Here is a 115,343-nt window from a genome sequence, read left to right as displayed (position 1 = left end):
GATGATCGCGAGCCGTCCGTTGACGGCGAGGGCCCGCACGTTCCGGTCCAGGTAGCTGGCGCCCATGTTGTCGAGGATGACGTCGGCCCCGGCACCGTCGGTGGCCCGCCGCACCTCGGCCACGAAGTCCTGGTCGCGGTAGTTGACGAGGATGTCCGCGCCCAGCTCCGCGCAGAAGTCCAGCTTCTCCTTGGTGCCCGCGGTGACCGCGACCTTTGCGCCGATCGACTTGCCCAGCTGGATCGCCATGGTGCCGATGCCGCTGGAGCCGCCGTGCACGAGCAGCGTCTCACCCGGGCGCAGGTGGGAGATCATGAAGACGTTCGACCAGACCGTGCAGGCCACCTCGGGCAGCGCGGCCGCCTGCTTCAGGTCCACGCCCGCCGGCACCGGGAGCAGCTGCCCGGCCGGGACGGCGACCTTCTGCGCGTAGCCGCCGCCCGCGAGCAGTGCGCACACCTCGTCGCCGACCGACCAGCCGGAGACACCGGGGCCGATCTCGACGATCCGGCCGGAGCACTCCAGACCGGGATAGGCGGAAGCGCCGGGCGGCGGGTTGTAGTTGCCCTGCCGCTGCAGGATGTCGGCACGGTTGACGGCACTGGCCACCACCTCGACCAGCACCTCGCCCTCGCCGGGCACGGGATCGGGGACCTCGTCCCACACCAGCGCCTCGGGCCCACCAGGTTCGGGAATCGTGATCGCATACATGCGGCCGACGCTACCCCTCGCCCGGCCGCGCTCCCGCTCAGGCCCGGGACAACGATCGTATGTCCCGGGGAAACGGCCGTATGTCGCGGTCAGCCCGCGGCAGCCGGTTGGCAGCCGTCATGTGTCCCGGTCAGGCCCGGGGCAGCGGTCGTATGTCCGGGGTGACCTGGGTGCCCGGGGAGGCCCGCACGATCGTGATCAGGCGGTCCGTCAGCTGGATGGTGCCGACGGCCGGGTCGTCGTAGCCGAGCACCCGGTGTCCGCGGAGGACGCTCACCACCAGGTCGGCCGTCTCGCGCGGGGTCTTGCCGACCTCGGCCTTGACCGCCGGGCGCTCCACCAGGTCCAGGCCGGTGCCCTGCTGGATCAGGTCCTCCATGACCATGCCGGCGGCCGGACTCAGCACGGACAGCCCCAGCAGCCGCCCGGCGGCGCTCGCGCTGGTGATGACGGCGTCGGCGCCGGACTGCTTCAGCAGCGGCGCGTTCTCCTCCTCACGGACCGCGGCCACGATCTTCGCGCCCTTGTTGAGCTGCCGGGCGGTCAGGGTCACCAGGACGGCCGTGTCGTCCCGCTGGGTCGCGATGATGATCTGCCGGGCCCGGTGCACCTCGGCCCGCTTGAGCACCTCGCTGCGCGTCGCGTCCCCGATCACCCCGGCGTAGCCCTCGGCGGTGGCCGCCTCGATCGCCTTGGCGCTGGGGTCGACGACGACCACCTGCTCCTTGTTCAGCCCCGTCACGCAGACGGTCTGGATCGCCGACCGCCCCTTCGTCCCGAAGCCGACGACGACGGTGTGATCCCGCAAGGCGGACCTCCAGCGGTTCTGGCGCCATTCCTCCCGGGTGCGTTCGGTGAGGACTTCCAGCGTGGTGCCGACCAGGATGATCAGGAACAGCACGCGCAGCGGCGTGATGACGAAGATGTTGGTGAGCCGGGCGGCGTCACTGACCGGGGTGATGTCGCCGTACCCGGTGGTGGAGAGGGTGACGGTCGCGTAGTAGAAGGCATCGAGGAGGTCGACGCTGCCGTCCGAGGTGTCGCTGTAGCCGTCGCGGTCGGCATAGACGATGAACGCGGTGGCGACCAGCAACAGCAGGGCCATGGACAGCCGTTTGCTGACCTGGCGGATCGGGCGCTCCACCACTTTCGACGGGAGTTTCACCCGTTGGGTCACCAGATGCTCGTCCGCCTGGCGGGCGATGGCGTCATGGCCCGGAAGTTTCACGTGAAACACACCTCGATGCCCGCGGCCGCCCACGGCAGATCCAACAGCTCCGTCTCCTGGCCTTGCCGCGCCCCGCCCGGCGGTACGACCGCGAGTGCGTCGGCGGCGGCGATGCCACGGAGCATCGCCGGGCCGTTGTAGTGCAGCGGAACGGCCGCGTCACCGCGCAGGACGACCGGGATGAGCCGGGTGTCGTACGGGTGTCCGTGCGTCGCTTCCGCCAGGGGCACCGCGTACGGCTCGAGGGCCGGATGGGCGGCGAGGGTGCGCAGCAGGGGTTCGGCGAGGGTGAGCAGACCCGAGACGGCGGCGAGGGGGTTGCCGGGGAGACCCACGAGGTGCTGGTTCTGCTGGGTGCGGGCCAGCAGCATGGGGTGGCCGGGGCGGACCTTGACGCCGTCGACGAGGAGTTCCGCCCCGATGCGTTCCAGGGTGGAGTGGACATGGTCGACCGGGCCGGACGCGGTGCCGCCGGTGGTGACGACGAGGTCGGCGCTGGACGACGTGATCGCCTTGTGCAGGGCCTTGGCGTCGTCGCCCAGCCGGCGTACGGCGGTCACCTCGGCGCCGAGCGCGCGCAGCCAGGGCGGCAGCATCGGGCCGAGCGCGTCCCGGATGCGTCCTTCGCTCGGGAGTCCCTCGGTGAGCAACTCGTCCCCGAGGATCAGGACTTCGGCCCGGGGGCGCGGGACGACCGTGACGTCGTCGTATCCGGCGGCCGCGGCGAGGCCGAGGACGGCCGGGGTGACCAGGGTCCCGACGGACAGCAACTGGTCGCCGCTACGGCACTCCTGGCCGCGCGGGCGGATGTCCTGCCCGTGCACGACCTCACGGGTGGGGTGCAGCCGGCCCTGGGCGTCGATACGGCCGTGCTCGCTGCGCAGCACCGCGGTGGTGTCGGCCGGGATCCGGGCGCCGGTGGCGATCCGCACCGCTTCGCCGTCGGTGAGCGGCTCGGGCTGCGCATGCCCGGCCAGGACGCCCTCCTCGCGCACGTCCCAGGGGCCGGGGCCCGCCACCGCCCAGCCGTCCATCGCGGAGGTGTCGAAGGAGGGCAGGTCGGTGAGGGCGTCCAGCGGGGTGGCCAGGGCCAGGCCGAGCGCGTCCGCCAGCGGTACGGAGACGGGGGCCCGGCGGGCGCCCGAGCGGGCGGCGCGGGCGGCGATCTCGCGGGCCTGAGGCCAGGGGGTGGCACGGTGCCGGTGCGCCGACGGGTCGCCGTGGGCGTGGCCGCCCTGGGCGTGCTCGCTCTGGGCGGCGGCCGGAAGCGCCTGGCTGCCGGTGACACCCTTGCCGAACTCCCTGGGCTCCCTGGGCTCTCTCACGAGGGCGAGCGCCTCCTCGACGTCGAGATCGTCGTCGGTGTCTCCGGCGGACGCGCCGACCCGGATGCCGCGGGCGGTCACCGGCCGGGCCCGGAGCCGGGAGCGGGCTTCCCGGAAGCGGACTGTTCGGTGGCGTTCGCCTCTTCCTCCCAGCGCAGGGCCAGCGCGACGGCCTTGCGGGCCGCCTCGGCGACCGCCTCGGGGCCGCCCTTGCCCTGCGCGGCCGCGTAGCCGACGAGGAACGTGGTCAGCGGGGCGGCCGGGCGCGCCACGCCGTGCGCGGCGTCCCTGGCCAGGTCGAGCAGGACGCCGGTGTCGACGTCCAGGTCGATGCCCAGTTCGTCCTTGACTGCGGAGATCCATTCATCCAACACGTGCCCATGCTCCCTGATGCGTGCCCTGGCGTCGGCGATGTCGTCCCAGGTGTCGCAGTCGAACGACGCGAGGGGGTCCGGGACGCGGGTGAGATCGAGTGCGGCGGTCAGGCGCCGAAGGGGGAGGCCGGCGAGGCCGGAGCCCGGGCGGCCGCCGGGGGCCGCACGGCCGGGCGCCTCGCTGTCCCCGCCGCCGTGGCTGCCGCCGCCATAGGCGGCGCTGTCGCCGTGGCCGGCGACGCCGCCGTGGCCGGCGCCGGCGTCTTCGGCGAGGGCGGACAGGGCGCGGCGGAGCGGCGCCGTGCGGTACGCCGCGACAAGGGGCTGGTCCCGGCCCTTCGCGTCGGTGAGCAGGGCGGCGTCGGCGCCGGTGCTGTGCAGGGCCGTCAGCAGCCGCTCCACGGTCGCCTGTTCGAGGAACGGGAGATCCGCGGAGAGTACGACCGCATGGTCGGCGGTGGTGTGGCGCAGGCCGGCGTCGAGGGCGGCGACCGGGCCGCCGCCCGGAGGGTCCTCGCGGGTCCAGCGCACCGGGCGGGAGGTGGGGCGGGGCGCCGCCACCACGACGGTGTTGCGGGCACCGGCACAGGCCGTGAGCACACGGTCGAGCAGGGGACGGCCGCCTACTTGGACGGAGGGTTTGTCGGCCCCGCCGAGGCGTCTCGCTGCGCCGCCGGCCAACACGATCGCGTCGTAGGCCGGCGGCTCGGTGTCGGTCACCTTTCGAGTATGGGGGGCGGGTGGATCACTGGGAACCGATGGGACTGACTGCGCTCCGCAGGGAGTGGTTGCGGGATGCGCCCCTGTAGGAGCTCCGGCGCTACCCGGCTAGAGCGTCCTCAGGAGAACCGCCGGCTGCTCCACGCAGTCCGCCACGTACCGCAGGAAGCCGCCCGCCGTGCCGCCGTCGCAGACCCGGTGGTCGAAGGTGAGGGACAGCTGGACGACCTGCCGGACCGCCAGCTCGCCCTCGTGCACCCATGGCTTCGGGACGATGCGGCCCACGCCCAGCATCGCCGCCTCGGGGTGGTTGATGATCGGTGTGGAGCCGTCGACGCCGAAGACGCCGTAGTTGTTCAACGTGAAGGTGCCGCCGGTGAGTTCGCCGGGGGTGAGCTTTCCGGTGTGGGCCGCCTCGGTCAGCCGGGCGAACTCCGCCGTCAGGGCCTCGGCGTCGCGGGTGTGGGCGTCCCGGACGACGGGGACCACCAGGCCCCGGTCGGTCTGGGCGGCGAAGCCCAGGTGGACATGGTCGAGTTGGACGATCTCGCGGGCCTCGACGTCGACGTAGGAGTTCAGCTCGGGGTAGCGGGCCAGGGCGGCCGTACTGATCCGGGCGAGCAGCGCGAGCAGGGAGATCTTCGGGCCGGCCGCCGCGTTCATCGCGGTCCGGGCACGCATCAGTTCGGTCGCGTCGGCGTCCACCCAGCAGGTCGCGTCGGGGATCTCCCGGCGGCTGCGGGAGAGCTTGTCGGCGACCGCCCCCCGGATGCCCTTGAGAGGCGTACGGATGCCGGTCCGGGCGTTCACCGGGCTGTCTGCCGAAGCGGTCGGCGAGCCGACCGGGGCGGCCAGCGGGTCGGCCGTCTTGGTGGCGGCTCGGGCCGCGCTGACCCGCAGCGCGTCCTCGACGTCGGCGCGCAGGATCAGGCCGTCGGGGCCCGAGCCGGAGAGCCGGCGCAGGTCCAGGCCGTTGTCCCGGGCGAGCCTGCGGACCAGCGGGGAGATCACCGGGACGGGGCCCTCGGGGAGCGGGGGCGGTGCGGGCACGTGTGGGTGGGCCGCCGTTTCGACGGCGGCCGCCTTCCCGGCCGTGCCGTTGGCGCGGTCCGGTGCGGCGGGGCGGGCCCGGCGGCGGCGCGCCGGGGGCGCGCCGGTGCCGTAGCCCACCAGGACGTTGCCGGAGCCCTCCGGTTCGGGGACCGGGGTGGCCTCGCCGACGGCGACCGTCAGCAGCGGGGCGCCGACGGGCAGTTCGGCGCCCTCCTCGCCGAAGCGGGCGGTGACCACACCGCCGTAGGGGCAGGGGACCTCGACCATCGCCTTGGCCGTCTCGACCTCGACGACCGGCTGGTCGATCGCGACGACCTCGCCGACCTGGACCAGCCAGTTGACGATCACCGCCTCGGTCAGCCCCTCCCCGAGGTCGGGCAGTTTGAACTCCAGCACCTGTGCCATCAGCCCTCGGCCTCCCACTGCAGACGCGCCACCGCGTCCAGGATGCGGTCGACGCCGGGCAGGTGGTGACGCTCCAGCATCGGCGGCGGGTAGGGGATGTCGAACCCGGCCACGCGCAGCACCGGCGCTTCCAGGTGGTGGAAGCAGCGCTCCGTGACCCGGGCCGCGATCTCCCCTCCCGGTCCGCCGAACCCGCCCGACTCGTGTACGACGACCGCACGCCCGGTGCGCCGTACCGAGGCGCAGACCGTCTCGTCGTCGAACGGCACCAGGGAGCGCAGATCGACGACTTCGAGGTCCCAGCCCTCCGCCTGGGCGGCCTCGGCGGCTTCGAGGCAGACCGGTACGGACGGGCCGTACGTGATGAGCGTGGCGCTGCGCCCTGTGCGGCGCACCACCGCGCGGCCGATGGGTTCAACGTCCGTCGGGTGCTCGGGGTTCCAGGTGTCCTTGGACCAGTACAGGCGCTTGGGTTCGAGGAAGACGACCGGGTCGTCGGAGGCGATGGCGGCGCGCAGCAGGCCGTAGGCGTCGGCGACCGTGGCCGGGGTGACGACGTGCAGGCCCGGGGTGGCCATGTAGTAGGCCTCGGAGGAGTCGCTGTGGTGCTCGACGCCGCCGATGCCGCCGCCGTAGGGGATGCGGATGGTGATCGGGAGGGGCATCCGGCCCCGGGTGCGGTTGCGCATCCGGGAGACATGGCTGATCAGCTGCTCGAACCCGGGGTAGGCGAAGGCGTCGAACTGCATCTCCACGACCGGGCGCAGCCCGTACATGGCCATGCCGACGGCGGTGCCGAGGATGCCGGCCTCGGCGAGCGGGGTGTCGGTGCACCGGTCCTCGCCGAACTCCTTGGCGAGGCCGTCGGTGACCCGGAAGACCCCGCCGAGGGCTCCGACGTCCTCGCCCATGACGTGCACGGCGGGGTCGGCGGCCATCGCGTCGCGCAGCGCGCGCGTGAGGGCCTGCGCCATGGTGGCGGGCTTGACGGCGACGGTCGTCATCAGTGGCCGCCTTCCTGGTCGGCCTGCTCGGCCTCCAGTTCGGCCCGCAGCATGGCGCGCTGCTCGCGGAGCTGGGTGGTGGTCTCGGCGTACACCTGGTCGAAGAGGGTCATGGGGTCGAGCTCCGGGTCGCGGTTCATGCGCTCACGCAGGTCGGCGGCCATGGTCTCGGCGTCCTCGCGCGCGTGCCGTGCGAAGTCCTCGTCGAACAGCCCGCGGTCGGTCAGCTCGCGCTCCAGGAGCAGGATCGGGTCGTGGTCGCGCCAGGCGTCCACCTCGGCGTCGCCCCGGTAGCGGGTGGCGTCGTCGGCGTTGGTGTGGGCGTCGATGCGGTAGGTCACCGCTTCGACCAGGGTGGGGCCGCCGCCCTCGCGCGCGTGCCGCACGGCGTCGGAGAGGACCTGGTGCACGGCGGCCGCGTCGTTGCCGTCGACCAGGCGGCCCGGCATGCCGTACCCGACGGCCTTGTGGGCCAGGGAGGGGGCGGCGGTCTGCTTGGCGAGCGGGACGGAGATGGCGAAGCCGTTGTTCTGGACCAGGAAGACGACGGGGGCGTGCCAGACGGCGGCGAAGTTCAGTGCCTCGTGGAAGTCGCCCTCGCTGGTGCCGCCGTCGCCGACCATGGCGAGCGCGACCACGTCGTCGCCCTTGAGGCGGGCCGCGTGGGCGAGGCCGACGGCGTGCGGGAGCTGGGTGGCGAGCGGGGTGGAGAGGGGCGCCACGCGGTGGGTGTAGGGGTCGTAGCCGGTGTGCCAGTCGCCGCGCAGCAGGGTGAGCGCCTCCACGGGGTCCACGCCCCGGGCGACGACCGCGAGGGTGTCGCGGTAGCTGGGGAAGAGCCAGTCGCGCTCCTCCAGGGCCAGCGCGGCGGCGATCTCGCAGGCCTCCTGGCCGGTGCTGGACGGGTAGACGGCGAGGCGGCCCTGTTTGGTGAGGGCGGTGGCCTGTGTGTTGTACCGGCGGCCGTGCACCAGCCGGGTGTAGAGCCGGCGCAGCAGCTCCGGGTCGGCCTTGGCGGCCGCCTCGGTCCCGAGGACGCGGTAGGGCCGCTCGTCGGGCAGCAGGGGCGCGGGGTCCGTCCGGGGTTGCCAGGCGGGCGGCGGCGACGGGCGGTATGCGCCTCGCTGCTCCAGGACCGTCATGACGGCACCTCCTCGTGGGGGTGGCTACGGGAGACGGATCGGCTGTGACCCGTCCCACCTACCGATTGTTCGGTCGTCAGCACATTTTGGCTACAGGCGGCTCCAGGCTGTGGACAAACGGTTCTCCACAGCCTGGAATGAACGCAGTACGTCCATGGTAGGAAGGCGGGGGGACATGCCACCTGAACAAATGGCCGAAGGCCCGCAGGACCGCGCCGCGCTGCCGCCCGCGCGCCCGCTGGACGCCATTGATCAGGACATCCTGCAGATCCTCCAGTCGGACGGCCGGGCCTCGATACGGTCGGTCGCCGAACGGGTCCATGTCTCGCGCGCCAACGCCTACGCGCGTATCAACCGTCTGATCGAGGACGGCGTGATACGCGGTTTCGGCGCCCGGGTGGACCACGAGCGGGCCGGGCACGGCACCTCGGCCTACATCACCCTGAAGATCGTCCAGAACAGCTGGCGCACGGTGCGCGAGGAGTTGCGGCTGCTGCCGGGCGCCGACCACATCGCCCTGGTGGGCGGCGACTTCGACGTCCTGCTCCTGGTGCACACGCCCGACAACCGGGCGCTGCGCGAGCTGGTGCTGACCCGGCTCCAGGCGATCCCGGAAGTGCTCAGCACCCGCACGCTGCTGGTGTTCGAGGAGGAGGACCTGGGACCGGGCGGCTGATGCCGGACGGCCGAGGTCAGTCCGCGCGGAGCCCCGAGAACACCAGGCGCGCCACCGCGTCGGAGACCTCGCGCTCGGTCGCGCCGCGCCCGTCCGGGCGGTACCACTCCACGATCGAGTTGACCATGCCGAAGACCAGCCGGGTGGCGAGGCGCACCTCGATGTCACCGCGTACGTCCCCGTCGGCGGCGGCCGCCTTCAGCAGGTCGGCCACCCGATGGTCGAAGTCCCGGCGCCGCTCCAGCGCCCACCGCTCGGTGCCGGTGTTGCCGCGCACCCGCAGCAGCAGCGTGACGTACGGCAGTTCGGTGATCAGCACCTCGACCATGCGCCGCACGACGTGCTCCAGGCGGTCGGCGGCACGCCCCACGCGCGCGTGCTCCTCGTCGAGGATCCCGAACAGGCCGTCCAGGGCGCGGCTGACGGCCCGGCGTAGCAGTTCCTCCTTGCCGGAGACATGGTGGTAGATCGACGACTTGGAGATGCCGGCCGCCTTGGAGAGGTGCTCCATGGAGGTGCCGTCGTAGCCGCGCTCGTTGAAGACCTGGACGGCCACCGAGAGCAGGGTTTCGGGGGTGTAGGTGTCGCGCTTGGCGGTGGTCATGAGGCGCCCTCCCGCTTCTCGGTGGCGTACGCGTGGCGGTAGAGCGCGAGGGAGGGCGCGTAGCGGCCGCTCGGGTCGCGCAGGTGCAGGTCGTCGAGGAGGTCGTAGGCGAAGTCGCGGCCGAGGCGGCGGCTCCACTCGAAGGGGCCGAGCGGGTAGTTGACGCCCAGGCGCATCGCGGTGTCGATGTCCTCCTCGGTGGCGACGCCCTTGGCGACGGCGTCGTGCGCGAGGTCGACGATCCGGGCGACGGTACGGGCGACGATCATGCCGGGGACGTCACCGATGACGCTGACCTGCTTGCCGAGCGCCTGGAAGAGACCGACGGCCTCGCCGAGCGTCTGGGGATGGGTGTCGTGTCCCGCGGACAGGGCGATGCGGGTGGCCCGGCGGTAGTCGAGGGCGAGGTCGAAGTAGACGACGTCCCGGAACTCCACCGAGGTCTGGCCGTCGGCGAGGACCAGCTGGCCGCCGCTGGGCAGCACCAGGCGGGTGCCGTGGTCCTCGTCCTCCTCCCGGACCTGGATGCCCGCCTCGCGGATCATCGCGAGCAGTTCGGCGGCCGGGCCCAGGTTGCCCTCGGCGACGACGTAGGCGGGCCGGTCGGCCGGTTCGGCGGTGTGCGGCTCGGGGCGCTCGGCGTCGTCCGCGTAGTCGTACCAGCCGTGCCCGGTCTTGCGGCCGAGGTGGCCGGACTCGACGAGCCGGCGCTGGGCCAGCGAGGGCGTGAAGCGGACGTCCTGGAAGAAGGCCTGCCACACGGAGTGCGTGACGGACTCGTTGACGTCCTGGCCGATCAGGTCGGTCAGTTCGAAGGCGCCCATCCGGAAGCCGCCGCTCTCGCGCAGCACCGCGTCGATGGTGGCGGGGTCGGCGGCCTGCGCCTCGTAGACCGCGAACGCCTCGGCGTAGAAGGGCCGCGCGATGCGGTTGACGATGAAGCCGGGAGTGTCCGCGCAGGCGACCGGCGTCTTGCCCCAGGTGCGGGCCGTCTCGTACGCGCGCGTGGCCGACGTGACGTCGGTGGCGAACCCGGAGACGACCTCGACCAGCGGCAGCAGCGGTGCCGGGTTGAAGAAGTGCAGGCCCACCAGGCGGGCGGCGCTGCGCAGGGCGCCGCCGATGGCGGTCACCGACAGGGAGGAGGTGTTGGTGGCCAGCAGACAGTCGCCGTCGACGATGTCCTCCAGGGCCCGGAACAGCTCCTGCTTGGCCTCCAACCGCTCCTGGACGGCCTCCACGACCAGGGTGCAGTCCGCGAACTCGGTGAGGTCCTCGGCGGGCAGCAGCCGGGCGCGGGCCGCGTCCCGGTCGGCGGCCGTCATCCGGTTCTTCTCGACCAGCCGGTCGAGACGGGCGCCGATCGCCGCGGCGCCGTCCCCGGCCCGTCCGGGGACGGCGTCGTACAGCCGTACGCGATGGCCCGCGACGAGCGCGACCTGGGCGATGCCCTGGCCCATGGTGCCGGCGCCGGCGACCCCCACGGGGCTGCTGAGGTCGAGTGCTGTCATGTGCGCGATCCTCCCGCACGGGGTTTTCCACAGATGCGGCAGGCCCCCTTGTCCCGACCGATCGTTCGGTTACTCTAACTCTGTCCGGCCGTTTCCGCCCAGGTCATGAGCTCGAAGGGGAGCTCATCAGAGGAGTTGGTCCCGCATGACCGCCGAACTCACCGTGCACGAGCTGATCGCCAAGCACCGGCCCACGCTTGACCAGGCGCTGGAGGCGATCCGCACGCGCGCGTACTGGTCCCCCCACCCCGAGCACCCCAAGGCCTACGGCGAGCACGGCAGCCTGGACGCGGCGGCCGGCAAAGCGGCCTTCGACGCCCTTCTCGGCAGCCGTGTCGACCTCGGTCAGCCCGGCACCGACGACTGGCTGGGCGACGAGGTCTCCCCATACGGCATCGAGCTGGGCGTGACCTACCCGCATGCCGACGTCGACACACTGCTGTCCGCCATGAAGTCCGGCCAGCGCGCGTGGCGCGACGCCGGCGCGGAGGCGCGCGCGGTGGTGTGTCTGGAGATCCTCAAGCGGATCAGCGACCGGACGCACGAGTTCGCGCACGCGGTCATGCACACCAGCGGCCAGGCGTTCATGATGGCGTTCCAGGCGGGCGGGCCGCACGCCCAGGACCGCGGCCTGGAGGCGGTGGCCTACGCGTACGTGGAGCAGATCCGCACCCCCGACACCGCCGAGTGGTCCAAGCCGCAGGGCAAGCGGGACCCGCTCACCCTGACGAAGGCGTTCAAGCCGGTCCCGCGCGGGATCGCACTGGTCATCGGCTGCAACACGTTCCCGACGTGGAACGGCTACCCGGGCCTGTTCGCCTCCCTCGCCACGGGCAACGCGGTACTGGTGAAGCCGCACCCGCGCGCGGTGCTGCCGCTCGCCCTCACCGTGCAGGTCGCCCGGCAGGTGCTCGCCGAAGCCGGCTTCGACCCGAACCTGGTGGCACTGACGGCGGAGCGCCCCGGCGAGGGCATCGCGAAGACGCTCGCCACCCGCCCGGAGATCAAGATCATCGACTACACGGGCTCGACCGCCTTCGGCGACTGGCTGGAGGCCAACGCCCGGCAGGCGCACGTGTACACCGAGAAGGCCGGTGTCAACACGGTCCTGGTCGAATCGACCGACAACTACAAGGGGATGCTCTCCAACCTGGCGTTCTCGCTCTCCCTGTACAGCGGCCAGATGTGCACCACCCCGCAGAACCTGCTGATCCCCCGCGACGGCATCCGCACCGACGAAGGCCCCAAGACCTACGACGAGGTGGTCGCCGACCTCGCCCGCGCGGTCGACGGTCTGCTCGGCGACGACGCCCGCGCGAACGCGCTGCTCGGCGCGATCGTCAACCCCGACGTCAAGGCCCGCCTGGAGGCCGCCGCCGGGCTCGGCGAGGTCGCCCTCGCCTCCCGGGAGATCGCCAACCCGGAGTTCCCGGACGCGGTCGTCCGCACGCCGGTGATCGTGAAGCTGGACGGTGCGCGGAAATACTGGGAGGGGACCGACGACGAAGCCGCGTACATGAGCGAGTGCTTCGGGCCGGTGTCCTTCGCGGTCGCCGTCGACTCGGCCGCCGACGCGGTGGAGCTGCTGCGGCGCACGGTCCGGGAGAAGGGCGCGATGACGGTCGGCGCGTACACCGTCGACCCGGACGTGGAGCACGCCGTGGAGGAGGTCTGCCTGGAGGAGGCGGCCCAGCTGTCGCTGAACCTGGTCGGCGGGGTCTACGTCAACCAGACGGCCGCGTTCTCCGACTTCCACGGATCCGGCGGCAACCCCGCGGCGAACGCCGCGCTGTGCGACGGGGCGTTCGTGGCGAACCGGTTCCGGGTGATCGAGGTGCGCCGGGAGGCGTAGCCGACGCGTCTTCGGCCGAGCTTTCCTGTCCGCCGCGACAGCGCTCGGCCACGACGGCGGTCATCGGCGGTGCCGAGCCGGGCGGTGCCGCCGTCGTGGCCGACGGCTGTGCGGTCGGGGCGGCACCGTCGGGGCTGGTCGCGCCCACGCGGCGGAGCCGCATATGGATACGGCCCCGCGCCCCTCACGGGGCGCCTCGGCCCAGCCCCCTTACAAGGCACTCCAGTGGTACAAGGTCATCGCCACGCTGGTCGCGAGGTTGTAGCTGCTCACCTGAGGGCGCATCGGCAGCCGCAGCAAGTTGTCGGCTCGCGCGCGCAGGTCGGCCGAGAGTCCCGTTCGCTCGGAGCCGAAGGCGAGGATCGCGTTGTCCGGGAGCTTTGTGTTCCGGATGTCCTCGCCTTCCGGGTCCAGTGCGTACACCGGGCCCGGCGGCAGCTCCGGCACGGTCAGTCGCTCGACCGCCGTCGCGAAGTGGAGGCCCGCGCCGCCTCGTACGACCGTCGGGTGCCAGGGGTCCAGCGTGCCGGTAGTGATCACTCCCGTCGCGCCGAAGCCCGCCGCCAGGCGGATCACCGCGCCCGCGTTGCCGAGGTTGCGGGGCTCGTCGAGAACCACGACGGGGGCGGGGCGCGGGACGCGGGCCAGCTCACGCAGGTTGGCCTCACGGGAGGGTCGCATCGCCAGCGCGGCCACGGCCGTGGGATGCGGACGGGAGACCAGGGACGCGTACGTCTGCGACGGCACCTCCGTCAGCAGGGCGGCCAGCACCTCCCGTACGTCCGGCGCCAGCTCGTCCGCCAGGGCCAGCGCCGCGGCCCGGTCCGTGGTGACCGCCACCGGTACCTGCGCGCCGAAGCGCAGGGCGTGCTTGAGGGCGTGGAAGCCGTCGAGGAGGACGGCGGAGTCCGCCAGCCGCGCCCAGTGGTTCAGGGGGTCGGTCATGCCCCGAAGCCTACGCGGGGCTGTTCGTCGGCCTCCGGGGAGCGAGCCGGAGGCAGTGCGGGGGCTTCGCGCCGGAAGACGCGGTCACGGGCGCGTGCCGCTCGGCCGCCCAGCCAGAGCAGGAAGGCCGTCGGCAGGAAGACGGAGTCCGCGGCGATCATGGCGAGTGAGAAGAAGGGCAGGCCCAGGACGACCGCGATCACCGCGTGCTCGGTCATCATCGCGGCCAGCAGTACGTTCTTGACCCGGCGGTTGAACAGGGTGAACGGGAAGGCGACCTGGACGATGACCGTCCCGTAGGTCACCAGCATCACCAGTGTGCCGTTGGCGGACAGCAGGTCGGCGAGGGCCGGCCAGGGCGAGAAGTAGTCCAGGTGGAGCGGGTAGTAGACGGCGGTGCCGTCCTGCCAGCGGGAGCCCTGGATCTTGTACCAGCCGGCGGTTGCGTAGATCAGGCAGGCCTCCGCCATGATCACGAACAGGGCGCCGTTGTGCAGGATGTCGGCGATGACGTCCAGCAGGATCCGGGGCTCGGGGGTGCGCGCCCAGCGGCCCGCCGCCCACCACAGGGCGGCACCCACCCAGGTCGCCCACATGAGGGCGGGCACCAGCCAGCCGCCGCCGGTGCGGCCGGTGACGGCCGCCACGACCAGCAGGACACCGGACACCGCCCACAGCGCCGGTCCGACCCGGTCGGTGACCGGCAGCCGGGCGGCTCGCGCGCGTGCCGCCCGGCGCGCGTCCAGCGACCACACCTGGCCGCAGCGGGTGAACACCAGGTAGAAGGACATCAGGTGCAGCACGTTGTCACCGCCGTCGCCCACGAAGACGCTGCGGTTCTGCAGGGACAGCACGCCGACCATGAACAGCAGGGACATGGCACGGGTGCGCCAGCCCACCAGCAGCAGGGCGCTGCAGAGGACGGCCAGGAAGTAGAAGACCTCGAAGAAGACCCGGCCGTCGGAGACCAGCAGCGCCGTGAAGGCGTGGTTGTCCGCGGTCAGCTGCTGGGCGAGATCGAAGCTCCAGGGGCCGTCGGGGCCGTACAGCTCCTGACGGTGCGGGTACTCGCGCAGCAGGAACAGCAGCCAGGTGGCGGCGAAGCCGATGCGTACGACGGCCGTCTGGTACGGGCCGAGCGCCGACCCGGTGACCCGGGCGATGGCACGGGACAGGCACAGGGCGAGGCAGCTCATCGCACACCTCCGTCGGCCTCGTCCGCCGTGACCGTCCACCAGGGCAGCACCCGGTAGACCGGGGTGTCGGAGACCTTCTCACCGCTCCAGTCCGGCGGCGGCACGTTGGTGGTGCTGGAGCGCACCTGGACGCGCTCGATGGTGCCCTTCTCGCTGGTCGCGTCCCCCGCGTACATCCGCATCACGACGATCCGGCGCAGGTACCGCTCGGACAGGGAGCCGCGCAGGCCGATCGGGCGGTTGTCGGTGCCGTGGGTGGTGACGAAGAAGTCCCAGGCCCGTCGCAGTTCGTTCTGCACGGTGTGGCTCGGCAGCAGGCTGCCGTCGATGGTCTTGCCGTCCTGGGCGGACAGGTCGTTCCAGCCGGTGGTGGTCGTGGTGCCGTCCCGCATCCGCACGTCGGCGCGTACCTGTACGGCGATGTTCTGCTGGAGCGGGTTCGGCGCGAACAGCTTCCAGTTCTGCTCGAACTCCGGGTACACCCACTCCTCGATCGCCTTGCCGTGTTGCTTCGTCATGGTGTTCGCCGGCGCGACGCTCAGGAACACCATTCCGAGGTGCACACAGGCGGCGACCGCGACCAGGGCCAGCGCGAGGGCCGCGCCGACCTGGTAGCGGGGGGAGAGAGCGGCGACACCGGTGCGGGGCGGGGCATACGGCGGCTGCTCCCGGCCGACACCTTCGACAGGCACGACAGATGTGACGGGTGCGACGGGTTGGGCAGGTCCCGGATCCGGGCGCGCCTCGCCAGGACCCTCCGGCCCGTGCCGGGCGTCCGAGTCCCCGTCGTACGCGTCCATGCCGCCCCGTTCTCCGATACCGCCGTGTCGTCCCATGCCGTCCGGACGGCCCGTCCGGGCCGTCCGGTGTGCCGCTGCCGGGCACTCGCACGGAACGGTACTCAGCACCGGCCGCCGGGCGCAGCCCCGGGGACCGGCCCGGGAGCGTGGCCATCGCCACTCCGGCGGATCCCGGCGGCCGTCGTCGCGGCGCTTCGCCAGAGCCTCATGCCCAGGTCACGGCAGGTGGTACAGCGGACAAGGGCGGCCCGCGGAGCCCCGCTGGGCGGGTTGTCCACAGGCCGCGCCGAGGGTTTTCCACAGCGGTTAAAACCGTGGACCCCGGCCTCGAAACTGTGGATCTGCCCCGGCACCAGGCGTAGCGGGTGTATCAGGCGTTCACGGTCCGGGCGCGGAGCATACGCAGGACGGTGTCGGAGCGTTCCAGGAGGGTGTTGCGGACCACGGGGGCCGCTTCCTGGATCGCCTGCTGGGCCTTGTCGACGTATGCCGAGTCGATGGCGTACAGCGGGAAGAGCTGGGAGGTGTAGACCATCGCCGGGATCATTCCGCCCTGGTCCAGCTGGGGGATCGCGGCCAGGTAGTGCTCGGCGTAGGGGGCGAGCAGGGCGTCCTGGCCGGGGCGCCAGAAGGCGGCCGCCACCGCGCCGACCGACTGGACGGGCACCGTGCGGTCCACGGCCAGCCGCTGCCAGACCTCCGCCTTCGCGGCCGGGTCGGGGACGGCGGCGCGGACGGTGAGGGCGCGGACCCAGGCGTCGGGGTCCGGGTCGCGTTCGAGCAGGGCGGCGGTCTCGGTGGTGACGTCGCCGCCCAGTTCGGCCTCACGGACAAGGGCGCGCCAGCGCAGGTCGACGTCGTCGCCGGCCTGGTCGCGGAGCCAGGCCAGGTCCTCGGCGCCGGTCGCGGTGCGGGCCAGGCCGCGCAGGGCCACCTGGCGGCGGCCCGGGTCGTCGGCGAGCTGCCGGCAGGCCCTGGCGACCGCCTCCGTCAGCGCGGGGCGGTCGGCGTCCGGGGCCCAGAGTTCGGCGATGTTGGTGACGAGGGTCAGGAGGGGCTCGATCACGGCGTCGGACGTCTCGGCGGCGAGCACCGCGGTGAGGCACCGTCCGGCCTCGGCCGCCGTGGTCTCGCCGGCCGTGAGCATGTCCCAGACGGTGGCGGCGGCCACGCCCCGGGAGATGGCCGTGGGCAGCTGGGCCGCCGTGCGGAAGAGGGTGTCCCTGGTGGCGGGGTCCGGGCGGCTGGTGGCGAAGGTGAGGTCGTCGTCGTTGATCAGAAGGAGGTCGGACATGGCGGGAAGGCCGGTGACCGGGGTGCGGGGCTCGGTCACCTCGACGCGGACCACGGCGGTGCGTTCGAGGGCGTCGCCCGCGCGGTCGTACGCACCGACCGCCAGGACCTGCGGGCGCGGGGTGCCGTCGGCGACCAGGGTGACCGTGTCGCCGTCGTGCTCCAGCGTGAAGCGGTCGGTGCCGGCCGTCTCCAGCCACGCCTTCCGCCAGGTGGCGAGGTCCCGGCCGCCGGCCTCGGCGAGGGCGTCGATCAGGTCCTGGAGGGTGGTGGTGCCCCACGCATGGCGGGCGAAGTAGGCGGCCATGCCGGTGCGGAACCGGTCCTCGCCGACATAGGTCATCAGCTGCTGGAGGACGGAGGCGCCCTTGGGGTAGGTGATGTTGTCGAAGATCGACGCGGCCTGGGCGACGTCGTGGATGGGCTGGTGGATCGGGTGGGAGACCGGGCCCTGGTCGGAGAGGTAGGCCTTGAGCTTGCCGCCGGCGAGGTGGCCGGCCCAGACGTCGGTGTACCGGGTGGCGCCCTCGGCGGCCCAGTGGCAGGCGAACTCGGCGAAGGCCTCGTTCAGCCAGAGGTCGTCCCACCAGCGCATGGTGACGATGTTGCCGAACCACATGTGCGCCATCTCGTGCAGCAGCACGACCGCGAGCAGCTCGCGCTCCGCATGTGTCGGCGTGGCCCGCCGCAGGAACATGTCCGACCAGGTCACGCAGCCGTAGTTCTCCATCGCGCCGCCGAACTCGGGCATGAACACCTGGTCGTACTTGCGCTGCGGGAACGGCATCGCGAAGGCCTCGGCGAAGAAGGCGAGGCCCTGGCGGGTGAGGGTGAAGATCTCGTCGGCGTCGCGTTCCAGGACCTCGGCGAGCGAGCGGCGGGCGAAGATGCCGAGGTCGTGGCCGTCGGCCTCACGGCGGATCTCGTGGAAGGGGCCCGCGTTGACGACGGTGTTGTACACGGACAGCGGCGGGGTGTCCGGGAAGCTCCAGCGGCGGGCCGCGCCCTGCTCCTCGACGCGCGGGTCCCCGGAGTTGCTGAGGACGGTCCAGGCGGCCGGGGCGGTGACGGTGAAGGCGTGCGGGGCCTTGAGGTCGGGCTGGTCGAAGCAGGCCCACACGAAGCGGGCCTCGTCGGGTTCGAAGCTGGTCCAGAGGTAGACCTCGCCGTCGGCGGGGTCGACGGCCTTGTGGGCGCCCGGGCTGGTCGTGGTGTCGGTCTGGACGCTCTCGACGCGCAGCACGTTGTGCGCGGCCAGGCCGGGCAGCGGGATCCGGCCGTCGTCGCTCGGGGTGAGGGGGATGCCGTTGAGGGTGGCGGAACGGACCTCGGCCGCGCAGTCCACGAAGGTCTCGGCGCCCGGCTCGGCGCAGCTGAAGGCCACCGTGGAGACGCACCGGATCTCCGGTCCGCCGGGCAGGGCGGTCAGGTCGATGTCCACGTCGTACCGCTCGACCGTGACGAGTGCGGACCTGCGCTCGGCCTCGATGCGGGTCAGGCTTCGGATCGCCATGTGTCCTCCCTCGTGTGTCCGTCCCCGTCGGCGGACAGCGGCCGACAGCCTACGTCGGAAGGAGCGGGTGATCGCAGGGGTTTTCGGTTCCCTTCTTCTAGAACCTGTTCTATCTTGACGGACCGTCAGATAGCGGACCCGCCGGGAGGACAGGACCGTGGACTTCACCTTCACCGAGGAGCAGCTGGCGGCGGCCGAGGCGGCGCGTGGCGTGTTCGCCAAAGTGGCGCCGGACGCGGTGCCGAGCCCCGCGCTGACCACCGGCGCCGTGGCCGAGCACTTCGACCGGGAACTCTGGGACACCCTGGCCGGCGCGGACCTGCTGAGCCTGCTGCCGGCCGAGGAGTACGGCGGGGCGGGGCTGGACGCGATCGCGCTCTGCCTGGTGCTGCGGGAGTCGGCGAAGGTGCTGGCCCGGGTGCCGCTGCTGGAGAACAGCGCGGTCATGGCGGCCGTGCAGGCGTACGGCGACGAGGAGCTGAGGGGCCGGCTGCTGGCGCGGGCGGGGCGCGGCGAGCTGGTGCTGACCGTGGCCGCGAGCGGCCGCACCGGGCACGACCCGGCCGAGCTGGCGGTGACCGCGCGACGGGACGGCGACGGGTGGGTGCTGGACGGGGTGCAGACGGCGGTGCCGTGGGTGTACGACGCCGATCTCGTCGCCGTACCGGCGCATACCGACGGCGAACGGAGCGTGCTGGCGCTGGTGGCGCCGTCGGGCGGCGGGATCACGCTCGCCGAGCAGGTGTCGACCAGCGGGGAACGGCTCGGCGAGCTGCGCCTCGAGTCGGCGCGGGTCGCGGGGCGGGACGTGGTGACGGCGGAGGGGGCCTGGGAGTGGCTGCGGGAGCTGCTGGCGACCGGGACGTGTGCGCTGGCGCTCGGGCTGGGTGAGCGGGTGTTGCGGATGACCAGTGAGTACACGGGCAGGCGGGAGCAGTTCGGGTATCCCGTCGCCACGTTCCAGGCGGTCGCCGTGCAGGCCGCCGACCGGTACATCGACCTGCGGGCCATGGAGGCGACGCTGTGGCAGGCGGCGTGGCGGATCGCCTCCGGCGCGGCCGGGGCGTTGCCGGCGGCCGGGGATGTGGCGGTGGCGAAGATCTGGGCGGCGGAGGGGGTGCGGCGGGTGGTGCAGACCGCGCAGCATCTGCACGGGGGGTTCGGGGCCGACACGGAGTATGTGCTGCACCGGTACCACGCCTGGGCGAAGCAGATCGAGCTGGCGCTCGGGGGAGCCGGGGTCCATGAGGAGGCGCTGGGGGACTTGCTGGCTGCGCATCCACTGCATAGGGGATGACAGATCAGGGGGCGCTCGGTGACAGGTCGGGGGCGCTCGGTGACAGGTCGGGGGGCGCTCGGTGACAGGTCGGGGGGCGCTCGGTGGGAGGGGATCCGCGGGGCGGTGGGGGCTGGTCGCGCAGTTCCCCGCGCCCCTTACGGGGCGCTTCGATGCGGGCGCCTCAGTGCGGGCGCTCCAGCTCGAGGCGCCTCGGTGCGAGAGGCCCTCGGTGCAAAGAGGGCCTCGCTGCAAGGGGGCGATGAGTCGGCTCAGATGACGAAGCCCGGTTCTCCCGCGTCCGTGACGACCTCGCGGCCCGCCGCCTGCCATACCTGCATGCCGCCGTCCACGTTGACCGCGTCGATGCCCTGCTGGACGAGGTACATCGTGACCTGGGCCGAACGGCCGCCGGAGCGGCAGATGACGTTGACACGCCCGTCCTGGGGAGCGGCCTCGGTGAACTCGCCGTAGCGGGCCACGAACTCGCTGATCGGGATGTGCAGGGCGCCGGTGGCGTGGCCCGCCTGCCACTCGTCGTCCTCGCGGACGTCCAGCAGGAAGTCGCCGTCCTTGAGGTCCGCGACCTCGACCGTGGGCACACGCGCTGCGAAGTTCATGGCTCCGACGCTACCCGACCGCTACTCCTGGGTGAGCAGCGCGGCCAGCTCGCCCTCCCGCTCGGCGACGTCCTTGTAGAGCTTCTCGGCGATCTCGTCGAGGAGGCTGTCGGGGTCCTCGGGGGCCAGCCGGAGCAGGCCGGCGATGGGGCCGTCCTCCAGTTCCCTGGCGACCAGGGTGAGCAGTTCCTTGCGCTCGGCCAGCCATTCGAGGCGCGCATACAGCTCCTCGGCGCGGCTCGGCTTGCGCTCGGGCGGGACCGGGCCGGCCGCCCACTCCTCGGCCAGCTCCCGCAGCAGAGCCTCGTCGCCGCGGGCGTAGGCCGCGTTGACCCGGCTGAGGAACTCCTCGCGCCGCTCCTGCTCGGGCCCCTCCTGCACCAGGTCGGGATGGGCCTTGCGGGCCAGCTCGCGGTAGAGCCGGCGGGCCTCCTCGCTGGGCCGCACCCGCTGCGGGGGCCGTACCTCCTGCTCGGTGAGCATCGCGACGGCCTCCGGGAACAGGCCCTGGCTGTCCATCCAGCCGTGCAGCAGTTCCTCGACGCCGGGGATGGGGAGGACCCGGGCCCGGGCCTCCTCCGCGGCGCGGATGTCCTCGGGGTCGCCGGTGCGGGCGGCCTTCGCCTCGGCGATCCGCGCGTCCAGCTCTTCGAGGCGGAGGTAGAGGGGGCCGAGCTTCTCCTCGTGCAGGCGAGAGAAGTTCTCGACCTCGACGCGGAAGGTCTCGACCGCGATCTCGTACTCGATCAACGCCTGCTCGGCGACCCGCACGGCCCGCTCCAGGCGTTCCTCGGGCCGCGGTGCCTCAGACTGCTCAGCTTCCGGGGTCGTCACCCGACCAGACTAGGGCCTGTCGTCCTCATGGGTGGCCGCCACCCGCTGGGTGACCAGATCTCCGCAGGCCACGACGGGGGTCCGGGGCCGGCAGGCCGGCTCGTGGGCGCAGCCGTCGGGGTGGTCGGGGTAGGGGAGGATCTTGTCGAGGATCACCTCGCCGAGCAATGTCAGGTCGCGGGCGCCCAGGATTCAGCGCCTCGGGGGCCCGCCACCCGAGGTCACACCCCGAGTTCCGCCGCGATCCGGCCCGTCCGTACCGCGGTGACCAGTTCCTCGTGGTCCGCCTCCGTGCGGTCGGCGTAGGTCACCGCGAACGCGGCGATCGCCTCGTCCAGCTCCTCGTTCTTGCCGCAGTAGCCGGCGATCAGGCGCGGGTCGGCGCTGTGCGAGTGGGCGCGGGCCAGCAGGGCACCGGTCATCCGGCCGTAGTCGTCGATCTGGTCGGGCGACAGGGCGGCCGGGTCGACGCTCCCCTTGCGGTTGCGGAACTGGCGGACCTGGAAGGGGCGGCCGGCCACCGTGGTCCAGCCGAGCAGGATGTCGCTGACCACCTGCATCCGCTTCTGCCCGAGGACCACCCGGCGTCCCTCGTGGTCCACGGCGGGCGCGTCGAAGCCGGCCGTCGCCAGGTGCGGTACGAGCGCGGACGGGCGGGCCTCCTTGACCTGGAGGATCAGCGGCTCACCGCGATGGTCGAGGAGCAGCACGACATACGACCGGGTGCCGACACTGCCGGTGCCCACTATCCGGAAGGCGACGTCGTGCGGGGCGTGCCGGGAGAGCAGCGGGTGGCGGTCCTCGGAGAGCGTGGTGATGTAGTGCTCGAGGGCCGCCACGACCACTTCCGCCTCCTCGTCCGCGACCCGGCGCAGCACCGGCGCGGCATCGACGAACCGGCGCCCGCCGTTCTCGGTGGGCTCGGTGGAGCGGGCCGCGAACCGGCCGCTGGTGTTGGCGCGGGCCTTCTCCGAGACCCGGCGCAGGGTGCCGAGCATGTCGTGGGCGTCGGAGTGGGAGACCAACTCCTCGTCCGCGATGGCGTTCCACGCGTCCAGCACCGGGAGCTTGGCCAGCAGACGCATGGTGCGGCGGTAGGCGCCGGCCGCGTCACCCGCCGCCTTGCGGCACGTGTCCTCGTCGGCGCCCGCTTCCCGGCCGGCCAGCACCAGGGAGGCGGCGAGCCGCTTGAGGTCCCACTCCCAGGGACCCGGCACCGTCTCGTCGAAGTCGTTCAGATCGATGACCAGGTCGCCACGCGGGTCGCCGTACAGACCGAAGTTGGCCGCGTGGGCGTCGCCGCAGATCTGGGTGGCGATCCTGGTCATCGGGGTGCGGGCCAGGTCGTGCGCCATCAGGCCGGCCGAGCCGCGCAGGAACGCGAACGGGCTCGCCGCCATCCTGCCGACCCTTATCGGGATCAGCTCCGCGATGCGGTCGCGGTTGGACTCCTCGACCGCGGTGACCGCGTCGGGCCGGGAGCCGTCCAGATCCAGGGCGACGTGGCTGCCGCGCGGCACGGCCGAACGCAGTGCCTTGCCCTCCTCCTTGGGCGAGCCCTGCACCGGCCACCGCGCAAAGCCCTTCGGCGAGGGCAACTTGCGCGCCCCGGCCGTCGTCAGCTCTTCCGGTCCGGTCACGTCGACCGCCTCCCCCGTACTCCGCACACACCCGCACGAACATCAACTCGTGGAGACGGTACAGGTGGGGGCCGAAACAGGTCAGACCCTGTGGATAGCTTCGGGGCGGTCTGGGGCGGGTGGGGATCCGTCCGCGTGTATCTGCCGCCCGGTGGGGGTTGTTCGCGCAGTTCCCCGCGCCCCCAAGAAAGGTGGGTCCACTGGTCCCACCTCAAAGGGGGGCGGGGAACTGCGCGAGCAACCACGACGCACCCGCAGCCGAAAACACCACGGAGCACCCCGAAGGTCACGCCCTCAAATAGGCCAGCACAGCCAGCACCCGCCGATGGGAATCCTCCGCCGGCGGCAGGTCCAGCTTCGTCAGGATGCCCCCGATGTGCTTCCCCACCGCCGCCTCCGAGACCACCAGCTCTCTCGCGATCGCCCCGTTCGACTTCCCCTCCGCGACCAGCGCCAGCACCTCCCGCTCACGCGGGGACAGCCGCTCCAGCGGATCCCGGCGCCGGCGCAGCAGTTGCCGTACCACCTCGGGGTCGACCACCGTCCCCCCGTCGGCCACCGCGCACAACGCCTCGACGAAGTCCGCCACCTGCCCCACCCGGTCCTTGAGCAGATAGCCGACGCCCGTCCCGTCACCGGAGTCGAGAAGGTCGGCCGCGTAACTGCGCTGCACGTACTGACTGAGCACCAGGATCGGCAGCCTCGGCCGGTCGGCACGCAGTCGCACCGCCGCGTGCAGGCCCTCGTCCTGGAAGCCCGGCGGCATCCGCACGTCCGTCACGACGACGTCCGGCGCATGCTCCGCCACCGCCGCGACCAGCGCCTCCGCGTCCCCCACGGCCGCGACCACCTCGTGTCCGCAGCGGCTCAGCAGACCGACGATCCCCTCCCGCAGAAGCACGCTGTCCTCGGCGAGGACTACCCGCAGCGGTCGGTCGGTTCGCACGGCAACTCCACATGCAGCAGGGTCGGTCCGCCCGGCGGACTGGACACGGAGAGTGTGCCATCCAGCACCGACACCCGGTCCCCGAGTCCGGTGAGCCCGCTGCCCGCCGAGGCGTCCGCGCCGCCCCGGCCGTCGTCCCGCACCTCCAGGAACAGCCGCCCGTCCCGGTACCCGCCGCGCACCCCGGCGCGGCCCGCGCCACTGTGCCGGTCGACGTTGGCGAGCGCCTCGCGCACCACGAAGTACGCGGCCGCCTCGACCGGTTGCGGCAGCCGCACGGGCAGCCGGAGGTCGACGTCCACGGGAACGGCCGTGCGGTCGGCCGCGTCGGCCACCGCCGCCGCCAGGCCGTGGTCGGCGAGCACCTTGGGATGGATGCCGTGGACGATCTCCCGCAGTTCGGCGAGCGCCTCGCCCACCTCCCGCTGGGCCTTGGCGAGCTGCTCGGCGAACGGGCCCGGCGGAGCGTCCAGCAGGGCCAGGCCGAGGGTCATCGACAGGGCGACCAGGCGTTGCTGGGCGCCGTCATGCAGATCGCGTTCGATACGCCGCCGCTCCGCCTCGAAGGCATCCACCAACCGCGCCCGGGACCGCGCCAGTTCGACCATCCGCGACCCCAGCTCCGCCTCGCGAGGCGCGATCAGCAGCCGGGTCAGCCCGGCCCGGGCACCGGCCGCGACGCCCAGCGCGTAGCCGCCGAGCGCCAGCAGCGACAATCCCAGCGCCGCGACCCCGAAGGCGGCCGGCCAGGTGCCGACCGTCCACGCCTTCAGCACCTTCGTCCCACGCCCCTCGCCGGCCGTGGCCAGCAGCAGCGGGGCGGCGACCAGCGACAGCGGGCAGAACAGGGCAACGGTCACGGCGAGCGCGTCCAGGGGCCACAACAGGCCCGCGAACAGCAGCGCGTGACCGAACTCGCGCCAGGTCGCCCGCTCCCGCAGCCGGGTGGTCAGCCAGGCCCGCAGTCCCGTCGCGGCAGGCCGCAGGTGCGGGTCGTACGCCGGATGCCGGTCGACCAGCCGCAGCCGCTGCCGTTCGAGCCGCGCCACCGGAAGGCCCGCGAGCGCCGTGAGGAGCAGCAGCGGCAGCCCGACGAGTACGACGGCGAGCGCGACGCCGGCCGTGACCGCGGTGACCAGTCCCACGAGGAGTACGGCACCGGTGACCGCGCCGGTCAGCAGGTAGCCGGCGGCACGCCAGGGCCAGCCGGAGACCAGGAAGCCGGGCCCTGCCATGGCCTGCCAGACGCTGCGGGGAGGGGGCTGCATGCCGGTCACCGTAGGCGGCGGGCCGCGGCCCGGGCCATCCGTCCAGCCACCGAGGTGGAGGTATGCCTGGCCCTACCCCGGATCTCCGTCCCGCCGCACTGCGCCACCCCGTCCCCGGACGGTTTCGTGGACCCATCACCCGGCCACCACCCGGGCCACCACCGGACGACCCTTCGAGCAGTGAGGCCACATGACCAGCGACCCCAGCGACATCGGCAACACGGGCTGCACCGGCGGCATCGGCGGCATCGGCGACGCGATCACCTTGCGTTCCGTCAGCAGGCGTTACGGCTCCGGCGACAGCGCCGTCACCGCGCTCGACCAGGTCTCCCTGGGCTTCCCCAAGGGCACCTTCACCGCCGTCATGGGCCCGTCCGGCTCCGGCAAGTCGACGCTGTTGCAGTGCGCGGCGGGCCTGGACCGGCCCACCTCCGGGTCCGTCCTGCTGGCCGGGACCGAACTGACCGGGCTGAGCGAGACGAAGCTGACCCTGCTGCGCCGGGAGCGGGTCGGGTTCGTGTTCCAGTCGTTCAATCTGCTGCCCTCGCTGACCGCCGAGCAGAACGTGGCGCTGCCACTGCGGCTGGCCGGCCGGCGCGTGCCGAGGTCCCGGGTCCGCGAGGTGCTCCGGCAGGTCGGTCTCGGCGAACGCGCCCGGCACCGGCCGACCGAGCTGTCCGGCGGGCAGCAGCAGCGGGTGGCACTGGCCCGTGCCCTGGTCACCCGCCCGGAGGTGCTGTTCGGCGACGAGCCGACCGGCGCCCTGGACTCACGGACCGGCCGGGAGGTGCTGACGCTGCTGCGGGCCATGGTCGACGACCGGGGCCAGACGACCGTCATGGTCACCCACGACCCCGTCGCCGCCTCCTACGCCGACCGCGTGGTCTTCCTGGTCGACGGCCGGGTCAACGGCGAACTGACGAGCGGGAGCGCCGACGCCATCGCGGCACGGATGACCGAACTGGAGACACCCCCCAGGGCGGCCACCGGAACAGCGCCCCACACCCGCCCCGCGCCCCGCGCCCGACCCACAACCAACACCAAAACCCCACCCCGCGCCCAACCCACGACCGACACCGGCCCCACCCCCCAGCCGGAGGCGTCCCCGTGCTGAGTGTCGCCCTGCGCACCCTGCGCGCCCGCTGGGTCACCTTCGTCGGCGGGTTCGTCGCCCTCGCGCTCGGCGTCGGGCTGCTCACCGTGATGGGCCTCGCCCTCGCCGCCTCGCTGGACGCGCCGACCCGTGCCCCGGAGCGGTTCGCCGCCGCCCCGGTCGTCGTCAAGGGCGCCGACACCCTGCACGTGCCCACCCCGATCGGTGACCGCAGCCAGAAACTGGCCGAGCCGCGTGCCGTACCCCCCGCCGCCGTCGCCGAGTTGGCGAGGCTCGGCCGGGTCACCCCGGACCGCTCCTTCGCCGTACGGGCGCGGGGCGGGCCCGGCGATCTGGTCGGCCACCCCTGGTCGGTCGCCGCGTTCGCGCCGTACGAGATCGCCTCGGGGCGTGCCCCTCGCGTCGCCGACGAGGTGGTGGTCAGCGGTACCTGGGCGAAGCCCGGCCAGAGCCTGCGCACGCAGCGCGGCAGTGTCAGGGTCGTCGGCACGGTCGCCGACCGCGGCTTCGAGCACGCCGTCTTCTACACCGACGCCAGGGCGGCGCAACTCCAGCCCCGCAGTGTGCAGTTGGCCACAGCCGCCGACGTCACGGCCGTACGGAACGTGGTGAAGAACATCACGGGCGTCCAGGTCCTCACGGGCGCCGACCGCCGCTACGCCGATCCGGATCCCGACCGTGACCGGGAGGCGCTGACCGCGCTGAACGCCCTGTTCGGCACGGCCGGCGGGGTCACCGCTTTCGTGTCGGTGTTCGTGGTGGCGTCGACGTTCGCCTTCGCGGTCGCCCAGCGCCGCCGCGAGTTCGGTCTGCTGCGTGCCGCCGGGGCGACGCCCGGGCAGCTGCGCCGGACGGTGGCCGCGGAGGCCCTGCTGGTCGGCGTGGTCGCCTCGGCGGCGGGCTGTGTGCTCGGCCGGTACGGCGCACCCCGCCTCGTCCGCTGGACGGTCGACGGCGGCCTCGCCCCGGACTGGTTCGCGACGGGGGACGCCGTCTGGCCGTACTGCGCGGCCTTCTCCACCGGAGTGCTGGTCGCGCTCTGCGGAGTGGTCGCCGCGTCCTGGCGGGCGGGCCGGACCGGGCCGACGGAGGCGCTGCGCGCGGCGGCCGTGGACAACAGGCCGATGACCTGGGGTCGTTGGCTGTGCGGCGGGGCCCTGTTGCTGGCCGCGGCGGTGCTCCCGTTCCTCGGCGACCCGGGCGTTCTGCTGCACCGCAAGAGCTATGTGAGCCGTCCGATGCTGCTGATCACGGCGGTCGCCCTGCTGGCACCCGTCCTGGTCCGCCCGCTGACCCGGCTGCTCACCTGGGTCCCGGCGCGGCTCCCGGGCGCCGCCGGCCTGCTGGTGCGCGAGAACGCGGCCGCCGCCGTGCGCCGTACGGCCGCCGTCGCGGCGCCCGTGCTGGTGACGGTCGCCCTCGCGGGCTCGCTGCTCGGCGCCACCGCCACGCTCGACGCGGCCAAGGCCGCCGAGACCCGCGCCCGGACCACCGCGGCCTTCGTCGTCACGCCCTCGGCGGGCGGGTTCGACGGCGCGACGCTCAAGGCTCTGCGCGCGGTGCCCGGCACCGAGGTGTCCGTGACCTCGGCGAGCGCGGTGTACGTCCTGGAGGACGGGGTCGCGCTGGTCAGGTCCGAGGCCAGGGCCGCCGATCCCGCCGCCCTGGCCGCCACCGCCCGCCTCCCGCTCGCCGCCGGCCGGACCACCGGCCTGGACGACGGCTCGATCATCGTCAACGAGGAGTGGGAGCGGCACACCGTCGGGCAGCGGGTGCGGGTATGGCTGGGCGACGGCACCCGGAAGACCCTGCGCATCGCCGCCGTGACGACAAGGGGCACCGGCGACAACGGCGTGTACGTCACCCCGGCCAACGCCGCCGGCGCGGCCGTCGACCGGGTCGACGTGGCCCTGGCGGACGGCGTGGACGCGGCCGCGGTGGCCGCCGGCCTGCGCCGGGCGGTCCGGGCGGACGGCGGCCGGGTCCGCACCGCGGACCAGTGGATCGCGGCGACCTACCCGAGCACCGACCGCACCACCCGCCTCGGCCTCTTCCTCGTCCTCGGGATCGCGCTCCTCTACACCGGGATCTCCCTGGTCAACACCATGGTGATGGCCACCGCCGACCGGATCCCCGAGCTGACCGCGCTACGGCTGGCCGGCGCCACCCGCCGCCAGGTGCTGCGGCTGGTCGGCGCCGAGGCGCTGACGGTGGTCGCGGTCGGCGCCCTGCTGGGCCTGCTGGTCACGGTCGCGAACCTGGCGACCGTCGCGGCGGCCCTGCACGCCCTGCACGCCCCGGTGGCCCTCACCCTCCCCTGGCCGGCCCTGGCCGCCACCACCGCCGTCTGCGCGGCCCTCGCTGCCCTGGCCGCCACCGCACCGGCCGCCGCGGCCACCCGAAGACCGCACCCGTCCGCCCAGTGATCCGCCCGGTGATCCATCCACTTGTCCGCCCACTGGTCGGTCCGCCCAGTGAGACACCTCACACCGACAGGAAAATCACACCGCCACCCCGGGCCGCCCGGCCCCGCACCCGCCCCCGTGAACCACAACAGCACAGCAAAAAGGCCCATCGTGATCACGATGGGCCTTCTGCCTCTGTGCGCGAGGGGGGAGTTGAACCCCCACGCCCTTGCGGGCACTGGAACCTGAATCCAGCGCGTCTGCCTATTCCGCCACCCGCGCATTGGGTGTGTCCTCCGGCTCCGGCCCCTGTGTTTCCTTCGGGGCGGCGCCTTCCGACACGCAGAACACTAGCACGTGGGAGGGGGTGGGTTCACATCCCTTCTCTCCGGGCAGCGCTCACCCGAAGCTCACGTACCGAGCAGTCGGCGTTCACGTATCAACCTCGTACCGGTCCAGGCCATCTGCCCAGGAGACGGATCAGGTCCACAGTCAGGTGCGGGACACTGGTCATGAGCCGCCTCTACGATCCTTGGCAGCGGAACCGCCGATCCTTGACAGGAGAAGCACGCCGAGGAGTTCGAAGGGGGGCCGCTGGGGGAACCGGCTGATTGCCGGGCGCGTAGATACGATCAGTGAGCAGTAGCGGTAAGGCAAGCCGTACGGGCAACGCGACAGAGGAGGTGCCCTGTGGGAGTCCTGAAGAAGTTCGAGCAGCGTCTCGAAGGTCTGGTCAACGGCACCTTCGCGAAGGTGTTCAAGTCCGAGGTCCAGCCCGTGGAGATCGCCGGTGCGCTGCAGCGCGAGTGCGACAACAACGCGACCATCTGGAACCGCGACCGGACCGTCGTACCCAATGACTTCATCGTCGAGCTGAGCGCTCCCGACTTCGAGCGGCTCAGCCCCTACTCCGGACAGCTCGGCGACGAGCTCGCCGGGATGGTCCGCGACTACGCCAAGCAGCAGCGTTACACCTTCATGGGGCCGATCAAGGTCAACCTGGAGAAGGCCGAGGACCTGGACACCGGCCTGTACCGGGTGCGCAGCCGTACCCTCGCCTCCTCCAGCAACCAGCAGGCCGCCCCGGAGCGCACGCCCGCGGCCGGCGGCACCCCGCAGCGACAGGGCGGCTACGGCTACCCGCAGGCCGCCGCGGCCCCGCCCATGCCGAGCGCACCGCCCCCCGGCGCCCCGCAGCGCCCCGGCGGCTACGGCTACCCGCAGCCGGCCCAGCCCGCCGCCCAGCCCGCCGCCCAGCGGCCCGCCGGGCCCTCCGGGCCGGTCGGCGCCCCGGCGCCCGGCTCCCGTACCCGCTACTGGATCGAGATCAACGGCACCCGCCATCAGATCTCCCGCGCGACGCTCGTGCTGGGCCGCAGCACCGAGGCCGACGTGCGGATCGACGACCCCGGCGTCTCCCGCCGGCACTGCGAGATCCGGACCGGAACGCCCTCGACGATCCAGGATCTCGGATCCACCAACGGCATCGTGGTGGACGGGCAGCACACCACCCGCGCTACGCTCCGCGACGGCTCGCGGATCGTCGTGGGCAGCACCACCATCATTTACCGGCAAGCCGAAGGGTGAAGCGGGGGCAATGTCAGAGCTGACCCTCACGGTCATGCGGCTGGGTTTCCTGGCCGTACTGTGGCTGTTCGTGATCGTGGCCGTGCAGGTCATCCGCAGCGACCTGTTCGGTACGCGCGTCACCCAGCGCGGATCGCGTAGGGAAGAAGGACGCCGGCAGCAGCCCGCCGCCGCCCGGCAGCAGGCCGCGCCACCGCAGCAGCGCGGCCAGCAACCGGCGGCCGGCGGCGGCCGGCGGCGCAACGCCCCCAGCAAGCTCGTCGTCTCCGAGGGCACGCTCACGGGTACGACGGTCGCGCTCCAGGGACAGACCATCACCCTGGGCCGCGCCCACGACTCCACGATCGTGCTGGACGACGACTACGCCTCCAGCCGCCATGCCAGGATCTACCCGGACCGCGACGGCCAGTGGATCGTCGAGGACCTCGGGTCCACGAACGGCACGTATCTGGACCGGTCCCGGCTGACGACTCCCACGCCGATCCCGCTGGGCGCGCCGATCCGCATCGGCAAAACCGTCATCGAGCTGCGGAAGTAGTGCTACATCATGGATAGGCGCGAGCGGAGCGAGCACGCGGCGACGGACCGGACGCCGGTCCCCGGCGCGCTCCCGACCGGAGGGTGGGCACCGTGCGGATGTACCCGGAGCCGACAGGCGAGGTGCGCATGAGTCTGTCACTGCGCTTCGCCGCCGGATCGCACAAAGGCATGATCCGGGAGGGCAACGAGGACTCCGGTTACGCCGGTCCCCGCCTGCTCGCCATCGCCGACGGCATGGGCGGCCAGGCCGCCGGTGAGGTCGCCTCCTCCGAGGTGATCTCCACCCTGGTCACGCTCGACGACGACGTGCCCGGCTCCGACATCCTCACCTCCCTCGGCCACGCCGTGCAGCGCGCCAACGACCAACTGCGCGCCATGGTCGAGGAGGACCCGCAGCTGGAGGGCATGGGGACCACCCTCACCGCCCTGCTGTGGACCGGCCAGCGGCTCGGCCTGGTGCACGTCGGCGACTCCCGCGCCTATCTGCTGCGGGACGGCCTGCTCACGCAGATCACCCAGGACCACACCTGGGTGCAGCGGCTCGTCGACGAGGGGCGGATCACCGAGGAAGAGGCCACCACCCACCCGCAGCGCTCGCTGCTGATGCGCGCGCTGGGCAGCGGCGACCACGTCGAGCCCGACCTCTCCATCCGCGAGGTACGCGCCGGTGACCGCTATCTCATCTGCTCCGACGGGCTCTCCGGGGTGGTCTCCCACCAGACCCTGGAGGAGACCCTCGCCAGCTACCAGGGCCCGCAGGAGACCGTGCAGGAGCTGATCCAGCTCGCGCTGCGCGGCGGCGGCCCCGACAACATCACGGTCATCATCGCGGACGTCCTCGACCTGGACACCGGCGACACCCTCGCCGGGCAGCTCTCCGACACCCCGGTCGTGGTCGGCGCCGTCGCCGAGAACCAGCACCACCTGCACGACAACGGCTTCATGCAGACCCCCGCCGGCCGCGCCGCCAACCTCGGCCGCCAGGTGCCCGGCCAGGGCGGAGGCGGCGAGTTCGGCCCGCCCGGCTCCGGCGACACCACCGGCTACGTCCCGGCCGGCAGCTTCGGCGACTACACCGACGACGACTTCGTCAAGCCCCGCAAGGGCCGCAGGTGGCTGAAGAGATCCTTCTACGGCATCCTCGCCCTCGCCGTCATCGGCGGGGGCCTGTACGGCGGCTACCGCTGGACGCAGACCCAGTACTACGTCGGCGCCAACGGCACGCACGTCGCGCTGTACCAGGGCATCAGCCAGGACCTGGCCTGGGTGTCGCTCTCGAAGGTGGAGAAGGACCACCCCGAGATCGAACTCAAGTACCTGCCTCCGTACCAGCAGAAGCAGGTCAAGGCCACCATCGCCGAGGGCGGCCTCCCGGACGCCCAGTCGAAGGTCCAGGAGCTGGCCGTGCAGGCCTCCGCCTGCAAGAAGGAGTCGGAGCGCACCGCGTCCGGGTCCAAGACCAACTCCAAGACCGGCCAGGGCGAGGCCGGCGGCACCACGGGAACCACCAAGACCTCTCTCACGTCCAAGGCCTCGCCAAGCCCCTCGAACTCGGCGTCCTCCACGGCGTCACCGTCCCCGTCCACCTCAGCCACCCCCAGCCCCGGCCCCACCCTCTCGGAGGATGAGCAGAAGGTCGTCTCGCTGTGCGGTAAGCAGTAGGCAAGCCGTGAGAGGCCCTGTCACACGATGAGCAGTACTACCAACACGTCGACGAACCACACGTCCACCATCGGCTCCATCGGCGCCCCGAGCCGCCGCAACACCGAGCTCGCGCTCCTGGTGTTCGCCGTCGCCATCCCGGTGTTCGCCTACGCCAACGTGGGCCTGGCCATCGACGACAAGGTCCCCGCCGGACTGCTGAGCTACGGCCTGGGCCTCGGCCTCCTGGCCGCCGTCGCCCACCTCGCCGTCCGCAGGTTCGCCCCGTACGCGGACCCGCTGCTGCTGCCGCTGGCCACACTGCTCAACGGCCTCGGCCTGGTCACCATCTGGAGACTCGACCAGTCCAAGCTGCTGCAGTCGATCCACGTCGCCGGCGGCAAGGCCACCAACCAGCTGCTGTACACCGCGATGGGCATCGCGCTGTTCGTCGTCGTCCTGATCTTCCTCAAGGACCACAGAGCACTCCAGCGCTACACCTACATCTCCATGGTGGCCGCGCTCTTCCTGCTGCTGCTCCCGCTCGTCCCCGGCCTCGGCGCCAACGTGTACGGCGCCAAGATCTGGATCCACGTCGGCAGCTTCACCATCCAGCCCGGCGAGTTCGCGAAGATCGTCCTCGCGGTGTTCTTCGCCGGCTACCTGATGGTCAAGCGGGACGCGCTGGCCCTCGCCAGCCGCCGCGTCATGGGCCTGTACCTGCCCCGCGGCCGCGACCTGGGCCCGATCCTGGTCGTCTGGTTCATCTCGATCCTCATCCTGGTGTTCGAGACCGACCTCGGTACCTCGCTGCTGTTCTTCGGAATGTTCATCATCATGCTGTACGTCGCCACCGAGCGGACCAGCTGGATCTTCTTCGGTCTGCTGATGTCGGCGGCCGGCGCGGTCGGTGTGGCGAGTTTCGAGCCGCACATCCAGACCCGTGTGCAGGCCTGGCTGAACCCCATGCGCGAATACACTCTCAGCCGCACGGGCAGCAACGACGGCATCCTCCACTCCGAGCAGGCCATGCAGGCCCTGTGGGCCTTCGGCTCCGGCGGCACCCTCGGTACCGGATGGGGCCAGGGCCACTCCGAGCTGATCCGGTTCGCCGCCAACTCCGACTTCATCCTCGCCACCTTCGGCGAGGAGCTGGGCCTGGCCGGCCTGATGGCGATCCTGCTGATCTACGGGCTGATCGTCGAGCGCGGTCTGCGCACCTCCCTCGCCGCCCGCGATCCCTTCGGCAAGCTGCTCGCCGTCGGCCTCTCCGGCGCCTTCGCGCTCCAGGTGTTCGTCGTCGCCGGCGGTGTGATGGGCCTCATCCCGCTCACCGGTATGACGATGCCGTTCCTGGCCTACGGCGGTTCCTCCGTCATCGCCAACTGGGCGCTCATCGGCGTGCTGATCCGCATCAGCGACACCGCCCGCCGCCCGGCCCCGGCACCCGCCGCCAACCCCGACGCCGAGATGACCCAGGTGGTCCGCCCGTCATGAACAAGCCCCTGCGCCGGATCGCGATCTTCTGCGGCCTCCTGGTCCTCGCCCTGCTGGTGCGCGACAACTGGCTCCAGTACGTCAAGGCCGACACCCTCCGCGAGGACCCCGCCAACCGCCGGGTCACCATCGCCCGCTACTCCACGCCGCGCGGCGACATCATCGTCGACGGCAACCCGATCACCGGCTCCTCCGTGTCCAACTCCTCGGGTCTGAACGACCTGAAGTACAAGCGCACCTACAAGAACGGCCCCATGTGGTCGCCGGTCACCGGCTACGCCTCCCAGGCCTTCGGCGCCAACCAGCTGGAGAGCCTCGAGGACGGCATCCTCACCGGCAACGACGACCGGCTCTTCTTCCGCAACACCCTCGACATGATCACGGGCAAGCAGAAGCAGGGCGGCAACGTCGTCACCACCCTCAACGCGGCCGCCCAGAGCGCCGCCTACAACGGACTGAAGAAGCAGGGTGGAAAGGGCGCCGTCGTCGCCCTGGACCCCGCCACGGGCAAGATCCTGGCGCTGGCGAGCTACCCCTCGTACGACCCCTCGGCCTTCGCCGGCACCTCGGACACCGACGCCGAGGCGTGGAAGAAGCTGCAGAAGAAGTACAACCCGAACGACCCGATGCTGAACCGGGCGCTGCGCGAGACCTACCCGCCGGGCTCCACCTTCAAGGTGGTCACCGCCGCGGCCGCGCTCCAGAACGGGCTGTACACCTCCGCGGACGAGGCCACGAAGTCGCCGCTGCCCTACGTCATGCCGGGCACCACCACCGAGCTGAAGAACGAGGGCAGCATCCCCTGCAAGAACGCGACCATGCGGGTCGCGCTGCGCTACTCCTGCAACACCGTCTTCGGCAAGATCGGCGCCGACCTCGGCAACGACAAGATGCTCGCCGAGGCGAAGAAGTTCGGCTTCGACGAGGAGCAGTTCACCCCGGTCCGCTCCAGCGCCTCGGTCTTCTCCGACAACATGAACCAGTCGCAGACCGCGCTGTCCTCGATCGGCCAGTTCAACACCGCCGCCACCCCGCTGCAGATGGCCATGGTCGCCTCCGCGGTCGCCAACGACGGCAAGCTGATGAAGCCATACATGATCGACAAACTGCAGTCGTCGAACCTCGACACCATCTCGCAGACCGACCCCGAGGAACTGAGCCAGCCGCTGTCCTCCGCCAACGCCCAGGTCCTCCAGTCGATGATGGAGACGGTCGTCAAGCAGGGCACCGGTACGAACGCCCAGATCAACGGCGTCACCGTCGGCGGCAAGACCGGTACCGCCCAGCACGGCGTGGAGAACAGCGAGAACCCCTACGCCTGGTTCATCTCCTACGCCAAGCTCCCCGACGGCAGCAAGCCCGTCGCCGTGGCCGTGGTGATCGAGGACGACCAGGCCAACCGTGACGACATCTCCGGCGGCGGCCTCGCGGCCCCGATCGCGAAGAGCGTGATGGAGGCGGTCATCAACTCCAAGAAGTGACCCCGCTCACGTCCCCTTCACATCGGTGCACGTTGACATACCGGTCCTGTATCGGGTTACGGGCTTGGCCAGGTCACACAAACACAGCCGGGTACGGTAGGCCCGGATGGCAGCCTCCGACCGCACACCCGTGCCGGTCGGGACCGACGGAGAGGGCTGGTAGGGAACTATGGAAGAGCCGCGTCGCCTCGGCGGCCGGTATGAGCTGGGCCACGTGCTCGGTCGCGGTGGCATGGCGGAGGTCTACCTCGCCCATGACACCCGGCTCGGCCGCACGGTGGCGGTGAAGACGCTGCGCGCGGACCTCGCGCGCGACCCGTCCTTCCAGGCCCGGTTCCGCCGGGAGGCCCAGTCGGCCGCCTCGCTCAACCATCCCGCGATCGTCGCGGTCTACGACACGGGCGAGGACTACATCGACGGGGTCTCGATCCCGTACATCGTCATGGAGTACGTAGACGGCTCGACGCTCCGTGAGCTGCTGCACTCCGGACGCAAGCTGCTGCCCGAGCGCGCGATGGAAATGACCATCGGCATCCTCCAGGGCCTGGAGTACGCGCACCGCAGCGGCATCGTCCACCGTGACATCAAGCCGGCCAACGTCATGCTCACGCGCAACGGCCAGGTCAAGGTCATGGACTTCGGCATCGCCCGCGCCATGGGCGACTCCGGCATGACCATGACCCAGACGGCCGCGGTCATCGGCACGGCCCAGTACCTCTCCCCGGAGCAGGCCAAGGGCGAGCAGGTCGACGCCCGCTCGGACCTGTACTCGACGGGTTGCCTGCTCTACGAGCTGCTGACGGTACGACCCCCGTTCGTGGGCGACAGCCCGGTGGCCGTCGCCTACCAGCACGTCCGTGAGGAACCGCAGCCCCCGTCGGTGTTCGACCCCGAGATCACCCCGGAAATGGACGCGATCGTCCTCCGGGCCCTGGTCAAGGACCCGAACTACCGATACCAGTCGGCCGACGAGATGCGCGCCGACATCGAGGCGTGCCTCGACGGCCAGCCGGTCGCCGCCACCGCGGCGATGGGCTCGGTGGGCTACGGCTACCCGGACGACCAGCAGACGACCGCCCTGCGCTCGGACGCCGGCGCCACGACGATGCTGCCGCCGATGAACCCGGACGACGGCGGCTACGGCTACGACGAACGCCCGGACCGCCGCCGCCAGCAGAAGAAGAGCAACACCTCCACGATCCTGCTCGTGATCGCCGGCATCCTGGTGCTGGTCGGCTCGATCCTGATCGGGAAATGGGTGGTCAGCGGCAACGGTGCGGACAAGCCCTTCAAAGTCCCGAACTTCGTCGGCCAGACCTACTCGGACGCGCAGAAGATGGCCGTCAACTCGGGCCTGAAACTGGGGACCCCCACCCGGAAGCCCTGCAGCAACGCACCCAAGGGCAGCGTCTGCTCCCAGGACCCGGCCCTCAACTCGGACGTCAACAAGGGCGACACGATCAACCTGGTGGTGTCGACGGGCGCGCCGAAGGTAGTGGTACCGAGTGTCGTCGGCCAGAACATCGACGACGCCAAGTCGACGCTTGAGGGCGACAAGTACAAGTTCGTCGTCAAGACGAAGCAGCGGACTTCCGGGGAGGACCCCGACACCGTCCTGGACCAGAATCCACCCCTTGGCGCGGAGGTCCAGAAGGGCTCCACGATCACCCTCACCATCGCCAAGGCCGAGGAGAAGGCCACGGTCCCCGATGTCACCGGCAAGAGCTGTGCCGACGCCCAGGCGGCGATGACGGCCGCCAACCTGGTCGGCAACTGCACCCAGGTGAACACCACCGACCCCAACCTGGTCAACAAGGTCGTCTCGACCGACCCTCAGGCCAACAGCCAGGTCAAGAAGAACTCCACGGTGAACATCCAGATCGGCCAGGCCCAACAGCAGACTCCGGTGCCGGAGGTGCGGGGCCAGACCGTGCAGCAGGCCAAGCAGACCCTGCAGGCGGCCGGATTCACCAAGATCCAGTTCAACGGCAACTCCAGCGACGACGCGATCGTCACCGGCGAGGACCCGCAGCCCAACACCCCCGAGGGCGACCCGGGCAACACGACGATCACCCTCACCACGATCGGCGGCAACGGCAACAACGGCGGGAACAACAACGGCGGTACCAACTTCTTCGGCGGTACCGACGGCTGACCCCGCACCCGTTCAACAGAGCCCCGGCGCCCCTCCTCCCGGAAGGACGCCGGGGCTCTGCCTTGTCCACGCCCGCCGCACATGAGTTCCCCACTCGCTCATGCCTTCCCTCATCCCGACTCGTTGATCGGATGGGGTGGGGTGCGAGCGCTCTGCCCTGAACCCGGCAGAAGGGCAGAACCATGGAGTACCTGGGCCGCCTACGCCTGTCGTCCCCATGTTCAACGCCCTGATCGAGACATCGGGCGAGCACCGCCAAGAGCTGATCGCCCTGCGCATCGAGCGGCGGCTCCACCAGCACCATGCACGGCTGAAGCGGCTCGAAGGGATCCGGGACGACCGCCCCTGCCGTCGGCGTGCCGACGAGCCGCTCAGGGTTCTGGAGTAGCCGGACGGGACATACCGAGGCCCGAAGTCGCAAGTGTTGGTTGCGGCTTCGGGCCTTCGCCATGCTAGGTGACCGAGCTCCTGCAAGGAGCTCAGTCAGCTCAGTTCCTTCGGCGGAGTCCGCTCGCTGTCCACCTTCTGCACGCGGACCAACTCGCCCCACACCACGTACCGGTACCGGCTCGTGTACACCGGTGTGCAGGTCGTCAGGGTGATGTAGTGGCCCGGCTTGGTCTTGCCGGACTCCTTGGGGACCTGGGAGAGGACCTTGACGTTGTACTTCGAGGTCTCGGGGAGGATCGAGTACGCCTTGTAGACGTACCACTTGTCCCGCGTCTCGAAGACGATCGGGTCGCCGACCTTGACCTTGTCGATGTTGTGGAACTTCGCGCCGTGGCCGTCGCGGTGGGCGGCGAGGGTGAAGTTGCCGGTCTTGCCGGTGGTGGGGAGCATGGCCTTGGCCGGGTCGATGTAGTAGCCGGCCACGCCGTCGTTCAAGACGTCCGTCGACGTGCCCTTCTCGACCAGCACCTCGCCGTTCCTCATGGACGGCACGTGCAGGAACCCGATGCCGTTCTTCGTGTTCAGCGCGCCCGGACCGGTGTCCTGCTGGGCCCAGGTGTCACGGACCTTGTCACCCTCCCGGTCCGCCTTGCGGTCCGCGATGACGTTCGTCCACCACAGCGAGTAGACGACGAACAGGCCGAGCACCAGGCCCGCCGTGATGAGGAGTTCGCCGAAGACACTGACCGCCATCGCGATCGGGCCGATCGGCCGGCGGCCCGGCACAGGCACCTCGTCCGGCACGTCGGTCTGCTCTTCGGTGTCGTCGGCGGTCGCTGCCACTGTTCCTCTGCCTCTGCCCTTACTCGACGAGCGCGTCTGGCTTGCCCTTGCTGCGCGGGCGTTCCTCGACCATCTTGCCCCACACGATCAACCGGTACTTGCTGGTGAACTCCGGCGTGCAGGTGGTCAGGGTGATGTACCGGCCCGGCTGGGTGAAGCCCGAACCCTTCGGGACCGGTTCCAGCACACTCACGTTGCTCGGCGACGTCACCGGCAGCATCGACGTCACCTTGTACACGAAGTACTCGTCCTGCGTCTCGACCACGACCGCGTCACCAGCCGCCAGCCTGTTGATGTACCGGAACGGCTCACCATGCGTGTTGCGGTGCGCGGCGAGACCGAAGTTGCCGGTCTTGTCCTGCGGCATCGCGGTCTTCAGCACACCCTCGCCGTAGTGACCGACCATGCCCTTGTCGAGGACCTTCTTGTTGCTGACGCCCTCCGCTATCGGCGCCACCACGTCCAGCTTGGGGATGTGCAGGATGGCGAAACCCTGCCCGGGCGCGAAGACACCGGGCGCACGCTTGCCGCTCGCCCAGTCCTTCTGCAGGCTGCTCGCCTCGCTGCCCGCCTGGGCATGGGCCCGGACGTTGGTCCACCACAGCTGGTAGGTGACGAACAGCAGCATCAGCACGCCGGTGGTGATGAACATCTCGCCTATCGCCCGGCTCGCCATGACCGCGGGACTCGGCTTGCGCAACCGCGCCTGCCGACGGGCCTCGACCCGGGAGAGCGGCCGCCCCGACGGACTGTTCTCCGCCGGCGCGATCTCCGGTGCGCCGCCATGACGGCCACCACGCCGCTTGGCGGCCTTTCTGCGGGCCGCTCGGCCACCCCCCGGGGGTCCAGGGGCAGATGAGGCTGCCGTGCCCGCAGAAGCCGATATGGGCGGCGGATCGGGGATCCTCAGCGCCACGGTCTCATCGTCCGTCGGCGGGAGATACGCCGTGTCCCCGAGCGCACCCGACCCCCCGTACGGCTGACGCCCGTACGAGGTGTCGGTCTCGCGCTCGGGGCGCAGCGCGGTCACGCCGTGGCCCTGCCCACCACCGGGGCAAGCCCCGCCGACCTCGCCACGGCCCCCTGGTCACCGCACTCCACCAGCCAGTTGGCCAGCATCCGGTGCCCGTGCTCGGTCAACACCGACTCCGGATGGAACTGCACGCCCTCGACCGGGAGTTCACGGTGCCTCAGGCCCATGATGATCCCGTCGTGAGTGCGGGCCGTGACCTCCAGCTCGGCCAGCACGGTGGCCGGCTCGGCGGCGAGGGAGTGGTAGCGGGTCGCGGTGAACGGGCTCGGCAGCCCGGCGAAGACCCCCCTCCCCTCGTGCTCCACCAACGAGGTCTTGCCATGCAGCAGCTCCGGCGCCCGGTCCACCACACCGCCGTACGCCACCTGCATCGACTGCATACCGAGGCAGACGCCGAAGACGGGGACGCCGGTGGCCGCGCAGTGGCGGACCATCTCCACGCAGACGCCCGCCTCCTCCGGCGTGCCGGGGCCCGGCGACAGCAGGACGCCGTCGAAGCCGTCCTGGGCGTGCTCCGTCGACACCTCGTCGTTGCGCAGCACCTCACACTCGGCGCCCAGCTGGTACAGGTACTGGACCAGGTTGAAGACGAAGCTGTCGTAGTTGTCGACGACGAGAATCCGCGCGCTCACTGGTTGTCCACCGTCACATCGTTGAAGGGCAGCAGCGGTTCGGCCCAGGGAAAGACGTACTGGAAGAGGACATAGATCACGGCCAGGACCAGCACGAATGAGATCAACGCCCTCATCCACGCGTTGCCCGGCAGATGCCGCCAGATCCAGCCGTACATGCCGTCCCTTCCGTTCCACCACGGCACCAGAATCCCGCCGTACTGCACCAGACTAACGGCGCAGCGCCTTGGGTTTGCCTGCCTCCACAGGCTGTGTGGAGTCCAGATGCGCCCAGACGATCAGCCGATGACTGTGCCCCCATTCCGGATCGCACGTGGTCAGGGTGAGATAGCGGCCTGGACGCCCGTACCCCGACTTACGTGGCACAGGCTCGATCACTTCAACGTCCGTCGGAACTGTTTTGTAAGGGCCTTTGTCGATCCGATACGTGAACCAGGTCGTACCGTCCGTGAGCACGATCGCATCACCCCTGCGCAGCTTCGGGAACTGCAGGAACGGGTCGCCGTACGTGCGCCGATGGCCGGCGACCGCGAAGTTGCCCTCCTGGCCCAGCCGGGCGGTACGGGCGTAATGAGCGAGGCCCTTCTTCAGCACATCGGTGCCGGTGCCCTCCAGGACCGGCTTGTTCCACGTGAAACCGAACCGGGGGATGTACATGATCGCGAAGGGCTTGCCGTAGTGGTACGCGGCCGGCTCGGCGGGGGCGGCGGTCGCCCCGCCCGTCGGGTGCACCGCGGCACTGTCCGACCACTGGCGCTCTAACCGGTCGATCTGGTCGTGCATGACACTGTCGGCCTTCACACCGGTCCAGAACAGCACATACACGACGAAGAGGACCATGACCGTACCGACGGTGATGCAGAGCTCGCTGACGGTCCTGACGATCACGCGCACCGGCGGCTCCAGAGGACGACGGGCTGCTTACCCCACAGGCTTCGCGTAGTGCAGATCCACTGTGCCCGAGTAGCCCGGCAGAGTCACCGCCCCGTCCTCGGTGACTTTCCAGCCGAGGCCGTACACGTTGACGTACACCATGTAGTTCTGGATCGCCTCGGAGTCCGCCAGCGCCTGCTGCATCTTCGCCGGATCCCCCACCGCCTGGATCTTGTACGGCGGCGAGTACACCCGGCCCTGGAGGATCAGGGTGTTGCCCACACACCGCACCGCGCTGGTGGAGATCAGCCGCTGGTCCATCACCTTGATGCCCTGGGCCCCGCCCTGCCACAGGGCGTTCACCACGGCCTGCAGGTCCTGCTGGTGGATCACCAGGTAGTCGGGCTGCGGCTCGGGATAGCCGGGGAGCTTGGCCGTGGCGTTCGGAGGGGCGTCGTTCAGCGTGACGGTGATCGCGTCGCCGGTGAGCTTGCGGGTCCCCGCGTCCTTCTCCAGACCGGAGAGCTTGTCGTCCTGGGCCTTGCTGGAGCCGTCGTCACGCTCGGCGAGCTTCTCGTTCCGATTCCGCGAACCCGCGTTGGACTCGTCCAGCTCCTTGTTCTTGCGGCTGCGCTCCTGGATCAGGTCGGACAGCTTCAGCAGGTTGTCGTCCGAGCGGATGTCGGTGCCCTTGGCCGTGTTGAAGCTGGTGAAGAAGAGAAGACCGGCCAGGGCGAAGACGGCGACGGTGAGAATCCGAACCGGCCGGAAGCCACCCTTGCGGCGCGGGTCCGTACCCGTTGATCCGGTGGCGTTGGAGTCGGCAGAATTGCTCAACGTACCCTTATCTCCTTCGGCGCCGCGGAAGCACTACGCTAACGGACGCCCGGGGGAGCGGTCAGTGCGCCCTTACTGTCCCCTTGTACGCTGCTCCGAGCCCGACCCAGTTACCTGCGCGGCCACGCAGCGCATCGACAGGAGAGACCCTCGTGCCGAAGTCACGTATCCGCAAGAAGGCCGACTACACGCCGCCCCCGGCGAAGCAGGCGACCGCCATCAAACTGAACAGCCGTGCCTGGGTCGCGCCGGTGATGCTGGCCATGTTCCTCATCGGACTGGCCTGGATCGTCGTCTTCTACGTGACCGACGGTTCGCTGCCCATCGACAGCCTCGACAACTGGAACATCGTCGTGGGCTTCGGCTTCATCGCCGCCGGCTTCGGCGTCTCCACGCAGTGGAAGTAGCTCTGCCCAGGACTGTTCACTGAGTTATCCACAGGCCTGTGCATGGACCTGGGGAAAAGAAGACGATCTGTGGATAACCCGTAGGGCGTTGACGCCGGTACGACTACCACAACGCCCACCGCAAGACTGTTCGCCCTCTGCCTGACCTGCATAAACGCAGGTGAGTGACAGGGGGCGCAGTTGTGCGGGAACGCTATGCACAAGATCCGCCACCGACTGTGGACAACGGTTCGGTATCGGTGCGGCGAGCCGCCGTGAGCGGGTGAACCGGGCGCGCGGGGAGTCCCGTCAGGTGAGCTGGGCGGTCCTGACGACCGTCAGGACGAGCGCCACCACCAGGACCAGCGCGCAGGTGCCGTACTGGACGAGGTTCCGACGCTCGCGCGGGGCGTGCACCATCGCGTATCCGGTGACGACGCCGGCGACCAGGCCGCCGATATGGGCCTGCCAGGCGATACCGCCGCTGAAGGTGAAGATGAGGTTGATCACCAGCAGGGCGATGATCGGCCGCATGTCGTAGTTGAGCCGGCGGATGAGCACCGCGGTCGCGCCGAAGAGGCCGAAGATCGCCCCGGAGGCACCGAGCGAGGGCTGGTTCTGGGCGGCCAGCAGGTAGGTGAAGGCGCTGCCGGCCAGGCCGGAGACGAAGTAGAGCGTGATGTACCGCGCGCGGCCGAGGGCGGCCTCCAGGGGGCCGCCGATCCACCACAGGCTGAGCATGTTGAACGCGATGTGCATGGGGTTCGAGCTGTCGTGCAGGAACATCGCGGTCAGCAGTCGGTAGTACTGGCCCTGTGCGACGCCTTCGATGTCGCCGTACTGCGGGAACCAGGCCTGGCCGATCAGGTCGAAGCGGTTGGTGAAGCTGTCTCCGACGGAGAGCTGGACCAGGAAGACGGCGATGTTGACGCCGATCAGGATCTTGGTGAGCAGTCGGGGGTCGGCGGTGACGGTGCCGCCGGCGATGGTGCGCGGGCGGGTGTCGGCCGGGGGTGGCCCGCTCTGGCCGGTGGTGGTGCCGCGTACGCATTCGGGGCACTGAAAGCCCACGGAGGCGCTGACCATGCACTCGGGGCAGATGGGGCGCTCGCAGCGGGTGCAGCGCACGCCCGTCTCCCGGTCCGGGTGCCGATAGCACATGGGCAGGCTGTGGGCGTCGCGCGCGCTGCCTGTCGCCTGGTCCTCCATGGGGTCCCCTTGCTCGTCGTGGGCAATACTCTGCCCCGCACATCCTTACGGACGAGCGGGGCGTTTGGTTCCCTCCGGATGCTTCCTTTCGGGCGCTTCCTTCTGGGCGCTTCCTGCTGGGCGTTCCTGCTGAGCGTTTCCTGCCGGGCGCCACCTGCTGGGCGCCTTCTTCTGACGGATCAGCTCTCGCGCTTCTCGACGACGACCGTCTCCACGACGACGTCGTTCTCGGGACGCTTGTTCGGCCCGCTGACGGGGACGGAGACGATCCTGTCCACGACCTTCTGGCTGTCCGCGTCGACGACCTCACCGAAGATGGTGTGCTTGCGGTTGAGGTGGGGCGCGGGGTTGACCGTGATGAAGAACTGCGAGCCGTTGGTGCGGGGGCCGGCATTGGCCATGGCCAGCAGGTAGGGGCGGTCGAAGCGGAGGTCGGGGTGGAACTCGTCCTCGAACTTGTAGCCGGGGCCGCCGATGCCGGTGCCGACCGGGTCGCCGCCCTGGATCATGAATCCGCCGATCACCCGGTGGAAGACCGTGCCGTCGTACAGCGGGTCGGTGGAGACCGTGCCGGTGGCCGGGTGGGTCCACTCACGCTCGCCCTGCGCCAGTTCGACGAAGTTCTTGACCGTCTTCGGCGCGTGGTTCGGGAAGAGCCGGACCTCGATGTCGCCGAGGCTGGTCTTCAAGGTGGCGTAGAGCTGCTCGGCCACGGTCCGCCTTCCGTTGTGCTCTCGTGTGCTCGGGTGTGACCCGGTGCTGGGTTCGCCCTCACGATCCTCGCACGGTACGGCAGCCCGGTGGCCCGCCTGGCGCGTCCCTGCTCAGATCCTCACGAATCGCTTGCGGAAACCCGGCGGGGTCCCCCCGATCCTCTTCGAGCCGTTCCGGACGGGAGCGCTGGGCGCCGATCCGTGGCATTGTCGTCGACAAGCCCCTCTTAGCTCTGGTTGCACCCGTATGCCCGTCCTCGCGCGCCGCTCGGCTCGTCGGCAGGCATGATCCCTAAAAGGGTGGAAAGTCGAATTACCGTACGCCACCGAGGAGGAGGAAACCCGTGACCCGCAAAGAGAGCGTGCGCACCGCGACCAGCTCGGCGAAGGACAGCGTGCGGCACGCCGCGGAAGTGGTGGCGCCCTACGCCGACACGGCCAAGGAGCGTGCCGCGTACTACGCACAGGAGGCACGCGTACGGCTCGCGCCCGTGGTGTCGCAGGCCGCTGAACAGGCCCGCGTCCAGTACGACGCCCGTCTTGTGCCGCGTCTGGAGCAGGCGCGGACGCATGTGCCACCGATGGTGGATCAGGCTGCGCACGATGCCGCTGATCTGACCCGTAAGGCGGCCCGGCAGGCCGCTGACTACTCACGTCCGAAGTTCGAGCAAGCCGTGGCGGCGGCCGGCCCGGTCCGTGACGAGGCCACCGCGCGGGGTGCCGCCGCGCTGGCCGCGCTGCGGGGCAATGTCTCGGCCGAGGAGATCGAGAAGCTGGCGCGCAGGAACGCGCGGCGTTCGTCGTACGGCCGTGCGTTCAAGGCGTTCGCCGTGTTCGGCGTGCTGGCCGGTGCGGCCTTCGCCGCGTGGAAGTGGTGGGACAAGCAGGCCAACCCGGACTGGCTGGTCGAGCCGCCCGCTGCCACGGAGGTGCCGGATTCGGGCCGTCTCGGTTCGGTGGACGGCAGTTCTCCCCTGCACCCCGAGGTCCAGGCCAAGGAGGCGGAGGAGGAGTCGTCCCGGGACGACGAGAACCGCTGAGCCGACGTTTCACGTGAAACCACCGAACCCCCCTCGACCCACACGGATCAGGGGGGTTCGCCGGCGCGGTGTTGCCGGCACGTACGCGGTTTTCGATACCCCGACGACATGTTCCGGACGTGCCGGTCGGGTGCCTCACGCGGTGTCGGCGGCAAGCGTGCTCACCAGCTGATTCCGGCCGCCACCGGCAGGTGGTCGCTGCCGGTCGCCGGCAGTACCCAGGAACTCCGGGGCCGCACGCCGCGGACGAGGACCTGGTCGATCCGTGCCACCGGGAACTTCGCCGGCCAGCTGAATCCGAAGCCGTCGCCGGCCGCGTCCTGGGCCGAGTGCACCTGCTCGGTGAGGTCGGCGAACGCGCGGTCGTCCATGGTGCCGTTCAGATCGCCGAGCAGTACCACGCGCTCGTTCCGCTCGGCGGCGACGGCGTCGGCGAGGGCCTGCGCGCCGGCGTCCCGCTGGGACGTCCAGAAGCCCGTCCTGGGGAGCAACCGTACGGATCCCAGGTGGGCCACGTACACGGCCAGCGGCCCGTGGTCGGTGGCCACCGTGGTGCGCAGCGCCCGGTTGTACTCCATCTTGGCGTCGGCCGGGATGGTGTCCGCCAGCGGCCCCTGGTCCGTCTTGACGTCGACCGTCCGGGTGTCCGACAGCGGCAGCCTGCTCCACAGCCCGACAGTGCCCCGCACGGCGTGGTAGGGGTAGGCCTTCGCCAGTACCTTCTCGTACGTGCCCGTGGCCTGCTGGGTCAGCTCCTCCAGGGCCAGCACGTCCACGCCGGAGGCGGCCAGGGCGCGGGCGGTGCCGGCCGGGTCGGGGTTGTCGGCGTCGACGTTGTGGCTGGCCACGGTGAGGTCGCCGCCCGGGTGGGACTTGTCGCCGAGCAGCCCGCCGAAGAGGTTCAGCCACACCACTACCGGCAGCAGCAGCGCGACCACCGCGGAGGCGGAGCGGCGCCACAGCGCCCCGGCCAGCAGCACCGGGACGAACAGGCCGAACCATGGCAGGAGGCTCTCGACCAGGCTGCCGAGGTGGCCGATCCGGTTCGGGATCTCGGCGTGCCCGAGCAGGAGCAGGCCGAGCAGCAGCGCCAGCGCCGCGAGCACGGGGCCACGTTTCCAGGGCCCGGGCGGGGCGCTGCTGCGGATGCCCCGGCGGCCGGCGCCGTCCTGTCCGTCCCCCGCTGTATCCGCCACGTCCGCTGTACCCGCCGTATCGGCCGTGTTCGCCGTCTCCCTCTGCGTCATCGTCTGTCCTCGGTTACTGCGGCGAAAGCCGGCCGTTCCTGACGTCATGGCCGCCAGTCAAGGCGGTGCGGTGTTGCCGACGCGTATGCCGTTTTCGATACACGGACGATAGGTGCCGACTCGTAGCATCAATGACATGCGTGTGCTGATCGTCGAGGACGAGCCCTATCTGGCGGAGGCCATCCGCGACGGCCTGCGCCTGGAGGCGATCGCGGCTGACATCGCGGGCGACGGCGACACGGCTCTGAAGCTGCTGGGCATCAACAGCTACGACATCGCCGTCCTCGACCGCGACGTCCCCGGGCCTTCCGGCGACGAGATCGCCAAACGCATCGTGGCCTCCGGCAGCGGCATGCCGATCCTCATGCTCACCGCGGCCGACCGGCTCGACGACAAGGCATCCGGTTTCGAACTCGGCGCCGACGACTACCTCACGAAACCGTTCGAACTCCAGGAACTCGCGCTCAGGCTCAGGGCACTCGACCGCAGGCGGGCCCACCACAGGCCTCCCGTGCGGGACATCGCGGGTCTGCGCCTTGACCCGTTCCGCAGAGAGGTCTACCGGAACGGCCGCTACGTCGCGCTGACCAGGAAGCAGTTCGCGGTGCTCGAAGTCCTCGTCGTTGCCGAGGGCGGTGTCGTCAGCGCCGAGGAACTCCTGGAACGCGCCTGGGACGAGAACGCCGACCCGTTCACCAACGCCGTGCGCATCACCGTCTCGGCGCTGCGCAAGCGTCTTGGCGAACCCTGGGTCATCGCCACCGTGCCGGGCGTCGGCTACCGCATCGACACCCAGCCGGAGGCCGGGCACGAGGGCGGAGACCGTGGCTAGGGCCCCCGGTCCGAGCGTCCGTCTCAAACTCACCCTCAGCTACGCCGGGTTCGTCATGCTGGCCGGCGCCCTGCTGCTGGCGGCGGTGTGGGTGTTCCTGAACCGGGTGCCGCACCCCGGGCTGATCATCGAGCCCGACTACCGCCTGGCCGTCGTGCGCACCTTCGCCCCGACGGCCGTCGCCGTACTGACGTTCCTGCTCGTGTTCGGCCTCGTGGGAGGGTGGATCCTGGCCGGCCGGATGCTCGCCCCCCTGACCCGCATCACGGACGCCACCCGCCTGGCCACGGAAGGATCGCTGGCCCACCGGATCCGGTTGCCGGGCCGCATGGACGAGTTCCGCGAACTCGCCGACACCTTCGACACGATGCTCGCGCGGCTCGAGGCACACGTCGCCGAACAGCAGAGATTCGCGGCCAACGCCTCTCACGAACTGCGTACCCCGCTCGCCGTGTCGAAGGCGCTTCTCGACGTGGCCCGCAGCGATCCACACCACCAGGCCGGCGAAATCATCGACCGGCTCAACACCGTCAACACCAGAGCGATCGACCTCACCGAGGCCCTGCTGCTGCTCAGCCGCGCCGGCCAACGGTCCTTCACCCGGGAGCACGTCGACCTGTCCCTCATGGCGGAGGAAGCCACCGAAACACTCCTCCCCCTCGCGGAAAAGCACGGCGTCACCATCGAGACCTCCGGCGACCTCACCCCCGCGGTCGGTTCACCGGCGCTCCTGCTGCAGCTGACCACGAACCTCGTGCACAACGCGATCGTCCACAACGTGCCGGAACAGGGCACCGTGTGGGTCAATACCGGCGTCCGCCCCAGGACCGTGGTGCTCACCGTCGAGAACACCGGTCGGCACATCACCCCGCAGCTGGCCTCGACGCTTACCGAACCGTTCCAGCGCGGCACCGAACGCATACGCACCGGCCACGCGGGCGTCGGCCTCGGCCTGGCCATCGTCAAGACCATCACCCGCGCACACGACGGGACCCTCACCCTCACCCCGCGCGCCGCCGGCGGAATCCGCATCACTGTCGAACTCCCCGCGATCTCCGCGAACACCGACGGATGACGAACCAGGGAGTCGAGCCAGGAATCGAGCCAGAGAACATCGAACTCGACCGCCCGCGCCGGAAAAGGCACTGTTCGTCGGTATTGGGCGATCGAAGCCGGCGAAGCGATCCACCTCTCCCTCCAGCGCTCGGCCACGAGTCACAGCGAGGACGCGAGAACGCGGCCGCTCACAGGAAGTGACCACCGACGCACGCATGGTGCTCATGGGTCCCGCCCGGGCATCGACCATCCGAGCCGTCACCTCAGGCGGGCGCCCCCCACCGGGATCCTGACGGGAAACGGGGACAAAAAAGACCCCTCTGACCACGTTTCCGCAGTTCAGAGGGGTCTCACAGTGTGGAGCCTAGGGGAGTCGAACCCCTGACATCCGCCATGCAAAGACGGCGCTCTACCAACTGAGCTAAGGCCCCGTACGGGAAGCCACCGCCCCAGCGAAAGGTCCGCTGGTCGGTGCCGCAGACCAGAGTACCGGGTCACCCCCCGTACCTCACAAAAAGATTGGGGGTCCCCGCGGATGACCACGCTCCGTAAGATGCTCGACGGGGTTCGCTGTAGCGAACCGTGGATTTTTTGGGGAAGCGATGGGGAGACGCAATGGACGCCGCACAGCAGGAAGCCACCGCCAGAGCGCGGGAGCTGCAGCGGAACTGGTACGGAGAGCCGTTGGGGGCGCTCTTCCGTAAGCTCATCGACGACCTGGGGCTCAACCAGGCACGTCTCGCGGCGGTCCTCGGACTGTCCGCGCCCATGCTGTCGCAGCTGATGAGCGGACAGCGGGCGAAGATCGGCAACCCGGCCGTGGTCCAGCGGGTGCAGCTGCTCCAGGACCTGGCGGCGCAGGTCGCGGACGGCAGCGTGAGCGCGGCCGAGGCGACCGAGCGGATGGACGAGATCAAGAAGTCCCAGGGGGGCTCGGTGCTCAGCAACACCACGCAGACGACGAGCGGTTCGGGTGCGCCCACGGTCAAGCGGGTGGTCCGCGAGATCCAGTCGCTGCTGCGCTCGGTGGCCGCCGCCGGTGACATCATCGAGGCGGCGGACACGCTGACTCCGACCCATCCGGAGCTTGCGGAGTTCCTCCGGGTCTACGGCGCCGGCCGCACCTCGGACGCGGTCACGCACTACCAGTCGCACCAGAGCTGAGCCACGGCCCGGTACACCGGAGGGGGTCCGGTGAACCGGGCGGGGCCCGGCCCTGGCCGAGGGGGTCACGCGAGAGGGGTCGTATCGCTCATCCGGGGGAAGGCAAGGGGGGTGCGGGGCAGGGGGGACCAGAGGGGGAGGGCTACGGGCAGTCATGGGTGAGGTCTTCGCAGGCCGGTACGAACTGGCCGACCCGATCGGTCATGGCGGAGTGGGCGCCGTGTGGCGCGCCTGGGACCACCGGCGCAAGCGCTATGTGGCCGCCAAGGTGCTCCAGCAGAGCGACGCCCACGCGCTGTTGCGCTTCGTGCGGGAGCAGGCGCTGCGCATCGACCACCCCCATGTCCTGGCTCCGGCCAGCTGGGCCGCCGACGACGACAAGGTCCTGTTCACGATGGACCTGGTCGCCGGCGGCTCGCTGGTCCACCTCGTGGGGGACTACGGTCCCCTGCCCCCGGGTTTCGTCTGCACGCTCCTCGACCAGCTCCTCTCCGGCCTCGCCGCGGTGCACGCCGAGGGCGTGGTCCACCGGGACATCAAGCCCGCGAACATCCTGCTGGAGGCCAGCGGTACCGCCCGCCCGCGGCTGCGTCTGTCCGACTTCGGCATCGCCATGCGGTTCGGCGAGGCCCGGTTGACCGAGACCAACCTCGTGGTCGGCACGCCGGGTTACATCGCTCCTGAGCAACTACTCGGCGCGGAGCCCGACTTCGCGGCCGACCTGTTCGCCGTCGGCCTGGTCGCCCTGTTCCTCCTGGAAGGCGCCAAGCCCGACGCCAAGGCGCTCGTCCAGCACTTCGCCGAACACGGCACGCCGGGAGCGCCCAAGGGCATCCCCGACCCCCTCTGGCAGGTCGTCGCCACCCTCCTCCAGCCCAACCCCCAGTCCCGCTTCCGCACGGCCACCGGCGCCCGCAAGGCCCTCGCCCAGGCCATGGAGCTCCTGCCGGAACCGGGCATCGACGACGAGTTGATCGAGATCTTCGACCAACTGGGGCCACTTCCGCCGGGGTTCGGGCCGGAGGGGCCACTACGTGTGGCGTCGGGGGTCGATACGACGCGGAATACGACGGGTACGACAGGGACGGCGGGGACGGGAACGCGGGCCGCCGGGAGTACGACGGAGGCGGCCGCGGGTTCGGGGGCTGCCCCTGGTACGGCCGCGGGGGCGGAGGCCGCCGCGGATCCGGCCGCGGTGACAGGAACGAGCTCGAGTTCGGACCCGACGGCGGAAAAGGGGAGGGCGTCCGAGGCGTCCACCCCGACGGGTTACGGCACGACACCGGAATCCGCATCCGGCACAACGCCAGAGACCGCCTTCGGCACGGCACCGGAGGCAGCTTCCGGCAGGGCACCGGAGCCCGCATCGGACAGGGCACCGGAGCCCGTATCGGGCACACCAACCGGCACGGACCCCGACTCGGCGGCCGGAGCCCAGGCAGGAAGCACGGACGCACCTCCGGCCACCCCAACCCCCACCTCCACCTACCCCGACTCGGCAACCGGGGCCCAGGCAGGAAGCACGGACGCACCCCCGGCCACCCCCGCCGATCCCATCGGCTCTCGCTCGGCCCCCGGCATGTCCGACACCGGCAGCTTCCGGCTCCCACCGCCCCAGACGCCGGTACCTCCCGCCCCATACGCGGAACCGCCGCAGCCCACACCGCCGTACCCGCCGTACACCGCCCACCAGCAGCCGCGGTCGCGGCCACGAACGGAATCCGAACCGCAGCCACGACCGGAGCCGCAGCCGCAAGAGCTCCCGGCCCTCGCCGTCCCGCAGCCCCACACCCCCTGGCCCCCCGCGCAACCCCTCCCCCCGGCCCGGCCGCATACCGACCCCACCGACACGGCCACCTACACCGCCCGTGACCCGCAACCGGCGTCGCAGGTATCGCAGTTGTCGGTGCGTACCCACGGACGGCGTCGGCGGCGGGTGCGTCGGCCCGGGCCGCCCGCGAAGGCCGCCGTGCCCATCCTGCTGCTGGCGCTGGCCTGTTACGCCGTGGGTTTCTGGGCGTTGACCCGGATCTGAGCGCGGCGGGCGGTCAGCGTCCACACGCCCAGGACGAGCAACAGGGCCGTGCCCGTGCCGATCCCACCGGCCGCGAGCACCCGCATCGCCGTCGTGTCGTGGTCGCCGACCGCGGCCGCCAGGCCGCCGCCCTGGACCGACGGCGGGTCGAAGACACCCTTCGGGACGGGTGAACCGGCGTATCCGGGACCGGAGTTCGGGGTTCCGTCGACGCGGACCCGGAGTGTCACGTCGTACGGCCCCGGCCCGAACGTGTCCGCCGTCTGCCCGGTGAGGTGGACGACGAGGTAGTAGGCGCCGGCGAAGCGGACGGAGTTCTCCTCGCCGGAGACGGCGTACCGGTTGGCGTAGGCCACGGGTGGCAGCGGGGCGAGCGAAGACGCCTTCTGGGTGCCGTCGTAGCCGAGGGAGAGGTCGTCGACGTAGCCGCGGACCGGGTTGTAGAGGGAGAGGTTGAGCGCGGCGCTGACGTAGCCGTGGGTGTCGCCGCCGGTGCTGCCCAGTTCGACGGTGGCGTGCAGTTGCTGTCCCCAGTCGACCGGGACCGCGTAGTAGAGGGTCTGGCCCGGGGTGATGCCGGTCTGCCAGACGCCCGTGCCCAGGGTGCGGGCCGTGGCGAAGCCGGCGCCAGCGGTGCGGCGGTGGGGGTCCTTGGTGAGCGGCTCGGGGGAGGCGGAGTTCCAGGCCCCGGGGGCGGTGGTGGCGCCGGCCCTGGCCAGGCCCGGTTCGGTGACGGGGGCGATCTCCAGGTCCCAGCTGCCCGGGGTCGTGGTCCGCGAGCCGGACGCGAGCCGCTCGACGATCACGTAGTAGGTGCCCGCGTCCTGGCAGAGCGCCTTGCCCGTGTCCCGCCGTCCCAGCGCCGTGACCGGCCGGGGGCTCAGTCCGGCGCCGAAGCGGGCGCCGTCGTAGCCGCAGGAGACACCGTTGGCGTCCTCGATGGAGACCCCGATTCCGTCGCTCGCGGAGACGGTGGCGTCGGCCGGCGGCACGGCGGTCACCGGGACGTAGGCCGTGCTGCCGGCGGCGAGTTCCAGACGGAAGTACAGCTCGCCCTTCTCCGGCAGGGTGCTGCGGTAGGTCGTGCCGGGCTCCAGCGGTACGGCGGCCGCGGTACCCGTCGCTCCGGTGATCGTGCGGGCGTCCGGGGCGAAGGCATAGCCGCTGCCGCCGTCCGCCGCAACCGGAGAGGCCGGCAGCAATGCCGTCAGCAGGGCCGCCAGTGCGAGGGCGGCCGTCCTGCCGATGCCCCGCCGTCCCACCGCCGTACGCCACCGCCGTATCACGCGCGCCCCCAGCCGTCGCTCGTCAGCCGTCGAAGTCCCGGACCGGCCCCATACTGCCGCGCACGCCCCCGCGCCACCCGGCGATTCGTATGACCGTCCGAAACGCCCCCCTCGCACCCCAGGGACCCCTGACAACGCAAAACCCCGACCGCGAGGCGGTCGGGGTCTCAGTGTCGTTCGTTGTCGGTACTCACGAACCCGTGGGCACGGAGTCAGTCGCCTCCGTCCACAGATCCTGCTCGGCGCGATCCGCCTGGATCTGGCGGTACACGAGGAGCCCGCCGATGGCGGCCAGTGCGACCAGGAGAAGCTTCTTCACCGCGCGACCTCGTCTCTTCCTTGACGTAGGGGACCTCTGGCGCCCGACTATACACACCGACCGATATCGATCGGTGACCTGGCATCCGGCCCCAACTCCGGCTCACCACAAGGTGTTGCCCGTCGCGTCGCACGAGGCCGGGCCGTTCCGATCGGAGGGTGATCACACCCCCACGGACGGTTACTTTGCTCCCGCTCGTCCGTCTTCGGGGTCCTTTCTTCTGATTTTTCGGCCCTCTTGCGTCCGTCCGAGTGGTGTTCATCGGAACATCGCCGCGCCACAGGTCGACGTCCCCCACTTCGCGATCCCCATACACATCATGAGGAAAGTACGCAAATCGCCCAACCCGAAAGTGAGGGGCCATGGCTCGGCACGCCAAGGTCATGAAGTTGTGGACCGCCTTCGTCACCGCCTTCCTCGCGCTGTGCACGGCGCTCGGACTCGTCTCCGCCGCCACCGCCACCGCGGTACCGCAGGCCGAGACCCCGCGCAACAGCAGCGGCGACGACCACAGCCCGGCCGGCCGGGTGATGATCCCGGCACAGACCCACTGGCTCTGGTCCCAAGCCAGGTCCCTGCCCCCCACGATGAAGCAGCGCATCCGGGCCGAGGCTCACGGAAAGACCCCCGGCTGCCGCCAGCGGCCCCTGGACACGACCGAATCGGACGACCCGGCCGAACCCCCCGCGGCGAACCTCGACTGCTGATCCTCCCCAGACGGCTCAGACGCAACGGCGCAAGGGCGACTTGCGTACGTACCAGCGCCTACTGCGACACAGACCCGCGACCGGGACCCGGCCGCGGGTCTTCGCATGTCCGGCCCCGGTCGGAGCGGGTCCGGCCCCCATCGACACGTGTCCGCCCCCGGTCGGAGCGGGTCCGGCCCCCATCGACACGTGTCCGCCCCCGGTCGGAGCGGGTCCGGCCCCCATCGACACGTGTCCGGGCCCCATCGACAACGTGTCCGGCCGCGTCGGCACGATCCCGGCCCGTCGGCCGTGTCCGGCCTCGTCGGTGGGGCGCTCGACTCTTCAACTCCTCTTGAGGAGTCGTAGGCTGAAGCCGTGCCCAAGGCGTACGAGGAGATCGCCGACGACCTCCGCCGCTCCATCAGGGACGGCGAGCTCAAGCCCGGTGCGCGGCTGCCCTCCGAGGCGGAGCTGGCCCGGCACCACGGCCGGAGCGTGCCCACGATCCAGAACGCGCTGCGGCTGCTGAGCGCGGAGGGTCTGATCGACAAGCGGCACGGCACCGGCACCTTCGTGCGCAGGCCCCGCACCCGTGCGATCCGCGACAACACCCGGCACCAGTGGGAGAAGGACCGCGCCAGGATGCCGGAGGCCATCCGGGCCGCGACCGGCGCCACCGAGCACGAGACCGGGCTGGTCCTCGACGACCTGGTCTTCTTCGCCCGGTACCGCGAGCTGATCGCGCCCAGCGACCTCGCCGACGCGTTCGGGGTGCCCGAGGGCACGGTGCTCCTGGAACGCACCTACCGGACCCGGTACTCGGCCGAATCCGCGCCCTTCAGCCTGGTGAGCTCCTATCTCGTCCGGGACATGATCGCGGCGAACCCCGCGCTCCTCGACGAGACCAGGGAGCCCTGGCCGGGCGGCACCCAGAACCAGCTGCACACCGTCGGCATCGAGGTCGCCCGTGTCCAGGAACGCTTCACCGCCCGGCCGCCGACGCCCGAGGAGGCCCGGGAGCTGGACCTGCCGGCCGGCACCTCGGTGATCCTGCTGCGCAAGACGTCGTACGACATCCGCGACCGCATCGTGGACATCTCCGTCGTCACGCTTCCGGGCGACCGCACGGAACTGCTCTTCACCACACACCTGGAAAGGTGGTGAGCGCCGCCGTGAGCCGGTGCGTCACCGTCGTCACCGCGGTCCACGCGCCGTCGGCCCGTTTCCTGCCGGAGGCGTACAAGTCTCTGTGCGAGCAGCGGCTGCCGGACGGCTGGGAGTGGCAGTGGCTGGTCCAGGAGGACGGCTACGGCGACGAGGTCCGCCCGTACGTCCCGGACGACGCCCGGGTGTCGTTCCGGCAGGGCCGCACCGGCGGTCCCGGTGTCGCCCGTACCCTCGCGCTGGCCCGGGCCGAGGGGTCGTACGTCAAGATCCTCGACGCCGACGACCAGCTCACGCCGGGCACGCTGGACCGCGATCTGGCCGTCCTCGAGGACCACCCGGCGGTCGGCTGGGCCACCTCACGCGTCCTCGATCTGCTGCCCGACGGCTCCACGGCCGGCTTCCCCGGCGACCCGGCGGAGGGGCCGATCGAGCGCGGCGCGGTGCTCGGCTTCTGGACGGCGAACGACTTCCGCGCCCCGGTCCACCCGGCCAGTCTCTTCGTCCGCCGCGAACTGCTGCTCGCCCTGGGCGGCTGGATGGCGCTGCCAGCCTCCGAGGACACCGGACTGCTGCTGGCGCTGAACGCGGTGAGCCGGGGCTGGTTCACGGCGGAGACCGGGCTGCTCTACCGCAAGTGGCCGGGCCAGGTCACCAGCCGGCCGGCCCATACCGACCCGGCCGAACGGCAGGCCAGGATGGCGGTCGTGGCGGCCCGGGCACAGGCGCTGGCGGAGTCCGACTGGCGGTACCCGACGACAGCGGCCGACTAGAGAGCACCCGCACCCGGCCGCCGACGGGAAGGCACACGTGCGCCGGCGCCGGTCGGAAGGCGCCCGCGTGCGGCCGACCGGAGAGCACCTGCGCCCGGCTAAAGCGTCGCCGCGTCGATCCGGGAGAACACCAGGTCGCTCTCCTCGGTCAGCGGTCGGTCCCAGCGGACCGGGGGCATCGGCTTCCCGTACAGCGCCCTGGGGTAGCTGTCGGCCGCGTAGCTGTTGGCGAGCCGGTAGACGTGGTAGCCGGCGTCGGTCATGGTGCGCAGCAGGTCGTCCGCCGAGTCGCCCAGCTGGGCCATGCGGTCGGGGGTGACCTCGACGGTGATCTCGGCGTCCGGGCGCAGTTTCTCCAGCAGCGGCGCCAGCCCCCGCACCACCGCCCCCTCGGCGCCCTCCACGTCGATCTTGATGACCCGCGCGGTCTCGATCTCCTCCGGCCGCAGCAGCTCGGGCAGCGGCACGGCCTCGATGTCGAAGCTCGACTCGGCCGGACCGTCCCACGGAACGATGCTGTTGGCGCCCATGTTGCGGGAGCTGGCGAGCACGAAGGTCAGGGTGCGGTGGGCGTCGGAGACGGCGGCGTTGACCGCCCGGATGTTCCGGCAGCCGTTGAGCGCGCCCTGCTGTTCGAGGCGGCGGTGGAAGGCGGGGGAGGCCTCGACGGCGACCACCCGGCCCTGCTCCCCGACCAGTTGGGAGGCGAGGACGCTGAAGACGCCGATGTTGGCGCCTACGTCGACGAAGCAGTCCCCCGGCGCCAGTCTGCCGCGCAGCCAGTGGGTCATGTGCGGTTCCCACACCCCGAAGAGGTAGAGGTAGCGCTGGATGAGGTCCTGCGTGTCGACCGCGAACCGGGCGCCGGAGCGCGTCTCGACGACCCGTCGGCGCGGGTGGTCCCTCAGGTAGGGGTTGAGCGCGCGGGCGGCGAGGGTCTTGCCCCAGGGCCCCGGGAAGCCGCGGACGTAGCCGCGGCCGAGGGTGGCCAGGAGTTCAGTGAACCCGCCGGGTCCGCCGAGTCCGGTGGCTCGGGTGAGTCCGCCGGGTCCGGAGGCTCCGCTGGGTCCGGAGGGTCCGCTTAGTCCGGAGGCTCCGCTTAGTCCGGAGGCTCCGCTGGGTCCGGAGGGTCCGCTGGGTTCCGTGCCGGGGGTGCTCATCCGCTAGTCAGTGACCCTTTTCCCGTTGATCCGGATCGCCTGGGAGGGGCAGCGTTCGGCGATGTCCCGGATCAGTTCGTCGTCCCCGGACTCCTCCCGTCCGGGCAGGACGAAACCGTACCCGTCCTCGAAGCCGAACACGGCGGGTGCCCGGAAGGCACACTCACCCGACCCATAACAGACCTCGGCGTCGACGGAGACCTTCATGGGAAGTCCCCTGCCCACCGGACGCCCCGCCGAACCGGGTTACGTGAAGGGCAGCTCCAGCATCCGGATCGCGTTCCCGCGCAGCAGCTTGTAGGCCACCTCCGGGGCCAGCCCGCCCACGTGTTCCTGGGCGACCCGCTTGGTCTCCGGCCAGGTCGAGTCGACGTGCGGGTAGTCCGTCTCGAAGGTCGCGTTGTCCACACCGACCGTCTCGATCGCCTCGATGCCGTGCTTGTCGCGGAAGAAGCAGCAGAAGATCTGCCGGTAGTAGTACGTCGACGGGGGCTCCGGGACCAGGTCCTTGACCCCGCCCCAGGCGCGGTGCTCCTCCCAGACGTCGTCGGCGCGTTCCAGGGCGTACGGGATCCAGCCCATCTGGCCCTCGCTGTACGCCAGTTTGAGCCGGGGGAACCGCACCAGAACCCCGGAGAAGAGGAAGTCCATCATCGAGGCCATGGCGTTGTTGAAGCTCAGCGAGGCCTGTACGGCGGGCGGGGCGTCGGGCGAGGCGGCGGGCATCTGGGAACTGCTGCCGATGTGCATGTTGACGACCGTCCCGGTCTCCTCGCAGACCGCGAAGAACGGGTCCCAGTAGCCGGAGTGGATGGACGGCAGGCCCAGATAGGTGGGGATCTCGCTGAAGGTGACCGCGCGGACGCCCCGCTCGGCGTTGCGCCGGATCTCGGCGACGGCCAGCTCGATGTCCCACAGCGGGATCAGGCACAGCGGGATCAGCCGGCCGCCGCTGTCGCCGCACCACTCCTCGACCATCCAGTCGTTGTAGGCGCGGACGCAGGCCAGCGCGACCTCCTTGTCGTCGGCCTCGGCGAAGGTCTGCCCGCAGAAGCGGGGGAAGGTGGGGAAGCAGAGGGAGGCCTCCACATGGTTCATGTCCATGTCGTCGAGGCGGGCCTTGGGGTCCCAGCAGCCGCGCCGCATCTGCTCCCGGGTGATGCCGTCGAGCGTCATCTCGTCCCGGGAGAAGCCGACGGCCGCGATGATCCGCTTGTAGGGGAAGAGCAGGCCCTCGTACTCCCACCAGTCGGTGATCTGGCCCTCGGGGTCGGTGGTGAAGCGGTACTTGCCGCCGACGTAGGCGAGTTCGCCGATGCCGGCGGTGAAGGGCTTGGGGCCCCTGTCGCGGTACTTGCCCGGCAGCCACCTCTCGAAGAGGTGCGCGGGCTCGATCACGTGGTCGTCCACGCTGACGACCCTGGGCAGATCCTGGGTGCCGGTCGCGTTCTCTGCCATGCCTACCCCCTGCTGCCTGCTTGGATGCCCGATTAACTGACGGACCATCAGATTTCGGTTCGGCTTTCAGGCTAGGCCCAGGATCCGGTGCCAGCAAGAGCCGTCGGACCTCTTGCGGCTCGCGCCGCCTTCCGCTGAACTGACGGATCGTCAGACGAGTGAGGGATCCGGGGAGGGTGCGGGATGCGATCAGCCTTGCTGAGCGGTGCCGAGTGGTTCGCGGTGCTCCGCATCGGACTCGGTCTGTGGTGGCTGGAGAGCTGGCGGCACAAGGACAAGAAGCAGTGGTTCGGCGGCGGGGGCATCCGGTGGGCGGCCGGTGTCGCGGAGAAGCACCGCTGGCCGGTGGTCCGGCGGGGCTTCGACGTCGTCGTCGCGCCCCGCCCCCGGCTGATGGCCTACGTGGTGGCGTACGCGGAGCTGGCCCTCGGCCTCGGCCTGGCCTTCGGCTTCCTCACACCGATCGCCCTGGTGGCCGGGTTCCTGCTCAACCTGATCTACCTGACCCTCATGATCCACGACTGGGCGGAGCAGGGACAGAACCTGATGATGGCCCTGGTCTCCGCCGTCGGCCTCTTCGCCATGTGCTGGCAGACCTGGTCCCTGGACTCGGCACTGGGACTGTTCACCTGACCCGACGGTGCGTGAGCGCCCCCATGGGGGCGCGCGGGACTGCGCACCCGGCCCCGACGAAGCCGCAGCCAACCGACCCACACGGCCGGCCGGCGAAGCCCAGTCCCTCGCCGCCCTCGCGGACACCGGGCGGTAGCCGTGGCGGCCGGCGGTACCGCGGCGGGCCAGGACACGGCGCTGAACACGGCGGCCGACGACGCGGAGGAACAGGCGGTCGAGGCGGCACGTACGGCGGGCCGGCTACGGCACTGAGGACGCGCGGAGTCCTCATCTCAGGGGCGCGGCGGCCCAGGGCGACACCGCGCGGAAGAGAGCAGGGCGTCTCACTCCAGGTGTCACGGAACCCCACGAAGAACGGTGCCCCCGTGCCGTTCGGCTCCGGTCCCTCCCCACGTGGGGACCGGTGCCGAACGGCACGAGTGGCCTCGGGCCCCGCAGGGCCCGCTCAGCCGGAGAGAGCAGCTGCCGTCGTCGCGCCACTCCGGCGGGTAATCGCCGGTGGAACCTGACCGAGAACATGCGGTGCCGTGCACTGTCTCTGCGGACGCTGAGCTGGTCGGCCCGTCGGGCGCCGCCCGACCACCGCCTTGCTGCAGCGAAATCCTGCCAGTCGAGGTGCACATCTGAGGAGGCCAGGGCGTCCGGTCCAGGGCTTCGCCGCAGGTCAGCCATATAAAGTGAGTTTTCCGGTCCGGATGTCCAACAGCGGGGGAAGTAAGGGGTGGAGAGCCTTGGGTCCCGACGCAGGGGCACGCACAGCCTTCGCGGAACGTCTCGCGTTGCTGTACAAGGAGGCCGGCAATCCTCCGCTCAAACGCGTCGCCGAGGCGGTCGACCGGCTCCATCGGGTCGACGAGCGGGGCCGGCCCGTGCGCGTCTCCGCCCAGCGGATCAGCGACTGGCGGCGGGCGAAGAACGTACCCGCGCAGTTCGTCGCCCTCTCCGCCGTACTCCAGGTCCTCATCCCCCAGGCCCGGCGCTCCCAGCCGACGCCGGTCTCCTCCGGTCTGTACGACCTGCCCCAGTGGCAGAAGCTGTGGGAGCGGGCCGTGGCCGATCCGGTCGGCGAACTGGCCGTGCCGGAGGCCGCGGAGGAGTCGGACGCAGCACCGCCGGTCGACAGTGTCTGCCCGTACCGGGGCCTGGCCTCCTACCGTCGTGAGGACGCCCGCTGGTTCTTCGGCCGCGAGCGCAGCACCGACGCCCTGGTCGCCCAGCTCCGGTCGGCAAAGGCGGGCGGCGGTCTGGTCATGCTGGTCGGCGCCTCGGGGGCGGGAAAGTCCTCGCTGCTGAACGCCGGCGTGGTCACCGCACTGCAGAACGGTGCACTGGCCGAGGAGGACCGCCCGCACGAGGTCCTGCAGCTCGTGCCGGGAGCGGACCCCGTCAAGGAACTGACCCGCCGCATACCCGAGCTGGCCGCTCTGGCGGACCTGGACGATCCAGGGGCCGTACGGGAAGCGGTCACGGCCTGGGCCCGGCGCGAGGCCGAGGATGTTTCACGTGAAACATGGCCCTCCGGACCCGAACCGGCGCGTCCGGTCGTGATCGTGGACCAGTTCGAGGAGACCTTCACCCTCTGCACCGACGAGGCGGAGCGGCGCACCTTCGTCCAGGTCCTGCACACGGCCAGTACCTCCGCCGACCCCGACGGACCAGCCCCTGCCCTGGTCGTCCTCGGCATCCGCGCCGACTTCTACGAGCAGTGCCTGGGCTACCCCGAGCTGGCCGACGCGCTCCAGCACCGGCACATGGTGCTCGGCCCGCTGACCACCGCCGAGCTGCGCGAGGCCGTGACCGCCCCCGCCAAGGCGGTGGGGCTGGAACTGGAGCCCGGCCTCGCCGAGCTGATCGTCCGTGAGGTGAGCGCCGACGGCCCACGGGGCGCCCATGACGCCGGTGTCCTCCCGCTGCTCTCACACGCCCTGCTCGCCACCTGGCAGCGCCGCAAGGGGGGCCGTCTGACGCTGGCCGGCTACCGGGCGGCCGGCGGTATCCAGGGTGCCGTCGCCGCGACCGCCGAACGTGCCTGGTCCAGCCTGGACCCGGCCGCCCGCACCGCCGCCCGGCTGCTGCTGCTCCGTCTGGTCCGCCTCGGCGAGGACACCCAGGCGACCCGCAGGCGCGGCACCCGGCGCCAGCTGGCCGCCGAGTCCACCGACCCGAACAAGACGGAGGAGTCACTCGAAGCGCTGGTCCGGGCCCGCCTTGTGACGCTGGACGCGGACACCGTGGAGATCACCCACGAAGCGCTGCTGCACGCCTGGCCCCGGCTGCGTGAGTGGCTCGACGAGGACCGCCACGGCAATCTGCTGCGCCAGCGACTGGAGGAGGACGGCCGGTCCTGGGACGAGTCCGGCCACGACTCCGCGCTGCTGTACCGGGGCTCGCGGCTGGAGCAGGCCCACACCTGGGCGAAGTCGGCCGGCGACACCTTCCTGACCCGCAGCGCGGTGGAGTTCCTGGCGGCCTCGGTACGGCTGCGCCGGCGCACGGTGTGGATCAGTAGGGCCGCCGTGTCGGCGCTGGTCGTGCTGGCGGTGCTGGCCGCGGGCGCCGCCGTGATCGCCCGGCAGCAGCGGGACGACGCGATGTTCGAGCAGGTGGTCGCGGAGGCCGACCGGTTCCAGTACTCGGACCCGGCACTCTCCGCCCAGCTGGACCTGGTCGCACACGGTCTGCGCCCGGACGACGAGGGCGCCAACAACCGTCTGGTGTCGATCGTCAACGCACCGCTGGCCACCCCGCTGCTCGGTCACACCGGAGCCGTCTACCTCACCACCTTCAGCCCCGACGGCAAGACGCTGGCCACCGCCGCCTACGACCGCACGGTCCGCCTGTGGGACGTCAGCGACCCGACCCGCCCCAAGGCGCTGGGCAAGCCGCTGTACGGCCACACGAGCTGGGTCTCCAGCGCGGTCTTCAGCCCGGACGGCAAAACCCTGGCCAGCGCCGGCGACGACGGCACCGTACGCCTGTGGAACGTCTCCGACCCGAAGCATCCGGCGCCCCTGGACACGCCGCTCAGCGGTCACGACGGCACGATCTACCTGGTCGCCTTCAGCCCCGACGGCCAAACGCTGGCCACCGCCGACGAGGACCACACCGTCCGCCTCTGGGACATGCACAACCCGCACCACCCCACCTCGATCGGCACCCTGACCGGCCACACCGAAGCCGTACGCTCCCTCGCGTTCAGCCCCGACGGCCGCACACTCGCGACCGGCAGCGACGACAACTCGATCCTCCTGTACGACGTCTCCGACCCCCGGCGACCCGAGCGCGTCGGGGCGCCGCTGACCGGGCACTCCGGGACCGTGCACTCCGTGGCCTTCAGCCCGGACGGCCACACCCTGGCGAGCGGCAGCAAGGACGACACCGTACGGCTGTGGGACGTCACCGACCCGGCGCGCGCCGGGGCCCTCGGCGCGCCGCTGACCGGGCACACCGGGCCCCTCTGGTCGGTGGCCTTCAGCCCCGACGGCTCGATGCTCGCGGCGGGCAGCGCGGACTCCACGGCCAGTGTGTGGAACGTCGGCAACCCGGCCTTCCCCTCCCAGGTGGGCGAGCCGCTCGCGGGCAGCAGCGGGGAGATGTACGCCGTCGGCTGGAGCCCCGACGGGCACACCCTCGCCACCGGCAGCGGTGACGGCAAGGTACGGCTGTGGTCGATCCCCGGGTCGGACATGATCGGCGAGGCGGGGGCGTTCAGCCCGGACGGCCGCGTCCTGGCCACCGGTGGCGGCGACAGCCGGATGCGGCTGTGGAACATCACGGATCCGGCCCGGCCCAGGGCGCTCGGCGAGCCCTTCCGGACCGGGTGGCGGGACCTGCGCTCCATGGTGTTCACCCGCGACGGCCACACCCTCGTCATCATGACCGGCGAGGACAACATCAACTGGGTGCAGCTGTGGAACATCTCCGACCCGGCGCACCCCAGCCAGTACGGTGCGCCCGTCCGACTGAACACCCGGTACGCGGGCGCCGAGGCACTGGCGCTGAGCCCCGATGGGCGCACCGTGGCCGCCGACTACGACGACCGTACGATCCAGCTCCTGGACATCACGGACCCGGCCCGCCCCAAGCAGCTCGGCGAGCCCCTCAAGGGCCACGCCGGCTATGTCAACGCGCTGGTCTTCAGCCCGGACGGCAGGACCCTGGGGAGCGGCAGCGCGGACGGCACGGTCCGCCTCTGGGACGTCTCGGACCGGTCCCGTGCCAAGGCCCTGGGCGGCCCCCTCAGGGGCCATCTGGGCCCCATCAACACCCTCGCCTACAGCCCCGACGGGGCGACCCTGGCCAGCGGCAGCGACGACGACACGGTCCGCCTCTGGAACGTCTCCGATCCGGCCCGCGCGACCCGGCTGGGCGCGGCCCTCACCGGCCACACCGAGGCGGTGGTGTCCCTGACCTTCAGCCGCAACGGCAGGACCCTGGCCAGCGGCGGCAACGACAACACGGTCCGCCTCTGGAACGTCTCGTCCCCGTCCTCCGCCCACCCCATCGGCCAGTCCATGAGCCCCAACGCCAAGACGGGCAACTTCCTCTCCTTCAGCCCGAAGAGCAACATGCTGGGCGTCTCCAGCGGCGCCGACACGGTCCGGCTCTGGAGCCTGGACGTCGACCGGGCGGTCAGCCGCATCTGCTCGGTCACCCGCAACGTACTGACCGCGGCGAAGTGGCAGGAGTACCTCCCCCGCCTCACCTACGACCCGCCCTGCGACGACTGAACCGGCCCGCCACCTGACGACCTTTGAGTGATCCCGATCACAACTGCTCACGACGGCTGAGAAGTTGACTCCCGTCGCGCAGGCCACCTTGTTAGGCTGGCCGCAACCCGGTCGCTGGTGCATCCCCCGTCGCCAGCGACCGGGCCTTTTCACGCCCACCGGCAGCCACCGACCGCCCCGCCCCCGCACACCCCCGCGAACGCCGAAGACCCCCGATCCATCCGGACCGGGGGTCTTCGTGCTGGTGGGGCTAACAGGATTTGAACCTGTGGCCTCATCCTTATCAGGGATGCGCTCTAACCAACTGAGCTATAGCCCCGCCGCGCTCTGCGGTGTGTGTCCCGCGCGCTGACTCCTGAAGATTAGCGCACGACCGGTGCAGTCCCAAAATCGGTTGTCGGGGGACCTTCAGGAGAGGTTTGAACTTCGGTTACTCGTCCTCGGCCAAGGTCAGCTCGATGCCGCCGACGAAGCCCGCGGAGAGGTTGTAGATGAACGCTCCGAGGGTCGCCAGCGCCGTCGCGAGGACCACGTCGATGACCGCGATGATCGCCGTGAACATCAGGACGTGCGGAAGGGACAGGAACGACTGGAGGTCGAAGCCGTTCGACTCGTTCGAACCGGTGGCCTCCGAGATCGTGCCGCCGACCGTGGAGAACACGCCCATCGCGTCCAGGACCATCCACAGCACCGCCGACGCCACGATCGAGCAGATGCCGAGCGCGATGGAGAGCAGGAAGCTGACCTTCATCACCGACCACGGATCGGCCTTGGCGACCCGCAGCCGGGCCTTGCGGGTGCGCGGGGCGGTGCGCGTACCGGCGCCGGTACGCGGCCGTCGTACCGCTCCTGCGGGCGCCTGGGCGGCCGGCGCCGCCGGGTAGGCCTGCGGCGGGTGGTACGGCCCGGCGGGCTGCTCCGGACGCCGCTCCCCGGGCAGCGGGGAGGGGCTCGGCTGCTGCGCGGACGCCGGCTGGGCGCCGCCCGCCGTGGCCTGGCCTCGGGTGTCGGTCACGGTTCCCCCCTGGGTTCCCTGCGCGTCCGGCGTGGACCCCTTTGCGGGCGCCTTGACCGCCTTCAGCTGGGTGGTGTGGGTGTCCATCGGCTGCGCACCACCCTCGGTGGCGCCGCCGGACGCGGCGGAGCCACGGCCGCCGCCGTCCGCATCCGTACCCGTGGAGGTACCGGCCGACCCGGCGCCCGTGGCTCCGCTCACGATGACTCTCTCCTCGTGCTACTCGGCCGAGGGCGCCTCACCCTCGTCCGTACCGCTGGTCTCGACACCCTCGACGGTCTCGGCGGCCTCGTCCACGGCGTCCTCACCGTCGACTTCCTCCGCCTCGCTGCCGGCCTCGGCGTTACGTGCGATGCCGACCACGGCATCGCGCTTGCCCAGGTTGATCAGTTGGACGCCCATGGTGTCACGGCCCGTCTCCCTGACCCCGCTGACTCGCGTACGAATCACACCGCCGGACAGGGTGATGGCGAGGATCTCGTCGTTCTCCTCGACGATCAGCGCGCCGACGAGCGAACCGCGGTCCTCCACGATCTTGGCGGCCTTGATGCCGAGGCCGCCACGGCCCTGGACGCGGTACTCATCGACACGGGTCCGCTTCGCGTACCCCCCGTCGGTGGCAGTGAACACGAACGTACCGGGTCGAACAACATTCATCGACAGAAGTTCATCGCTCTCGCGGAAACTCATGCCCTTGACACCGGAGGTGGCCCGGCCCATGGGGCGCAGAGTGTCGTCGGAGGCGGTGAACCTGATCGACTGTGCCTTCTTGCTGATCAGAAGCAGATCGTCGTCCGCCGAGACCAGTTCGGCTCCGATCAGTTCGTCGTCGGAACCGTCCTCCCGCTCCCGCAGGTTGATCGCGATGACACCGCCGGAACGGGGCGAATCGTAATCCTTCAGAGGCGTCTTCTTGACCAGACCGGCCTTGGTGGCGAGCACCAGGTACGGCGCCGCGTCGTAGTCGCGGATGGCGAGGATCTCGGCGATCGCCTCGTCCGGCTGGAAGGCCAGCAGGTTCGCCACGTGCTGACCGCGCGCGTCACGCCCCGCGTCCGGCAGCTCGTACGCCTTGGCCCGGTACACCCGGCCCTTGTTGGTGAAGAACAGCAGCCAGTGGTGCGTGGTCGAGACGAAGAAGTGGTCGACGATGTCGTCTTCCTTCAGCTTCGTACCGCGTACGCCCTTGCCGCCGCGCTTCTGCGCCCGGTAGTCGACGGTCTTGGTCCGCTTGACGTACCCGCCGCGCGAGACCGTGACGACGATGTCCTCCTCGGCGATCAGGTCCTCGATGGACATGTCACCGTCGTAGGGCACCAGCATGGTCTTGCGGTCGTCGCCGAATTTCTCCACGATCGCGGCCAGCTCGGCGCTGACGATCCCGCGCTGGCGGACCGGCGAGGCCAGGATCGCGTTGTACTCGGTGATCTTCGCCTGGAGCTCGTCGTGCTCCTGGATGATCTTCTGGCGCTCCAGGGCGGCCAGCCGGCGCAGCTGCATCTCCAGGATGGCGTTGGCCTGGATCTCGTCGATCTCCAGGAGCCCCATCAGGCCCGTACGCGCGACGTCGACCGTCTCACTGGCCCGGATCAGCGCGATGACCTCGTCGATCGCGTCCAGCGCCTTCAGCAGACCGCGCAGGATGTGCGCCCGCTCCTCGGCCTTGCGCAGCCGGAAGCGCGTACGGCGGACGATGACCTCGATCTGGTGCGTCACCCAGTGCCGGATGAACGCGTCCAGGGAGAGCGTGCGCGGCACGCCGTCGACCAGCGCCAGCATGTTGGCGCCGAAGTTCGACTGCAGATCGGTGTGCTTGTAGAGGTTGTTCAGGACGACCTTGGCGACCGCGTCCCGCTTCAGCACGATGACCAGACGCTGGCCGGTGCGCGAGGAGGTCTCGTCGCGGACGTCGGCGATGCCCCCGACCTTGCCGTCCTTCACCAGGTCGGCGATCTTCTGCGCGAGGTTGTCGGGGTTGGTCTGGTAGGGCAGCTCCGTGACCACCAGGCACTGGCGGTTCTGGATCTCCTCGACCTCGACGACCGCCCGCATGGTGATCGAGCCGCGGCCCGTGCGGTAGGCCTCCTCGATGCCCTTGCGGCCGACGACCAGCGCGCCGGTCGGGAAGTCGGGGCCCTTGATGCGCTCGATCAGCGCGTCCAGGAGCTCCTCGTGCGAGGCGTCCGGGTTGTCCAGGTACCACTGGGCGCCGGCCGCGACCTCGCGCAGGTTGTGCGGCGGGATGTTGGTCGCCATGCCGACCGCGATGCCGGCGGAGCCGTTGATCAGCAGGTTCGGGAAGCGGGCCGGCAGGACGGTCGGCTCCTGGGAGCGGCCGTCGTAGTTGTCCGTGAAGTCGACGGTCTCCTCGTCGATGTCGCGGACCATCTCCATCGACAGCGGGGCGAGCTTGCACTCGGTGTACCGCATCGCGGCCGCCGGGTCGTTGCCCGGGGAGCCGAAGTTGCCGTTGGAGTCGACGAGCGGCATGCGCATCGACCAGGGCTGGGCGAGGCGGACCAGGGCGTCGTAGATCGAGGAGTCGCCGTGCGGGTGGTAGTTACCCATGACGTCGCCGACGACACGGGCGCACTTGTAGAAGCCGCGCTCGGGGCGGTAGCCGCCGTCGTACATGGCGTACAGCACCCGGCGGTGGACGGGCTTGAGACCGTCACGGACGTCCGGCAGCGCACGGGACACGATGACGGACATCGCGTAGTCCAGGTACGAGCGCTGCATCTCCGTCTCGAGCCCCACGGGCTCGACACGCATCGCGAGTTCGCCGCCCTCTTCGGGGGTGACGGGAGTGTTCTCGTCGGCCATTGCTGGTGAAGATCCTTCCCTGTGCGGTCAGCTGAGACCGACTCAGATGTCGAGGAAGCGGACGTCCTTGGCGTTGCGCTGGATGAACGCGCGGCGGGCCTCGACGTCCTCGCCCATGAGGACCGAGAACAGGTCGTCGGCCTGGGCGGCGTCGTCGAGCGTGACCTGGCCGAGGACGCGGTGCTCCTGGTCCATGGTCGTGATGCGCAGCTCCTCGGCGTTCATCTCGCCGAGACCCTTGAAGCGCTGGATCGAGTCCTCGCGGACCCGCTTGCCACGCTGGCGGCCCATCTCCAGGAGCGCGTCGCGCTCACGGTCGGAGTACGCGTACTCGGTGTCGTCCCGGCCCCACTTGATCTTGTACAGCGGCGGACGCGAGAGGTACACGTGCCCGGCCTCGACCAGCGGCCGCATGAAGCGGAACAGGAAGGTCAGCAGCAGCGTGCTGATGTGCTGGCCGTCGACGTCGGCGTCCGCCATCAGGATGATCTTGTGATAGCGGAGCTTCGAGATGTCGAAGTCCTCGTGCACACCGGTGCCGAACGCGGAGATCAGCGCCTGGATCTCCTGGTTCTGCAGGATCTTGTCGATCCGCGCCTTCTCGACGTTGAGGATCTTGCCCCGGATCGGAAGGATCGCCTGGTACTGCGGGTTACGGCCGGACTTGGCCGAACCGCCGGCGGAGTCACCCTCGACGATGAAGATCTCGCACTTGGTCGGGTCGTTCGACTGGCAGTCGGACAGCTTGCCCGGCAGCGACGCCGACTCGAGGAGACCCTTGCGACGGGTCAGGTCACGGGCCTTACGGGCCGCCACGCGCGCGGTGGCCGCCTGGATGCCCTTGCGGATGATGTCCGCCGCCTCGACCGGGTTGCGGTCCAGCCAGTCGTTCAGGTGCTCGTAGACCGCCTTCTGCACGAAGGTCTTGGCCTCCGTGTTGCCCAGCTTGGTCTTCGTCTGACCCTCGAACTGCGGCTCGCTCAGCTTGACCGAGATGATCGCGGTCAGACCCTCGCGGATGTCGTCACCGGTGAGGTTGTCGTCCTTCTCACGCAGCAGCTTCTTGTCGCGCGCGTACTTGTTGATCAGCGAGGTCAGCGCCGCGCGGAAGCCCTCCTCGTGGGTGCCGCCCTCATGCGTGTGGATGATGTTGGCGAACGAGTACACGCCCTCGCTGTAGCCGCTGTTCCACTGCATGGCGACCTCGAGGGACAGGCTCTTGTCCCTGTCCTCGGCCTCCAGGTCGATCACCGTCGGGTGCACCACGTCGCCCTTGCGGGAGTTGAGGTACTTCACGAAGTCGACGATGCCGCCCTCGTAGTGGTACGTGACGGTCTTGACCTCGGCCTTCTCGTCCGCGCCCGCCTCGTCGGCGCCCGCGACGGCCTTCGCCGACTCGCGCTCGTCGGTGAGCCGGATCGTCAGGCCCTTGTTGAGGAAGGCCATCTCCTGGAAGCGCCGCGACAGCGTCTCGAAGGAGTACTCGGTGGTCTCGAAGATGTCCGGGTCCGCCCAGAACGTGACCGAGGTGCCGGTCTCGCCCGTCTCCTCGTGCTGCGCCAGCGGAGCCGTCGGGACGCCCAGCTTGTAGTCCTGCGTCCAGCGGTGACCGTCGGTCCTGATCTCGACCGACACCTTGGACGACAGGGCGTTCACGACGGAGACACCCACACCGTGCAGACCGCCGGAGACGGCGTAACCGCCGCCGCCGAACTTGCCGCCCGCATGCAGCACGGTCAGCACGACCTCGACGGCCGGCTTGCCCTCGGACGCCACGATGCCGACGGGGATACCGCGGCCGTTGTCCACGACACGCACGCCGCCGTCGGCCAGGATCGTCACGTCGATGGTGTCCGCGTGGCCCGCCAGAGCCTCGTCGACGGAGTTGTCCACGACCTCGTACACAAGGTGGTGCAGACCGCGCTCACCGGTCGAGCCGATGTACATACCGGGTCGCTTGCGGACCGCGTCCAGCCCTTCGAGCACGGTGATGGCACTGGCGTCGTACGAGGCGGTGACCTCACCGTTCGCGCCGGCGTCGGTGGACGGGATGTTCTCGTTGGGGTTGCCGGAATCGGCCACGAAGCGCCCTTTCTGGCACAGCACGAGCCAGGCTCGTCGGCGGGTTGCCGGAGCGGCTGCGGCATGTTGCGTTGGTAAGCCTTGATCAGCGTTGCTCAGCTTTTCCCGGACGGTCCCCACGTTCGGGGCGGGATTGTCTCCCAGTCTACCGGTAGCGCCGACAGTGATGGGGGTTTGCCGGTACCTGAGTCCGCATGTGCCGCCCTGAACCGGCCTCCGCCGACTCCCGATATACGGATGGGGGCTCCAAGAGGCTCACGGAGGCACTCAGCGCTTCCGGCTGTCAACCCTTGGCTACTCCGGGGTCAGGTCGCGATTCGCAACCGCGTGCGGTTGTACGACGACCAGCCGAGGGGGCCGTACCACGGCTCCACGCTCGGCTCATCGCGTGACGTAAGTCACCCGTAGGTATCGCCGGGACCGGTGCTTCCAGGGGCGCGCAGCGGGCCGTAGCGCCGGGGCGGACCGCCGGGATTGAGCACCTTGATCATCCGTACGCTGCCGTGCCCCAGGTCCTCGTTCAGCCGCGCGACCAGCGCGGGAGACAGATGGCGCAGCTGGGTCGCCCAGGCCGTGGAGTCGCACTGCACGACCAGCACCCGCTCGTCCTCGTCATACCGCTCGGGCACACAGTGCTTGGCGAGATCCTCGCCCACGATCTGCGGCCAGCGGCCCATCACCCCGCCGACCGCGGCCGGCGTCTCCCAGCCGCGCTCGGTGATCAACCGGTTGATCGCGGAGCCCAGCGCCATGGGGTCACGGCCGTCGGCGCGCGCGCCGGAGCGCAGCCCGCCGCGCCGCGCCTGCTTCCTCTGCTGCGCCGCGTCGCCACGCGCGCGTGCCGCCTCTTTCGCCGCCCTGAGCGCCACCCGCGCCAGGTCGACCCCGGAGGGTTCCTTCTCGGGGACGGGTCCGTCGGTGCTCATGCGCGCTCCACCGCCCCGTCCGCCACCGCGTACCGCGCACCGGTGAGGAGATGCGGCACGTCGTCGTCCACAGCAGCGGTGACCAGCACCTGCTCCCCGGGCACGACCAGCTCCGCCAGCCGCTCCCGGCGCCGCGCGTCCAACTCGGCGAACACGTCGTCCAGCACCAGCACCGGCTCATTGCCCTCGGCGCGCAGCAGGTCGTACGACGCCAGGCGCAGCGCCAGCGCGTACGACCAGGACTCGCCGTGCGAGGCGTACCCCTTGGCGGGCAGCTGCCCCAGCTTGAGAACGAGATCGTCGCGGTGCGGGCCGACCAGCGTGACACCCCGCTCGATCTCCTGCTTGCGGACGTCCGCCAGGGCCGCCATCAGCTGGGTGTACAGATCCTCACGGGTATGCGCCTCCCCGGGCGCCGACGGCTTGTACTCCAACGCGACCGGACCACCGCCCGGCGCCAGCTGCTCGTACGCCTTGTCGGCGAGCGGCTGGATCGCGGCGACCAGGTCGAGCCGCTGGGCGAGCAGCTCGGCGCCCGCGCGCGCGAGGTGCTGGTCCCACACGTCCAGCGTGGACAGGTCCATCGAGCGGCCGCCGTGCCGCCGGGCCAGGGCCGCGGACTTCAACAGGGTGTTCCGCTGCTTGAGGACGCGCTCGTAGTCGGAGCGCACGCCGGCCATCCGCGGCGACCGCGCGGTGATCAGCTCGTCCAGGAAGCGGCGCCGCTCGCCCGGATCCCCCTTCACCAGAGCGAGGTCCTCCGGCGCGAACAGCACGGTCCGGACGATCCCCAGGACGTCACGTGGCTTGACCTGCGAGGACCTGTTGATGCGGGCGCGGTTGGACCTGCCGGGGTTGAGCTCCAGCTCGACCAGCTGCTGCCGGTCGCCCTGCCGCACCTGCGCCCGGATGACCGCCCGCTCGGCGCCCATCCGGACCAGGGGCGCGTCGGAGGCGACCCGGTGGCTGCCGAGAGTGGCGAGATAGCCGACGGCCTCGACGAGGTTGGTCTTGCCCTGGCCGTTCGGGCCGACGAAGGCGGTGACGCCCGGGTCGAGCGGCACCTCGACCCGGGCATAGGAACGGAAGTCGGCCAGCGACAGATGCGTGACGTGCATAGGTGTTTCGCCGACCTCCCCGTGACCTGCTACTTCGTCTCTACTTCGCCTCTACGGCGTGGCCGCCGAACTGGTTGCGCAGCGCGGCGATCATCTTCATCTGCGGCGAGTCCTCCTGACGGGAGGCGAACCGCGCGAACAGCGAGGCGGTGATCGCGGGCAGCGGCACCGCGTTGTCTATCGCGGCCTCCACAGTCCACCGGCCCTCGCCGGAGTCCTGTGCATAACCCTTCAGCTGATCCAGGTGTTCGTCCCCGTCGAGGGCGTTCACCGCGAGGTCGAGCAGCCAGGAACGGATGACCGTCCCTTCCTGCCAGGAGCGGAAGACCTCGCGCACGTCCGTGACGGAGTCGACCTTCTCCAGGAGCTCCCAGCCTTCAGCGTAGGCCTGCATCATCGCGTACTCGATGCCGTTGTGGACCATCTTCGCGAAGTGGCCCGCGCCCACCTTGCCGGCGTGCACCGCACCGAAGTCGCCCTCCGGCTTGAGCGCGTCGAAGACCGGCCGAACCTTCTCGACGTGCTCGACGGCGCCGCCGTACATCAGCGCGTAGCCGTTCTCCAGACCCCAGACGCCGCCGGAGACCCCGCAGTCGACGAAGCCGATGCCCTTGGCGGCCAGCTCCTCGGCGTGCCTCTCGTCGTCCGTCCAGCGGGAGTTGCCGCCGTCGACGACCACGTCACCGGGCTCCAGCAACTCGGCCAGCTCGTCGATCGTGGACTGCGTCGGCGCCCCGGCCGGAACCATCACCCACACCACACGGGGCCCGCTGAGCTTGCCCACAAGCTCTTCCAGGCTGTGGACGTCGGCGAGGTCCGGGTTGCGGTCGTATCCGACGACGGTGTGGCCCGCGCGGCGGATCCGCTCGCGCATGTTGCCGCCCATCTTGCCGAGGCCGACGAGACCGAGCTCCATCAGTTGGTTCCTTAGGTTGCGGTGTGGCAGGAGAGGCACGTTCGTGCCCCTGCCCGAGCCTAATCCCGGCCCTTTGCGCACAGTTGTGGGCATAGCCGCTCACCTGGGGAAACCCACCGGACCGCGGTGCCGGGTACCCACAGGGGAGGCCCGGCACCGTGCACAGCTGTGGACAACTCAGCCGCTGAGGCGCACCGGCATGATCAGGTACTTGTAGGCATCGTCCGCCTCCGCGTCCAGCGCCGGCTTGCCGCTGAGCAGCGCGGGCTTGGTGGACGTCGTGAACGACAGCTGGGCCACCGGGGAGTCGATCGCGCTCAGGCCGTCGAGCAGGAAGGTCGGGTTGAAGGCGATCGAGATGTCGTCGCCCTCCAGCTGCGCGTCGACCCTCTCCACAGCCTGTGCGTCGTCGCTGGAACCGGCCTCCAGGATCAGCACGCCCTGCTCGAAGCTGAGCCGCACCGGGGTGTTCCGCTCGGCGACCAGGGCGACACGCTTGACGGCCTCCACGAAGGGGGCGGTCTCGATCACCGCGACGGAGTTGAACTCGGTCGGGAACAGCGTGCGGTACTTGGGCAGGTCACCCTCGAGCAGCCGCGTGGTCGTCCGCCGGCCCGCGCCCTCGAAACCGATGAGCCCCTCGCCCGCGCCCGAACCGGACAGCGCCAGGATCACGCTGTCGCCGCTCGTGAGGGCCTTGGCGGTGTCCAGGAGCGTCTTGGCGGGCACCAGGGCCACCGCGGACGCCTCCGGGTTCTCCGGCTTCCACAGGAACTCACGGACCGCGAAGCGGTAGCGGTCGGTGGAGGCCAGGGTGACCGTGTCACCCTCGATCTCGATGCGCACACCCGTCAGCACCGGCAGCGTGTCGTCACGCCCGGCGGCGATGGCCACCTGGGAGACGGCGGAGGCGAAGACCTCGCCGGGGACCGTGCCCGTCGCGTTCGGCATCTGCGGCAGGGACGGGTACTCCTCCACCGGCAGCGTGTGCAGCGTGAACCGGGACGATCCACAGACCACCGTCGCCCGTACACCGTCTGTGGAAATCTCCACCGGCCGGTTGGGCAGGGCGCGGCAGATGTCGGCGAGCAGCCGGCCGGAGACCAGGACCGTGCCCTCCTCCTCGACCTCGGTCTCGACGCTGACCCGCGCGGAGACCTCGTAGTCGAAGCTGGACAGGCTCAGCTGGCCGTCCTCGGCCTTCAGCAGCAGGCCGGCGAGGACCGGCGCCGGCGGACGGGCCGGGAGGCTGCGTGCCGCCCAGGCCACTGCCTCCGCGAGTACGTCGCGTTCCACCCGGATCTTCACCGTAAGCCCGCCTCCTGCTGTTGCCGGGGCTTCTCGCCCTGCTGCGTCTTCGTCGTCTGACTCGGTGTCGTCGGTCCCTGGGAGGGGAAGAACACCGGGGACCAGTCTGACGCACCGCACTGACAGCTGGTGCCTCTCGAGGTCAAGTCGTGACGAGGCGCGGTCAGAGGCCGAAGAGCGAGTTGTGCACAGGGCCCTCTTCGAAACGGATTCCCAGCTCTCTCTAGTTGGCAGTAGTAGTAGGGGCTGTGGATACCGTGGATAACCCCGTTTTCCCAGCTCAGAGGCCAGATTTTGTCCACTGCCCCTGTGGGTTAAGCCGGTGGACAACCAGGTGTCTCTGTGGAGAACAGAAAGTTCTGCACACACCGTGCACAGCCTGAGGGGACTTCTCCCCAGCGCCGTCCCCAGCTTTACCCACCTTTCCCACAGGCCAACCTGGCAGCTTCGTGTGACGCCTTTCACTCGACACGGTGAGCAGGTGCGTCACGTTGCCGAACAGTGGACAGCCATGTGGAGAAGCGGGGGATCACTGGGGACAACCGCCCCTCAGCCTGTGGGGTACCGGTGGACAACTTCATGCACAGCCTGTGGATCACTTGCTCGTCCACAGTCTGTGGAGATCCGTCGTCCACGATTCCACAGCCACCTGAGCTGGCCTGATGCTCTTTCATCGGCCGGCCTGTGGACGACGTTCGGGACAACTTCGCAGTCCCCAGGGTGTGGACGCAAGAAAGTCGGCAAATCTGTGGAGGACGCCCGTAACCGCCCCGGTATTCGAACAGCGGGGGACGTTTCCTTCCGACTCCGTGAGGTCCCCGCGCCCCTTCAGGGGGCGGGGCTGTGTCGATATGCGGCTCCGCCGTGTGGGCGCGACAAGCCCACGGGCCGGCGGCAGACCACTTCCCGAGCCACCCCAGGACGCCGAAGGGCGCCCCCGGGATCTCCCAAGGGCGCCCTGAACGCCGTGGAACCGTCGGCCGAACCGCTACCCGTTCTTGATCCGGTTCGTCAGCTCCGTCACCTGGTTGTAGATCGACCGCCGCTCCGCCATCAGCGCCCGGATCTTCCGGTCGGCGTGCATCACGGTCGTGTGGTCCCGGTTGCCGAACTGCGCCCCGATCTTCGGCAGCGACAGGTCCGTGAGCTCACGGCACAGGTACATGGCGATCTGCCGCGCCGTGACCAGCTGGCGGCCGCGCGAGCTGCCGCACAGGTCCTCGACCGTGAGCCCGAAGTAGTCCGCGGTCGCCGCCATGATCGCCGTCGCGCTGATCTCCGGCGTCGAGTCCTGGCCCCCGGGGATCAGGTCCTTGAGGACGATCTCCGTCAGCCCCAGGTCCACCGGCTGCCTGTTGAGCGACGCGAACGCCGTCACCCGGATCAGCGCGCCCTCCAGCTCACGGATGTTGCGCGAGATGCGGGAGGCGATGAACTCCAGTACCTCCGGCGGTGCGTTGAGCTGCTCCTGTACCGCCTTCTTGCGGAGGATCGCGATGCGCGTCTCCAGTTCCGGCGGCTGGACGTCGGTGATCAGGCCCCACTCGAAACGGTTCCGCAGCCGGTCCTCGAGGGTGACCAGCTGCTTGGGCGGCCGGTCGCTGGAGAGCACGATCTGCTTGTTCGCGTTGTGGAGCGTGTTGAAGGTGTGGAAGAACTCCTCCTGCGTCGACTCCTTGTCCGCGAGGAACTGGATGTCGTCGACGAGCAGGATGTCCATCTCGCGGTACCGCTTGCGGAAGCTGTCGCCCTTGCCGTCGCGGATCGAGTTGATGAACTCGTTGGTGAACTCCTCCGAGCTCACGTAGCGCACGCGGGTGCCGGGGTAGAGGCTCCGCGCGTAGTGCCCGATCGCATGCAGCAGGTGCGTCTTGCCGAGCCCCGACTCCCCGTAGATGAAGAGGGGGTTGTAGGCCTTCGCGGGCGCTTCGGCGACGGCGACCGCGGCCGCGTGCGCGAAGCGGTTGGACGCGCCGATGACGAAGGTGTCGAAGAGGTACTTGGGGTTGAGGCGGGCGGTCGGTTCGCCGGGTCCCGGCGCCGGTGCGGGCTTGGCGCCCAGCGGTCCGGGCGCGTTGGGCGCGGACGGCAGGTCCGGACGTCCCGGGCCGCCCCGGCGGCCCTGCCCGGGCCCGCCCGGGGGTTCGGACCGCTCGCGGCGGACGGCGTCCCGCTGGTCGTAGTCGGAACGGTCGTAGTCGGAGCGTTCGTACTCGGGTCGGTCGTACTCGGGGCGTTGCGGTTCGTACTCCGTGCGCTGCTGCTCGTAGGACGGCCGGTCCATCGGCTGCTGGGGCCGGTACTCCTGGGAGTAGGAGTCGCCGTACCCGTCCGAGCGGTAGGAGTCCTGCGACGGCGAGGCGTAGGGGTCGCGCTCGGGGAAGCCGAGCCGCGGCTGCTGCCAGCTGTAGTCGTCCTGCCCCGGGCGTGGCCAGGCGCCGGGTTCGGGGCGCTGGTACTCGGAGGGGTAGGCCGGACGGGCGGTGGGGAGCTGATCGGCGCGCGAGGGGGGCAGCTGGTCGCGGCCGCCCTGCTCGGGCGGGTGGTCGGCGCGATGCCGGCCGTATCCGCCTTCGTACTGCGGCGAGGGGAGCTCCGGCTCCTCGTAGCGCTGGGGCTGCGCGGGGGGCGCCGGCGGGGTCGGGGGTTCTCCCGCGGACTCGTCCACGGTGATCGCGATCCGGATCGGGCGCCCGCACTCACGGCTCAGCGTCTCGCTGACGATGGGCGCGAGACGGCCCTCCAGGACGTTCTTCGCGAATTCGTTCGGTACGGCGAGCAGCGCGGTGTCCGCGACCAGCGCGAGTGGCTGGCAGCGTCGGATCCAGTGTTCGTCCTTGCCCTCCACACCCTGACCGCGGCCCTCACCGAGGAGCTGCTCCAGTACTCGTGGCCACACTGCGGCAAGATCGGCAGGTACGTCAGCCACAGGGCACGCTCTCTCACAGGTCCCACGAACGTGTGGTTCGAGGACGGGTCGGGATGAATATCGGGTCGGGCGGGGATAAAGGAACGAATCGGAGTTCAGCCACGGTAGTCAGCGTGGCGGGTGCGGTTCAAGTTGTTGTCCCCAGCCTGTGGATAGTGTCTCTCGGTCCCTGCTGGTTTGACCGAATGGCGGAGCCCCGCGTACCGTAACCAGGTCGAGTTGTCGATGGCTGCTGCCGCCTGCCTCCGATGGGCACAGATCGCTGAAGGTGATCGGGAAGCGGTGCACTCGGGCGTGATGCGAGCTACTCGTGGGCGCACGGTGACAGCCAGGACGGCACCCGCCACACCGATTTGATTTCTGGAGCCCCCGAGTGAGCAAGCGCACCTTCCAGCCGAACAACCGTCGTCGCGCCAAGACCCACGGCTTCCGCCTGCGGATGCGCACCCGTGCCGGTCGCGCGATTCTGGCGAACCGCCGCAGCAAGGGTCGCGCCAGCCTGTCCGCCTGATCCTGATCAGGTCATGACGTCGTGCTGCCTACCGAGCATCGGCTGAGGCGGCGCGAGGACTTCGCGACCGCGGTACGACGAGGCCGCCGGGCCGGCCGCCCGTCCCTCGTCGTCCATCTTCGTAGCGGTGCCACGGACCCGCACGCGCCTGGGGAGAGCGCTCCCTCGACGCGTGCGGGTTTCGTCGTGAGCAAAGCAGTGGGTGGCGCGGTGGTGCGCAACAAAGTCAAGCGCAGACTGCGTCACCTGATGCGTGACCGAGTCGCCCTGTTTCCCCCCGGTAGCCTGGTAGTCGTACGAGCGCTGCCCGGAGCGGGCGACGCCGACCATGGACAGCTGGCCCGAGACCTGGACGCCGCCATCGAGCGGCTACTGGGAGGGGGCGCGCGATGAAGTACCCACTGCTGGCTCTGATCAAGCTGTACCAGTGGACGATCAGTCCACTGCTGGGGCAGGTGTGCAAGTACTACCCGTCGTGCTCCCACTACGGCTACACAGCCATTGACCGGCACGGTGCGATCAAGGGGACGGCACTCACTGCCTGGCGCATCCTGCGGTGCAATCCGTGGTCGCTCGGCGGTGTGGATCATGTTCCTCCGCGTAAGCGACCGCGGTGGCACGAAATGCTGCGTGACGCCTGGCGTGCACGCAAGGGCGGGCCCTCCGCCGCCGAACCGGCCACCGAGGAGAAGCTTGCTCCCGAGCTTCCTTCGAGCCCGGCCGCAGAGACTTCGTCCCATGCCCAAGGAGCATGATTAGTGGACACGATTGCCAGCCTCTTCAGCTTCATCACGACACCCGTTTCATGGGTCATCGTCCAGTTCCACTCGGTGTACGGGAAGATCTTCGGTCCCGACACGGGGTGGGCCTGGGGCTTGTCCATCGTGTCTCTGGTGATCCTGATCCGCATCTGCCTGATCCCGCTCTTCGTGAAGCAGATCAAGGCGACCCGGGCCATGCAGACGCTGCAGCCCGAGATGAAGAAGATCCAGGAGCGCTACAAGAACGACAAGCAGCGTCAGTCCGAAGAGATGATGAAGCTGTACAAGGAGTCGGGTACCAACCCGCTCTCCTCGTGCCTTCCCATCCTCGCGCAGTCGCCGTTCTTCTTCGCCCTGTACCACGTGCTCAACGGCATCGCGACGGGCTCGACGATCGGCGTCATCAACGACTCGCTGCTCAACAGCGCTCGTAAGGCGCACATCTTCGGTGCTCCGCTCGCCGCGAAGTTCACGGACGGGTCGTCGAAGGTGGAGGCACTCGGCGCCTCCCTGACCGACGTCCGGGTCGTCACCGCGATCATGATCGTCCTGATGTCGGCGTCGCAGTTCTACACGCAGCGCCAGCTGATGACGAAGAACGTCGACACCACGGTGAAGACGCCGTTCATGCAGCAGCAGAAGATGCTGATGTACGTCTTCCCGGTCATGTTCGCCGTCTTCGGCATCAACTTCCCGGTCGGTGTCCTTGTCTACTGGCTGACCACCAACGTGTGGACCATGGGCCAGCAGATGTACGTCATCCGCAACAACCCGACCCCGGGCTCGAAGGCCCAGGCCGCCTACCTGGAGCGCCTGACCAAGCACGTCACGCACCACGGCAAGGCCCGCACGCGCAGCGAGCGCACCATCATCAAGGCGATCGTGGCCAAGGGCCGGGACCGCAACGAGTTCGAGCGCAAGTTCATCAATGCGCTGACCAAGGCGGGCCTCGTGGCCCAGGCCGACGGCGCCGTGGTGAAGGGCGAGGCTCAGGCCACCGCGCAGACCGAGGACGGCGTCGCGATCACCGCTGCCGCCAAGCGCCAGCAGCCCAAGCGCCAGACCAAGGCCCAGCGTCAGTCCGGCAGTGCGAAGGCGGTCGGCGAGCCGACGGCCGCTGCCGAGAAGGAGGACTCCTCCGAGCCGACGACCTCGCTGGAGAAGTCCGATGAGCCGCAGGACGCCAAGCCGGCCGCCCAGCAGCCCCCGAAGGGCGGTTCCAACGGCCGCAGCAGGGCCCAGTCCGGTCAGCGCAAGGGCGGTCCGCAGCGCCCCAAGTCCCCGTCCAAGAAGTAAGAAGGAGCCCATCCCGTGACGGAAGGCACCACCTCCGCTGCCGAGGGTGCAGACACCCTGACCCGCCTGGAGCAGGAGGGCGAGATCGCGGCGGACTACCTCGAGGGTCTGCTGGACATCGCCGACCTCGACGGCGACATCGACATGGATGTCGAGGCCGACCGCGCCTCCGTGTCGATCATCAGCGACGCGGGCGGCCGCGACCTGCAGAAGCTGGTCGGCCGTGACGGCGAGGTGCTGGAGGCGCTTCAGGAGCTGACCCGCCTGGCCGTGCACCGGGAGACCGGTGACCGCAGTCGGCTGATGCTCGACATCGCGGGCTACCGCGCCCAGAAGCGTGCCGAGCTCTCCGAGCTGGGTGCCAAGGCCGCGGCTGAGGTGAAGAGCACGGGCGAGCCCGTCAAGCTCAAGCCGATGAGCCCGTTCGAGCGCAAGGTCGTGCACGACGCGGTCAAGTCCGCCGGGCTGCGCAGCGAGTCGGAGGGCGAGGAGCCGCAGCGGTTCGTCGTCGTGCTGCCCGCCTGATCGGTCCCCTCGTTTTACCGGCCCCGTCTGTTGAGCAGGCGGGGCCGAACTTTGTCAGCCTGGTAGTTCTTGGTGGCCGGTGCGTGGAGCGCCGGCGCTGTACGGAAGGACGGTCCCCGTGACGGAGGCTGCGGAGCTCCCCCCGGCGCCTGAGCAGGCGCGGGAAGTGTTCGGCGAGCGCTTTGCCGATGCGGTCCGCTATGCGGAGCTGCTCGCCGAGGCAGGCGTGCAGCGTGGTCTGATCGGCCCACGGGAGGTGCCTCGGCTGTGGGAGCGGCACCTTCTGAACTGTGCGGTGCTCTCCGAGGCCGTTCCCGAAGGGGTGACGGTGTGCGATGTCGGCTCCGGTGCCGGTCTGCCGGGCATTCCGCTGGCGCTGGTCCGGGAAGACCTCAACATCACGCTGCTGGAGCCGTTGCTGCGGCGCACCAACTTCCTGACCGAGGTCGTGGAACTGCTCGGCCTGAACCATGTGACCGTCGTGCGCGGCCGTGCCGAGGAGGTCATGGGCAAGCTGTCTCCGGTGCATGTGGTGACGGCGCGTGCCGTGGCCCCGCTGGATCGGCTGGCCACCTGGGGCATCCCGCTGCTGCGTCCCTACGGGGAGATGCTGGCCCTCAAGGGGGACACGGCGGAGGAGGAGCTGAAGGCAGCGGCCACGGCCCTGACCAAGCTCGGTGCGGTGTCCACGTCCATCCTGCATGTGGGTGAGGGCGTGGTGGATCCGCTGTCCACGGTCGTGCGGGTAGAGGTCGGGGAGAGCCCGGGCGGTGTGCGCTTCGCTGCGAAGCGAGCGAAGGCCGCTCGTACCGGTCGGACGCGTAGGCGCCGCTGATCCGTCCTGACGACCAGACGTACTCCACACAAGCTGCCAAACCTACGCATGACGGAGTGTCGCGGCTTTTCGGTACTGCTGGCTGTGCATCGTGTTTCACGTGAAACGTCGCTCCCTGTTGCACGGCATTATCAGCCGGGGCCGCGCCGCGGCCGAACCGCGCGACCGAAAGCCTCTCGGTTCCCTCAGAGAGGGGGCCTCCGGTGACACTCCGTCCTCCCTGCGGGGCACGGAGTTGTCCACAGAGGTGGATTTCTCCACAGAAGACCAGGCCTCACTGGTTCACGACCCCGAAGGCATGGGAGGCTCTGTTCATTGCGAGCCTGAAGTCGAGGAGAGTGAATCCTTGCGGTCCGACGCCAACATCGCGGGACCGATGACCGATCCGGTCCCCGGTCCCCGTACCGAGTCGATGGGGGCGGATGTTTCACGTGAAACACCGCCTCCTATGGACGACACTCCCATCGGTCGTGCTGCCCAACTCGCGGTGGAGGCTCTGGGCCGCGCCGGCGAAGGTCTGCCACGTCCGGAGCAGACCCGAGTCATGGTGGTAGCCAACCAGAAGGGCGGTGTGGGCAAGACGACGACGACCGTCAACCTTGCCGCATCGCTGGCCCTGCACGGTGCCCGCGTTCTGGTGATCGACCTCGACCCACAGGGCAATGCCTCCACCGCGCTGGGTATTGACCATCACGCCGAAGTTCCATCCATCTACGACGTGTTGGTCGAGAGCAAGCCACTGGCCGAGGTTGTCCAGCCGGTGGTGGACGTCGAAGGCCTTTTCTGTGCCCCTGCCACGATCGATCTCGCCGGTGCGGAGATCGAGCTGGTGTCCCTGGTGGCACGGGAGAGCCGGCTCGAGCGGGCGATCCAGGCGTACGAGCAGCCGCTGGACTACATCCTCATCGACTGCCCGCCCTCGCTCGGCCTGCTGACGGTCAACGCGCTGGTCGCGGGCGCCGAGGTGCTCATCCCGATCCAGTGCGAGTACTACGCCCTGGAGGGCCTCGGCCAGCTGCTGCGCAATGTCGACCTGGTGCGGGGGCACCTCAACCCCGCCCTGCACGTGTCGACCATCCTGCTCACCATGTACGACGGCCGGACGCGTCTCGCTTCCCAGGTCGCCGACGAGGTGCGCAGCCACTTCGGCGACGAGGTGCTGCGGACGAGCATTCCCCGCTCGGTCCGTATCTCCGAGGCGCCGAGCTACGGGCAGACGGTACTGACCTACGATCCTGGATCGAGCGGTGCCCTCTCCTACCTTGAGGCGGCCCGTGAAATCGCGCTGAGGGGCCTCGGTGTCAGCTACGACCCGACGCAGGCCCACATCGGCGCCCAGAGCAATCCGAGCATGGTGGAGGGCATTCAGTGAGCGAGCGACGGAGGGGGCTGGGTCGTGGTCTCGGCGCACTGATCCCAGCTGCCCCGACCGAGAAGAACCCGGCCCAGGCGGCGGTGGGCGGCACGGGATCTCCGTCCTCCGCGGCAGGCCCGGTGCTGACGACCGACCGTGGGGTCGCCGCCGCCAAGGTGACGACGCTGCCGGCTGTTTCACATGAAACCGAGGAGCCATCGGTCTTCGGCGTGGCACCGGAGACGCCGGCATCTCCAGTGGGCGCCCACTTCGCGGAGATCCCCCTCGACGACATCACGCCGAACCCGCGCCAGCCTCGTGAGGTCTTCGACGAGGACGCTCTGCAGGAGCTGGTCACCTCCATCCAGGAAGTCGGCCTCCTCCAGCCCGTCGTCGTACGCCAGCTGGGTCCCTCGCGCTACGAGCTCATCATGGGCGAGCGCCGCTGGCGGGCCTGCCGTGAGGCCGGTCTGGAGGCGATCCCGGCGATCGTCCGGGCGACGGACGACGAGAAGCTCCTCCTGGACGCGCTGCTGGAGAACCTCCACCGCGCCCAGCTGAACCCGCTGGAAGAGGCCGCCGCCTACGACCAGCTGCTGAAGGACTTCAACTGCACGCACGACCAGCTGGCCGACCGCATCGGGCGCTCCCGCCCGCAGGTCTCCAACACCCTGCGGCTGCTGAAGCTCTCGCCGGCCGTGCAGCGCAGGGTCGCCGCGGGAGTCCTGTCGGCCGGACACGCCCGGGCGCTGCTCTCCGTCGATGACTCGGAGGAGCAGGACCGGCTGGCCCACCGGATCGTGGCCGAGGGACTCTCGGTGCGGGCTGTCGAGGAGATCGTGACCCTCATGGGCTCGCGGCCGCAGGCGGCGACCCGTGCCAAGGGACCGCGTGCGGGCACCCGGGTCTCCCCGGCACTGACCGACCTCGCCACCCGGCTCTCGGATCGGTTCGAGACGCGGGTGAAGGTCGACCTGGGCCAGAAGAAGGGCAAGATCACCGTCGAGTTCGCCTCGATGGAAGACCTTGAGCGGATCCTCGGCACGCTCGCCCCGGGTGAGGGGCCGGTCCTCCACCAGGGGATCCACGACGGCGACTCCGCGGGACCTGAGGAGTCCGAGGACTGACCCTGTCGCCCAGAGAGCGGATCGTGTCCGGTGTGTACCGGGACACGATCCGCTCTTTGCTTTCAGGCGGTACCGATGGAATCGCTGTGTGGATACCATGCGTTCGGGTACGGCGGATCCACCTGGCAACTGGCAGCACCTCTGAATGGGAGGCGGGAGCCATGCGATCGATGAGCCGCACCGGACTGGTGAGCGCGGCCCTGGGACTGGGCGCGACCGCTGGATTCGTCGGCAGTCTGCTCAGAGAACGCAGCGCTCTGACAGCCGCCCGCGACGCTGCGGGTGAAGGAAGCGAGGAACAGCCTTCATGGGGCGTCGGCTCGTACCGCTCACGCTGGACAACCTCCAGGACCTTCCCAAGCGCTGTCGCTCGTGTGTCTTCTGGGAGCTGGATCCCGTCAGCGGCGAAGCAGCGGTAAGGGCGGGTACACCCGCGGTTGAGAAGGAGGCCTGGATCTCCGCCGTCCTGCTCGACTGGGGATCCTGCGGCCGGGTGGTCTATGTCGACGACGTGCCCGTGGGCTTTGTGCTCTACGCACCGCCCGCCTACGTTCCGCGTTCCACGGCCTTCCCCACGAGCCCGGTCTCACCGGACGCCGTCCAGCTCATGACCGGCTACATCATGCCCGGCTATCAGGGACAGGGGCTCGGACGTGTGATGGTCCAGACGGTCGCCAAGGATCTGCTGCGCCGGGGCTTCAAGGCGATCGAGGCGTTCGGTGACGCCCGCTACAAGGAGCCGGCCTGTCTGCTGCCCGCCGACCATCTGCTGGCCGTGGGCTTTAAGACGGTCCGGCAGCACCCCACGCGGCCACGGATGCGGCTGGAGCTGCGGACGACGCTCTCCTGGAAGGAAGACGTGGAGCTGGCGCTCGACCGGCTCCTGGGGGCCGTACAGAAGGAACCAGCGCTGCGGCCGCTCTGAGAGTGGCCCCGCGCTTGATCGAAGCCAGTTCTCAAAGCGAATGGGCCAACCCCTCGGGGTTGGCCCATTCGTGTTTCACGTGAAACGTTACTCGGCGATGTAGTCGTCGAGGTCGCGCAGGAGTGCGGCCTTCGGCTTGGCACCGACGATCGTCTTGGCGACCTCGCCGCCCTGGTACACGTTCAGGGTGGGGATCGACATGACGCCGTACTTTGCGGCCGTCGTCGGGTTCTCGTCGATGTTCAGCTTGACGATCTCGATCTTCTCGCCGTGCTCGGCGGCGATGGCCTCAAGAGACGGGGCGATCTGGCGGCACGGGCCGCACCACTCGGCCCAGAAGTCCACCAGGACGGGCTTGTCGCTCTTGAGGACGACCTCCTCGAAGTCGGCGTCGGTCACATGCTTCAGGGTGCCGGCCACGGCGGGCTCCTTTACTCGTTCGTGCGGTGGGGCGGAAGGGGGATGATCAGACGGTGGTCTTCTCGGGCTCTGCCTTCTCCTCGTCCGCGAGGGCGGCGAGGAAGCGCTCGGCGTCGAGAGCGGCGGAGCAGCCGGTGCCGGCCGCGGTGATCGCCTGGCGGTAGGTGTGGTCCACCACGTCACCGGCGGCGAACACACCCGTCAGGTTGGTGTGGGTCGAGGGTGAGGCGACCTTCAGGTAGCCCTCCTCGTCCAGGTCCAGCTGGCCCTTGAAGAGCTCGGTACGCGGGTCATGGCCGATCGCGATGAACAGGCCGGTCACCGGCAGGTCCGAGAGCTCACCGGTCTTGACGTTGCGCAGCTTCAGACCGGCGAGCTTCTGCTCGCCCTGGACCTCGGCGATCTCGCTGTCCCAGGCAAACTTGATCTTCGGGTCGGCGAAGGCGCGCTCCTGCATCGCCTTGGAGGCGCGCAGGGTGTCCCGGCGGTGGACGATCGTCACGGACTTGGCGAACCGGGAGAGGAAGGTGGCCTCCTCCATCGCGGTGTCGCCGCCACCGATCACGGCGATGTCCTGCTCCTTGAAGAAGAACCCGTCACAGGTGGCGCACCAGGAGACACCGCGACCGGAGAGGGCGTCCTCGTTCGGCAGGCCCAGCTTGCGGTGCTGGGAGCCGGTGGTGACGATGACGGCCTTCGCCTTATGGACGGTGCCGGCGGTGTCGGTGACGGTCTTGATCTCACCGGTCAGGTCGACGGAGACGATGTCGTCCGGAATCAGCTCGGCACCGAAGCGCTCGGCCTGGGCACGCATGTTGTCCATGAGGTCGGGACCCATGATGCCGTCGCGGAAGCCCGGGAAGTTCTCCACCTCGGTGGTGTTCATCAGGGCACCCCCCGCGGTGACGGCGCCCTCGAACACGAGGGGCTTCAGCGACGCGCGCGCGGTGTAGAGCGCCGCCGTGTAGCCGGCGGGCCCGGAGCCGATGATGATCACGTTACGGACGTCGCTCACGACTTGATTCCTCGTCTCTGGTCTACGTCAATCGACCGGTGGGAGTTTCCGTCAGAAGCTCTCACCCCACCCAACGGATCCTACGGGGCGCGCATTCCCGGTGTGTCCGGGCACACGGGCACCCACACCGTACGGATTTCCACGCCAGGACGGACGATGCGTCCTCCGCCGCGAAGGACCCCTCGGCGGGCGCTCCAGGGCCGCTCAGGGGCGTGCCAGAGACTCCGTCAGCAGAACCTCACCAGGGGAGGCTGATGGCCGGCTCTCGCACGTGGCGTCGATGATGAAGACCGTCACCCGGCTGCTGTCGGAGGCATCGGGAAGCACGACGAGGAAGGCGTCCTTCCCCGCGTACGTTCCCCTCTTCGCACCGAGGACGTCGTCGCCGGCCTGGCTGATGCCCTGGCGGACGCACTGCGGCACCGGCACCGAGGGCTGGATCCGAGTGGTGTAGGGCGAGTCAGTCGAGACGGGCGAAGTGGATTCGCCCTGGATTCCCAGATCCGGCTTCTTGGAGCCACGCAGGCCCGTCTTCGTATCGAGGAGGTTCTCCACCTCGGTCTGGAGTGTCGCCTTGGAGAAGCCCTCGGCGGAGTTTGTCGGCTTGCCCTGTGCGGTCGTCGGTCCATTGCCACCCAGCGAGTGGAGGAAGAACGAACCGGCACCCAGGACAGCCGCGGTGAGTACAGCTCCGATGACGACGGACCGTCGGCGCCGACCGTGTCCCTGCCCACGTCCGTGCCCGCGGTCCTTGCGGCCGGGACCGGTCGGCGCGCCCGACCGACCGGCGGGACGGGCCACCGGGGGCGATGGGAGGGTCGATGTTTCACGTGAAACATGCGTCTCGGGTGCCGTGGCGTTCAGAAGTGCCTCGGCGGCGAGGGCCGCGTCGATCCGGCCCGCGACGTCCGTAGGCATAGGCGGCGGTTCCGGCAGTGCACCCAGCAGGCCCCGGATCTCCTCCAGCGAAGCGTGGACGTCAGCACAGAGATCGCACTCGTCCAGGTGCTGTCGTACTTCCGCGGTCCGGGCCTCCGGGAGCAGGCCTTCGGTGAGGTCGGAGATCTCCGCGACGTCCGGGTGCCCGGTCGTATCTGTCGTGGAAGTCACGCTCGCCCACCTCCGCCCTTCACTGCGGCTGAATCACTCGGCCCGGTCTTCCGTGAGCCCCCGTCCTGAGGCCTCGCTGCCGGTGGGACGGATGTCCCCTCCGCCCGGTTCCGTGCCGGGTCCGGCTCGTTCTCGTCGCCGGTGTTTTGCGGCCGTAGATGGGTGAGCAGCGGCAGGAGTCTCGCTCTGCCGCGGGCGCAGCGGCTCTTCACCGTCCCCGTGGGTACGTCGAGAATCTGGGCCGCCTCCGCGACCGGATAGCCCTGCATGTCGACCAGGACAAGGGCGGCGCGCTGATCGTGTGGGAGCGTGCCGAGGGCTTCGAGAAGCTGGCGGTGCAGATCGTTGCGCTCGGCCGGAGCGGAGGCCGATTCATGCGGCTCCAGCAGCTGCTCCAGCCGCTCCGTGTCGTCGACGGGGGCGGTCTTCCGGGAGGCCGCCTTGCGGGCCCGGTCGAGGCAGGCGTTGACCGTGATCCGGTGCAGCCAGGTTGTGACGGCCGATTGCCCCCGGAAGGTGTGGGCGGCTCGGTAGGCGGACACCAGGGCGTCCTGGACGGCGTCAGCGGCCTCCTCACGGTCCCCCAGGGTCCGCAGCGCGACCGCCCAGAGCCGGTCCCGGTGCCGCCGCACGATCTCACCGAAGGCATCGGGGTCACCTTCGACATGGCGGGCGAGCAGATCCTGATCGCTCACTCCGTCGTATCCGGCCCCCTCCGCCATCTGCCCCTCCGCCCTGCGATCAGCTGGTCACCTTGATGTCTGCCACCCGTGCGCGATAGGTGCCTTCGTCCGTCAGCGGCAGCTTGGTCAGCCAGACCAGCAGATAGCGGGACTTGAGGGACTCGTTCGGCTTCAGGGTCACGCTCGTACCCGAGCCGTCGGCGACCTTCGTGTACGCGGCGAAGGACGTCGGCTCCGTGCTGGCGTCGCTGGATGCGGCGCGCAACTCGACGGACGTGTCTCCCACGAAGGTAACGGTCACCTTCCCAATCTGCTGGATCTTCCCCAGATCGAGGATGACGCCGAGGCCCGGCTTCAGGTTTCCGAAGGTGGCGCCCTTGTAGTAATCGGTCTGCCAGTAGGTCGAGAGACTCTTGTCGTAGACCTTGCTTATGTCGGACGGCTTCTCGGACCCGTCCCCGAAGGGGTCAAAGTCTCGGGCCCCGCTGATGGCGATCGGCTCGCTGGCAGTCTTCGGCGCCTTCTTGTCGCCGTCGTCCGTCGTCTGGTTGTTGGTGGTGTCGCCGGACTTGTCGCTCTGGTCCATCAGGGCGTCCGCGAGCTGCCAGCTGCCCAGGCCCAGCGCGGCGATCAGCAGGGCGGAGACCGCCCACTTGAGGGCCTTGCCGGTACGGCTCTGGAGCGGGGGCGGCGGGGCCTGGAGGACCTGCGTCACGCCGGGAGGCGTGGGGCGGCCGTAGGTGCCCTGCTGGTAGGTGGTGCGCTGGTACTCGGGCGGCGCCGTGAACGACGGCTCCGGCGGGCGGATGCGGGGCATCTCGCCGATCGCCTTCACCAGCTCCTCCGGCGTGGTGCACGCGGACTCGTGGCGGGAGGCGGTGGCACCGTCGTTGACCAGGGCCCGCATGGCGAGTTCCGACAGGCCGCGGTGGACACCGGCCCGCACCTGGTCGGGCGCGATGAGACCGACGTCCTTGGGCAGCCCCGGCAGACCGTAGGCGTCGCTCTGGTACGGCCAGCGCTGGGTGAGGGCCGCATAGAGCAGGGCGCCGATCGCCTCGGTGTCGGTGCGCTGCGGGGTGTCCGAACTGATACCGCGCAGCGCCGCGTTCACCGCCAGGCCGCGGATACGCCACTGACCCGTAGAGGTGCGCAGCACGGCGTTGGGGTTGAGCCGGAGATGGGCCAGCCCCTCACGGTGCGCGGCCGCCATCGCGGACGCGATCTGACTGACCATCTGGTAGGCGTCGTGCGGCTCCAGCGGGCCGGCCGCGAGCAGCGCGGTCAGCTCGGTGGCGTCAGGCAGCCACTCGTTCACCACGTAGACGAGGTCGTTCTCCTCGACCGCGTCCAGGACCTGGACGAACCGGGGATCCCCGAGCAGCGCGGCGGAGCGGGCGGCGGCCAGCACGGCGCGGGTGCGCGCATGGTCGGCCGGCAGGATGTGCACGCCGACGGCACGTCGCAGTTTCTCGTCGACCGCACGCCAACTGCTGAATCCGTCCAGACGAGTGACGCACTCCTCGAGACGGTAGCGTCTGGCGAGTTTGTGACCGCTGTGCAGTTCGGGAGGTGAGGCCTTCTTCCCTGGGCTTGCAGCCGTGCCGCTCCCCTGTGCCTCTTCGCTGTCCGTGTCCCGCTCCGGGTTCTGGGCCACCCCGTCGGCCGTGGACTGGTCCGCCTTGGCGGTCAGCGGCTTGTCACCGCTGTTGTCTGCCACGTCGACGGCAGCCGTGCTCCGTTCCGCCACCGTCGTTCCCTGCCTCCCCATCCGTTGCACGCTGTCCGACGCCGAAACCAATTGTGCCCACAGTCTGCCGCTATGCACGACACGCGGCGGCGGACGATGGTTGTGCGCGTACCCCTACCTCAGCGCCCCAGACGCCCGCGCACCATACCCACGAGAGAGTTGAGCTCCTCGATTCGCATGCGGCGTGCTGCGATGTAGAAGACGCCGAGAAGTACGACTCCACCGGCCACCAGCGCGGCGAAGGAACCGATCACGCCTTGACCCAGAGTGTGGCCGATGCCGAAACAAGCCGCACCACTGAGCAGAGCGGCCGGTACGGACGCGATGCACAGCCGCGCGTAGGTACGGGTGACGCGGGTGCCGTCCAGGTCGCCGCCGAGCCGCTTGCGCAGCCGCTTCCAGGCGACACCCACGCCGATCGCGTAGGCGAGGCCGTAGGAGGCGGCCATGCCGGCCACCGCCCAGCGGGCCGGCAGCAGGACGTAACAGGTGACCGAGGCGCCCGCGTTGACCGCGGCGACGATGACCGTGTTGTAGAAGGGGGTACGGGTGTCCTCGTAGGCGTAGAACGCACGCAGGACGACGTACTGCACCGAGTACGGGATCAGGCCGAGGCCGAAGGCCATCAGCATGAACCCCATGTTGGTGGCTTCGCTGGTGCCCGAGGAACCGAAGATCAGGGTGCACATCGGGATGCCGAGCGCCACGAAACCGAAGGCGATGGGCACGATCGCCACGGCGGTCGTGCGCAGACCCTGGGAGATGTCGTCGCGGACGGCGCCGGCGTCGTCCTCGGCGGCCGAGCGGGAGATCCGTGGCAGCAGGGCCGCCATCAGGGAGACCGTGATGATGGCCTGCGGCAGGCCCCAGATCAGCTGGGCGTTGGCGTAGGCGGCGAAGCCGGTGCCGTCGACCGGGGACTTCTTGCCGGCCGAGGTGGACAGCTGGGAGACGACCAGCGCGCCCGCCTGGTTGGCGAGGACGAACAGCACGGTCCACTTGGCGAGCGTGGCGGCCTTGCCGAGGCCGTGACCCTTCCAGTCGAAGCGCAGCCGCATCCGGAAGCCGGTCTCGCGCAGGTAGGGGATCATCGCCAGGGCCTGGACCACCAGGCCGAGCAGCACGCCGAGGCCGAGCAGCCGCTGGCCTTCCGGCGGGATGTTGGTGACCTTCATACCGGAGTGCGCGGCGGTGCCGTACACCCAGATGAACAGGCCGAGGGTGACGATGATGACGATGTTGTTGAGGACCGGGGTCCACATCATCGCGCCGAACTTGCCCCGCGCGTTGAGGATCTGACCCATCACCACGTGGATGCCCATGAAGAAGATCGAGGGCAGGAAGTAGCGGACGAAGGTGATACCGACGTCGTTGGCCGCCGGGTCGCTGGCGACCGAGTCGGACAGCAGGCGGATCAGGAAGGGTGCGGCCGCGATCGTGGCGGCGGTGAGCAGGCCCAGCGCCACCATCACGAGGGTCAGCAGACGGTTGGCGAACGCCTCACCGCCGTCCTCGTCCTCTTTCATGGCCCGCACCAGCTGGGGCACGAAGACGGAGTTGAGGCCGCCGCCGACGGTCAGGATGTAGATCATCGTCGGCAGCTGGTAGGCGACCTGGAACGTGTCACCGAGCAGACCCACTCCCAGCGCGGAGACGATCAGCGCGGAGCGGACGAAACCCGTGAGGCGGGAGACCATCGTGCCCGCGGCCATGACGGCACTGGACTTCAGCAGCCCGGAGGCCCGCCCGCCCTTCCTGGCCGCGGGGGCCGAGGGCGCCGTGGGAGCCGCCGGAGCGGCGGGTACCGGCTCGGCGACAGGGGCCTCGGGTGCGGACGGGGCCTGCGGGAACTGGGACGCCGCGTAGTGAGGAGCCGCGTGCTGGTTCCGGGCTGCGGAGGCATGCGGCGCCGACGGGTACTGGCCCGAGGGGGGCGGGTACTGGCCGGCGGGGGGCGGGTACTGGCCCGCGGGACCCGGGACGGGGCGGGGGTCCGTCTGCGGGTTGCCGCCGCCCTGCTGCTGGTCCCGGAACAGATGCGCGAAGGCGTCCGGCTCGTGGCGTTCCTCACCGGAGTGCGTGACCAGATCGTCCACGCCCACGAACTGGGTGGTACGCGGGTTGTCGCCGTAGGGCAGGTACTGGTTCGGGCCCTCCGGCTCCGGCGCCGGGGTCTGGGCCCACACTTGCGGGTCGGGGGCGTACGGCGACTGTGCGGGCTGGCCGTACAACGGCTGCTGCGGATACATACCAGGGGGCGGCGGGGGGTGCGCGGCGCGGTCGTAGAGCGCCTCGGCGACCGGGTCCTGGGCGGAGAGGTCCTGCGCCCGGTAGGGATCCTGGTCGTAGGCGTCCTGGAGGTACATGTCAGCCGCCTGCTGCGGCGGGACCTGGCCGGCCTCCGGCGGCGGCTCGGGGTAGCCCGAACCGGCCGCGCCCTGGCCGCGTTCACCGTCGTACGGCGCGTTCATGGTTACCCCACCTCATCGTCCCGGGCCACACCAGCCACGACATCGCTCAACGGTCCACTCTCTCACCCGTTCCGGACGGGTCGGCGCTTTCCGGTGCGGTGTCCGGTGTCGGGTCACTCGGCTGCTCAGGGTCGTCTGCCCCGGAGCGGGGCCCGGACTCTTCCTGGAGACGATCCTCACGAGCGTCGGGGTTCCCCGGCCGGCCGGTGTCCTCGGAGCCCTTGGCTTCCAGGGCCTCGGGGCTCTCCGGGGCCTGCGGAGCGTCGGGGGTGTCCTCGCCCGCGTCGTCGGGGCCGTCGCCTTCCTCGGCACGGCGGGCGGCCGCCCGCTTGCGCTGGGTGTACATCCGGAACCCGGCGAGCACCAGCAGCAGCACGCCGCCGCCGATGACGAGCATCACGGTGGGCGTGACCTCGGTGACCTTCACATCGAACTGGACCGGGGCGCCGTACTCCTGGCCGTCCTCGGTGTAGAGCTGGGCGATGACCTCCACCCGGCCGTTGGCGTTGGCCGACGTGGAGAACTTCACGGACTGGGTGTGGCCGCCGGAGACCTCGACCGGCTGCTCGTAGTAGGCCTTGCCGCCGATCTCCAGTCGGGTCGGCATCGTCGAGGTGAGTCGCAGGACGAGGTGGCCGACGCCCTGGACCAGGTTGTTCTGGACGGTCACCGGGATGGTGGCGCTGCGGCCGGAGAGCTTGGTCTCGGACTTGTCGATCAGCTTGACCTGACCGGTGAGGCTGTCGAGCCAGGACTCCACGCTGGTGCGGAAACTGTCGGCCTCGCTGCCGCGGCCCCGCCACGACGTGGACATCTCACGGTTTATGGCCCGCCCGAAGGGGGTCACCACCCGGGACTGGTTGGTGAGGACCACCTGGAAGTTGTCGAGCTTGTCCTGGGTGCGGGCGATCTGCTCGAAGGCCGTCCGGGGCAGCTCCCGCTTGCGCAGCGAGGAGGGGTAGGCGGACGACGAGGGGATCTTCGTGGTCGCGCCGGGGTCGGGCTTGTCCTTGGCCGCCGTCGCGAGGTCCTGGGACCTCGACCAGTTGCTGGTCTGCAATGTGGTGATCGCCGTCGCCATCGCCTGGACCTGGCTCGCCGACGGCATTCGCTGCGGGGCGATGACGATGCTGCGCTGTTTGTCTGTCTGGGTGGTCAGCGCCAGGCTCTGGGCCAGGAACCGCTGCACCGCGAGGGTGGCCGAGTCGGCCGTCGTCAGATCGCCCTGGAAGGCCGTGGACAGTCGTGCGTCCGCGACCACCGCCGTCGTCCCGCCACCGATCGGACGCGCCGCCGAGGGCGTGTAGGGCAGCCCGCCCGTCTCTTGGAGGCTGTCACTGCGGGCGATCACCTTGTCGGCGCCCGCCGAGGTGGCGACCTTGATGATCGACGGGTCGACGGCACCGTTCACGGGCCATGCGAAGTCCGTGCTCGGTGTGACATGGAGCACAGTCTCCACGGTGGTGGCGGCGACGTCGGTGGCGTCCTTGAGGTGACTCAGCGATCCGGTGACGCTGGTGCCGTTGTGGGCGAGGGAGGCCAGGTCCGGGTCGGCGAAGGGCAGGGCCACGACCTCCTTGTCCGCCACCGCGTCCTGGAGGTCGGCCAGGAACTGCTTGGCCACCGCCTGGTGGGTGCCTGCCGTGGTGGTGTCCCCGGCGCCCTGGATCCGGTAGCTGCGGGTCATCGCGTCCACGGAGGCCAGCAGGTCCGGGTCGATCACCCAGGTGACGTCCAGGTCCTTGCCGAGCGCCAGCATCTGCGCCAGCCGGCCGCCGGGCGAGATCTCCTTGGCGAGGTCGTCATCGAGGAAGACCGGCGTCTGCAGCTCGCCCGCGCCCGTCTTCGCCGTCACATGGACGGTGGAGATCAATGGCCACAGGTACGTGGTCTTGGTCGGTGTGTCGGCCTCGGAGGACTGCCAGGGGAGAAACGTCCGCTGGATGCCGAGTACCTGGTCCCACGGCTGTGCGGAAGTCTGGCCGGACAGCGAGACCCCGAACGGGTAGACGCCGTCCTGGCCGAGGTCGAGCTTGTCGACCGGCACCGAGATGCTGAAGTGCTCCGCGACGCCCGGGGCGAGCGAGTCGAAGCCCTCGGTGTACTTGCCGCCGACCGCGGTGCCGAGGCTCGACTGGAGGTCGTCGGGGTGCCGGGCCGCGGAGTCGATCGCGGAGCGTGCGCTGAGCCGAGAACCCACGCGCAGGTCCACCTGGGCGTCCGTGACGGCCTGCTTGCCGTTGTTGGTCACCGTGCCGGAGACCGTCAGCGTGTCCCCGTCGCTGGGGGCGCTGGGACTGAGCGAGTCCAGGGCGACGGACACCGTGTCGGAGTCGGCCGCCTGCGCCGGCACCGCGGCGGGCAACTGCACCAGTGCGGCCAGCAGGGGCGCACCCGCGAGCAGTGCCCCGGTGCGCCGCAGCCAGCGGCGGGCAGGTGAGGGCGTCCCCTGGAAGTCTGCCGCCTCGGCCACGCGCTCGTCCGTCCCTCGTCATCGTCAGTGGTCGTCGGAATGTGCGTCCACGCATGGTAACGAGGCGCGCTGAGCGGAAGTGCCGCGGTCTGCTCCACAAGATCGGGGGAGGAGACCGGCCCGTCCCCCTATATCCAGTATCGCCGGGAGACTCATGTAAGCGCGGAGCGCTGCCCTTGTGCGGGTATGGAGTGAGCTGTCCCACGTCCCATGCATGAAGGCTCTGTGTGGGGCGCTGCCGGAATATGGAGGCGATTCGGGCCGCCCGGGACACGTACCCTGTTCTGTTGTGCCGAACGCCAATGAAGACACTCCTTCCTCTGCCCTGAGCCAGGCGCAGCAGCGCGCGGTGAGCGAGCTGCTGCGGGTGGCGCCCGTCGCCGACGACCTCGCACGCCGATTTCAGGAGGCCGGGTTCTCGCTTGCCCTGGTCGGCGGCTCGGTCCGGGACGCACTGCTGGGCCGGCTCGGCAACGACCTGGACTTCACCACCGACGCCCGCCCCGAGGACGTACTGAAGATCGTCCGGCCCTGGGCGGATGCCCTCTGGGAGGTCGGTATCGCCTTCGGCACGGTCGGCGCGCAGAAGGACGGCTACCAGATCGAGGTGACCACCTACCGCTCCGAGGCGTACGACCGCACCTCGCGCAAGCCCGAGGTGTCGTACGGCGACTCCATCGAGGAGGACCTCGTCCGGCGCGACTTCACGGTCAATGCCATGGCGGTGGCGCTGCCGGAGAAGGAGTTCATCGACCCGCACGGCGGGCTGGTCGACCTGGCGGCTCGGATGCTGCGGACTCCGGGGACGCCCGAGGACTCCTTCTCGGACGACCCGCTGCGGATGATGCGTGCCGCCCGCTTCGCGGCCCAGCTCGACTTCGAGGTGGCACCCGAGGTAGTTGCCGCGATGAAGGACATGGCCGGGCGTCTGGAGATCGTCTCGGCCGAGCGGGTCCGGGACGAGCTGAACAAACTGATCCTCTCCGCTCATCCCCGCAAGGGACTGACGCTGCTCGTCGACACCGGCCTCGCCGACCATGTCCTGCCCGAGCTCCCCGCCCTGCGCCTGGAGAGCGATGAGCATCACCGGCACAAGGACGTCTACGACCACACGCTGATCGTCCTGGAGCAGGCCATGGCGCTGGAGGAGACCGGTCCCGACCTGACCCTCCGCCTCGCCGCGCTGCTGCACGACATCGGCAAGCCGCGCACCCGCCGTTTCGAGAACGACGGCCGCGTCTCGTTCCATCACCACGAGGTGGTCGGCGCAAAGATGACGAAGAAGCGCATGACGGCCTTGAAGTACTCCAACGAACTGGTGAAGGACGTCTCACACCTGGTCGAACTTCATCTGCGCTTCCATGGTTATGGCGCTGGGGAGTGGACGGATTCGGCGGTGCGTCGCTATGTCCGTGACGCGGGTCCTCTGCTCGACCGTCTCCACAAGCTGACCCGTTCCGACTGCACCACCCGTAACAAACGGAAGGCAGTGGCGCTCTCCCGTGCCTACGACGGCCTGGAGGAGCGCATCGCCGACCTTCAGGAGCGGGAGGAGCTCGACTCCATCCGCCCGGACCTCGATGGCAACCAGATCATGGAGATCCTGGGAATCCGTCCGGGGCCGGAGGTCGGCAAGGCCTACAAGCACATGCTGGAGCTGCGGCTCGAGAACGGGCCGATGGAGCGCGCCGCTGCGGTGGCCGCGCTCAAGGAGTGGTGGGCCGATCAGGGCTGAGGGCATGGAACGGGTCATGTTTCACGTGAAACATGACCCAGCCGCGATGCGAAGAGGGGCGATGTTTCACAGGCGATGTTTCACGTGAAACATCGCCCCTCGCTGTGTCGGCGTTGTTCCCGCAAAAACCGGAGGGGTTCCCTGGCTCTGCTGGGACCCTCAGTGGCGCTCAAAGCGGGCCATGGCCACCGCGACCCCCGCGTAGATAAGGGCGACGGTGACGACGAGGGTGGCGGAGCGGCCGTCCGGCGGGAGCATCAGGGCGGCTACGCTGGCGGCGCCCACGAAAGCCACGTTGAAGAGCACGTCGTACACGGAGAAGATCCGGCCGCGGAAGCCGTCGTCGACGGAGGACTGGACGATGGTGTCGGTGGCGATCTTCGCACCCTGGGTGATCAGTCCCAGGACGAAGGCGGCGACGAGCATGGGGACGGTCGTGAACGGAAGGCCCAGGGCGGGCTCCAGTACGGCGGCGGACGCGGCGCACACCACGATCCAGCGCCCGGGGCCGAACCGCCCCGCGGCCCACGGCGTCACCACGGCTGCCGCGAAGAAACCCGCGCCGGAGATCCCCAACGCCAGCCCCAGTAGCCCGAGCCCGTCGTCCGGGTCGGAGGAGAGCGCGTAGCGGCACAGCATCAGCACCAGGACGAGCAGGGCGCCGTAGCAGAAGCGCATCACCGTCATGGAGAGCAGCGCCCAGGCCGCCTCGCGACGCCGGGGTGCGGCGAGGTGCCGTATCGCCTCCATGAGGTCGCGTGCGGTGGTGATCACGGCTGTTCCCAGGCTCGGCTGTGCCTGATGCCGGTCGGGGCCGAGGAGACCGGGGGCCATGGTCAGCGAGGTGAGGGCCGCGGACAGGTACAGCGTTGCGCCCAGCAGCACCACCGCGGCATCGGAGTCCGAGGCCAGCAGCCGTACGGCGAAGGTGAGGCCGCCGCCGACGGTCGCGGCGAGGGTTCCCGCGGTCGGGGACAGGGAGTTGGCCAGCACCAGACGTTCGGTGTCTACGACGCGCGGGAGGGCGGCGGACAACCCCGAAAGGACGAAGCGGTTGACGGCCGTGACGCACAGGGCGGAGACGTAGAAGAGCCAGTCGGGGACATGGGTGGCCATCAGGACGGCGGTGACCGCGGCCAGTAGCGCTCGCAGCAGATTGCCGTAGAGGAAGACCTGGCGGCGGCGCCAGCGGTCCAGCAGGACCCCGGCGAAGGGGCCCACAAGGGAGTACGGGAGGAGCAGGACGGCCATGGCCGAGGCGATCGCGGCCGGTGAGGTCTGTTTCTCCGGGGAGAAGACGACATAGGCGGCGAGCGCGACCTGGTAGACGCCGTCCGCGCCCTGGGAGAGCAGACGGACGGCGAGCAGACGGCGGAAGTTCCGCAGGCGCAGCAGGACACGCAGGTCGCGGACGACGGGCATGGGGCACAGCCTCACACACGGGGAGAGTCCCCGGGTCGGGGGACCCGGGGACTCTCACAGCCCTGGCAGGAGCGTTTTTTTGCGAGCGACGGACGTCAGCGCTCGACGTCGCCGCGGATGAACTTCTCGACGTTCTCGCGGGCCTGGTCGTCGAAGTACTGGACCGGCGGGGACTTCATGAAGTAGCTCGACGCGGAGAGGATCGGGCCGCCGATACCGCGGTCCTTGGCGATCTTCGCGGCGCGCAGGGCGTCGATGATGACACCCGCGGAGTTCGGGGAGTCCCAGACCTCGAGCTTGTACTCCAGGTTCAGCGGGACGTCACCGAAGGCACGGCCCTCGAGGCGGACGTAGGCCCACTTGCGGTCGTCGAGCCAGGCGACGTAGTCGGACGGGCCGATGTGGACGTTCTTCTCGCCGAGGTCCCGGTCGGGGATCTGGGAGGTGACGGCCTGCGTCTTGGAGATCTTCTTGGACTCCAGGCGCTCGCGCTCGAGCATGTTCTTGAAGTCCATGTTGCCGCCGACGTTCAGCTGCATCGTACGGTCCAGGACGACACCCCGGTCCTCGAACAGCTTGGCCATCACGCGGTGCGTGATGGTGGCGCCGACCTGCGACTTGATGTCGTCGCCGACGATCGGGACGCCCGCCTCGGTGAACTTGTCCGCCCACTCCTTGGTGCCGGCGATGAAGACCGGGAGGGCGTTGACGAAGGCGACCTTGGCGTCGATGGCGCACTGGGCGTAGAACTTCGCCGCGCTCTCGGAACCGACGGGCAGGTAGCAGACGAGGACGTCGACCTGCTTGTCCTTGAGGATCTGGACGACGTCGACCGGCTCGGCCTCGGACTCCTCGATCGTCTCGCGGTAGTACTTACCGAGACCGTCGAGGGTGTGGCCGCGCTGGACGGTGACACCGGTGTTGGGCACGTCGCAGATCTTGATGGTGTTGTTCTCGGAGGCGCCGATGGCGTCCGCCAGGTCGAGGCCGACCTTCTTGGCGTCCACGTCGAACGCGGCGACGAACTCGATGTCCTTGACGTGGTAGTCGCCGAACTGGACGTGCATCAGCCCGGGAACCTTCGACGCCGGGTCGGCGTCCTTGTAGTACTCGACTCCCTGCACCAGCGACGCGGCGCAGTTGCCCACACCGACGACGGCTACGCGAACCGAACCCATTCCGGTTGCTCCCTGTGTGTACGAGTGAGGCCCTGAACGGGTCTCACGTGGCGGTGTCGTCGGGCGAATCCGGCCGGGGGATGTCCCCGGACCGGGGCAGGACGCCCGGCGCTCCATTGGTGGTGTTCTTCTGAGCGGACTCTCCGGAAGCGGGACCCTTCAGGTCCCGTCCGGCCCGCTCGCTCTCGATGAGCTCGTTCAGCCAGCGCACTTCGCGCTCCACGGACTCCATCCCGTGGCGCTGGAGCTCAAGCGTGTAGTCGTCGAGGCGCTCCCTGGTGCGTGCCAGCGAGGCGCGCATCTTCTCCAGGCGCTCCTCAAGCCGGCTGCGCCGGCCCTCCAGTACGCGCATCCGCACATCACGCGAGGTCTGCCCGAAGAAGGCGAACCGTGCCGCGAAGTGCTCGTCCTCGTAGGCGTCGGGGCCGGTCTGGGAAAGGAGCTCCTCGAAATGCTCCTTACCTTCGGCCGTCAACCGGTAGACGATCTTGGCGCGGCGGCCGGCGAGCGGCGCGGCGAGGGCGTCCTCGGTGGTGTTTCCCGGTTCCTCGATCAACCAGCCGTTGGCGAGCAGCGTCTTGAGGCAGGGATAGAGCGTCCCGTAGCTGAACGCCCGGAAGACGCCCAGTGACGTGTTGAGCCGTTTCCGCAGCTCATAGCCGTGCATCGGGGATTCGCGGAGCAGGCCGAGTACGGCGAACTCAAGGATGCCGGACCGTCGGCTCATGGTCGCCCCCTCTCGTCTCTGACGCGCTTATCTCGCTCTGATGTATCGGCTCGATACATCCTGACGATAGATCGGCGATCCCGGTGCGACAAGAGGAACGACGGTGAACGGGATCACATCACCGATTCGTGGGAGGCAACTTGCCTGATTTGGGGTGAACTTCGGGGCTCGACGGGTTTTGGCGGTGCGTAGTCTGTGCGGCATGCACACCACCGGGAACCAAGTGACGCCTGGGGGCGTCCCTGTCCCCGGTGCAGTACGGGTGAATGCAGGGCCGACCACATCCGTACTTCGGGGGGACCGGAAACCAGCCGCCGTTTCCAGGCGCGCACGGGTGCGCCTGCCCGAGGAGTAATCGTTCGATGAGCGAGCACCGTCGCAAACCGCCGCAGCCGCAGGGAGGCGGACGTGCCGCGGCCCGACGCGGCCAGTCCGACCCGTCCGCCGGCCGCCGTGCGGCCCCGCGAGGCGCCACCGGGTCTCCTTCCGACTCCTATGGGTCCCGTTCCTACGGGTCGGACTCCCAGGACTCGGGGGGTGAAGAGCGCCCCTACAGCGGCCGAGCCGAGGCACGCCGGGCGGCGCAGAGAAACACCGGAGGCCGCCGCAGAACGGCCGACAACGGAAGTCGCGGTCCGGGTGGTCCTGCCGGGCCGGGACGTGGCAGAGGCCGGGCGTCGACGGCGCCCGGCAAGAAGCGCATTGTCGACTACCCGAGGGCGAACAGGTTCGGCTGGCGCCGCTGGGTCCCGTCCTGGAAGCTCGTCTCCGGCCTGTGCCTCACGTTCCTGGGCAGCCTGGTGGCGCTGGTCGGTGTCGGATACGCCATGGTGGGCGTCCCGGACGAGAACACCGCGGCCAAGTCCCAGAACAACGTCTATTACTGGGCCGACGGCAAGCAGATGGTCGCGACGGGCACCGGCATCAACCGGCAGAACGTCACCATCGACCAGATCCCCGAGGCGATGCAGTACGCGGTGATCTCGGCGGAGAACAAGAGCTTCTACACGGACCCGGGCGTCGACTTCAAGGGCATCGCCCGCGCGCTCGTCAACATGGCCAAGGGCGGTCAGACGCAGGGTGGTTCGACGATCACCCAGCAGTTCGTCAAGAACACCTACCTCAGCCAGGACCAGACGTTCACGCGTAAGTTCAAGGAGATGTTCATCTCCGTCAAGGTGGGTACCAAGTTCACCAAGCCGGAGATTCTCCAGGGCTACCTGAACACCTCCTACTTCGGCCGTGGGGCGTACGGCATCCAGGCCGCCGCCCAGACCTACTACGGCGTGGACGCGAATAAGCTCAAGCCGAGCCAGTGCGCGGTCCTGGCCGCCCTGCTGAAGGGCGCGACGTACTACGATCCCGCGGGCAACCCGGACATCGACGTCGCGGCCTCCGCGGACGCCAACTACAAGCGTTCGCACGACCGCTGGGCCTGGATCCTCGAGGAGATGCACAAGGACAAGCGCCTCACCGACGCCGAGTACCAGGAAGCGATCAAGAAGTACCCGTTGCCCCAGGGCCGCAAGGCGACCAAGGGGATGACCGGCCAGATCAGCTACCTCGCCGACACGGCCAAGAAGTACGTCCTCTCGCACTCCAAGATCACCGAGGCGCAGTTCGACAAGGGCGGCTTCCAGATCTACACGACCTTCCAGAAGAACAAGGTCAACGCGCTGAGCGCGGCCGTGGAGAAGGTCCAGAAGGCGCGCCTGGATCCGAAGAACCGGGAGAAGGACAAGTACGTTCAGTTCGGTGCGGCGTCGGTGGTGCCCAAGGACGGCGCGATCGTCGCCCTGTACGGCGGCGCCGGCTACGAGAACAACCACTTCACCAACAACGCCGACACCTCCGGTGTCCCCGTCGGTTCGACGTGGAAGCCGTTCGTCCTCGCCGCGGCCATGCAGTACGGCACGTACAAGACCTCTCCCGAAGGGGTCTCGCCACTGAGCAAGTACAACGGCAACGACCATCTCAAGGTGAGAAACGAGGACGGCAGCTACGTCCTCAACAAGGACGGCTCGACGTTCTTCCAGAACAACGAGAGTGACCACGCCTGGGGCTACATCACCCTGCGCAAGGCGATGGAACAGTCGATCAACACACCGTTCGTGCAGCTCGGCTGGGACGTCGGGATGTCCCACGTGAGGGATGTCGCAAGCCGCTCAGGCATCCTGGACGGCAGCTTCGCGACTCTCAACCCGTCCTTCGCCCTCGGCACCTCGACCCCGAGCGCGATCCGCATGGCCGACGCCTACGCGACCTTCGCCGCCTCCGGCAAGCACGCGGACCCGTACTCGGTGACCGAGGTCAAGCAGGACGGGCAGCCCGTGAGCGGTTTCAGCAAGCCGAAGGTGACCAGCGCAATCCCCGACGACATCGCGAACAACGTCACGGACACGCTGGAGAACGTCATCCAGAACGGTACGGGTACCAATGCCAAGGCACTGGGCCGTACGGCGGCGGGCAAGACCGGTACCACCGACAGCAACAAGTCGGCCTGGTTCGTCGGCTACACCCAGCAGCTGGCGACCTCGGTGGCGATGTTCCGGGAGAACCCGAAGGACGCCGAGCTGCTCTCCATGAACGGCACCGCCGGCGTGGCATCCATCCACGGTGGTGACATCCCGACCTCGGTGTGGACCGAGTACATGCAGTCCGCGCTGAAGGGCAAGAACGATCCGGGCTTCCCGGACGCCACCAAGATCGGTGAGGTCGCCGACGAGGCGGGCGCCCCGACTCCGACGCCGACCCCCAGCATCACGCCGAGCGAGACGCCCAGCGAGACCCCGAGCGCCACGCCCAGCGAGACGGCCACCTCGCCTTCGCCGACCGTGAGCGAGAGCTGCCGGTTCGCCTGGAACTGCTCGACCGACGGCGGTAACACCGGTGGCAGCACCTCGGGTACCACGTCCTCGCCATCGGCTACGGAGTCGACCGGCGCAGGCGACACCAGAGGCAATGCCAACGGCGGAGGAAACCTCTTCGGCGGGACCGGCTAACCGCGAGGTCTGACCGGTAGGTGACCATTTCGCCCGCCGAAGTCTGTTTCACGTGAAACATGGGCCGCCGCATCCGACGAGGTGCGGCGGCCCTCGGCGTATTCCTAGAGAGGTACGGCAGGATGGGCCCCATGCCCAGTGCAGAGACGACGCCCGCGGGCGTGCGCGAGCCGGAGCCGGTGCGGCCGACCAGGGAAGACCCGGTCGCCGCGGCCGGTAGTGAGCTGATCGGTGGCCCCATCGGGCGGCGTGCGCTGCTCGGGACGTCCTGGTGGACGCCGCTTCGGGTCGTGGTCCTCGTGGCGATCGGCATGTTCGCCCTGGGCCTGATCCAGAAGGCGCCGTGCTACAACGGCGGCTGGTTCTTCGGCGCGAGTTCCCAGTACACCCACGCCTGCTATTCGGACATCCCGCACCTCTACCAGGGGCGGGGCTTCGCCGACGGTCTGGTGCCGTACTTCGACAAGCTCCCCGGCGACATGGACTACCTCGAATACCCGGTGCTGACCGGTGTGTTCATGGAGGTGGCCGCATGGCTCACACCGGGCAGCGGCAGCATCCAGCTCCAGGAGCAGGTGTACTGGTTCGTCAACGCCGGGATGCTGATGATCTGCGCCGCGGTCATCGCGGTGTGCGTGGTCCGTACGCACCGCCGCCGTCCCTGGGACGGCCTGCTGGTCGCCCTTGCACCCGCCTTCGCGCTGACCGCCACCATCAACTGGGACCTCCTGGCGGTCGCTCTCACGGCCGCGGCGATGCTGATGTGGTCCCGGAGTCGTCCCCTTGCCTTCGGTGTCCTCCTGGGGCTTGCCACGGCCGCTAAGCTGTATCCCGTGTTCCTCCTGGGGCCGCTGTTCCTGCTGTGCTGGCGCGCGGGCAAGTGGCGGGACTTCTTCACCGCAGCGGGAGGTGCCGTCGTCGCCTGGCTCGTCGTGAACCTGCCGGTGATGATCTTCGCCTTCGACGGCTGGTCGAAGTTCTACACGTTCAGCCAGGAACGAGGCGTCGACTTCGGCTCCTTCTGGCTGATCTGGGCGCAGAACACGACCACCCCGCCCAGCACGGGCTTCGTGAACAACGCGGCGATGGTATTGGTGCTGCTCTGCTTCCTGGGCATCGCCGCCCTGGCCCTCACCGCTCCGCGCCGGCCCCGCTTCGCCCAGTTGGCCTTCCTGGTGGTGGCGGCCTTCATCCTCACCAACAAGGTCTACTCCCCGCAGTACGTCCTGTGGCTGGTGCCGCTGGCCGTGCTCGCCCGGCCCAAGTGGCGGGACTTCCTGATCTGGCAGGCGTGCGAGGTGGCGTACTTCCTGGGGATCTGGATGTACCTCGCGTACACGACCAGCGGTGACGCCCACAAGGGTCTGCCGACCCACGGCTACCACTGGGCCATCGCCGTGCACCTGCTCGGCACGCTCTACCTCTGCGCGATGGTCGTACGCGACATCCTCATGCCCGAGCGGGACGTGGTGCGGCGCTCCGGCGACGACGACCCCTCGGGCGGGGTGCTGGACGGCGCGGAGGACGTCTTCGTGCTCGGCGCGGCCGCCCGTCCCCCGCGTCATGCAGCACCGTTCGAAGGGCCCCAGGTGGAGTGGGGAAGCCGAGCCTCCGAGGACAGTTCGCTCTGAGCGAACAGCCCCGGGGCAGAGCGAACTGCCCGAGGTGAGCGAAAGCCCAGGCAGAAGGAATGGGCCGTACACGGAACCCCGTGTACGGCCCATTCTGCGTCCTGAGAACCCGTCAGCGGTCCACGATGCGGTCGAACTGAGTGGTGGTGTGCCGCAGATGGGCCACCAGCTCCTCGCCCACCTTCGGCTCCGGGGCGTCCGTCGGCACGAACAGGATCGACACCTGCATGTGCGGCGGCTCCGCGAACCAGCGCTGCTTGCCGCCCCAGACGAACGGCGAAAGGTTCCGGTTCACCGTGGCCAGGCCGGCCCGTGCGACGCCCTTGGCGCGCGGCATGACGCCGTGCAGGGCCTTCGGGGCCTCCAGGCCCACCCCGTGCGACGTACCGCCCGCCACGACCACCAGATAGCCGTCCGAGGCCGCCTTCTGCTGCCGGTAGCCGAACCGGTCGCCCTTGGCGACGCGGGTGACGTCCAGGACCGCCCCGCGGTACTCGGTGGCGTCGTGGTCCCCCAGCCACAGCCGGGTGCCGATCCGGGCCCTGAACCGGGTCTGCGGGAACTGCTGCTGGAGCCGGGCGAGTTCGTCGGCCTTGAGGTGGCTGACGAACATCGTGTGCAGCGGCAGCCGGGCCGCGCGCAGCCGGTCCATCCAGCCGATGACCTCCTCGACGGCGTCCGATCCGTCGGTGCGGTCCAGCGGCAGATGGATGGCGAAGCCCTCCAGCCGGACGTTCTCTATGGCCGAGTGCAGCTGCGGCAGGTCCTGCTCGCTGATGCCGTGCCGCTTCATCGTGGACATCACCTCGATGACCACGCGCGCGCCCACCAGCCCGTACACGCCGTCGATCGACGACACCGAGCGGATGACCCGGTCGGGCAGCGGAACGGGCTCCTCGCCGCGCCGGTACGGCGTCAGCACCAGCAGGTCGCCGCCGAACCAGTCCTTGATGCGCGCGGCCTCGTACGTCGTACCGACGGCGAGGACGTCCGAGCCCAGACGCGTGGCCTCCTCCGCCAGGCGTTCGTGCCCGAAGCCGTAGCCGTTGCCCTTGCAGACCGGGACGAGGCCCGGGAACTGCTCCTGCACGTGCTTGTGGTGCGCCCGCCAGCGCGCGGTGTCGACGTAGAGCGTGAGCGCCATGGCCGGACCTGGGACCTTTCTGGATGGCTGGGGTGTGTCAGGGCTATAGAAGCACGGAGCGTGACGTCAGCGGCGCGACATGTAGATGTCGAGCGCCTTGTGGAGCAGCTTGTTCAGCGGGAAGTCCCATTCGCCGAGGTACTCGGCGGCCTGGCCGCCGGTGCCCACCTTGAACTGGATGAGGCCGAAGAGGTGATCCGTCTCGTCCAGCGAGTCCGAGATGCCACGCAGGTCGTAGACGGTGGCGCCGAGCGCGTAGGCGTCGCGCAGCATCCGCCACTGCATGGCGTTGGACGGGCGCACCTCGCGGCCGATGTTGTCGGAGGCGCCGTAGGAGTACCAGACGTGTCCGCCGACGATCAGCATGGTCGCCGCGGACAGGTTCACCCCGTTGTGCTGGGCGAAGTAGAGCCGCATCCGGTTGGGGTCCTCGGTGTTGAGGGCCGTCCACATGCGCTGGAAGTACGACAGCGGGCGCGGCCGGAAGTGGTCGCGCACGGCCGTGATCTCGTACAGCCGCTGCCACTCCTCGAGGTCCTGGTAGCCGCCCTGGACGACCTCGACACCGGCCTTCTCGGCCTTCTTGATGTTGCGGCGCCACAACTGGTTGAAGTTCTTGTGGACCTCTTCGAGGGAGCGGTTCGCCAGCGGCACCTGGTAGACGTAGCGCGGCTGCACGTCGCCGAAGCCGGCACCGCCGTCCTCGCCCTGCTGCCAGCCCATGCGGCGCAGCTTGTCGGCCACCTCGAAGGCACGCGGTTCGATGAAGTCGGCCTCGATGTCACGCAGCCGCTTCACGTCCGGGTTCTGGATGCCCGCCTTGATGGAGGTGGCCTCCCAGCGGCGGATGATCACCGGCGGCCCCATCTTCACGGAGAACGCGCCCTGCTGCTTGAGGTGGGCCAGCATCGGCTGGATCCACTCGTCGAGGTTCGGCGCGAACCAATTGATGACCGGGCCCTCGGGGAGGTACGCGAGGTAGCGCTTGATCTTGGGCAGCTGGCGGTACAGCACCAGGCCCGCGCCGACCATCTCGCCGGTGCGGTCGTCGAACCAGCCGAGGTTCTCCGAACGCCACTCCGCCTTGACATCTGCCCAGGCCGGGACCTGCATGTGGCTGGCCGCCGGCAGGCTCTGGATGTATGCCAGATGCTGTTCGCGGCTGATGGTCCGCAGGGTCAGGCTCATGTCGGGGCGCTCCTCGGGCTGGTGTGTCCCCATGGGTACAGGGGCTCCGGCTCTCGCGCCGAAGCCTACTGCGCCTTGCTCGCGGCCTGACTGGGCGTACACCACCTACGCCCCGGCTCCGGTGCGGCCGGGGCGTTGCGCGGTGGTACGGAGGGGTTCGGAGGCCTATCCGAACAGGCCGCCGTGCGCCATACCGATGAAGAAGCCGATGCCGGCGGCACCGAGACCCAGGATCAGACCGAAGCGCTCGCGCGTGGTGATCGAGACCCACTGCCCGAACAGGCCTGTGAAGATGCCGATCAGACCGGTCCAGGAGCTGAGCAGGTGCAGGCTGTGGAAGAACGACGTGATGAAGGCGATCAGCCCGAGCGCCAGCGTCACGGCCATCAGGGAGTCCTGGAGCGGATGGGTCTTGCCGTCGGTGGCGAACAGGGAACCGGCGGTGTTGGGTCGCAATGCCTGTGCCATAGGGCACCTCCTGCGGAAGGCGGCGCATCGTAGCGCCGTACACACCCGATGTGTACAGATTGAGGGGCCCGGCGGTCGGATTTCAACCGGAAGCAGGTGTGCGGGTAGTCTGTACCGTCTGCACCGGTGTCTGCCCAGGCCCGCGGCTGGGGATCCCGAGGGAAGCCCCCCGCATGTCAGTGGCGGCCGATACCGTTGCGTACGCATCACAACCCTCCTGCCACGGAACGACCGTGGCCGCTGAGTCCAAAGGAGGTGGGTTCCACATGCGTCACTACGAGGTGATGGTCATCCTCGACCCCGATCTGGAGGAGCGCGCTGTCGCCCCCCTGATCGAGAACTTCCTCTCCGTCGTCCGCGAGGGCAACGGCAAGGTGGAGAAGGTCGACACCTGGGGCCGTCGTCGTCTCTCGTACGAGATCAAGAAGAAGCCCGAGGGCATCTACTCGGTCATCGACCTGCAGGCCGAGCCTGCGGTCGTGAAGGAGCTCGACCGCCAGATGAACCTGAACGAGTCGGTCCTCCGGACCAAGGTCCTCCGTCCCGAGACCCACTGAGCTCCCAGCTCAGCTGATCTCGGGTTTCGAGTAGCAGCAAGCAGCCAGCAGCAAACCCGCCGAGAGGTTCCCCCATGGCAGGCGAGACCGTCATCACGGTCGTCGGCAATCTTGTCGATGACCCCGAGCTGCGCTTCACCCCGTCCGGTGCGGCGGTCGCGAAGTTCCGCGTCGCGTCCACTCCCCGCACCTTCGACCGTCAGACGAACGAGTGGAAGGACGGCGAAAGCCTCTTTCTGACCTGCTCGGTCTGGCGTCAGGCGGCGGAGAACGTCGCCGAATCGCTCCAGCGAGGCATGCGCGTCATCGTGCAGGGCCGGCTGAAGCAGCGGTCCTACGAGGACCGTGAGGGTGTCAAGCGCACGGTCTACGAGCTGGACGTCGAGGAAGTCGGCGCCAGCCTGCGGAACGCCACGGCCAAGGTCACCAAGACCGCCGGTGGTGGCGGCCGCGGTGGCCAGGGTGGTTTCAGCGGCGGTGGCGGCCAGGGTGGCGGCAGCTGGGGCGGCGGCTCCGGCGGCGGCCAGCAGGGCGGCGCTCCCAACGACGACCCCTGGGCCTCCGGCGCTCCCGCCGGTGGCGGCAACCAGGGTGGCGGCGGTTGGGGCGGCGGCTCCGGCGGCAGCGGCGGTGGCGGCGGCTACTCGGACGAGCCCCCCTTCTAAGGGCAACGGGCTCGCATCCCCACTTCTTGATCACACAGGAGAAACACCATGGCGAAGCCGCCTGTGCGCAAGCCTAAGAAGAAGGTCTGCGCGTTCTGCAAGGACAAGGTCCAGTACGTGGACTACAAGGACACGAACATGCTGCGGAAGTTTATTTCCGACCGCGGCAAGATCCGTGCCCGCCGCGTGACCGGCAACTGCACGCAGCACCAGCGTGACGTCGCCACGGCAGTCAAGAACAGCCGTGAGATGGCGCTGCTGCCCTACACGTCCACCGCGCGATAAGGGAAGGGTGACCGACACATGAAGATCATCCTCACCCACGAGGTCTCTGGCCTCGGTGCCGCCGGCGACGTCGTCGACGTCAAGGACGGCTACGCTCGCAACTACCTGATCCCGCGGAAGTTCGCTATCCGCTGGACCAAGGGTGGCGAGAAGGACGTCGAGCAGATCCGTCGTGCTCGCAAGATCCACGAGATCCAGACCATCGAGCAGGCCAACTCCGTGAAGGCCCAGCTCGAGGGTGTCAAGGTCCGTCTGGCCGTCCGCTCCGGCGACGCCGGTCGTCTCTTCGGTTCCGTCACCCCGGCCGACGTCGCCTCGGCGATCAAGGCTTCCGGTGGCCCCGAGGTCGACAAGCGCCGCATCGAGCTGGGCTCGCCGATCAAGACGCTGGGCGCCCACGAGACGTTCGTGCGTCTGCACCCCGAGGTTGCCGCCAAGGTCAACATCGAGGTCGTCGCGGCCTGACGCTGCGCTCGGATCGAGCACTAGCCGAAGGGGCCGTACCCGTGAGGGTGCGGCCCCTTCGGTCTGCCGACGGGGCGGCGGGTGTTTCACGTGAAACGTGGCGGCTCGCGCTGTTTCACGTTTCACGTGAAACAGCCGGGGGTCGGTGGCGGTCAGCGCGTTGCGCCGGTAACGATCCAGCGCCCCGAGCGGGTACGCAGCCAGAGGGTCAGCATCCGCGTGGCCATCATCAGGGTCATGGCTCCCCAGAGCGCCGTCAGCCCGCCGCCGAAGGCGGGGACCAGGAGCGCCACCGGGGTGAAGACTACGAGGGTCACGACCATGGCCCCGGCGAGATACGGCCCGTCTCCCGCGCCCATCAGAACGCCGTCGAGGACGAAGACCACGCCGGAGATCGGCTGGGAGAACGCCACGATGAGCAGCGCGGGCAGTGCGATGTCCTTCACGGTGGGATCGCTGGTGAACACCGGCAGGAGAAGCGGTCGGGCAGCCACCACCAGCAGCCCCAGGATGACCCCGGTGGCGATGCCCCACTGGACCATGCGCCGGCAGGCTTCACGAGCGCCAGCGCTGTCCCCCGCCCCGAGATGGCGGCCGATGATGGCCTGGCCGGCGATCGCTATCGCGTCCAGGGCGAAGGCCAGCAGGCTCCACAGCGACAGCACGATCTGGTGGGCCGCGATGTCGGCATCGCCCAGCCGGGCGGCCACGGCCGTGGCGATCATGAGGATGGCCCGCAGCGAGAGCGTCCGGACGAGCAGAGGCGCACCGGCCTGTGCCGAGGCTCGTATTCCGGCGGCGTCAGGGCGAAGGGACGCTCCGTGCCTCCGGGCTCCCCGTACGACGACGGTCAGATAGACGGCCGCCATCCCGCACTGGGCGATGACGGTGCCCCAGGCGGAGCCCGCGATACCCAGTCCGGCGCCGTAGACGAGTCCCGCGTTCAGGCCGGCGTTGGCGACGAAGCCCGCGACGGCGACGTACAAGGGGGTTCGGGTGTCCTGTAGGCCGCGCAGGACGCCGGTGGCGGCGAGCACCATCAGCATGGCCGGGATACCCAGTGAGGAGATCCTGAGGTAGGTCGTCGCGTAGGGTGCCGCGGTGGCCGAGGCTCCGAAGAGGTCCACGATGCCGGGTGCCAGGGGCAGAGTGACGGCGATGACGCCGGCACCGAGCAGCAGCGCCAGCCAGATACCGTCCATGCCCTGGCGGATGGCTGCCGGGAGATCGCCGGCTCCGACCCTGCGGGCGACGGCCGCTGTGGTGGCGTAGGCGAGAAAGACGAAGACGCTCACGGCGGTGGTGAGGAGCGCCGAGGCGACGCCGAGACCGGCGAGCTGTGCGGTGCCGAGATGGCCGACGATCGCGCTGTCGGCCATGACGAAAAGCGGCTCGGCGACGAGTGCGCCGAAGGCCGGGACGGCCAGTGCGAGGATCTCTCGGTCGTGCCGCCGTCGGGTGGCCTCGGGGATCGCGGGAGCCTGTGACATGGGCGCTAATGTAATCGTCCACAGGTAAGAGATGCAATTGCTCACTGACCCTTACTGAAGCTTGTGCGGGCCATGCTTTCGCGTATCGTTCGAAGCGATCTTGATCCGACTGGGAAAGTTTTTCTTCTGCACAGCCGGTGGACGGGAAAGATGCAGGTCAGAGACGGTTGCGGAGAGAGATCGAGGGCTTGTTCACAGGGCTGTCCACCGCGTCGTGCACAGGTTTTGACGGGTTCTCCACAGCATACGGGCCGTCGTCCACATGGCCTGTGGATAACCAGATTGGCTGACGGTGCCCGCGGGCCTACCGTGGTCCGGCGCGCGCTCCTCTTTATGGCCTCGGAAACCTCACAAAACCGACGTGCCCGGAACCGGAATGGGGCGCCTTGGTTTGTCAGTGCCGTGCCGTAGAAATGAGGCCACGGCGAGGTCCGCCGCGCGGACGGGAGGAGGTGGCTCGGTGAGCATTTCCGAGCCCTTGGACGATCCGTGGGCCGAGGCCGGTCCCAGTGATCGTCTGCCCGCCTCCCGTGGACGCGGCGAGGGCGGCCGAGGCCGGGACGACCGGCACGACCGAGGCCGGGACAGCGGCGAGTGGGACGGCGGAGGTGCCACCTTCGAGCGGGTCCCCCCGCAGGACCTCGACGCCGAGCAGTCCGTGCTCGGCGGCATGCTGCTGTCCAAGGACGCCATCGCCGATGTCGTCGAGATCCTCAAGGGCCACGACTTCTACAAGCCCGCCCACGAGACGATCTACCAGGCGATCCTCGACATCTATGCCAAGGGCGAGCCGGCCGACCCCATCACCATCGCCGCCGAGCTCACCAAGCGCGGCGAGATCAACAAGGTCGGCGGGGCCTCCTATCTGCACACCCTCGTCCAGACGGTGCCGACGGCGGCGAACGCCGAGTACTACGCGGAGATCGTCCACGAGCGGGCCGTGCTTCGCCGTCTTGTCGAGGCCGGGACACGCATCACCCAGATGGGATACGCGGCCGACGGCGACGTCGACGAGATCGTCAACAGCGCCCAGGCGGAGATCTACGCGGTCACCGAGCAGCGGACCAGCGAGGACTACCTGCCGCTCGGCGACATCATGGAGGGCGCCCTCGACGAGATCGAGGCGATCGGCTCCCGCACCGGGGAGATGACCGGTGTGCCCACCGGCTTCACGGACCTGGACTCGCTCACCAACGGGCTGCACCCGGGCCAGATGATCGTCATCGCCGCTCGACCCGCCATGGGTAAGTCCACCCTCGCGCTGGATTTCGCCCGGGCCGCGTCGATCAAGAACAACCTGCCCAGCGTCATCTTCTCCCTCGAAATGGGCCGCAACGAGATCGCGATGCGTCTCCTGTCCGCCGAGGCCCGAGTCGCCCTGCACCACATGCGCTCCGGCACGATGACCGACGAGGACTGGACCCGGCTCGCCCGCCGGATGCCGGACGTCTCGGCCGCCCCGCTCTACATCGACGACTCCCCGAACCTGTCGATGATGGAGATCCGCGCCAAGTGCCGACGGCTCAAGCAGCGCAACGACATCAAGCTCGTGATCATCGACTATCTGCAGCTGATGCAGTCCGGGTCCAAGCGCTCCGAGAGCCGTCAGCAGGAGGTCTCGGACATGTCCCGAAACCTCAAGCTGCTGGCCAAGGAGCTGGAGGTCCCGGTGATCGCCCTCTCGCAGCTGAACCGTGGTCCCGAGCAGCGCACGGACAAGAAGCCGATGGTGTCCGACCTGCGTGAGTCCGGTTCCATCGAGCAGGACGCCGACATGGTCATCCTGCTCCACCGCGAGGACGCCTACGAGAAGGAGTCACCGCGCGCGGGCGAGGCGGACATCATCGTCGGCAAGCACCGAAACGGCCCGACCGCGACGATCACCGTGGCCTTCCAGGGTCACTACTCCCGCTTCGTGGACATGGCGCAGACCTGATCCGCACCGCTGAAATGAACTCGACGCAGGTCCGTCCACCGGGTGGACTGGGCGCATGACGACATTTCAGGAAGAGCTGCTGCCCGCCACTCGGCGGGCACTGCTGCACCGGATCGCGGTCGCCCAGTCCGAGGGGCGGGCGCCGTCGCTGGTGGCTGCGGTCGTGCGCGGCGGGCGGGCCGTCTGGCACGGGGCACGGACCTCGGTGGACGGGCACGGGCCGGACGAGAATGTGCAGTACCGGATCGGCTCGATCACCAAGACGTTCACGGCCGTTCTGGTGCTCCGGCTGCGCGACGAAGGGCTGCTCGATCTCGGCGATCCACTGGAGAAGTATCTGCCGGGTACCGGCGCGGGGGAGGCGACGATCGCCGAACTCCTCGCGCACACGGGCGGGTTGGCGGCCGAGTCGCCCGCACCCTGGTGGGAGCGCACTCCGGGCTCGCTGCGCCCGGAGCTCGGTGATGTTCTCGGCGAACAGCCCCTCCTGCACCCCGTCGGTCGCCGGCACCACTATTCCAACCCCGGCTACACCCTGCTCGGCGCCCTGGTCGAGGAACTCCGCGGTGCACCCTGGGAGGAGGTGCTCCGGCTGGAGGTGCTCGAACCGCTGGGCCTCAACCGCACGAGCGCCCAACCGCGGGCGCCGCACGCGGGCGGCTGGGCGGTGCATCCGTGGGCCGACGCGATGCTCCCGGAGCCGCTGGAGGACCTCGGCCGAATGGCGCCGGCAGGACAGCTCTGGTCGACAACCGATGACCTGGCCCGCTTCGCCGTGTTCCTGGCGGTCGGCGACGACCGGGTCCTGAGCGCGGAGTCCGTGCGGGAGATGCGCATTCCGGCGGCTCCTGCCGAGCCCGCCGATGTGCTGGACGGCGCCACCTACGGACTCGGGCTTCAGGTCCAGCGCCGCGACGGCCGGCTGCTGATCGGGCACTCCGGCTCGCTGCCCGGTTTTCTGGCCAGTCTCACCCTCAGCGTGGACGAGGACGTGGCGGCCGTGGTGCTCGCGAACTGCACCTCGGGCCCGCTGCTGTCCGCCGTCGGCGCCGACCTTGTCCGCATCGTCGCGGAGGCCGAGCCGCGCATTCCCGAGCCATGGCGGCCCCTGGCTCGGGTCGAGCCGTCTGTTCTGGAGTTGGCGGGCCAGTGGTACTGGGGTACGCACCCCTTCGCGCTGCGGGTGACGGCCGACGGACTGGTCTCACTGGGGCCGTTGTCGGGCACCGGCCGCCGTGCGCGCTTCCGGGCCAACGGTGACGGCACCTGGACCGGTCTTGAGGGCTACTACGCCGGAGAGCTGCTACGGCCTGTACGGCGGCCGGACGGCGCTGTGAGCCACCTGGACCTCGGTTCGTTCGTCTTCACGCGTCAGCCATACGAGGAGACGGCTCCTGTGCCCGGTGGAGTGGATCCCGAGGGGTGGCGGGGGATCGGCTAGACGAGCCGGGGGGTGGTGTTTCACGTGAAACACCACCCCCCCGGACGGCTGCACCATCAGCGACTGATGGTCAGATCTCGAGCTTGAAGCCGACGTGCGAGCCGGTGAAACCGAGCCGCTCATAGAAGCGGTGGGCATCGGTGCGTGACGCGTCCGAGGTCAGCTGGACCAACTGGCAGCCCTGACGGCGAGATTCCTCGATCGCCCACTCGATGAACCGGGTGCCCAGCCCGCTGCCACGCTCGTCTGCGTGGATGCGTACGGCCTCGATGATCGACCGGGTGGCGCCGCGCCTCGACAGCCCGGGGATGATCGTCAGCTGGAGCGTGCCGACGACGCGCCCCTCGCGTACGGCGACCACCAGCTGCTGGTTGGGGTCGGCGCTGAGCCGCTCCAGGGCGCTGAGATAGGGCGTCAGGTCGTCCGGTGATTCCCGCCGGGCGCCCAGCGGGTCGTCGGCGAGCATGCCGACCATGGCCGGGATGTCGTCGGCGACCGCGGCACGTATGTCAAGATCTCCCATGCCCGCAGCCTATGCGGGCGCGTTCAGCGATTCCACGACCCGCACCAGGGGAGCCAGCTCCGGGTTCCTGGCCGCCTCGTCCAGGGCCTCGCGCAGTGCGGTGTCATTGGTGGGGCGAGCCTCTTCGAGCAGCCGCAGACCCGCCTCGGTGACGTTCGTGTAGATGCCGCGCCGGTCGGTCGGGCAGAGGTAGCGCTCCAGGAGGCCCCGGTCTTCGAGGCGCGTCACCAGCCGGGTGGTGGCGCTCTGGCTGAGGACGACGGCGTCGGCGACCTGCTTCATCTGCAGGTGGCCCCCTTCGTCGTCGTGCTGTCGGCTGAGGACATCCAGCAGGGAGTATTCACGCACGCTCAGGTCGTGCTTCCCCTGAAGGGCGCGCTCGATATGCGCCTCGATCCTCCCGTGGAGCAGGGAGAGAGCGCACCAGCCCTGGGCAAGGGCGGTGAGCGCGGGGTCTGTCGCTGTCATTGGCGTGATCCTCCGTCCCGGAGCGGCTTACACCAGGATAGAGCAAGTTCGCAATATCCAGCGATTGCATATAGCACGCGCATGCAACTAATGTGGACGCACGTTAAGCGCACCTGCAATCGTCTGGGAAGGTGTCCCCCCATGCCTCTCGCGCTTCTGGCCCTTGCGATCGGGGCCTTCGGAATCGGAACGACCGAGTTCGTGATCATGGGCTTGCTGCCCGAGGTCGCGGGTGATTTCGGGGTCTCCATCCCCACCGCAGGCCTGCTGGTGACCGGCTACGCGCTCGGTGTGGTGATGGGCGCCCCGCTGATGACCGTCCTGGGCACCAAGGTCCCGCGCAAGCGGATGCTGATGTTGCTGATGGGCTTGTTCATCGCGGGCAATCTGCTGTCCGCCGTCGCCCCTTCCTTCGCCGTCATGCTGATCGGCCGTGTGGTCGCCTCCCTCGCCCATGGCGCCTTCTTCGGCATCGGCTCGGTCGTGGCGGCCGAGCTGGTCGCCCCGAGCAAGAAGGCCGGCGCCATCGCGATGATGTTCACCGGCCTCACCGTCGCCAACGTCGTCGGCGTACCGCTCGGCACCCTGGTGGGACAGCACGTAGGCTGGCGTGTCACCTTCGGCATCGTCGCCGCCCTCGGCGTCGTCGGCCTGGCCGGCATTGCCAAGCTGGTACCGGAGCTGCCCAAGCCCGAAGGCGTGCGCCTGCGGCACGAGCTGGCCGCGTTCAAGAACACCCAGGTCCTGCTCGCCATGGCGATGACCGTGCTCGGTTTCGGCGGGGTCT

At 69.9% G+C, this 115,343-nt stretch carries 98 protein-coding genes, 3 tRNA genes and 1 pseudogene (2 of these 102 running past the window's edge); 42 read left to right on the top strand and 60 right to left on the bottom strand.

The window, feature by feature from the left end; all coding sequences use genetic code 11:
* From ACZ4N4_RS14680 to pdhA, 7 genes are all read right to left on the bottom strand, one after another.
* Positions 1-711, bottom strand: partial view of an NAD(P)H-quinone oxidoreductase gene (locus ACZ4N4_RS14680; RefSeq protein ID WP_453568538.1) — the 5' portion only. The gene continues 270 nt to the left of window position 1, outside the view; the window shows 711 of its 981 coding nt (coding positions 1-711); its start codon is at positions 709-711; its stop codon lies off the left edge, out of view.
* Positions 712-841: 130 nt separating this feature from the next.
* Positions 842-1,939, bottom strand: coding sequence for a potassium channel family protein (locus ACZ4N4_RS14675; RefSeq protein ID WP_467588270.1), 1,098 nt, complete (start codon positions 1,937-1,939; stop codon positions 842-844).
* Positions 1,936-3,345 carry a molybdopterin molybdotransferase MoeA gene (locus ACZ4N4_RS14670; RefSeq protein ID WP_453568534.1) on the bottom strand — a complete coding sequence of 470 codons (1,410 nt, stop codon included), beginning with the start codon at positions 3,343-3,345 and terminating at the stop codon, positions 1,936-1,938. The genes ACZ4N4_RS14675 and ACZ4N4_RS14670 overlap by 4 nt, the downstream gene beginning before the upstream one ends.
* Positions 3,342-4,358 (bottom strand): NTP transferase domain-containing protein, encoded by a 1,017-nt coding sequence (locus ACZ4N4_RS14665; RefSeq protein ID WP_467588267.1) that lies wholly within the window; start codon positions 4,356-4,358, stop codon positions 3,342-3,344. Before ACZ4N4_RS14665 ends, ACZ4N4_RS14670 begins: the two co-directional genes overlap by 4 nt.
* Before the next feature lie 108 nt (positions 4,359-4,466).
* Positions 4,467-5,816, bottom strand: coding sequence for a dihydrolipoamide acetyltransferase family protein (locus tag ACZ4N4_RS14660; RefSeq protein WP_467588264.1), 1,350 nt, complete (start codon positions 5,814-5,816; stop codon positions 4,467-4,469).
* Entirely contained in the window at positions 5,816-6,820 is a 1,005-nt protein-coding gene (locus ACZ4N4_RS14655; protein WP_453568529.1) for an alpha-ketoacid dehydrogenase subunit beta, read from the bottom strand. Before ACZ4N4_RS14655 ends, ACZ4N4_RS14660 begins: the two co-directional genes overlap by 1 nt.
* The gene (pdhA, locus tag ACZ4N4_RS14650; RefSeq protein WP_467588260.1) at positions 6,820-7,962 is read right to left on the bottom strand and encodes a pyruvate dehydrogenase (acetyl-transferring) E1 component subunit alpha; all 1,143 of its coding nucleotides are present in this window, start codon (positions 7,960-7,962) and stop codon (positions 6,820-6,822) included. Before pdhA ends, ACZ4N4_RS14655 begins: the two co-directional genes overlap by 1 nt.
* 175 nt (positions 7,963-8,137) lie before the next feature.
* On the opposite strand from pdhA, the gene ACZ4N4_RS14645 reads away from it, so the two are divergent.
* Positions 8,138-8,638 carry an Lrp/AsnC family transcriptional regulator gene (locus ACZ4N4_RS14645; protein ID WP_453568525.1) on the top strand — a complete coding sequence of 167 codons (501 nt, stop codon included), beginning with the start codon at positions 8,138-8,140 and terminating at the stop codon, positions 8,636-8,638.
* Positions 8,639-8,654: 16 nt separating this feature from the next.
* On the opposite strand, the gene ACZ4N4_RS14640 is transcribed toward ACZ4N4_RS14645, so the two are convergent.
* Complete coding sequence (locus tag ACZ4N4_RS14640) at positions 8,655-9,242, bottom strand: TetR/AcrR family transcriptional regulator (RefSeq protein WP_453568523.1); 588 nt, start codon at positions 9,240-9,242, stop codon at positions 8,655-8,657.
* Positions 9,239-10,753, bottom strand: coding sequence for a 3-hydroxyacyl-CoA dehydrogenase (locus ACZ4N4_RS14635; RefSeq protein ID WP_467588257.1), 1,515 nt, complete (start codon positions 10,751-10,753; stop codon positions 9,239-9,241). The genes ACZ4N4_RS14640 and ACZ4N4_RS14635 overlap by 4 nt, the downstream gene beginning before the upstream one ends.
* A gap of 145 nt (positions 10,754-10,898) precedes the next feature.
* On the opposite strand from ACZ4N4_RS14635, the gene paaN reads away from it, so the two are divergent.
* Positions 10,899-12,605: a phenylacetic acid degradation protein PaaN gene (gene paaN / locus ACZ4N4_RS14630; protein ID WP_453568519.1), complete on the top strand. Its 1,707-nt coding sequence runs from the start codon at positions 10,899-10,901 to the stop codon at positions 12,603-12,605.
* Between the two features lie 210 nt (positions 12,606-12,815).
* Here the strand turns inward: paaN and ACZ4N4_RS14625 are convergent, their stop codons facing one another.
* The 4 genes from ACZ4N4_RS14625 to pepN all read right to left on the bottom strand — a co-directional run bounded on the left by ACZ4N4_RS14625 (position 12,816) and on the right by pepN (position 18,352).
* A complete protein-coding gene (locus tag ACZ4N4_RS14625; protein ID WP_467588254.1) occupies positions 12,816-13,550 on the bottom strand; it encodes a TrmH family RNA methyltransferase in 735 nt (244 codons plus the stop codon).
* Positions 13,547-14,746, bottom strand: a complete 1,200-nt coding sequence (locus ACZ4N4_RS14620; RefSeq protein WP_467588251.1) for an HTTM domain-containing protein — start codon at positions 14,744-14,746, stop codon at positions 13,547-13,549. The genes ACZ4N4_RS14625 and ACZ4N4_RS14620 overlap by 4 nt, the downstream gene beginning before the upstream one ends.
* Complete coding sequence (locus ACZ4N4_RS14615) at positions 14,743-15,546, bottom strand: DUF5819 family protein (RefSeq protein WP_467588248.1); 804 nt, start codon at positions 15,544-15,546, stop codon at positions 14,743-14,745. The genes ACZ4N4_RS14620 and ACZ4N4_RS14615 overlap by 4 nt, the downstream gene beginning before the upstream one ends.
* Positions 15,547-15,916: 370 nt before the next feature.
* Positions 15,917-18,352, bottom strand: coding sequence for an aminopeptidase N (gene pepN / locus ACZ4N4_RS14610; protein WP_453568512.1), 2,436 nt, complete (start codon positions 18,350-18,352; stop codon positions 15,917-15,919).
* Between the two features lie 157 nt (positions 18,353-18,509).
* On the opposite strand from pepN, the gene ACZ4N4_RS14605 reads away from it, so the two are divergent.
* Positions 18,510-19,649: an acyl-CoA dehydrogenase family protein gene (locus ACZ4N4_RS14605; RefSeq protein WP_467588246.1), complete on the top strand. Its 1,140-nt coding sequence runs from the start codon at positions 18,510-18,512 to the stop codon at positions 19,647-19,649.
* 251 nt (positions 19,650-19,900) lie between these two features.
* On the opposite strand, the gene ACZ4N4_RS14600 is transcribed toward ACZ4N4_RS14605, so the two are convergent.
* The 6 genes from ACZ4N4_RS14600 to ACZ4N4_RS14575 all read right to left on the bottom strand — a co-directional run bounded on the left by ACZ4N4_RS14600 (position 19,901) and on the right by ACZ4N4_RS14575 (position 24,903).
* Positions 19,901-20,230 carry a rhodanese-like domain-containing protein gene (locus ACZ4N4_RS14600; protein WP_450760721.1) on the bottom strand — a complete coding sequence of 110 codons (330 nt, stop codon included), beginning with the start codon at positions 20,228-20,230 and terminating at the stop codon, positions 19,901-19,903.
* 39 nt (positions 20,231-20,269) lie between these two features.
* Complete coding sequence (locus ACZ4N4_RS14595; RefSeq protein WP_467588243.1) at positions 20,270-21,082, bottom strand: hypothetical protein; 813 nt, start codon at positions 21,080-21,082, stop codon at positions 20,270-20,272.
* A 9-nt stretch (positions 21,083-21,091) separates the two neighbouring features.
* A complete protein-coding gene (locus ACZ4N4_RS14590) occupies positions 21,092-21,238 on the bottom strand; it encodes a hypothetical protein (protein ID WP_467588240.1) in 147 nt (48 codons plus the stop codon).
* 65 nt (positions 21,239-21,303) lie between these two features.
* Positions 21,304-22,722 (bottom strand): DUF2252 domain-containing protein, encoded by a 1,419-nt coding sequence (locus ACZ4N4_RS14585; RefSeq protein WP_467588237.1) that lies wholly within the window; start codon positions 22,720-22,722, stop codon positions 21,304-21,306.
* Between the two features lie 286 nt (positions 22,723-23,008).
* Positions 23,009-23,668 (bottom strand): response regulator transcription factor, encoded by a 660-nt coding sequence (locus tag ACZ4N4_RS14580; protein ID WP_453568506.1) that lies wholly within the window; start codon positions 23,666-23,668, stop codon positions 23,009-23,011.
* The gene (locus ACZ4N4_RS14575; RefSeq protein ID WP_467589107.1) at positions 23,641-24,903 is read right to left on the bottom strand and encodes a sensor histidine kinase; all 1,263 of its coding nucleotides are present in this window, start codon (positions 24,901-24,903) and stop codon (positions 23,641-23,643) included. Before ACZ4N4_RS14575 ends, ACZ4N4_RS14580 begins: the two co-directional genes overlap by 28 nt.
* A gap of 223 nt (positions 24,904-25,126) precedes the next feature.
* Here ACZ4N4_RS14575 and ACZ4N4_RS14570 point away from each other — a divergent pair.
* Both ACZ4N4_RS14570 and ACZ4N4_RS14565 read left to right on the top strand, forming a co-directional pair.
* Positions 25,127-25,912 (top strand): annotated as a pseudogene (locus tag ACZ4N4_RS14570) (ABC transporter ATP-binding protein); the annotation flags it as partial.
* A gap of 131 nt (positions 25,913-26,043) precedes the next feature.
* A complete protein-coding gene (locus ACZ4N4_RS14565; protein WP_467588234.1) occupies positions 26,044-28,476 on the top strand; it encodes an ABC transporter permease in 2,433 nt (810 codons plus the stop codon).
* 177 nt (positions 28,477-28,653) lie between these two features.
* Here ACZ4N4_RS14565 and ACZ4N4_RS14560 read toward each other — a convergent pair.
* Positions 28,654-28,737: transfer RNA gene (locus ACZ4N4_RS14560), tRNA-Leu, on the bottom strand.
* Positions 28,738-29,145: 408 nt separating this feature from the next.
* Between ACZ4N4_RS14560 and ACZ4N4_RS14555 the strand changes: the two genes are divergently transcribed.
* From ACZ4N4_RS14555 to ACZ4N4_RS14525, 7 genes are all read left to right on the top strand, one after another.
* The gene (locus tag ACZ4N4_RS14555; RefSeq protein ID WP_467588231.1) at positions 29,146-30,042 is read left to right on the top strand and encodes an FhaA domain-containing protein; all 897 of its coding nucleotides are present in this window, start codon (positions 29,146-29,148) and stop codon (positions 30,040-30,042) included.
* A 10-nt stretch (positions 30,043-30,052) separates the two neighbouring features.
* Positions 30,053-30,580 carry an FHA domain-containing protein FhaB/FipA gene (locus ACZ4N4_RS14550; RefSeq protein ID WP_360480687.1) on the top strand — a complete coding sequence of 176 codons (528 nt, stop codon included), beginning with the start codon at positions 30,053-30,055 and terminating at the stop codon, positions 30,578-30,580.
* A 98-nt stretch (positions 30,581-30,678) separates the two neighbouring features.
* Positions 30,679-32,244: a Stp1/IreP family PP2C-type Ser/Thr phosphatase gene (locus ACZ4N4_RS14545; protein ID WP_453568710.1), complete on the top strand. Its 1,566-nt coding sequence runs from the start codon at positions 30,679-30,681 to the stop codon at positions 32,242-32,244.
* Between the two features lie 27 nt (positions 32,245-32,271).
* Entirely contained in the window at positions 32,272-33,720 is a 1,449-nt protein-coding gene (locus tag ACZ4N4_RS14540; RefSeq protein WP_467588228.1) for an FtsW/RodA/SpoVE family cell cycle protein, read from the top strand.
* Positions 33,717-35,201 carry a peptidoglycan D,D-transpeptidase FtsI family protein gene (locus ACZ4N4_RS14535; protein ID WP_453568499.1) on the top strand — a complete coding sequence of 495 codons (1,485 nt, stop codon included), beginning with the start codon at positions 33,717-33,719 and terminating at the stop codon, positions 35,199-35,201. Before ACZ4N4_RS14540 ends, ACZ4N4_RS14535 begins: the two co-directional genes overlap by 4 nt.
* 169 nt (positions 35,202-35,370) lie before the next feature.
* Positions 35,371-37,356, top strand: a complete 1,986-nt coding sequence (gene pknB / locus ACZ4N4_RS14530) for a Stk1 family PASTA domain-containing Ser/Thr kinase (protein WP_467588224.1) — start codon at positions 35,371-35,373, stop codon at positions 37,354-37,356.
* Between the two features lie 217 nt (positions 37,357-37,573).
* Positions 37,574-37,744, top strand: coding sequence for a hypothetical protein (locus ACZ4N4_RS14525; protein WP_467588221.1), 171 nt, complete (start codon positions 37,574-37,576; stop codon positions 37,742-37,744).
* A 95-nt stretch (positions 37,745-37,839) separates the two neighbouring features.
* On the opposite strand, the gene ACZ4N4_RS14520 is transcribed toward ACZ4N4_RS14525, so the two are convergent.
* From ACZ4N4_RS14520 to ACZ4N4_RS14495, 6 genes are read right to left on the bottom strand one after another with little or no spacing between them, the layout of a single operon-like run.
* A complete protein-coding gene (locus ACZ4N4_RS14520) occupies positions 37,840-38,589 on the bottom strand; it encodes a class E sortase (protein ID WP_467588218.1) in 750 nt (249 codons plus the stop codon).
* Between the two features lie 19 nt (positions 38,590-38,608).
* The gene (locus tag ACZ4N4_RS14515) at positions 38,609-39,619 is read right to left on the bottom strand and encodes a class E sortase (RefSeq protein ID WP_467588215.1); all 1,011 of its coding nucleotides are present in this window, start codon (positions 39,617-39,619) and stop codon (positions 38,609-38,611) included.
* Entirely contained in the window at positions 39,616-40,254 is a 639-nt protein-coding gene (locus tag ACZ4N4_RS14510; RefSeq protein WP_467588212.1) for an aminodeoxychorismate/anthranilate synthase component II, read from the bottom strand. The genes ACZ4N4_RS14515 and ACZ4N4_RS14510 overlap by 4 nt, the downstream gene beginning before the upstream one ends.
* On the bottom strand, positions 40,251-40,412 hold the full coding sequence (locus ACZ4N4_RS14505; RefSeq protein ID WP_467588209.1) for a hypothetical protein: 162 nt from the start codon (positions 40,410-40,412) through the stop codon (positions 40,251-40,253). Before ACZ4N4_RS14505 ends, ACZ4N4_RS14510 begins: the two co-directional genes overlap by 4 nt.
* Positions 40,413-40,464: 52 nt before the next feature.
* Positions 40,465-41,148, bottom strand: a complete 684-nt coding sequence (locus ACZ4N4_RS14500; protein WP_467588206.1) for a class E sortase — start codon at positions 41,146-41,148, stop codon at positions 40,465-40,467.
* 27 nt (positions 41,149-41,175) lie between these two features.
* Entirely contained in the window at positions 41,176-41,964 is a 789-nt protein-coding gene (locus tag ACZ4N4_RS14495; protein ID WP_453568489.1) for a DUF881 domain-containing protein, read from the bottom strand.
* A gap of 152 nt (positions 41,965-42,116) precedes the next feature.
* Here ACZ4N4_RS14495 and crgA point away from each other — a divergent pair, with 152 nt between their 5' ends.
* On the top strand, positions 42,117-42,371 hold the full coding sequence (crgA, locus tag ACZ4N4_RS14490) for a cell division protein CrgA (protein WP_046727637.1): 255 nt from the start codon (positions 42,117-42,119) through the stop codon (positions 42,369-42,371).
* A gap of 288 nt (positions 42,372-42,659) precedes the next feature.
* On the opposite strand, the gene ACZ4N4_RS14485 is transcribed toward crgA, so the two are convergent.
* Both ACZ4N4_RS14485 and ACZ4N4_RS14480 read right to left on the bottom strand, forming a co-directional pair.
* Positions 42,660-43,559, bottom strand: a complete 900-nt coding sequence (locus tag ACZ4N4_RS14485) for a rhomboid family intramembrane serine protease (protein WP_467588202.1) — start codon at positions 43,557-43,559, stop codon at positions 42,660-42,662.
* Positions 43,560-43,738: 179 nt separating this feature from the next.
* Positions 43,739-44,272: a peptidylprolyl isomerase gene (locus ACZ4N4_RS14480; protein WP_453568485.1), complete on the bottom strand. Its 534-nt coding sequence runs from the start codon at positions 44,270-44,272 to the stop codon at positions 43,739-43,741.
* A gap of 344 nt (positions 44,273-44,616) precedes the next feature.
* Here ACZ4N4_RS14480 and ACZ4N4_RS14475 point away from each other — a divergent pair, with 344 nt between their 5' ends.
* Positions 44,617-45,312: a DUF5324 family protein gene (locus ACZ4N4_RS14475; protein ID WP_467588199.1), complete on the top strand. Its 696-nt coding sequence runs from the start codon at positions 44,617-44,619 to the stop codon at positions 45,310-45,312.
* A gap of 161 nt (positions 45,313-45,473) precedes the next feature.
* Here the strand turns inward: ACZ4N4_RS14475 and ACZ4N4_RS14470 are convergent, their stop codons facing one another.
* Positions 45,474-46,559 carry an endonuclease/exonuclease/phosphatase family protein gene (locus tag ACZ4N4_RS14470; protein ID WP_467588196.1) on the bottom strand — a complete coding sequence of 362 codons (1,086 nt, stop codon included), beginning with the start codon at positions 46,557-46,559 and terminating at the stop codon, positions 45,474-45,476.
* A gap of 136 nt (positions 46,560-46,695) precedes the next feature.
* On the opposite strand from ACZ4N4_RS14470, the gene ACZ4N4_RS14465 reads away from it, so the two are divergent.
* Together ACZ4N4_RS14465 and ACZ4N4_RS14460 are read left to right on the top strand one after the other, a co-directional pair.
* A complete protein-coding gene (locus ACZ4N4_RS14465) occupies positions 46,696-47,391 on the top strand; it encodes a response regulator transcription factor (RefSeq protein ID WP_467588194.1) in 696 nt (231 codons plus the stop codon).
* A gap of 55 nt (positions 47,392-47,446) precedes the next feature.
* Positions 47,447-48,466 carry a sensor histidine kinase gene (locus ACZ4N4_RS14460; protein ID WP_467589104.1) on the top strand — a complete coding sequence of 340 codons (1,020 nt, stop codon included), beginning with the start codon at positions 47,447-47,449 and terminating at the stop codon, positions 48,464-48,466.
* A 339-nt stretch (positions 48,467-48,805) separates the two neighbouring features.
* Here the strand turns inward: ACZ4N4_RS14460 and ACZ4N4_RS14455 are convergent.
* Positions 48,806-48,878: transfer RNA gene (locus ACZ4N4_RS14455), tRNA-Ala, on the bottom strand.
* A gap of 184 nt (positions 48,879-49,062) precedes the next feature.
* Here ACZ4N4_RS14455 and ACZ4N4_RS14450 point away from each other — a divergent pair.
* Together ACZ4N4_RS14450 and ACZ4N4_RS14445 are read left to right on the top strand one after the other, a co-directional pair.
* Entirely contained in the window at positions 49,063-49,611 is a 549-nt protein-coding gene (locus tag ACZ4N4_RS14450) for a helix-turn-helix domain-containing protein (protein WP_467588191.1), read from the top strand.
* A gap of 154 nt (positions 49,612-49,765) precedes the next feature.
* The gene (locus ACZ4N4_RS14445) at positions 49,766-51,646 is read left to right on the top strand and encodes a serine/threonine-protein kinase (RefSeq protein WP_467588188.1); all 1,881 of its coding nucleotides are present in this window, start codon (positions 49,766-49,768) and stop codon (positions 51,644-51,646) included.
* On the opposite strand, the gene ACZ4N4_RS14440 is transcribed toward ACZ4N4_RS14445, so the two are convergent.
* Together ACZ4N4_RS14440 and ACZ4N4_RS14435 are read right to left on the bottom strand one after the other, a co-directional pair.
* On the bottom strand, positions 51,610-52,932 hold the full coding sequence (locus ACZ4N4_RS14440) for a hypothetical protein (protein WP_467588186.1): 1,323 nt from the start codon (positions 52,930-52,932) through the stop codon (positions 51,610-51,612). The genes ACZ4N4_RS14445 and ACZ4N4_RS14440 overlap by 37 nt on opposite strands.
* Before the next feature lie 190 nt (positions 52,933-53,122).
* Entirely contained in the window at positions 53,123-53,251 is a 129-nt protein-coding gene (locus ACZ4N4_RS14435; RefSeq protein WP_003999697.1) for a DLW-39 family protein, read from the bottom strand.
* Between the two features lie 362 nt (positions 53,252-53,613).
* On the opposite strand from ACZ4N4_RS14435, the gene ACZ4N4_RS14430 reads away from it, so the two are divergent.
* The 3 genes from ACZ4N4_RS14430 (at position 53,614) to ACZ4N4_RS14420 (ending at position 55,877) form a co-directional block, all read left to right on the top strand.
* The gene (locus tag ACZ4N4_RS14430; protein ID WP_467588182.1) at positions 53,614-53,958 is read left to right on the top strand and encodes a DUF6344 domain-containing protein; all 345 of its coding nucleotides are present in this window, start codon (positions 53,614-53,616) and stop codon (positions 53,956-53,958) included.
* A gap of 357 nt (positions 53,959-54,315) precedes the next feature.
* Positions 54,316-55,104 (top strand): GntR family transcriptional regulator, encoded by a 789-nt coding sequence (locus ACZ4N4_RS14425; RefSeq protein WP_467588180.1) that lies wholly within the window; start codon positions 54,316-54,318, stop codon positions 55,102-55,104.
* A complete protein-coding gene (locus tag ACZ4N4_RS14420) occupies positions 55,101-55,877 on the top strand; it encodes a glycosyltransferase family 2 protein (protein ID WP_467588177.1) in 777 nt (258 codons plus the stop codon). Before ACZ4N4_RS14425 ends, ACZ4N4_RS14420 begins: the two co-directional genes overlap by 4 nt.
* A gap of 98 nt (positions 55,878-55,975) precedes the next feature.
* Here the strand turns inward: ACZ4N4_RS14420 and ACZ4N4_RS14415 are convergent, their stop codons facing one another.
* From ACZ4N4_RS14415 to ACZ4N4_RS14405, 3 genes are read right to left on the bottom strand one after another with little or no spacing between them, the layout of a single operon-like run.
* Positions 55,976-57,037, bottom strand: coding sequence for an FkbM family methyltransferase (locus tag ACZ4N4_RS14415; protein WP_467588174.1), 1,062 nt, complete (start codon positions 57,035-57,037; stop codon positions 55,976-55,978).
* 3 nt (positions 57,038-57,040) lie between these two features.
* A complete protein-coding gene (locus tag ACZ4N4_RS14410; RefSeq protein WP_467588171.1) occupies positions 57,041-57,244 on the bottom strand; it encodes a ferredoxin in 204 nt (67 codons plus the stop codon).
* A 39-nt stretch (positions 57,245-57,283) separates the two neighbouring features.
* Positions 57,284-58,495, bottom strand: coding sequence for an amidohydrolase family protein (locus ACZ4N4_RS14405; RefSeq protein ID WP_467588168.1), 1,212 nt, complete (start codon positions 58,493-58,495; stop codon positions 57,284-57,286).
* A gap of 183 nt (positions 58,496-58,678) precedes the next feature.
* On the opposite strand from ACZ4N4_RS14405, the gene ACZ4N4_RS14400 reads away from it, so the two are divergent.
* Positions 58,679-59,128: a DoxX family protein gene (locus ACZ4N4_RS14400; RefSeq protein WP_467588165.1), complete on the top strand. Its 450-nt coding sequence runs from the start codon at positions 58,679-58,681 to the stop codon at positions 59,126-59,128.
* Between the two features lie 695 nt (positions 59,129-59,823).
* Positions 59,824-63,858: an nSTAND1 domain-containing NTPase gene (locus tag ACZ4N4_RS14395; RefSeq protein ID WP_467589101.1), complete on the top strand. Its 4,035-nt coding sequence runs from the start codon at positions 59,824-59,826 to the stop codon at positions 63,856-63,858.
* 242 nt (positions 63,859-64,100) lie between these two features.
* On the opposite strand, the gene ACZ4N4_RS14390 is transcribed toward ACZ4N4_RS14395, so the two are convergent.
* The 9 genes from ACZ4N4_RS14390 to dnaA form a co-directional block, all read right to left on the bottom strand.
* A tRNA-Ile gene (locus tag ACZ4N4_RS14390) sits at positions 64,101-64,177 on the bottom strand.
* A 111-nt stretch (positions 64,178-64,288) separates the two neighbouring features.
* On the bottom strand, positions 64,289-65,074 hold the full coding sequence (locus ACZ4N4_RS14385; protein ID WP_453568460.1) for a DUF3566 domain-containing protein: 786 nt from the start codon (positions 65,072-65,074) through the stop codon (positions 64,289-64,291).
* A gap of 18 nt (positions 65,075-65,092) precedes the next feature.
* The gene (gyrA, locus tag ACZ4N4_RS14380; protein WP_467588162.1) at positions 65,093-67,696 is read right to left on the bottom strand and encodes a DNA gyrase subunit A; all 2,604 of its coding nucleotides are present in this window, start codon (positions 67,694-67,696) and stop codon (positions 65,093-65,095) included.
* 42 nt (positions 67,697-67,738) lie between these two features.
* Positions 67,739-69,802, bottom strand: coding sequence for a DNA topoisomerase (ATP-hydrolyzing) subunit B (gene gyrB / locus ACZ4N4_RS14375; RefSeq protein WP_453568457.1), 2,064 nt, complete (start codon positions 69,800-69,802; stop codon positions 67,739-67,741).
* A gap of 374 nt (positions 69,803-70,176) precedes the next feature.
* Positions 70,177-70,704 (bottom strand): DciA family protein, encoded by a 528-nt coding sequence (locus ACZ4N4_RS14370; protein WP_450760410.1) that lies wholly within the window; start codon positions 70,702-70,704, stop codon positions 70,177-70,179.
* Positions 70,701-71,822: a DNA replication/repair protein RecF gene (recF, locus tag ACZ4N4_RS14365; protein WP_453568454.1), complete on the bottom strand. Its 1,122-nt coding sequence runs from the start codon at positions 71,820-71,822 to the stop codon at positions 70,701-70,703. The genes ACZ4N4_RS14370 and recF overlap by 4 nt, the downstream gene beginning before the upstream one ends.
* A 40-nt stretch (positions 71,823-71,862) precedes the next feature.
* Positions 71,863-72,738 (bottom strand): phosphogluconate dehydrogenase (NAD(+)-dependent, decarboxylating), encoded by an 876-nt coding sequence (gnd, locus tag ACZ4N4_RS14360; RefSeq protein WP_453568452.1) that lies wholly within the window; start codon positions 72,736-72,738, stop codon positions 71,863-71,865.
* Positions 72,739-72,915: 177 nt separating this feature from the next.
* The gene (dnaN, locus tag ACZ4N4_RS14355; protein ID WP_365285855.1) at positions 72,916-74,046 is read right to left on the bottom strand and encodes a DNA polymerase III subunit beta; all 1,131 of its coding nucleotides are present in this window, start codon (positions 74,044-74,046) and stop codon (positions 72,916-72,918) included.
* Between the two features lie 988 nt (positions 74,047-75,034).
* Positions 75,035-76,975 (bottom strand): chromosomal replication initiator protein DnaA, encoded by a 1,941-nt coding sequence (gene dnaA, locus ACZ4N4_RS14350; RefSeq protein WP_467588158.1) that lies wholly within the window; start codon positions 76,973-76,975, stop codon positions 75,035-75,037.
* 373 nt (positions 76,976-77,348) lie between these two features.
* On the opposite strand from dnaA, the gene rpmH reads away from it, so the two are divergent.
* From rpmH to ACZ4N4_RS14305, 9 genes are all read left to right on the top strand, one after another.
* Positions 77,349-77,486: a 50S ribosomal protein L34 gene (gene rpmH, locus ACZ4N4_RS14345; RefSeq protein WP_005482975.1), complete on the top strand. Its 138-nt coding sequence runs from the start codon at positions 77,349-77,351 to the stop codon at positions 77,484-77,486.
* Between the two features lie 21 nt (positions 77,487-77,507).
* Complete coding sequence (gene rnpA / locus ACZ4N4_RS14340; RefSeq protein ID WP_362727684.1) at positions 77,508-77,879, top strand: ribonuclease P protein component; 372 nt, start codon at positions 77,508-77,510, stop codon at positions 77,877-77,879.
* Positions 77,876-78,241 (top strand): membrane protein insertion efficiency factor YidD, encoded by a 366-nt coding sequence (yidD, locus tag ACZ4N4_RS14335; RefSeq protein ID WP_453568448.1) that lies wholly within the window; start codon positions 77,876-77,878, stop codon positions 78,239-78,241. Before rnpA ends, yidD begins: the two co-directional genes overlap by 4 nt.
* A 3-nt stretch (positions 78,242-78,244) precedes the next feature.
* Positions 78,245-79,543: a membrane protein insertase YidC gene (gene yidC / locus ACZ4N4_RS14330; protein ID WP_453568446.1), complete on the top strand. Its 1,299-nt coding sequence runs from the start codon at positions 78,245-78,247 to the stop codon at positions 79,541-79,543.
* 15 nt (positions 79,544-79,558) lie between these two features.
* Complete coding sequence (locus ACZ4N4_RS14325) at positions 79,559-80,068, top strand: Jag family protein (RefSeq protein WP_453568444.1); 510 nt, start codon at positions 79,559-79,561, stop codon at positions 80,066-80,068.
* Positions 80,069-80,186: 118 nt separating this feature from the next.
* On the top strand, positions 80,187-80,903 hold the full coding sequence (gene rsmG, locus ACZ4N4_RS14320) for a 16S rRNA (guanine(527)-N(7))-methyltransferase RsmG (RefSeq protein ID WP_360480792.1): 717 nt from the start codon (positions 80,187-80,189) through the stop codon (positions 80,901-80,903).
* Between the two features lie 298 nt (positions 80,904-81,201).
* Positions 81,202-82,275: a ParA family protein gene (locus ACZ4N4_RS14315; RefSeq protein WP_453568707.1), complete on the top strand. Its 1,074-nt coding sequence runs from the start codon at positions 81,202-81,204 to the stop codon at positions 82,273-82,275.
* Positions 82,272-83,384, top strand: a complete 1,113-nt coding sequence (locus ACZ4N4_RS14310) for a ParB/RepB/Spo0J family partition protein (RefSeq protein WP_453568442.1) — start codon at positions 82,272-82,274, stop codon at positions 83,382-83,384. Before ACZ4N4_RS14315 ends, ACZ4N4_RS14310 begins: the two co-directional genes overlap by 4 nt.
* A 307-nt stretch (positions 83,385-83,691) precedes the next feature.
* Entirely contained in the window at positions 83,692-84,309 is a 618-nt protein-coding gene (locus tag ACZ4N4_RS14305; RefSeq protein WP_453382352.1) for a GNAT family N-acetyltransferase, read from the top strand.
* A gap of 87 nt (positions 84,310-84,396) precedes the next feature.
* On the opposite strand, the gene trxA is transcribed toward ACZ4N4_RS14305, so the two are convergent.
* The 7 genes from trxA to ACZ4N4_RS14270 all read right to left on the bottom strand — a co-directional run bounded on the left by trxA (position 84,397) and on the right by ACZ4N4_RS14270 (position 94,231).
* Positions 84,397-84,729, bottom strand: a complete 333-nt coding sequence (gene trxA / locus ACZ4N4_RS14300; protein ID WP_351695853.1) for a thioredoxin — start codon at positions 84,727-84,729, stop codon at positions 84,397-84,399.
* A gap of 46 nt (positions 84,730-84,775) precedes the next feature.
* Positions 84,776-85,744, bottom strand: a complete 969-nt coding sequence (trxB, locus tag ACZ4N4_RS14295) for a thioredoxin-disulfide reductase (protein WP_453568440.1) — start codon at positions 85,742-85,744, stop codon at positions 84,776-84,778.
* Positions 85,745-85,948: 204 nt separating this feature from the next.
* The gene (locus tag ACZ4N4_RS14290; RefSeq protein WP_467588153.1) at positions 85,949-86,854 is read right to left on the bottom strand and encodes an anti-sigma factor family protein; all 906 of its coding nucleotides are present in this window, start codon (positions 86,852-86,854) and stop codon (positions 85,949-85,951) included.
* A complete protein-coding gene (sigM, locus tag ACZ4N4_RS14285) occupies positions 86,851-87,576 on the bottom strand; it encodes an RNA polymerase sigma factor SigM (protein WP_453568436.1) in 726 nt (241 codons plus the stop codon). The genes ACZ4N4_RS14290 and sigM overlap by 4 nt, the downstream gene beginning before the upstream one ends.
* Before the next feature lie 19 nt (positions 87,577-87,595).
* A complete protein-coding gene (locus ACZ4N4_RS14280) occupies positions 87,596-89,287 on the bottom strand; it encodes a protein kinase family protein (protein WP_453568434.1) in 1,692 nt (563 codons plus the stop codon).
* Positions 89,288-89,406: 119 nt separating this feature from the next.
* On the bottom strand, positions 89,407-91,758 hold the full coding sequence (gene murJ / locus ACZ4N4_RS14275; RefSeq protein WP_467588149.1) for a murein biosynthesis integral membrane protein MurJ: 2,352 nt from the start codon (positions 91,756-91,758) through the stop codon (positions 89,407-89,409).
* Positions 91,759-91,804: 46 nt separating this feature from the next.
* Positions 91,805-94,231 (bottom strand): DUF6049 family protein, encoded by a 2,427-nt coding sequence (locus tag ACZ4N4_RS14270; protein WP_467588147.1) that lies wholly within the window; start codon positions 94,229-94,231, stop codon positions 91,805-91,807.
* 289 nt (positions 94,232-94,520) lie between these two features.
* On the opposite strand from ACZ4N4_RS14270, the gene ACZ4N4_RS14265 reads away from it, so the two are divergent.
* Entirely contained in the window at positions 94,521-95,966 is a 1,446-nt protein-coding gene (locus ACZ4N4_RS14265) for a CCA tRNA nucleotidyltransferase (protein ID WP_467588144.1), read from the top strand.
* A 159-nt stretch (positions 95,967-96,125) separates the two neighbouring features.
* On the opposite strand, the gene ACZ4N4_RS14260 is transcribed toward ACZ4N4_RS14265, so the two are convergent.
* The 3 genes from ACZ4N4_RS14260 to ACZ4N4_RS14250 all read right to left on the bottom strand — a co-directional run bounded on the left by ACZ4N4_RS14260 (position 96,126) and on the right by ACZ4N4_RS14250 (position 99,293).
* Positions 96,126-97,388 carry an MFS transporter gene (locus ACZ4N4_RS14260; protein WP_467588141.1) on the bottom strand — a complete coding sequence of 421 codons (1,263 nt, stop codon included), beginning with the start codon at positions 97,386-97,388 and terminating at the stop codon, positions 96,126-96,128.
* A 95-nt stretch (positions 97,389-97,483) separates the two neighbouring features.
* Positions 97,484-98,566: an inositol-3-phosphate synthase gene (locus ACZ4N4_RS14255; RefSeq protein ID WP_351695835.1), complete on the bottom strand. Its 1,083-nt coding sequence runs from the start codon at positions 98,564-98,566 to the stop codon at positions 97,484-97,486.
* A 43-nt stretch (positions 98,567-98,609) separates the two neighbouring features.
* The gene (locus tag ACZ4N4_RS14250) at positions 98,610-99,293 is read right to left on the bottom strand and encodes a PadR family transcriptional regulator (RefSeq protein WP_450760442.1); all 684 of its coding nucleotides are present in this window, start codon (positions 99,291-99,293) and stop codon (positions 98,610-98,612) included.
* A gap of 362 nt (positions 99,294-99,655) precedes the next feature.
* Here ACZ4N4_RS14250 and ACZ4N4_RS14245 point away from each other — a divergent pair, with 362 nt between their 5' ends.
* Together ACZ4N4_RS14245 and ACZ4N4_RS14240 are read left to right on the top strand one after the other, a co-directional pair.
* Positions 99,656-102,295, top strand: a complete 2,640-nt coding sequence (locus tag ACZ4N4_RS14245; protein WP_467588137.1) for a transglycosylase domain-containing protein — start codon at positions 99,656-99,658, stop codon at positions 102,293-102,295.
* A 131-nt stretch (positions 102,296-102,426) separates the two neighbouring features.
* Positions 102,427-103,926 carry a glycosyltransferase family 87 protein gene (locus tag ACZ4N4_RS14240; protein WP_467588134.1) on the top strand — a complete coding sequence of 500 codons (1,500 nt, stop codon included), beginning with the start codon at positions 102,427-102,429 and terminating at the stop codon, positions 103,924-103,926.
* Positions 103,927-104,038: 112 nt separating this feature from the next.
* Here the strand turns inward: ACZ4N4_RS14240 and ACZ4N4_RS14235 are convergent, their stop codons facing one another.
* The 3 genes from ACZ4N4_RS14235 to ACZ4N4_RS14225 all read right to left on the bottom strand — a co-directional run bounded on the left by ACZ4N4_RS14235 (position 104,039) and on the right by ACZ4N4_RS14225 (position 106,726).
* A complete protein-coding gene (locus tag ACZ4N4_RS14235; RefSeq protein ID WP_450760448.1) occupies positions 104,039-105,070 on the bottom strand; it encodes an alanine racemase in 1,032 nt (343 codons plus the stop codon).
* Between the two features lie 66 nt (positions 105,071-105,136).
* Positions 105,137-106,258, bottom strand: a complete 1,122-nt coding sequence (gene femX, locus ACZ4N4_RS14230) for a peptidoglycan bridge formation glycyltransferase FemX (RefSeq protein ID WP_453568416.1) — start codon at positions 106,256-106,258, stop codon at positions 105,137-105,139.
* A 165-nt stretch (positions 106,259-106,423) separates the two neighbouring features.
* The gene (locus tag ACZ4N4_RS14225) at positions 106,424-106,726 is read right to left on the bottom strand and encodes a hypothetical protein (protein ID WP_351748180.1); all 303 of its coding nucleotides are present in this window, start codon (positions 106,724-106,726) and stop codon (positions 106,424-106,426) included.
* A 266-nt stretch (positions 106,727-106,992) separates the two neighbouring features.
* Between ACZ4N4_RS14225 and rpsF the strand changes: the two genes are divergently transcribed.
* The 4 genes from rpsF (at position 106,993) to rplI (ending at position 108,698) form a co-directional block, all read left to right on the top strand.
* On the top strand, positions 106,993-107,283 hold the full coding sequence (rpsF, locus tag ACZ4N4_RS14220) for a 30S ribosomal protein S6 (protein WP_005482942.1): 291 nt from the start codon (positions 106,993-106,995) through the stop codon (positions 107,281-107,283).
* Positions 107,284-107,357: 74 nt separating this feature from the next.
* The gene (locus ACZ4N4_RS14215) at positions 107,358-107,948 is read left to right on the top strand and encodes a single-stranded DNA-binding protein (RefSeq protein ID WP_453568414.1); all 591 of its coding nucleotides are present in this window, start codon (positions 107,358-107,360) and stop codon (positions 107,946-107,948) included.
* Between the two features lie 48 nt (positions 107,949-107,996).
* Positions 107,997-108,233 (top strand): 30S ribosomal protein S18, encoded by a 237-nt coding sequence (gene rpsR / locus ACZ4N4_RS14210; RefSeq protein WP_006381652.1) that lies wholly within the window; start codon positions 107,997-107,999, stop codon positions 108,231-108,233.
* A gap of 18 nt (positions 108,234-108,251) precedes the next feature.
* Entirely contained in the window at positions 108,252-108,698 is a 447-nt protein-coding gene (rplI, locus tag ACZ4N4_RS14205; protein WP_351934107.1) for a 50S ribosomal protein L9, read from the top strand.
* A gap of 152 nt (positions 108,699-108,850) precedes the next feature.
* On the opposite strand, the gene ACZ4N4_RS14200 is transcribed toward rplI, so the two are convergent.
* Positions 108,851-110,188 (bottom strand): MATE family efflux transporter, encoded by a 1,338-nt coding sequence (locus ACZ4N4_RS14200; protein WP_467588129.1) that lies wholly within the window; start codon positions 110,186-110,188, stop codon positions 108,851-108,853.
* Positions 110,189-110,648: 460 nt separating this feature from the next.
* On the opposite strand from ACZ4N4_RS14200, the gene dnaB reads away from it, so the two are divergent.
* Entirely contained in the window at positions 110,649-112,124 is a 1,476-nt protein-coding gene (gene dnaB / locus ACZ4N4_RS14195; protein ID WP_453568409.1) for a replicative DNA helicase, read from the top strand.
* Positions 112,125-112,179: 55 nt separating this feature from the next.
* A complete protein-coding gene (locus ACZ4N4_RS14190) occupies positions 112,180-113,565 on the top strand; it encodes a serine hydrolase domain-containing protein (RefSeq protein ID WP_467588126.1) in 1,386 nt (461 codons plus the stop codon).
* 70 nt (positions 113,566-113,635) lie between these two features.
* Here the strand turns inward: ACZ4N4_RS14190 and ACZ4N4_RS14185 are convergent, their stop codons facing one another.
* Positions 113,636-114,088 carry a GNAT family N-acetyltransferase gene (locus ACZ4N4_RS14185; RefSeq protein ID WP_467588123.1) on the bottom strand — a complete coding sequence of 151 codons (453 nt, stop codon included), beginning with the start codon at positions 114,086-114,088 and terminating at the stop codon, positions 113,636-113,638.
* A gap of 9 nt (positions 114,089-114,097) precedes the next feature.
* Positions 114,098-114,556, bottom strand: coding sequence for a MarR family winged helix-turn-helix transcriptional regulator (locus ACZ4N4_RS14180; RefSeq protein ID WP_450760462.1), 459 nt, complete (start codon positions 114,554-114,556; stop codon positions 114,098-114,100).
* Between the two features lie 141 nt (positions 114,557-114,697).
* On the opposite strand from ACZ4N4_RS14180, the gene ACZ4N4_RS14175 reads away from it, so the two are divergent.
* Positions 114,698-115,343, top strand: the 5' portion of a protein-coding gene (locus ACZ4N4_RS14175) for an MFS transporter (protein WP_467588120.1). The gene runs 563 nt beyond the window's last position; only the first 646 of its 1,209 coding nucleotides appear in the window; its start codon is at positions 114,698-114,700; its stop codon lies off the right edge, out of view.

The sequence above is a fragment of the Streptomyces sp. NPDC026538 genome (assembly GCF_055567535.1).
The sequence above is the reverse complement of the archived record's forward strand: the minus strand, read 5'-3'. Positions and strand labels throughout refer to the sequence as shown.

Bases quoted from the DNA above. Each gene is read 5' to 3' on its own strand.
- sigM (WP_453568436.1), bottom strand. From the start codon at position 87,576: ATGGCGGAGGGGGCCGGATACGACGGAGTGAGCGATCAGGATCTGCTC.
- ACZ4N4_RS14660 (WP_467588264.1), bottom strand. From the start codon at position 5,816: ATGGCACAGGTGCTGGAGTTCAAACTGCCCGACCTCGGGGAGGGGCTG.
- gyrA (WP_467588162.1), bottom strand. From the start codon at position 67,696: ATGGCCGACGAGAACACTCCCGTCACCCCCGAAGAGGGCGGCGAACTC.
- yidD (WP_453568448.1), top strand. From the start codon at position 77,876: ATGAAGTACCCACTGCTGGCTCTGATCAAGCTGTACCAGTGGACGATC.
- ACZ4N4_RS14190 (WP_467588126.1), top strand. From the start codon at position 112,180: ATGACGACATTTCAGGAAGAGCTGCTGCCCGCCACTCGGCGGGCACTG.
- ACZ4N4_RS14445 (WP_467588188.1), top strand. From the start codon at position 49,766: ATGGGTGAGGTCTTCGCAGGCCGGTACGAACTGGCCGACCCGATCGGT.
- murJ (WP_467588149.1), bottom strand. From the start codon at position 91,758: ATGAACGCGCCGTACGACGGTGAACGCGGCCAGGGCGCGGCCGGTTCG.
- ACZ4N4_RS14525 (WP_467588221.1), top strand. From the start codon at position 37,574: ATGTTCAACGCCCTGATCGAGACATCGGGCGAGCACCGCCAAGAGCTG.
- ACZ4N4_RS14645 (WP_453568525.1), top strand. From the start codon at position 8,138: ATGCCACCTGAACAAATGGCCGAAGGCCCGCAGGACCGCGCCGCGCTG.
- rplI (WP_351934107.1), top strand. From the start codon at position 108,252: ATGAAGATCATCCTCACCCACGAGGTCTCTGGCCTCGGTGCCGCCGGC.
- pknB (WP_467588224.1), top strand. From the start codon at position 35,371: ATGGAAGAGCCGCGTCGCCTCGGCGGCCGGTATGAGCTGGGCCACGTG.
- ACZ4N4_RS14430 (WP_467588182.1), top strand. From the start codon at position 53,614: ATGGCTCGGCACGCCAAGGTCATGAAGTTGTGGACCGCCTTCGTCACC.
- ACZ4N4_RS14635 (WP_467588257.1), bottom strand. From the start codon at position 10,753: ATGACAGCACTCGACCTCAGCAGCCCCGTGGGGGTCGCCGGCGCCGGC.
- ACZ4N4_RS14225 (WP_351748180.1), bottom strand. From the start codon at position 106,726: ATGGCACAGGCATTGCGACCCAACACCGCCGGTTCCCTGTTCGCCACC.
- femX (WP_453568416.1), bottom strand. From the start codon at position 106,258: ATGAGCCTGACCCTGCGGACCATCAGCCGCGAACAGCATCTGGCATAC.
- ACZ4N4_RS14470 (WP_467588196.1), bottom strand. From the start codon at position 46,559: ATGACGCAGAGGGAGACGGCGAACACGGCCGATACGGCGGGTACAGCG.
- ACZ4N4_RS14620 (WP_467588251.1), bottom strand. From the start codon at position 14,746: ATGAGCTGCCTCGCCCTGTGCCTGTCCCGTGCCATCGCCCGGGTCACC.
- ACZ4N4_RS14450 (WP_467588191.1), top strand. From the start codon at position 49,063: ATGGACGCCGCACAGCAGGAAGCCACCGCCAGAGCGCGGGAGCTGCAG.
- ACZ4N4_RS14535 (WP_453568499.1), top strand. From the start codon at position 33,717: ATGAACAAGCCCCTGCGCCGGATCGCGATCTTCTGCGGCCTCCTGGTC.
- pepN (WP_453568512.1), bottom strand. From the start codon at position 18,352: ATGGCGATCCGAAGCCTGACCCGCATCGAGGCCGAGCGCAGGTCCGCA.
- ACZ4N4_RS14575 (WP_467589107.1), bottom strand. From the start codon at position 24,903: ATGGCAGGGCCCGGCTTCCTGGTCTCCGGCTGGCCCTGGCGTGCCGCC.
- ACZ4N4_RS14395 (WP_467589101.1), top strand. From the start codon at position 59,824: ATGTCCAACAGCGGGGGAAGTAAGGGGTGGAGAGCCTTGGGTCCCGAC.
- ACZ4N4_RS14460 (WP_467589104.1), top strand. From the start codon at position 47,447: ATGCTGGCCGGCGCCCTGCTGCTGGCGGCGGTGTGGGTGTTCCTGAAC.
- ACZ4N4_RS14235 (WP_450760448.1), bottom strand. From the start codon at position 105,070: ATGGCGCTCACGCTCTACGTCGACACCGCGCGCTGGCGGGCGCACCAC.
- ACZ4N4_RS14615 (WP_467588248.1), bottom strand. From the start codon at position 15,546: ATGGACGCGTACGACGGGGACTCGGACGCCCGGCACGGGCCGGAGGGT.
- ACZ4N4_RS14400 (WP_467588165.1), top strand. From the start codon at position 58,679: ATGCGATCAGCCTTGCTGAGCGGTGCCGAGTGGTTCGCGGTGCTCCGC.
- ACZ4N4_RS14550 (WP_360480687.1), top strand. From the start codon at position 30,053: ATGTCAGAGCTGACCCTCACGGTCATGCGGCTGGGTTTCCTGGCCGTA.
- ACZ4N4_RS14405 (WP_467588168.1), bottom strand. From the start codon at position 58,495: ATGGCAGAGAACGCGACCGGCACCCAGGATCTGCCCAGGGTCGTCAGC.
- ACZ4N4_RS14485 (WP_467588202.1), bottom strand. From the start codon at position 43,559: ATGGAGGACCAGGCGACAGGCAGCGCGCGCGACGCCCACAGCCTGCCC.
- recF (WP_453568454.1), bottom strand. From the start codon at position 71,822: ATGCACGTCACGCATCTGTCGCTGGCCGACTTCCGTTCCTATGCCCGG.
- ACZ4N4_RS14655 (WP_453568529.1), bottom strand. From the start codon at position 6,820: ATGACGACCGTCGCCGTCAAGCCCGCCACCATGGCGCAGGCCCTCACG.
- ACZ4N4_RS14625 (WP_467588254.1), bottom strand. From the start codon at position 13,550: ATGACCGACCCCCTGAACCACTGGGCGCGGCTGGCGGACTCCGCCGTC.
- ACZ4N4_RS14415 (WP_467588174.1), bottom strand. From the start codon at position 57,037: ATGAGCACCCCCGGCACGGAACCCAGCGGACCCTCCGGACCCAGCGGA.
- ACZ4N4_RS14505 (WP_467588209.1), bottom strand. From the start codon at position 40,412: ATGTACGGCTGGATCTGGCGGCATCTGCCGGGCAACGCGTGGATGAGG.
- ACZ4N4_RS14640 (WP_453568523.1), bottom strand. From the start codon at position 9,242: ATGACCACCGCCAAGCGCGACACCTACACCCCCGAAACCCTGCTCTCG.
- ACZ4N4_RS14200 (WP_467588129.1), bottom strand. From the start codon at position 110,188: ATGTCACAGGCTCCCGCGATCCCCGAGGCCACCCGACGGCGGCACGAC.
- ACZ4N4_RS14240 (WP_467588134.1), top strand. From the start codon at position 102,427: ATGCCCAGTGCAGAGACGACGCCCGCGGGCGTGCGCGAGCCGGAGCCG.
- ACZ4N4_RS14410 (WP_467588171.1), bottom strand. From the start codon at position 57,244: ATGAAGGTCTCCGTCGACGCCGAGGTCTGTTATGGGTCGGGTGAGTGT.
- rpsF (WP_005482942.1), top strand. From the start codon at position 106,993: ATGCGTCACTACGAGGTGATGGTCATCCTCGACCCCGATCTGGAGGAG.
- ACZ4N4_RS14185 (WP_467588123.1), bottom strand. From the start codon at position 114,088: ATGGGAGATCTTGACATACGTGCCGCGGTCGCCGACGACATCCCGGCC.
- ACZ4N4_RS14545 (WP_453568710.1), top strand. From the start codon at position 30,679: ATGTACCCGGAGCCGACAGGCGAGGTGCGCATGAGTCTGTCACTGCGC.
- ACZ4N4_RS14370 (WP_450760410.1), bottom strand. From the start codon at position 70,704: ATGAGCACCGACGGACCCGTCCCCGAGAAGGAACCCTCCGGGGTCGAC.
- rpsR (WP_006381652.1), top strand. From the start codon at position 107,997: ATGGCGAAGCCGCCTGTGCGCAAGCCTAAGAAGAAGGTCTGCGCGTTC.
- ACZ4N4_RS14245 (WP_467588137.1), top strand. From the start codon at position 99,656: ATGAGCGAGCACCGTCGCAAACCGCCGCAGCCGCAGGGAGGCGGACGT.
- pdhA (WP_467588260.1), bottom strand. From the start codon at position 7,962: ATGACGGTCCTGGAGCAGCGAGGCGCATACCGCCCGTCGCCGCCGCCC.
- paaN (WP_453568519.1), top strand. From the start codon at position 10,899: ATGACCGCCGAACTCACCGTGCACGAGCTGATCGCCAAGCACCGGCCC.
- ACZ4N4_RS14255 (WP_351695835.1), bottom strand. From the start codon at position 98,566: ATGGGTTCGGTTCGCGTAGCCGTCGTCGGTGTGGGCAACTGCGCCGCG.
- ACZ4N4_RS14315 (WP_453568707.1), top strand. From the start codon at position 81,202: ATGGGAGGCTCTGTTCATTGCGAGCCTGAAGTCGAGGAGAGTGAATCC.
- gnd (WP_453568452.1), bottom strand. From the start codon at position 72,738: ATGGAGCTCGGTCTCGTCGGCCTCGGCAAGATGGGCGGCAACATGCGC.
- ACZ4N4_RS14540 (WP_467588228.1), top strand. From the start codon at position 32,272: ATGAGCAGTACTACCAACACGTCGACGAACCACACGTCCACCATCGGC.
- ACZ4N4_RS14305 (WP_453382352.1), top strand. From the start codon at position 83,692: ATGGGGCGTCGGCTCGTACCGCTCACGCTGGACAACCTCCAGGACCTT.
- ACZ4N4_RS14260 (WP_467588141.1), bottom strand. From the start codon at position 97,388: ATGCCCGTCGTCCGCGACCTGCGTGTCCTGCTGCGCCTGCGGAACTTC.
- ACZ4N4_RS14250 (WP_450760442.1), bottom strand. From the start codon at position 99,293: ATGAGCCGACGGTCCGGCATCCTTGAGTTCGCCGTACTCGGCCTGCTC.
- ACZ4N4_RS14215 (WP_453568414.1), top strand. From the start codon at position 107,358: ATGGCAGGCGAGACCGTCATCACGGTCGTCGGCAATCTTGTCGATGAC.
- ACZ4N4_RS14465 (WP_467588194.1), top strand. From the start codon at position 46,696: ATGCGTGTGCTGATCGTCGAGGACGAGCCCTATCTGGCGGAGGCCATC.
- ACZ4N4_RS14180 (WP_450760462.1), bottom strand. From the start codon at position 114,556: ATGACAGCGACAGACCCCGCGCTCACCGCCCTTGCCCAGGGCTGGTGC.